We start from the raw sequence: 113,398 nt of genomic DNA, 5'->3' as shown, positions 1-113,398 counted from the left end.
ACGTACTTAGGAAATATTACCACTCGGACCTCTATTTCGATGAAGATAACCGGTTGCAAAGCAAGTATCAATCCTTGAAACAGGGTTGTGCTGTGGCTAGCTGGCTGGCGGATGTACTGCTCTACGACCTAGACAGGGAACTGTCACAAATGAACGGCTACTACGTCCGGTATTCCGACGATATGCTTTTTATCGGCAAGGATTATGAAAAAGCGATGGACACACTCCAAAAACGCCTGGAAGATAAATCCATGAAGCTAAATCCCAAGAAAGTGGAATACCTGGCAGCCGATGTCTGGTTCAAGTTCTTAGGATTCAGTATCAAGGGCGGCATGGTCTCGCTCTCGTCATCACGCATCAAGACCTTCCAGCACGAGATCGAGCGGCGGACAATCCGCTGCCGGGACACGACACTGGCAAAAGCCGTGGACGCCGTGAACCGTTACCTGTACAAGGGCGAGTTCAGCTGGGCGATACAGGTATTGCCGGTCTGTAATGTGAAGAGTGACCTCAACGAGCTGAACAAGTTCGTGATGGACTGCTTTAGAGCCATTCAGACGGGCAGGTGCAAGATCGGCGGTCTGGGATATGTCCGAACCAAACCGGATGGCTGCATCGTCCGGGGACGGGGACGCAACGTGAAGGCCAACCGCGATAAAACAGACCGGGACATACCGGGTTACCTGACTGTCGGCTGCATGCGTAACGCCCTTCTGACCAGCCGGGCGGTGTACAACACGCTGGTGGCATCGCTATAAGTTACGCCGGGCACACAGCAGAACGGGTGGACGGGCAGGCTATTCAACGTTACAGGCTTATAACCAGAATCCATATCGAGATTAACCGGTCTAACACCCGGTTAATCCCATCTCGATTCTGGCTGCGCCTGTAATGTATCGGGAAATTAAAGTCATGTGCCGTCTGTCCCGCACCCGTTACCGGAGCACACCGGGAAAGTTCAAGGAATAGGTTTGGGCATCCCGCGTACCAACGTCTTCTTTCCGAGTCTGAAGGCGGCTGACCGTCGCCTTCGGACTCCGCAGAAGACCCATACGCGGGATACATCGGAAGCATAAAGCCATGTGCCGGTATTATGAGAACTTTCAGTCTTTTCCAGCACGGGAACGTGCGGTTCGGGGGAATGGATTCAGCCTGCTGTCCCCGATAAGCCCGTCTCGCGCCGTCGTATCCCTAACGTTATACGACGGCGCCATTCCGGCTTCCGCCACAGCAGACATCGGACCTGTAAAGGAACGTGCCGGCATTCCGGGAACCGCAAAAAGAACAGCACAGGGCAAAGGGGGCAAGGCCGGGATTTCAACAGAGCCGCAATTCACACGGCTGGAGCCTGTGTCATCTCCTGCTAACACGACAGATGACACAGGTTCCAGCTGTACTCGCGGCCCGTATCAGGTTTTTAAAGGGATGTGCCGTCCGGATGAGTCCCCTGAACAGAAGGTAGCGCGACCGCATATGCACGAGGGACCCAAATTCAAGATACAGTATTCAAGCTTGGTCCTGAGCCAGGCAACTACCTGGTTCAGGACCGAAGTCCTACTGTATTTATCAGGACTATAAAGATACGCGCTAGGGGTTTGAGTGCCATTAATTGTAAACAGGTGAGAAAATGGAAGATATTTACCGAGAAACCGTCACCGCCATAGAGAACGGCGCAAATTTCCGGATTGATTTCCAGTCCAGAAGTTTAAAAGTAAACGGGAGACACATGATACGGAACGGCAGGTATGATGGCGCTCCGTGGTTGCCGGAGTACGGCTGCGGGGATTTTTTCACGGATGTGGAGGAGCTGTACCGCCGCTATAAACATTCGATACCATCGGAGCGCAGCCAGAGCAAGTCCCGCCGGTATTTCATGGCATTGCCCGAAAGTGACCTCGAGGACGGGGACATGCTGTACGGGCAACACCGGGATACCGCGCAATTCGAGCTGGAATTCTATATCCTCTGCCGGATTATAGGCGGGTTCACATGGAATCCCGAAACGATGGGCAAATGGTTCTGGCAAAGCGAAAAAGACAAGGACCTGGTGATACTCAGAAAATGGGTGGAACCCGGAAGTAATCAACTATTAACAAATTCACAATGAGCAGAAAGAAACAAGAAACAAAAGTCCTGTGCCCCGGATGCGGCACGGAATTCGCCATCGCGGACAAGGAATTTGCCGCCACGGGCACCGTTATCGGCAAGAATTCGGATTTGGGCACCGTCTATCTGGTGGTGGCCGGCCATAATTCTCCCGCCGGACTTCCCAAAGGGGCGCGGGAGCGTATCGAGGCACTCCGCGGTGCCGGTGTGGACGTGAGCTGCCTGTTCGCCATGCAGGGAGCCGAGGGCGGCGAGTATATCGCCTCCAACAAAGACGGGAAACTTACCATCCTGGATGACAACGACCCGATATTCGGCAGCATCATGGCACAGGGTACCGTTCCCAACAACCGACTCTTCCGCCGGTGGGTCATGGCACAAATGTTCCATATGATGTCATACACGCATTACCGTGAAAAAGAGCCGGCAGGGGTGACCGAGATGATTCACCGGAAAGGCTATGATTACCAGTGGAAAATGCTCTTGAACGAGCTGCACGCCCAGATGAAGATGGAACACAAGGACATCACGGGTTTTGCCGAGAGAAACCGCTGGTTCAACCGTGATGTGGTTTTGGCCATCGCGAGCGACTATGTCAACGCGCTGAAAAAACACGTGGGCAACCTGGAAACAAGAAAATGCAAGGGAGTTCCCTACAAGCGTATACACGGCCGTAATATTTTCGTGGAGGACCTGCAATCCAAACTGTACTACCCGCTTTCCATCGCGATAACCCACATCAGGCACGCGTTGGACGCCACACAGCTTTACAACGCGGTCAGACAGTTCAATGACCGTCGTATCCGGCTGCCATGGGGCACTCCTCAAAGCAAGGCATGGATGGATGCCTATAAGGGAGCCGGGGCGTTCTTTACCATGCAGAACCTGATTCGTTTCCACGGTTGCACGGCTGTCAATGACCGGGGTCGGCGTCTGGACAAGTACCAGTCACTGGCGTTCCTGTCAGCCAAGGCGGAAGAGTATAAAAACGGAGAAGGCTGGCGGTTGCTGGCAGTCCTGAAAAAAATGCTGGCGGACAACAATATCAACATCAAAAAGAAGATGGCGGCATGGCGTAAGAAATAGGCCGTCATCTCCATCCGCCCGGTAGGCGGCACGGTGTGGCGGGTCAGAATAAATTAGTACTCCCTCCATTGAAATGATGCTCATCCCTGTTAACACAAGATGAGCATCTTTCAATGGAGGCATTACATCGAAAACGTAAAGAGATGCCCCTGTTTGACGACCACACCGCTATTCTAATCAAAACGACATAATCCTTTATACGATGAGCAAGAAACAACTACGACGCAGGGCCTACCTGCTGTACCGGTTACGAAAACAGGGTATCCGATGCCTGACACGTTGCCGGACCATCTTCTACCCTTACGGGGAGGATCCTAAATCAGTACCGCAGATCTGCAGCCTGATAAGCGAATTCCATTTCCATGTCCAGTTTGAAATACCCGCCTGACATGAAACCGGGAGACATTGCAACGCTGAAAGTGCCCTACAAGGGCTATCGCCGTATAGAGCTGTTGGAACGGCTCCAATACACCTGGCTGGTACGCATCTGCGAGAGCGGGAAGGAGATCGAGGTCTATGAAGACGAGTTCGAAACGGATTAAAGGCACGGAACAATGAAAGGAGAACAACAGGAAGAACGCATACCGAACTTTATCGGCAATGCCGTCATTATCCTCACAGCCGCCCATCTGGGCTGCGAGGTGGAGATGCTCGCCACCGCACAGGAGGTGTGGCGGACGAAACGCCTGCCCGAGGCGGTACTGCTGGGCATGTACGAAAAGGCCGCATGCGATGCCGTGTCGGCTGTCCGGAAGAGAGGTCTGGCGGAACAGGCTGACCGTCTCGGAGAGATATTTTACAGGACGGGGGAATTTCCCCCGCCGGAAGAAGACAATACATAAAAAGGAGTAACAAATGAAAACAAGGACTTTTCAGGAAATATATGATTTCTGCCGTACGGACGATACCTACCGGAGCTATTTCGAGGCATCGGACGAGTCCCGCATTACCGGAGCAAGGGCAAGAAAGTACTATTACGGCGACATCCGCCGAGGCCAGTGCCGCGTGGGGACATTCATCTACTGCCAGTCGATGCGGCAGCTTGAAAGGTTCCTCGAGGGCGCAAGGCAGGACCACTACATCCATGTTGACCCGCCGGCCTGCCGGGAAGTGAGCCTCAAGGACGATATGTTCCCCGGCCAGACCGCCTATATCGTGGTACATGTCAGGAGGCAGGGTGTGCAGATTGAAATCGAACACCCGTTGCATGGTGGATGGGTGCATTTCACGGCACGCTCCCACCGTCCCTTCACCAGGGAGGGAATCATAGCCGAGGCGAAGTCCTACATTGACAGCCACATCCTGCTGGCACCGGGAAGATACCGGGACTTGCAGCTGGAACATATGGTTTCCAAGGAACAGTTCCCCGCATGGTACAGGCAGTATAAAATGAGGCTGCACGACCGGGCGGAAGCCGAACATCGGGATATGGTGGACAGATACAGGCACAGGAACGACCTTACCTACGGAGAAGCCCGTGACATGCTCGCGGCTTCGGGTATATTCTTCGACCTGAACTGCGACGAGTTCGAGCGGGACGAGATTACGGAACAATTTGTAAGACTTTGTAACAAAACATAATACCCAGGCAAATGAATCTATATAATCAAATCAAATATAACGGGTATCGCATCAACATCTATTATGATGATGACGCCCGAAGCCCGCGTGAAGCGTATGACAATCTCGGTACGCTTTATACGGCACATCGTCGCTACCGCCCGGAGAAGGAGTTTGATGACCACTTCGATATCGACAAGGTTTTTGAAGGGCATATCGGAAATTTCCGGGAATCGTTCCTGAAGGAATATATCGCCCTGCCGGTCTACCTCTACGACCATGGCGGCATTACAATATCCACCTCGCCGTTCAGCTGCCCGTGGGATTCCGGATTTTTCGGAATCATCGCGGTACCGTTGGACAAGGTGCGCCGGGAATACGGGTGGAAGAACATCACCGCGAAACGCAGGAAGCGGATCGAGGGATACCTGCAAGACGAAATCAGTACCCTTGACAACTACTATACCGGGGAAGTTTTCGGGTATCGCATCATGCCGGAAAGTGACGATGACAATGAACTGGACAGTTGTTGGGGATTCTATGGTACGGAATGTATGAAAGAACTGGAAGCCGAATGCAGGCATATTATCGACGGGCAGAACAAAGCGGCAGCATAAAATAGAAAAATACGCATAATAACTGGAAATACAATGAAGACATCATACGGACTTGAATTTGACACGGTAACAGAAATCAATCCTGAATGGAGCGACTATGACAAGACGATAGCAGGATGTCACCTGGCCAATGCCAGGGTGGTCATCGTGGATACGGAATACGGGCAACCGATAGACAATGAGCATGACCTTGAAGAAATCTACCGGATTCTCGAAAAGAAAAAGACAGGCCATACTAAAAATGAACGACATGGAAGAAAAACGAGATAACAAGGAAATCAGGGTACGCCTGCACCATATCGACCGTGGAAACTGCACGGAAGTATGGGAGGTGCAGACAGAGAAGGGGAAGCCCAGACGCTATCTGGGACGTGACGACGGTTATGGACCGAAGGAGTGGTACACGCTCTGCGATGCTCCCTACGGCTATTGCGAACGCGACTGCCATGTGAGGGAGGACCTCACCCTCATTGTCTGCGACAAAGATTGGAACGAGGTGTTGCGAGACGGAACGGACAGGGAACGCTTTCCTGAAAGTTTCCCTTCACTGGATGAAGCCTGCAACGAGGCATGGAGCAAGGTCGTGAAAGTGCTTCCGCATGTCACGCACAAAGGTTTCGGGCAGTGGATCACCAAACAGTCATTCCTCCCGCTCAGCCAGACCGAAGAATTGAATTGGCGGGATAGCTACTATGAGGAAGAAGCGAGTGAGATACTCTCACGTTTTACATGGATCGGTGAAGAGTATGCCATATTCAAGGTTACCCAGAGGCACACCAAGTGCGACGCCCAATGGTACGAGTATTACGCGGGGAAGACAAACCGGCAGGAACACGAGTGGTATACCCGTTTCTTCGGTTACGAGTACCATGACCGGCATATCAGCGACGTACTCCGGACACTCGGAAGGCGGTGCGACGACATCATCCGTACTGCGGTGGAAACCCGCACGGACCACTATTACGGGCGTACGGTTTCCTGTTTCATGGACGAGTTCATCGGTTACGACCTGTCCCATGAACAGGTCCGTGACGCCAAGGAATGCAGATTGCGCAAGGCACGGGAAGACTACGACGAAGCGAACGCCTACTATTACAAACTGAAAGAGAATGAGGAAAGCATCCGTGGTATCGAATTGATGCTGCACTGCATAAGACAACAAATCCGAAAAATGAAAAGATAATGGCCAGAAAACTACATGTAGCCAGAGTTTGGCAAATCGAATACAAATATCCGGGTATGTATGGCGGGGACGGTCAGGATATCTTTTATGATATCCTGACAATGTTCGAAGTTGATAACTCCGCAGAAGACGCCTATACCGATGACTTCGAAATAGCCCGTTCGGGTCTGCAGCAGCTAAGAAAACATATCTCAGAACAGGATGAAACCTTCCGGCAGAATGCCGAAGAATTTTATTCCTGCCTGGCAAAGGTCGGGATGGACCGGGAAAAGTTTATCGAAGTACTCGATTGTCTAATCAACGGCAGTGACCAAAGCGATGCCTATGTGCATGTCTCATGGTTTTAATGATATGCCATGAAGGCGTTTCGAGCAAACCTGCCGTAACATCAAACCTGTATGAAACCTAAAGATAACGGGCTGGCCAACCTTCATGACCGGAAACGTGAGGAACGCGGTTTCTGCTGCATGCAACTGATCATATTCCTTACAGACAATGGAGTGAAGAGCTGGGATGAATGGCACCGGGCGCATACCGACGCGGCCCGGGGCGAATGCAGATACCGCAAGCGGTGCCCGGTTTATGGACGTAGCAAACATTTAATGAACAATAAATAATATGGTACTTAATATTGTAAAAAACGACCTGCCTGCCTCATGCATTGCAGAATATGTAAGATGCGTATTTGACAATGCCAAAGTAAACATCAAAGATGAAAATGCAGTATCCGTCGACATCGAAGTGACCGGAAAGAACGAGCTGCACTCTTTGGAAGGATTAAAAGAGTTGGAATACTATTTTAAAGATTATGACATAAGAATATGGTGACCGCCATGCAACGGGCGGCAAACCGGAAATTGTTCAACTACAGATAAAAAACAAGCAACATGGAACAGGAAAAACCTACAAAGCCGGAAACAGACAGAACCTTTCCGGAAGACGATGACACACTTTACCGTGAAATGACAGTGCACATGCCCCGCTGCTATTTTCCGACTTCGCTAGGCGAGAACAGTATCCTCAAATTTGCCGGAGAGGAATTCCGCCGCGTCAAGAATATTGTCTGCCGGCGCTACAACTTTAACGAGGACAAATATATCCGGGAGAACGCCGGCGTATCCCCTTTCGACTCTGTTCGAGGCAACTTCGAGCAGGAAGTGTACAGACGTCTCCGTAAGGATTATGCGCACCTCAGTATCATCTCCATCAGAAGATCACTTATGGAGAAAATCCGCGACGCCGTGAAGAAGGAGAACAACATCATCGGCACGTTCTACCGCAACTGCGGCGTACATTACCGGGAGGCGGAATCAGCGGAGTATGAAACCTCCCCGATAGTGGTGGTCCACAATTCCGCTTTTTACGGATACGGCGGTTATGAAAGTGCGACCGTTTATGAACTTTTCATCGACGGGAACGGCAAACTGCTCTGCACGCTCAACGGCGAAGCCGGCGAGGATTTCGATGAGCCCATCGGACAGGTACAGACCGAGGGATTGCTTGAGATTGCCCACTGGCTGGAAGAACACGGGTTCATCTCCGCTGATGTCAATGACGACGAGATTGTCGTATGCGAGGGGTGCGGTTCAGACAATATACAGACCCAGGCATGGGTGGATCCGAATGCCCGTACATTCATCGGTACCACGGGTATAGACCGCTATGATAACTGGTGCGACGAATGCGAGGACCATCAGCCATTCTGTACTTTAAAAGAGTTCAAAGAACGCATGGAGGAATGGTGGAACTCGTTGGACGCAAATCAAATGGAACAGATCACGGGTTGCCGTCAGGACAAGTGTCCGGCCGGAGACAACCATCAGGGGTTTGCCGAAACCTGCAATGAATGGTGGGAAAACAAGGGCTATGACGAGAAACGTAAAATCTGGAAAGAACATAATGACTGCTGATTATGATTTACAATCTTCTTAAACGCATACAGAACCTGTTGGCTTCCAAGCCGTCCGGGACAAAGGAGGAACAGGAAATCCTGAGTCTGGTCAGCCAGGCGCTTCCTGCAATGCTCAATGGGCATGATACGGAAACACTTGCCGCCAATGAGCTGCTGGTACGGATATGCCCCGACACCAAACGGCCGGTCCTCGTATGCCATAACGGCAACGGGCAGTGCCTGTGCCTGCACAATGGGACGACGGAAGAGGATGCCGTCGACGTGGACTTATGGCTGCGTTCCAACGGTAGAGAGTGTAACGGCTACAACAAGTTGCAGGAGGCTGTCGTGGACCTTGCCTACAATGCCGGGGCGGACAACCTGTGGGAGGACAGGGACTCCCGTGCCGTCAATGCCGAGATCGTCCAGTGGGCGGAAGAATTCGAGACTGAGCATGCGGGCACTGATTGGGATGCGGAGGACTACTTCCTTGCCATCGACAGGTTTTACAAGGAAAAGACAAAACAAATGAATCCGGTTACAATACCGGCGAACTGAAAAAATGGCAACCGAATGGACAAGGAAATTGCAGAAGAAATCATCCGGGAAAACCGTTATCCGTCCGGATATGACATACAAGACTATCTGTTTGACAATGAGGATACTGTGCTTTCTCTGGAGGACGGAACGGAGCTGCTTGATGACTTCGACCTCTGGAAAGAACGTTCCGACCTCGAACTTGAAAAAATCATGGACCGGAACTACTGGTCCTCGACTGGTGGATATTAGATTAAAAACAGGAATATAATTATGGTAAGAGAACTTTATCAACGGCTCAGGGAATATTTCAACAACTTACCCGAACCGACAGAAGAGGAAAGACAATTTATCCGGGAGCTGAACGCCGGGTATTTCCCTATCACGTCCGTCCACCGCGATGACCTGGAAGGACAAGGTTTCGATGTGGAAAAGATCAGCGATGACGACATGCAGAATCTGGCGGAAAAGATGGCCGACGATTACTGCGAACAGTTGTTCTGGCCCAGCATGGAAATCATTGCCGGAGAAATCCTGAGTTTCCCGAAAGTAAAAACAAAAGACATTATCTGTCCGAAATGCAATTCGGAAAATATCCGTTATGATATTCACGAAAGTCGGTTCCACTGCGGCGAGTGTTCCCTGGCATGGGATGACAAGTTATATGCACTCGTGGAATTTCCCGAGGAAAGTGCTCCTTTCGAGGAAGAAGGAACCGGTTATCCGGCATGGGGAAGCGGGGAGAACGGGGCGCTTTACGTGCCCGAGGAAGACTATATACGCCATACCGGCAAATCTCCCGAACGGGACAAGTGTTACCGTGCCGTGTGTTGGCCGGACTCCCAGAAATACATGGGAACGAAAGGTTGTGAACCCATACAGGATGAAAACGGGATACGGGATTTCGGCACATCGGCATACTGGGTGCCGCTGCTTCTGACGGAAGAAGCGGCAGAGCGACGAATGGACAAGAAAAAGGTACCGGTATGCCCCGAATGTGGGGGCACAGATATTGACATTCTGAGTGACGAGGGCGTGGCCGTATGCAATGACTGCTGCCTTGAATGGCCTTACGCGGAGGATTGAGAATGGAAACGGTAGATGTTTATACGGAACGAGGCGACCTGGTCACCTGTTCCGATTGCGGCAAGGTGATGCTCCTGCCGTATGGAGCGGATAAATGTCCCGCCTGCAAGAAAGAAGGTTGCCTGGTATGGACGGACGAAAGCTTGCGGGAAGCCGATATCGACTCCCTGCTCGAGAGGCACTGTAACCTGCACCAGAAGAGCGAACTGCAACCGGAGGAGTATCTTTCACTTTCCATACTGGTGACCGAGTATATTCCATATCTGGCCGATAAACCGCAGACAGCGCGTGAACCCCTGTTCCTACTCCTTGAAACCGGCTCTCTTTTCGAGAAATACTGGCGGGATACAAGATGCTTCCAATCCGAAAATATCTACACGCCCGCCATCAAGACACTGCTTGACAAACTGGACGTGAAACTGCGAGAGGGCGACACGATTCCGGTAGAATACCAGGATTGCCGCTCCCTGGAGGACTTCTTCAGGGTCGTTGCCGGCGAGCGTCCGGCAAAGGAAGAGGTATCGTTTTCTTCAGATAAGGAGGGAAACTATTATTTCAACGGACGCAAGGTCAAGGTGGAAAATTCTGACGAGTACGCCTACCGCCTGCTGAAAACCAAAATACAGACGAGCTACCGGCGTCCGGTAGATTTTTACTTCCGCTTCCTTGCCCGTTTCGGACCATACGGAACTTATGGCAACGTGTATTACCCGAGTATCACGGACCTGATATGCAGGCGTTACCTGCCTGAAACCGCAAAATGAATTCCGGAAAGGCGATGGACAACGGTTCACCGCCTTTCTTATTGTATAACTTTTTTAATATCAATCATTATGGCAACAGCATTAGCAACAACGGCCGCCCCCGTGCAGTTCGATTTCCAGAACAACAACGTCGAGGTGATGACGCTCGACACGCTCCGGCGCACACACAAGGAAAATGACATCTATGGCAACCCGCTCAAGGGAATCTACCATTACGAGGTGATAGAGCGCATGGCGGACATCTGCCAGAAACACAACCTGAATTACGAGGTGGAGGAAATCTTCGCCGCCCAGAACAAGAACAAGGCACAGCCCGGCGTGGTCGTCCTGCCCCAGGTGGAACAAAAGTACGGGGCGATGGCCGTCGAGGCGCATATCCTGCGCCGCGTTTATACGACCATCCGCATTAAGGAATGGGAAACGGACGAGCTGACCACGACGCTTGTCATCGCCTTCCATCAGGACGGCATCCAGGCGGCCATCGGCCCGTGCGTCAGGGTGTGCCACAACCAGTGCATCCTCTCCCCCGAACGCAGTGTGTCGAACTACGGGAAAGACAAAGTCACCACCGAAGAGCTTTTCGGTCGTGTAGACGAGTGGCTCTCGAACTTCGAGGTACAGATGAACGAGGACAGGGAACGCATCCGCCGCCTGAAAGCGAAAGTAATTACCCCGGTGGAGATGTACGCCTACATCGGATTGCTGACAGCATTGCGCGTATCGCATGACAGTTCCGACAAGCGTCTTTCGTCCAAGGTGGAGACCTATCCCCTGAACCAGTCCCAGATTTCCATCTTCACCGAGGACCTGCTCAAACTCACCGAAGAGAAGAAGACGCTCACGGCGTGGGATATCTATAACGTGGCAACCGAAATCTACAAGCCCGGACGTACGGACATTCCGGCCATGATTCCCCAGAACGGGGCGCTGGCCGAGCTGATGCTCTCGGAAGGGTTGCCGGAATCTTAAAAGGCTGCCACGTGACAAGAATCAAGGGACAACTGACGACAGCCGACTACCTGCCCATAGCGGAATATAACAGGCTGGTCCGCGGGCTTGAGAAGGACGGCGAGTACCTGTGGGAGACCTACTGCTGGCTGTCGTTCTGCACGGCATGCAGGGCCTCCGACGTGAGGACCCTGCGCTGGAAAGACATCTTAGGAAAAAGCACCATGACCCGCATCGAGCAGAAAACAAAGAAAAACCGCCTGATCAAGTTCAACAGGGACGTGCAGGAGAAGAACCGTTTCCTGTACGAGATGCTCGGACAACCCGCCCCCGAACAGTACATCTTTCTCAGCCCGCGTACCGGGAAACCTTACTCGCTGGAATACATCAACAGGCTGCTCAAGGTATTCAAGGTAAGGTACAGGCTGCCGATCAGGGCATTCTCCACACATACCTTCCGCAAGACTTTCGGGCGCTATGTCTACGAGCTGATGGGACGCTCGGCCGAGGGCCTGATCCTGCTCAACCAGATATTCCGCCATTCCAACCTGGAAACCACCCGGCGCTACATCGGGCTGGCGCAGGAGGACATCGACAAAGTGTTCGATTCCATACGTCTATGAGAATATTTTCAACGATGCCCGGAACCCGAGCGGGAGGTTCCGGGCTATGCTTTATATAACATATCAAAATCAGAACTGTAAATGGACACACCGATATATATCGACACATACTTCCGCGTCGAGTCCGGCTATGACGGCGGTCGCATGCCGGAAGAGAAAGCCGGACGCTTCTTCGACGAGGTAAAGCGCCTTTTCACGGAAACAGGGTTCAGCATCAAGGAAAACAAATACAAAGACGGTTGTCCCGAGGTGTATCTCGGAAAGACATGCCTGTACTGTCATCCCCAATCGTTATCGGGCCCTGTTCTTAAAGAGCACATGGAGCTTATCGAGAAGATTCTGGCACAAGGAACGACCTTCCGGTACCTACGTACTGACACTTACGGCGAGATTCTCGACCTGACGGAGGAGGAAGAACTCGCGTATTACCACAAGACTCATGACATGACTATCGGGGGTGTCTTTCTCGACGCCTTCCGCACCAAGCGCCGGAACCTGTACAAGAGCCGGGAGCAGGTGCTGGAAATACTCGTCGAAAAGCTGCGTGTCAAGACACTCCGTGGGAAGTCCGTTTATTCGAACACCTCCCCGGCATACCGTTATATCAGGGAAATGTACGGGAAAATGGTGTCTGAAGGACGGCTCGTCGAGGGATGCAAGCAAACCGCTTCCGGGAAACTGCCGCTCTGCCGCACGGCAACCGGCAGGGAACTGAAAATGAAAAGACGGGAAGACGACAGGACGGAATGACACGCGGTTCCGTACCGGACATGGCCGGATACCAGTCCGAAGACTTCTGTAAATCATAATTTTCAAGCCGGACTGTCAATCGAAAGAAGGACGACCCGGCTATACTTCAACAACAAGAGATAGCACTATTATGAGCATACAAATCGGAAAACTGTTGCCGGACGGCAGTGTCCGGCACATCAAGGCGCTCCATGAGACGCTTTCAAAAGACCTTGTGAGGAAACTCCGGGTGTTCTATCCCAATGACAGACGGGTAGATGCCCTGCTGTCGCTGGGCGACATACAAAAACTGGGACCGTCACCCTATGGAAAATGGACAGGAACCGGCGATACCGTCCACTGTTTTTCAAAGATCCGTGACGGACGGGAAACACCGCGGCAATCCGCATCACGCATCGCGGACAACGCAGACATTTTCGGCCGCATGGAGGACACGTGCCTCCTGTTCGATAACGGCAGATGGCATGTCATGGACAAGGGAGAATACTGTGAACAGCCGCTCTTCGTCGAAGATACGCCCTCCCATGACAGCATGAAACCGATCACGGTATATGTGAACAACCATGTCCGACTCGAAAAGATAAATACACCGCAGCACTGGCAGGGACTTGAGGAACTCGCCGAACGGGAATCCAGGATACTCTATGTCTACCGGGGGTGCCGCCTTGTGAGAATCGTCCGTTCGTCCAACCTTAAAAAGAAACTGTATGCGGCACAATAACATCGTATCGGCCATAGAATGGCTGCCGGAACACCTGTTCACGGAAGAGATCGTGGAAGCAGCCGTCGAAAGCAAGGAAATAGAGGTGCTGAGCCATATTCCGGGACGTTTCCTCACACCCGGACGTATAGAACGAATCATCGCGGGCAGCACGGAGAGCTGGCACAGCTTCGAGCTGCGCAATATTCCGGAGGCGTACCGTTCGGGAGCAGTCTGTGACTACGCCATGCGCAAAAAACCGAAGAATATCACGGCCGTTCCCGAAGCAATGGTTACCCGAGAAATGGCAGAAGCGGTCATCCGAAACGGACGCGGGGATTTCGACATTCTCGCCTTCATACCTGAACGCCTTTGGGATGCGCAACTGGCATACCTGGCCTTGCGCAGCTATATTTACGACCCGTATTACACGGACAGCAGGACAGACGCCGTCATGAAAACGGGGCTTATCCTCGGATATGTCCCCGTTGAGGTAAAGACTCAAGAGTTCTATTACGGGATGCTCGACGGGATGAAAATATTGAGCACGGTTACCGATGCCGTCGTGCCGTCCCGTTTCAAGACTGCGGCATACTACCGCAAGATGGCGGAACATGACCTCTCGCTTGTTCCCGCCCGGTTCTATTCCTATGAGATTCTCCATGCGGCTGTCTGTTCGACCGAAGGAAAAAACTTCATCACAGACCCCCAGTTTTTCAAGCCGTTGTCGGTATATCTGGACGACATGCTGGCGGACCGGCTGATGGAGAAACACCCTTACATGTTCGGGGAGTTGCCGAAGCGGTTCAAGACACCGGAAAGACTGGTCATTGCCATCGATAACAGCAAACGGGAGACGAACTGCTATATCGACGAGGAAACTGAACAATCCCTGCTCTCGGTGGAAGTGTGCAAGGCATTCATCCGAAGAAACGGCAACTGTCCCGAATTTCCTGAAAATGTATGGACGCGGGAATTTGTCGACTACTGCATGGAGCACGGGACGAGTTTCCGCTGGTTCCGCCAGATGCCCAAAAAGTTCCAGAGCTCCGCGAACACGCAGGCGGCGTATGATTACGGTCATTACCATATCTGTGACTTTGCCAAACGGTTCATCACTCCGCAAATGGCGAAGGAGTGCTACCAGGAGCGCAGTTATGCACATGCCATCCCCGGACATTTCCTCACGGAGTTCTGCCGACAGACCGGACTGCCCGAGAAGTTCTACGGCGGGGAAACCACGATGCTGTCGCTGAAAAACAGCCGTGACGACTATACTTACTGCAAAGTCGGCAATACCTGTCTGGCCTTTTACCTGAAAGAACAATACGAGCCGTCCTCGGCACATCTGATGATGACGCGGTCGGATTCAAAATACTGCACGCCGGAGAAGGTGTTCGACGTGCCTGTCGGAACCTTCCACCGCACGTGGCTGGAAAAGATCGTGGCGGAAAACGACCCCCGCTTTGTCAAACCCCGTGTGGACAAAGCGTTGAAAGCCGTACAGGCGGTCTGCTATTACGGTGTCGAGAAGTTGAAGGACCTGAACCGTACGGAAATCTTCCGCAACACCTTCATGGGTGAGACCATCGGTTACTGCGCCCGCCGCAGGGACCTGACCTACCACAGCGACAACTGCGGGACCCTTATCGAGGGCTTGAAGTTCAAGATCCGGGGAATGGCTGTCCCCGTAACCTTGGCGGAAGACATGACTCCTTATACGGCCGACATGCTGCACCGGAAGTTCGGCTTCTGCTATATCGGAATGACGGCATTCGCCACGGACTACGGCCTGGACATGGAGAAGGCATACACCTTTGCACAGATGCGCCAGATCGTAAGGGAGAAAGGGCACAAGCCGTCATTGAGAAACTACAAACGTGAACTGAAACAAATAAACATCATACAATGAAAAAATACCGGATAGCTATCGAAGAGACGCTCCGTAAGGTCGTGGAGATCGAGGCAGAAACGCCCGGTCTGGCCGTCTGCAGGGCGGAAGACGAATACAATGAAGAGAAACACGTGCTGTCAGCCGACAATTTCGCAGGAGCTGACATCGCGCTCTCGACTGATGACAGCACGGTCATGGAGACTCTGGAAGACGTGGATTTCATCGGATACGTGCAACGCCGTTTCGAGGAATGCCGGGAGTCCATATCCGTCGAAGACAAAGTCCGGCTGGCATTCGGAAGTTTCGACAACGCCCTGTATGAGTTCGGCGAATACCGTAAGGAGGCGGCCCGGAACCGCCCGCAGGTCTACCTGCTGTACCGGAGCGATGCCTGGCACAACCGTTCTTCCATGGAGCTCATAGCCCCGTTCTCCTCCCTCGAAAACATGATGGAGTACCTGCGGCGTAAGAAGAAGGAATTCCGCCTGACGGAAAGTGATCTGGAAGAGTTCAAGAACAACCGGCAGACGAAGGGGCGCGACGAAAACTACCTGTACGAGTCGGATTATTTGGATGTGCTGCCGGAACAGGAACCCGAACTGCCGCCGAAAGATGACGCTTTCTATGACAAGGTTTTCACCTGCGGGCAATCCGAGCTGTCACGCAGGGAGTTGGAATCTCTGCCGGAGCCGTTCGATACCTACCATGTTACGGACGAAGAAATGGAACAGATTGTGTACGAAACGGAAATGGAGACACGGGACCGGCTGCGGCTCGGTAAAAGAAAGCCCATAGATTTTGACAATGACCGCCATAGTGAAATCTGGTGGGAAGAAATGGAAAAAGCAGTGGTAAGGCACGGCGTACCGTACTACGAGGCCGAATAACGAAAATAGAACCTGTTCATCACATGCCATAATGATGACGGGCCGTCGCGGCTACGGCTGCGGCGGTCTTTTTTTTCAAAACGAGGTGAGTATTCCACCCCTTATACAAAACGATTACCTACTCTTAAAAAAACGGATTTATGAAACAGACAAGACAGGATTTCTTCACGGCGAACGGGGAAGGAATCAAAATCATGACATTTACGGAGTTCGCCCGGCATATCCTGCGTATGGAATGCGGGGAAAGTCTGGAACTGTATGCCGTTGTGAACCGGCAGACACGGGAATGCTCCCGGCCGCTCTCTGTCAGAAAGGAACAATGGAACGGTACGCCCTTTTACCTGCTCGGCGGGCACGGGCAGGAAGTCCGTACCATCAATTTTGCGGGTCGTCCGAAAGAGGAGTTTGAAACGACCTGCCATGATGTCTTGGACAGCTACGATGCCGTGGAAAGTATCGGGGCGGTCGTGTCAAGACTGCGTGAATTATCTCCTGAAGAACTGCATAAGCGGATTGCGGAAGAGATGAAGACCGGCTGTAAATACCTGTTGGTCTACCGCAGCGAGGAGGAGATGACGGCCGCACTCGACGGCAAGATATACGCCATCAGCGATACGGACGGCAAATTCCTTTGCGACCTGTATCAGCCGGATTATCTCCATCTGGAAAACGGGGGCGATATTGTGGACACCGCATCCATTCCGGACATGCATTTCCATTCCGATTGGGCAATCGCCAACCCCACGGTACGCGACAAGGTGCTCTCCTCCCGGATGGTGATTATATATACCCACGAAACGGTAACGCTATGATAGAGATTGGCAACAGGATAGAAACGCCGGAAGGTGTGTTCTATGAACTGGAATACGGAGGGGAAGGAAACATCTACAAGAACGAGGATGCCTTTCTCAACCGCCCCGATGAAGTGTGCTATGTACCTGAATACGCGGCAGAAGACCGTGAGGACTGGCGTGTGTCGGAGAGCAGTGACGGCTGTTTCACGCATAACTCACTGCTCGCCCTGTGCAAGGGTAATGAAGAGGTGTGCCAGGATCTGTTTTACAGCCTTGAATGGACGTACCCGACCACCTTGCTGGAAGAATGGGACTCGAACGGCTATTTCGATGAGATCGAGGGCTGGTATGACAGTAACGATTAAATGGAACGGCATATCATGGACAGGAAATACAAAATCACATACTCGGGAAAAATCACGGGCAAGACCCCGAACTACATATTGAGCCTGCGGGCGCATCTGAAAGGCATCTTCCCTGAAATGGAACGGTATGGTAAGGAAGAATTCGACCACGTGCTTCATTGCATCAGCTCGTTCATTGATGATTTTACCTTCAAGGTACGCAATTCCCGATACCGGGGAGACATCCTGAAAAGGACTATCAGTAACGACTGCCTGAAAGTGTTCAACCTAGGTGACGAGAAAGTGATACTGACCGTCTCCTTCACCCCGCTGGAAACATGAAACCAACAATATGACAGATATGGATAAAATACAGAAAGACAATGCGGAGCCGGGCAAAGCCCCGGACAAAATGAGCGCCGACAAGCTGCATCTGTTCGCCACCCAGTACGCCTTTATCGACGGACGGCTGCACGAGGCCGAGCAAGCCATGCTGAAATTCATGCTGGAGTTCCTGGCACAATATGGCCGCGTATCACTCGGCCTTACAGAAGAGGAGGAACTCGATGACAACAACTTCCCCGTCACGACAACCTTGTACGGGAAGCACGACACGCCCCGTATCAAGCTTACCGATGTCTACCTGACGGATGACGGGGAATATCTCCTTGCTGACGGAATAGATGCGGAGACCGGGGAAAAACGGGACGGATTCTATATCTACAGCGAACAATACGCCGATATCTTCCAGTTCGTCGGCCACGCTTCGGAGATGAACTGACGAATGAGGAACAACCATAAAACGAAATATCAATGGACTGTATCAAAGATTTACAAGACGCCATCCGCAACATTCTCGTGAACAACGGCCTTACGGAACTCTGTCTGGGAGAGCCTGACGAACTGGACGATCCCACCTATATCATCTGGTATGACAGGCACTGTGAGCCTCACGAAGACCCGGTATTGAAGGTTTACCTTGAAAATGAGGGCATTGCCGTTGAGGTCGAAGCCCGCAGTTTCGGGAACACGATAACCGTCTACGATTATGACATAGACCGTATTGAATGGTGGAAAGGCATTCATGCCAATATTCTGGAAGTGCTGGAGCGTGACGGCAAGCGCCGGTGTCCGGCCTGTGGCAGGACGGTCAAGGGGAAGCAGCGGTATTGCGGTGCCGGATGCCGTGATTTCATGACTCCCGGACCGACAGTGGAGCAGGTCGCGGAAAAAGCCAACCGGAATATCCGCAAACTGGCAAGCCTTGCCGCCGGAAAAGACAAGGCGTACCGGAAGCGGCTGATAGAGAAATATACCGTCGGTCCGTCATAAGCCGGCTTTGTTACACTAAAAAATGTATGATATTATGGCAACAAGAACCATTTACCTGACCGTACGGCTCGATATCGACAACCCGAAGGCTGATGAAATAACGGACGAAGAGGTTGACGAAATTATCAGCGAAGTGGACTATGAATTCAAAAATTACGGGGACTATGAAATCGACACGGAAATCTGCGGGAAAAATGACGAAGGTGGTCTTTAGACGCTATCCCGACGGACAGGTCATCGCCCTGTTCCCGGACATACCGTGGAGCGGACGGCGGGGTGAAATAACCTCCTACATGCATGTCGGCCAGCATGGCGCAGCCGACTATGCGGGCGTGATCGCCATGACACGGCCAGCCCATGAAAAGGAGTACCGCAACCCGCTTTCCGAACTGAGAGCCATCGGTTACGATGACCTACACATCATGCGGCGTGCAAGACCGAAATTCATAAACAGCTAAAAACAAATCTTATGTCTCATAAACCGAATGCCGTTCCTGTCTTGCAGGAGGGAACGGTCTATACAATTATACTTGACAACGGACGAAAGGTCCACGACGTAATCTATCATGCCTGTGTCGCCTCCGGCAAGTCGTATTTCGCCAAAGGCGATAAGACCTATCCCGCCGAAAAGGTGCGGAACCATTCAATCACCGGACATGCCGCATCGGACGGCTCTAGAAGGAACGGCACACCCAATCCCGACCGCTTCGCCATCACGGATGAAGTGTGCGAGGTCGTTGATGTAGTTACCACGCCGGAAACCAATCCGGAAATGTTCCGGTGTCGTGTCAAATGCCTGATGTATTCAGGCCTGTCACAAGCCGAGGCTGAGAAAGTCATCGCTTCAACGCCACTAAAGCTGGAACTCTTCTACGACGTAGGCCGTGGCAGTTTCGCTATTGACGCCGAGGCAGTTGGCAACACACCGCTGTATAATCCTTACACGGGAAAGGAAATCCCGGATGAAACCTAAGCCGAACTACATCGAATATGAGAGAACTATATATCAAGAATCTCTGCATCGAGATTACCCGACGTTGCAACATGCGCTGTACCCATTGCATGCGGGGAGATGCCGAATCCGTGGATATCCCTTTGAAACATATAAGCAACCTGCTGCGGCATGTCAGGCATATTCACCATTTCAACATCACGGGCGGCGAGCCGTCGCTTAACGTCCGGGCCATCCGCCATATCCTCGAACGGGTACGCGCCTACGGTATTACTGTCAATGACTTTTATATCGTAACCAACGGCTCTTCCACATCCCGTTCGGAGGAATTCATAGAAGCCTGCGCCGCACTGTACGAGTACCAGGAGGAAAAGGAACAGGACTCCGGCCACATGCTCGAAATGAGCGACGACCGCTTCCATGATCCGGCAGAGCATGCCGCTACGCTCGCGGCACTTTCCCCGTATCCCTTTTTCGGAGTCCGGGGACAGGCCGAGCGTATCTTCCTTTTCCGGGAAGGCCGCAGCACGGAGGGGTTTCCGAACCCTGTTCATGGGATTTATCTTACGGAGGAGAACTACGTTTACGGCGACCTCTGTCTCAATGCTGAAGGCATGGTTCTCTCCAACGGGGACCTGAGTTATGCCCGCCAACGGGAACATGCCCTGTGTCCCTGCGGGAAACTGATGCAATATCTCCGGATGACCTTGAAAAAGCGTCAAAAAGAAAGATTGTACGAATAAATACACAAATCAAAAAACTTATGTCAATCGTATGCAGTATCTGCGGCGGCACTGGAGTGAAATGTACCGCCGTCATCGACCCGAACACCAGACAGTTCCTCGAATTTACCCGCAACGCCTTGTCGGACGGCCGGTGCAGCCAGTGCGGCAACGTTGCCCTGACCGACCCTGACGAAGTAAAAGCCGGGCTGGACAAGCTTTGGACGGAATATACGGCGCGGCATCGTGCCGCCCCCAACTACACCTGCTGCGACATTGTCCGGCATGGTGATTACGACGGGTGTGAAAAGGCGTATATCCGCATCGGAGGCCCGTCAGACGTGGTCGAGAAGTATCCGGTCGTGGCCGTGTGCCGCGACCTCGAAGAGCTCAAATCACTTGCGCTCCCTGACCCGACGCGAGAATTTACCCTCATGGGAATTCAAGGGTTCGAGTTCCACGACGTGTTGGAAAACAAGACCTACGAGATCGGGGTGGACGACCTGAAAATTCCCGTCACGACGAAAGAGGTGCTGGACTTTTACCCGGCGGAACATCGGCTGAAAGAAACGGACATCGAACAATATGCCGCGGCTTACACGGCCCGTATCAAGGCGTACAGGGAGTATACCCGTCAGCTCGACGCCACACTCGTGCGGCGGCTTCTCGACAAAGAGCGGCTGATGAAAGTCGGCGAGAGCGACGGTTTCCGCTTGAAACTCCATTTCGACTGGTTTGTCATTTTAAAGCGGGAGAACGAAAGGATGTACGCGCCTTTCAAATACGCTGTAAATGCTTATTGTCTGGATAATATCCAAACTTTCGACCGTCGTTATGTCACGCTCGAAGATGCCTTGCTCCACTGCCTGAACGGTTTCAACGAGAACGCGAACATTCCTAACCGTTACAAGTCCATCGGGCATTACCTGTCGGGGAAATCCTGACGACGGGCAGTGTATCGACGGGTTACCGGAGGCCACGGGTGCTTTCCCCTTGACCGGAATACCGTCGGAACAAGTAACAATGTAACCAAAGAATAAAAAATATGATGAATGATTATAAAATCAAGAACATTCTCGAATCCCTGAAAGAGGAGGTCGAGAACGGGAAGGTATCCCTGCGGGAAGCTGCTGTCGAACTTCATAAAGCCGGCTGGACGAATTTCATCGACATCGACGCCACGAGGAACCTACTGAAGACCCGGAATGTAACGGGGAACGGAAATGTCCCGGGAGTTTCCGACATGATGGGAAAATACCGCGAGATGAAAGCGGCGCACCCGGATGCCCTGTACATTTTCCGAAACGGGGAATCTTGTGAATTGTATGAGGATGATGCCATCGCCGCTTCCGGCATTTTGGGCATTGCCACCGCCGAACGCGTCGACGGGCAAGGGAAAGGCGTCAAGGAACTGCGGTTTTCTTTTCGTGACCTGGACGTGTATCTCCCCAAACTGATACGCGCCGGAAACCGGGTGGCTGTCTGCGAACCGAATCAAACCGGTTCGGGCAAACGAGTTTGATAACCATTAAATAACAAATATTCAAAACCCAAAGACACATGATAAAGATAACAACGATTTTCGGCGAGGACGCCGTACGGGAATATGAAGAGAACAATGAACTGCCTTCTGAAGAATGGCTGGCGGATAACGGGGGCGTCGTGGACGAGAAAGAGTTCGAGACTGAGGCGGAGTACAATGCCTACATCGCCGGGGTAAACGATGCCGACGGATGGAGTGATTATCATATCATACGCCACCGGTCGGAAGAGGCGGACACCTCGAGAGAGGAAAATCTCTGGCTACGTCTCGGAATTAGCGTCCGGGGCAGCCGGGAGGACATCGAAAGGATTCTAAACGGGGACACCGAAACCCTTCGGAAACTGCTCGATGCCGGACGTTATGGGATTGGCGGAGAGACCTATGTCCCTGGTTCGACCGTCGAGGGGTACAACGAGGACCACGACACGGAGTTCGAGGAGGAAGACGTGGAGTTCCATTTATAATAAAACCACACCATCTGCAATAATGATAACAGTAAAAGTTCTACTCGGTAAGGATACTGTAAGCATATACAGGAAAACCGGGGATATCTCGTCGGTGGAGAGCACGGCCGAATCCGGGGGATATGTGATAACCAGACATTTCGAGACCGAAGCTGAATACAAAGCCTACGCAATGGCTGTGGAAGACCTGGACGGACATGAAGACTGGCAGATGCTGGCTCCTGCCGTTACGCCGGAAGCTCCGTTCCGCAAAGGGGAATTTGTCCGGCTGACAGACGATGCAATTAAGCGGATACGTGAAAGTTTCGGGGACGGACCGGCTGACTACAGAAAGGAAATGATTTTGGAGGTGATTGCCTGGTGCCGCTATGAAGGCACATGGATCATTGAAGTCCGAGATATCCGTGAAGACGATACTCAGGAGTTCGATGCCGTTTTTCTGCGCCCCTTGACGGCACGGGATCTCGTGGCTATTTCCGCACCCCGACACCCGCTATCCACTGCGATATATCCTATTCACATCCGATAACTTAAATGATGCATGATGGAAAATATATTCATACTGCCCGGAAACGAACAGGAACTGTTTAACCGGTATTTAGATAACAACGAATACGGCCCTCTGAAAGAACGGCTGGAACTGGTCAGGAAAGCCTTGAGCAACAAGCTTTCCCCGGATGAACGCAATAAGCACGGGCTGAACGTGGGTGTGCATGAACTGTCCATGGAACGTAAGGAACTGGAAAGAAAGATATTCCAAATGGCACTCAAATCCTTTGCAGAACGGGTTTGTGACGAGCAACGCGCTCTTTGCGAACAGGGGTTCTGGCAGGCACCGTGCGGCAAAGAGGCGGAATATATCTCCTCCGCTCCGGTTCCGGACCTTGTAACGGACGTGAAGCAGTACAAGACCATTTGCCGCTGGTGGGAGAAGCTGTCCGATACCAGGAGGCTGAAGGTAGCGGCGATGTTTGCAAACGAACTGGGACCGATATACGGGCACGACACCGAAACGCTGGAACGGATTTATAGCCGCTGGTTTCTACTCTCCTTAGATGGCAAACAACGCATCTACCATTCATGGACCACAAACGAAAAACAGACTTCACTATGCCATACAAAAGCTCGGGAATAATCATCAGCGGGACACAATATGACCGCAGGCAGAAGCTCACTCCTTTTCAGAAGGCTGAAATTTTCCACCGTTACATGACAGAAGCTGTCAGCCAGCGCCAGCTTGCCCGGGAATACGGTGTCAGCCGCAGGCTGATAACCTTCATTGTGAACCCAGAAAGCGAAGAGCGGAACAAGGAACTGCTGAGAGAGAACAAGGCAAAAGGCTTGTATAAATATGACCGGAAGAAACATACCGAAAATATACGCAACCACCGTCGTTACAAACAGAGATTATTTCAAGAAGGTAAAATCATACTAAAAGATGGATAGACAATGAGAATACAGGAGAAACAAAAAGCGTTGGAACAGGAAGTTATAGCCAACCTGTGTGCGATACCGAAAATGCCGGAAAATATGTTGCCCCATACGGTATATGTCGAGGAGGAAGGGGAAGACGGGTATGGGCACGGGATACCGGTATACACCATGTACCGGTTGGAGGAGATACGCACGGACGGAAGCTGCACGCTTTACAACGCGGAAAGCCGGGAGCGTTTCACCTGCCGCCACCTGCATGAGATTAACATGGACTGGCTGGTGACAGTCTGGGAACGTTATCTGGAACTCTGTGTCGAGCAGGATATCTGGAAAGGGAATGCCGTTGCATTCCTGAAAGACCGTACCGGCAAACCGGAAGAGGAAATCATTTCATTCGTGGAAACCTCGTGGGACAAATGCCAGGCTTATACAGACAACCTCAAGGCGTTTCTTGGGGAAGATAAAGACCGGGAAATATGGATATTCTCTTTCCCGCTGGACGAATTTGAACGTGACGTTCCGGCCGGGAAAATCATCGTTGATTACGAAAATAACCCCGCAACGCGGGTTGAGAAGATGATACCGCTGGAATTTACGGCCAACATCAATGATGAATGTTTTGATGACCGGAACAATTGGGTAAGAGCCATTGAACTTCCCAAGCAGGAATAATAAACTATTTGAATCAATAAATATGATTACAAAAGAAAACATTGGCAACGAGACCTTTGAGTCTATGACCATCAATGACACGCCTGCATTGTTTACGGATATGCGGATTGACCGGAATGCCGTTCCGGAGGGACTGTACGCATACGATATCCGGGAGTCGGATGACGGGGACCGTCTGGCGACCATCGAACCGACGGTGATGGTAAATCATGGCGGAACCATCCTGACCAGGAAAGAGTTTATCACGGAAAAGGACGGCTATGTACAGATTGACGAATACGGTTTCGAGGACTCCATGACACTGGAAGAGTGGCTTGAGGAAAACAATTAAATGTATAAAGGATATGGATATTAAGGAACTGACAGAAAGGTATCGGGATCGTTTCGATGCCCATTACCTGCAAGACGATAACGGAACCGGCAGAAAAGGTCGGAAACGGAAAAAGGAAGTTGAGACCCCGAATTTTCTCAAGGATGTCATCCGGCCGATCCTGGACACTTTGCCGGACTTGTTGCCGGAGTACGGGTTCACCAAAACTACGGATGATTACGCCATGTACGGCGAGTATTACCGTATCAAGGCGGGTATCGTCCTCGTGGGAGGTTTTTCCATCGATGAGGATTTTAACCTGTACTTCACGCCATTGTTCCATGGCAAAGCCTGCGGTAAGAGTCAAAAAATCGACAGCATCGGACAACTCGTTGAAATCATCCGCGAACAATTTGAAAGAAGGGAGGTGAAGATGAAAGGATAGTTTCATGCAATAGACATGGGTCGTTCCGTAATTTATTGTATATTTGTCAGATGAAGAAAGTCTGTATATGTATTTCGGACGAAAGCCCGGCAGTTGAACGGATTACAGGCACTTTCATGTTTGGCTGACATCAAACCTAATATATCTATTTGATATGAAAAAGGAAGAGATTATTCGCCGCTGTTACGGCGGCATGAAGGAAAGGCATGGCGTGGAAACCATCATCCTTTTCCATGTCGGAGATTCATTCGAGGCGTATTTTGATGATGCCGAAACGATTACCCGGATCACGGAAGTGCCCCGGTTCAAGATGACGGCGGCGGGTATACCTGCCATCAGGATTTCCGACGCCGCCTTGGAAGAATGTAGAAACCGGTTGCTGGATGCAGGATGCAAGGTATGCGTGTCCGAGGTCCGGGGGGTATCCGGCCGCCACATTCTCAAAATCAATGAAACAAATACGGAAACGGGCCGATGAATTGGTATTGATAGCGGCAGCAATAGGTCCTTGGACACTGTTGGTGGTAGCGGTATTAATCATCGGAACGCTGAAATGCTGTCTGACCACGGACTCGGACAGCATTGACGAAAGTATCAACAAATCACCGGGGATAGTCGCGCATGTCATGGTACTGGACAGTACGGATAATGGTTTTCGGGTGGTTTATGCGACGGCTGAGCCGGTAACGGATGAAAGGTTTGCCGAGATATGCGACAGGCCGGGTATTCTGGAGGGGTTCGAGAACCTGAAACGGAAAGCTCCCGAACACTTTGGCGGCAACCTGCTGGAAACCGACATCTGTGACTTCGCGTTGTACGCCTACCGGTTTCCTATCGATAAGGACGTACGGATACACAATATCTTTGTCGCCGGTAAAGAGAAAATGGACTTCTATGTCCGGAACAACCCGGACCTGCCCGGGTGCGCTACATGGATGCACCACGGTACGGAACAAGGGAACCAATATCTGAATGCTGACGATATAAATCACTGTATACCCAACGGAAGGCGGATTTACCGTTATTGGAAATGCCGTTATCTACTGCAAACTTCTGATACTGACGAGCGTTTCAGTCATTTTACAGAGGAGGAAAGGCTGTACTGAATGCAGCCTTTTCTCTATATATATTACACATAACCATCTGAAAATTAATAACTAAAACGTTTTGTTGGCGTGAAAAATTGGCATATATTTGTATGGAAAAGTGACCCATTGAAAACAGATTGTCAATTGAAAGCAATAGATTGAATATGAAAGAACAGTAATATGACATCGGAAAAATCGCAACTGAAGTTTGCGAGATCGGAAGAGACGGGCGAACTGATAGGGTTCGTTTCGCGCCATTCCAAGACACGTAAATTGATGGGAGTCCGTGAAGACTCAAGATTCGGCAAGCAGATTTGTGTCCTTTCGGAAGACCTGAAAGGAACTCTCGAGCCAAACATACTATACTCGGTAGAGTTGAAACCCATGCACAAAGCCAACGGGTATGTAGTCGTTGCCGCTACCCCCGTGTTATTTCAGGCGCATGTGGAAACAGTGATCGTCCCGAAGACATTGTATCAAGTAACTGTGACGTTCGGCAACAAAAAGATTTTCTTCGACCCGAAAGACGGCAAGAGCGTAATGAGCCGCACAATAGACGGTGTGCTGGAAATCCTCAAGGGACGCAAGGATATCAAGTACAAGGAAGGTGTCATCACCGACTATCTGAATCAGGCGCGTGCTCTGGTACGACGTATGGAATCCGACGGGTTCATCTATACGGGAGACAGACATCAGGGAGGAATTCAATGAAAGAAAAACCGGTCGTGGGTATTGCGACCGACGGTGCCCATTCTGCAAAAGAGAGGTTGACACGCTTCCGGGCTGTCGACCTCTCTTCAGGAAAAGAACTCTTTTCCAAAGCTATCGGTAACTGGACGAACAATATCGGGGAGTTTCTCGGCATTGTCGAGGCGGTCAGATATGTCATGGAACATCCGGAAAGTCCGCGAACAATCTACTCGGACAGCATTACAGCCATCACGTGGTATTGTAACAAACAGACAGCCTCTTCACGCAGATGCCCGGCATTGCAGAAAGCGGAGATATTCCTCAAAGTGATGGAGGCAAGAATCAAGGACATCGAAGTGCTGCACTGGGACAACCGCCTGTGGGGTGAGATTCCTGCCGACTTCGGAAACAAATAACAACATCAATATGGCAAAATTAAAATCACAGTCACAGAAATATGTTGAGCTGAAGGAGGAAGACTACCTGCTGCTCATCGAGAATACCATCAAGATGGAAGCCCTGAAGATTGCCGGTATCGAAAAGATGCCCATATACAAGGCTATGGAACATATCCTTGAACACGAGCACATCGACCTGCTCGTCAAACCCGTTTCAAGGAGATATTCTTGATTTTTTTAGGTGGACAATAATACACCCCACAAGCAAAATCAATGCTTATCAGTACCAAATGATAGTATATAATAACAATTAATGTAAATCAATGCAAATCAGATGATTAAGAAAGTGGCGCATGTACGGAATTATCTATACCATACATGCGCCACTTTGCTCTATACACTTTTTGATTTCCTTGATTGATAAAAGAAGGTTCTTTTCCAGTGTTTTACAATCCGACTTTTTTATATACTTTTGTCTTCAGTATCAGTTGGTTATTGAAACCCTCTATGTATGCTTATAAGTAGAGATTAGCTTTTTTAAGCGAAACTAACTACTGGTTATCAATCAATTATCAAACAAAAAAAGTTTGCCATCAAAGTAGCTCTCTTTTTTTATGCCTAAATCGCACTGGTTTACATGGTTCAGTTAAAGAAGCCAGAAGTTCTTATTGAATATGAGAAGTGAATTTGAAGCTGAAACGGGTAGCGATTTATATATCCCCGTAAATGATGTGCTTGATAGAATTTCTTACCTGTTGGAGTGCCACGGGATAACTTACTCCCGATATGGAGACGGCAAGAAAGGCACAATGTGCAAGTTGTCCGAACCCATCATCAAAGACTATTTTGATACGAAGCGTAGCAATAAGGACGGCGCTAAAGTCAAATTGGATAGGTTCAAAAATGAACTATTAGACCAAGAGTAAACGAAGCGACGGATGGCGCAGCCATCCGGCACTTCGTGCCGTCTGACTGCCCCCCTCTTTTAGTCCCCCTTATGCCTACTGAGAAAAAGAATGCTTTAATAATTGTACTATCACCTCACATCGTCAATTAAAAAGACATATTCTGTTGGCAGCGTATATGTTCATAACTCTATTCCCGTAGCCGACCAATTACCCACCAATGCTCCGAAGTTCCTTTGATTGAATATTTAGGGAAAGACATAGAACGAGCCTTAGATGCAAGCGAAGAAATTCACTTGTGTTTAGGGTTTGTTCTTGTTAAATCCACTCAATCAATAACCTCCTTTCTTTAGCAGGACGGGGGTTAATAAATCGTTTTATTTCGCAGCTTCCGCACGCAGGCCGCTAAAAGGCCAGCACGGCACGGACGTAGTACTTATTCCGTTTGTCTGCCAAAGAATTAGAATGATAGCCAAATGTCATACAATGGCTCTCGTGTTTATAATCAGTACCGCTCCAATAGAAGTCATCTGTATTAAATTTACTGCCTCCGGCTTTCTCGAATTGGGCATCGAGGAGGGTGTCCATGTGGTAGTCTTCATCGAGATCGAGCGTTCCGCGGGTCATGATGTACATCTCATAATCACTGGGGAAGTACCAACCGCTGCAACCGACCGGTGTAGGATTGGTTCTTGCAAAAACTTCTATGGCATCATAGGCTTCGGTGCGTTGTCCTCCGTAATCCCGATACCATTGGATACAGCGGCTAGTATTGTAACCAAAAGTGTGGGTAGACTCAAGCATCAATTTCTTTTCCGCTTCCTGTCCGGTAGCCGCATAACTCACGAGCCATGTGTACGTATTGCCCATACTTGTAGAAGACCATTCTGTCTTACCAGCATTCGTGAGCGCCACCACAATGCCGTGCACGCAGCCGGGATGGTCGTGCATCAGCAGGTGGTCGCCCCGCTTATTGGCGGTATGCGTCCAATGATAGGAGTAGAGTAGACGATTAGGCTTCTCACCCACCCAGAAGACTACGCCGAGACAACTCTCCTGTTCATCACGGGACAGACTGCCATCTTCATTCCCGGGCAGGATGCTGCCGTCCTGCATATAGTAGTCACCCGCCGCTAACGGCCGCTCTTCTATCGCCTCATCGCCGTCAATCTCGTGGACGGTATATTTTCCGGGCTGAAGATTTAATTGGGAATAGTCAAAATAGAAAGTCTTCCGATTTCCCTTGTAGTAATACTCATACGGTCCCGGATCCGAGGCCGTAGGGGTGTTAGTATTCACCAGCAGGCGGGCCGTGCAGGGATTCTCCTGCCAATATACATTTTTATTGATCACCGCCGTGTAGCGGTAATAGCTCTTAGAAATCTCTTGGCCGTCTATCTTTTCGGTATAGGTATATTTCGTAGCTGGCACCTGAAGGATGAACAGAGACATGCGGTGCTCCATCGCGAAGCTGAGCGTGTGGTTGCTATACACACCACGGGCCGTCATCAGGTCGGAGGCGGTGTATTGGGCGTAGGTACTCTGGTTGATTTTAACAGGCCAATCATAGACTACAGACTTAAAGAAGTCTTCATCGCCGGGCGATACCCTGCCGCTCATATAGCTATTGTCCTGGTAGGGATAATAGGCATGATAACTCCTGTCGGGTGAGTATAAGAGCTGGGAAGTGCCGGCAGGCAGCGTCCACTTGCCTCCCTGTAGGGTAAGGCAGAGGTTCTCCACCTCCAGGGTTTTGTCCTTCACCACGTAGAGGCCGATGCGGTCGCCTTCGGTGAAGACGGTGCTGTAACCGCGTTCCTGGGCGCGGGTTTGTCCGGTGGCGTACATGCCGCCGTCGCTCACGGTGATGGTGAGGGGGCGGGCATCGGGGTCGGTGCCGGCAGGGGGCAGTTCGTCCAGTGCGTCGGACGTGCATGCCGCCAGCATCAGGATGAGGGCGCAGGCCAGGGATGCTGCCGGGGGAAATATGGAATGATGTTGTTTCATACGGTTTCTTTTTTTATTGATGAATTTAGTTGTTACTGTTCTACTCGACCGGATGCCACGTACCTCCTCCTTCTCCTTCCACGTCGATATTTTCGATACCTTCCGAGGTCACGGTGAGGCGGTACTCGTACATCTTGCCACTGAAGAAGTCCGCTTCGCCTGCGGCGGGGGTGTAGTAAAAGGTCTTTCCTCCGATGACTATTTTCACGAACTTCTGTCCCGACTTGTTCTGGGGAGGAAGCAGGGCGCGCACGGTGCGTACGTATCCGTCGGCGGCAGGGGTCACTTCGTTGGGGGTGATGCGGTCGATGTCGGGGGTCACTTGCCCTGCGGTTCCATTGCTGAAATCGATACTCCCTCCCGTGCACGTGAGGTTTTCAAAGGTTACAGTGGCGCGCTGCAGTTCATCGTCGGTCACGCCGTTGCCCGCTTTGAGGTGTACCACCACTTTGGCTATGACGTGGCGGAAAACGAGGGTCTTATCGGGGGACGTTACGGCGATGCGGAGGTAGGGAGCAGCCATGCAGTCGCTATCCTGATATCCTTCATCTCTCTGGTCGGCCTGTACAGAGAATGAAACAATATTCCTCGACAACGGATATAACCCTTGAATCCCCTTTTCCTCATCCGGGCTTACCCAGTTGGATAGGGCTCCATTCATAATCAGCTTTCCATCGGAATCGACGGAGGAGTATACATCCTGAGCCGGCCCGGAGAAGCTAGAGCTAATCCACAGCCTCACCCTTTCTCCCCCTTCCCACCTGTTTTCAGTGGTAGCCCGTGTCTGGGCGTTGGCGGAGGAATATCCCTCTACGGCTGCGTAGAGTTCCAGCGGCACGCCGCCTTCGGGCCATGCCGCATCGTCATCGCCTGTGCAGGCAGCCAAAACCAAGGCTGCCCACAGGTACATTATATATATTGGTATGTTCGTCTTCTTCATTTTTTTCTTTATATTTATTGTTTACGGATTACTCCTGAAATGCAGAGCCTTCTACGGGTGCGCCTATGGTTTCCCAGTTCTTGATGTCGGTTTCCAGCGTCAGGCCGTAATAGTCCACGGTTATCTTATAGATGTACCGCTTGCCGCTTTGCAGCTCCAAGGCATCTCCGGCGGGGATTTTGTAGACGAAGTTCGTATTGTCCGCCAGCTTCACGCGGATAAAGACGGTGCCTGCGGTTAGTTCCTGGGGCACCACGATGGCTTCAGCGTACTGGAGATTGGTGGCGTTAAAGTCTGTCGTCACCACCGTGGGGATGGTAATCGGAGTGGCGGGGTTGGGGTTGGCAGCGAGGGCTATCATCGCCTGGCGTTCGGTCTTGTTACTCATGTCAGCGGCTTTCTTGGGGGTGAAGGTGGCCTTCAGGGCGGTGTTCTCCAGGGTCACGATGGCACCGGAGAGGTCGGGGGCGCCGTTGCCGCGCTTCAGCACTACTTCTACTTTAGATAGCAAATGGTAGAAAGTGAGGGTCACGTTAGAGGCGGTGGGGGCCACGTTCCGCTTGGTGGAATAGAGCAGGTCGGAGGCGGCGTAGGCGGTTTTCGTGGTCTGGTCGGCCTTCACTTCGTGGGACACCGATGCGGGGAAGGCTTTTCCCACCGGGGCAGGGTTGGCATGGATGGCATAGATGTTCACGGGGTCGGGCGAGATGTAGTACATGTCGCTGGCGTAAGTGAAGCCGCCGGTGCCGTCGGCGGTGAGCAGGTTGTTCTGGTAGAGGGGGAGGTTGTTGTTGTCGTCCACCCAGGCAGATACTTGCAGGCCTGCGCCAAGCTGTGTGTCGAGGCCGTAGGAACGGGTCTGGGAGGTGATGCCGCTGGTGAGGCGGATTTCGCCGTTCCAGTTGTCGGTGGTTGCTTCGTTGTCGTTGTTGCAGGCGGCAAGCGCAAGGGCTGCTGCGGCAATGATTGATAAATTTCTAAGTTTCATAATCTTACATTCTTAGTATTATTGATTCAATTGTTCGTTTCCATTCCGGCCGAGCCGTTTTCACCGTCTTCGCCATTGCCCGGCGTCCAGTCGGTAATGGTGGCAGAGAAGTCCGCTTCCGTAGGTGTTTCCACTATTTTCCCGCCCAAGGCGAGTGGCTTATGCTTGTCGGCGTTGAAGGTGGCAAGCTCCGTGGTGAGATCACTGTCGAGAGTGACCGGCTTTGGACTGTCTCCTGCAAAGTAGAGTTTGGCATCCAGCTTCTGCTGCACACCCGCCACGCCGAGCAGGCGCACCGTGGCCGCCCATTTTCCGGCATTGGCTCCTTCCGTTACTTTCGAAAACGCCAGTGCCACGTTCAGCGGCGTACCATGCGTGCCGTTATCCATATCCAGCGTCGAGGCAACCCCCGAAAGGTAGCCCTCGATTCGCTCTATCCTTTCCGTGGTACTGCCCGTCGGCTCGATGAAGAGCGTCAGTTGGCGTACTTGCTGCTGCATCGCAACGGTAAGGGTGTGGTCGGTGTCCGCTTCTATCGTAGTTTCCGTCACGCCCGTAAACAACCAGCCCGGCATTTCTTGTATGAATAGCCCCGCTCCGTCCACGTTACCCGAAGCCCCGGCGACGGTTGCCACACTGCCGCTCACGGTGATGTGCTCCGGCGTGTTGTAAACACGCAAGTGGCAAACACCCGGCTCAAAAAGGCGGTCGAGCGTGTTGGTGGCATCGCTCACGGTAGCCATGTATTCACCGGATGCCACCGTGTAGTTTGCCGGTATATCCACGCCCGTTGTGCGCCGCGTCCAGTCTGTTGTCAAGGTGATTTGCCCTTTGTCGGGATGCGGAGTGTTGTAAATCGGATCTTTCACATCGCAACCTGCAAGGAGGAGGACTGTCGCCCAGACACAAAGTAATGTAATCGAATTTTTCATATATCGTATTTTTATAGTTCTACTTATTTGCTGCCAAGCGTCCACACGAGGCTGATGCCAGCCTGTGTCGGCCCCCATAGGTTCTTTGCTCTGTTCCGTTCCTTATATACACGTATGCCATCGGTCATGCCGAAACTGTCATATTCGGAACGGGTGTAGCCCAGACCGAGGTTGAAGTCGATGGAGAAGCCGCGAGACAGATAAAGCCGGTAGCCCACGGTCAATCCGGCGTTCCACAGCTTGCCCTGATAGCCGGTGTCTTTCAAGAGGATGCTGCCAAGCGGGTACTTATATATATTGTACTCGCCGTAGGTTCCCGATGCTCCTACATAGAAGCGTTTCTCGCGCAGCAGATACCACCGCACTTCGGGGTTGACGAGCCACATCTTCTGCACCTTGCCGTGATTGCCACCCCACCATGCGAGGCTGCCGTCCAGCTTGATGCCGACATTCTCATTCATACGCCACTCTACACCCAATGTGGGCAGCAGGAAGGCATCATACAGCACATTCGTGCGGACGGCAAACCGATAATCCGGTGTCTTTTGTTTATCCGATGCCTCTTGCGCGTAAGCTCCTGTTCCGGTCAATAAAGCCATCAGAAGCAAAGCCAGTAGTTTTTCTTGTAATTGTTTCATAAAGTTCATTTATTATATGTATATTAAATGAAATAGGTTATCTCTATCCGCGATATCTGTCTCTTACAGTCAGTCGTGCAGCCATCGTTTTTTTCTCCTGTCATGGAAGATTTAACAGCTTCCGACAGTTCTGCTTTAATCACCTTTTCCATCATTTCTTTTTCTATGCGTGTTCGTTCCAATTGCTTAGCTAAACAATCCTGCTCACGGATGCCTTTCGCCATATAATAATTGCACTTCTCAACTATCTTCCGGCAATGCAAAAAGACCAAAGCCACAATTGCAAGCGAGCAGAAAACAAGTCCCAGTGCGATAAGGAAAATGTAATTGTCCATAGATATTTCTTTTTCTTGGTACAAAGGATGTGAAATACGGGCTGAAAACTATTGCATTTTGTCCCAAGTTTGTGGCGTTTTGTCCTTTTCTGCCGTTTTTCAGGCTTTCGGACATAAAAAAAGCACGGATTCACCGTGCTTTTGAATTTTGGAGCAGTATTTTTTATTTTTCTTGGGACGTTGCCATTTTCCGGTATTCTGTCGGGCTAATGCCATATTGTTTGCGGAACAGACGATAAAAAGTGCTCGGTATATTAAAGCCACAACTGAAAGCTATCGCCTCAATCGTAAGTTCGGGATGGCTGTCGAGCTTCCGGCGTGCCTCTTCCACTTTCAGAGTACGCATATACTCCATGGGAGATTTTCCAGTAACGGCTTTGACGGCATCTGTCAATGTGTTCTTATTGGTGCCAAGTGCGGAGATTATATCATCGCGGTTAATGTCAGTATTGGACAGGTTATCATCGGAGAGCAGATACTCCTGCAATCGAATAACCAGATTCTGCTGTTCGCCGGAAGGTGCAAATAGTTCCGTAGCTCCGGCTGTTTTGCCGGAATCCTCCGGGGAGGATTCCGATTGGCGAATGTTCTCCAATCGGGATAGTTCATCCGCTAACCGATCTTGTTCTTTAATTCGTTCATACAACTTACGATTCTTGAGGGCAATAGTCCGGTTGTAATAGAAAGCACCTGCCAAGAGCAAAGCGAGAACCAGACAAATGGCAAGAGCAAAAAGGAGGTAATGGAAATTACGCTCTTTCCCGGCAATATGTTTTTCCACTTCATATTGGGTACGTAATTCATCGAACCGGGCATTGACCTCCACGTTTTTTATAGTATCATTGGTAGCTATGAACTGATCCAATAGTGCTAACGCTTCGTCAACACGTCCCATCCGAGCAAGTATCTCCATCTTTATTTTTCTGGTATCATTGAGGCTGAAGTCCGATTCATCAATCCCGGCCGTTGCACTGTCTATTACGGCAAGTGCTTTGCGGTAGTCTCCCTGTGACTGAAAAATCAGAGCCTTTGCGCGCGCCAACTCATATTTGGAAATATTGTTATTGACAATACTTTCCAATTTGGAGAGATATTCCCCGGCTTTGTCGTAGTCTTTCGTATCTATGTATGTATTCATCAATGCTACATAGAGATTTCCCCGCGCTTCAGGCTGTGTTCTTCCGGATGATTTCTCGAATCGTGCAATCGCTTTTTCATAGTCAGGCACAAGTTGCAATAGTTTGTCATACTGTGCCTGTGCCCGGAGAGCAGTGCATAAGAACGCATAGGATTGCGTCAGGATATTGTCGTATCCCGAAACTTCCCATAATAAGCCGGCGCACTCTCTGAAACATTCTTCTTCCTCTTTCCATCTATTCTGGACATTATAAGTGATTCCGGTAGCATAGAGCGCCAATGCCATCCCTGCTTTATCCTCCCGCTTCCTGGCGCGGTCGAACATGAGTTCCGCCGCTTCGGCTGCCTGTTTATAATCCCCTTTCAGATTATAGGCAGTGATTAGCTGCATATTGATCTGATAATAGAACTTCCACAATTCGTGCCGGATATAAAAGTCAAGATAGCCGGGCGCTTTTTGAATGATTTCGTCATACTCCTTCCGGTTTATGTGAGATATGATGGTATTTCCATACACCATTCCCTGCATTTCTACATTTCCCTGCTTTATGGCTTCGGCTTCAACCTGAGTGAACAGCATCAGCAATGTATCCATTTTTTGGTCGTCGGCAACTTCCGACATATATAAATAGTACAATCTATTGTATGACTTCAGTTTATCAATACCTTCGGAGTGTTCAATCACTTGCCGCAAAGAGTCTTTTTGATGTTGCAGGCTATTTTGTGCTACAACAGGTAAAGTGAAACATAAAAGGCTTCCCCATAAAATAGTTATCAGACTGGTTTTATATTTCATATCGGTTGTGTGTTTACGTAAGTTCTTGGTTTATAATTCTTCAAAAATACAAAAAAAAACATTATTAGTAAAGTTATATAGGATTAACAATGAACTTGCACCTTCATATACCCTCTTAATGCTTTAAACTCTAAAAGAAAAGCCGCTACACTGTGATTGGCAGTTGTAGCGGCTGTTTTTCTTATTTGAATTTATTTACTCTCTTCATTCTCTTGAATAATCTTATAAATCTGATACCAGTAATGGAAAGCCTCCGGATTGGACTTTTTCAGTTTATTCAATCTGTTCAATTCATTTAAAGGATGTTCCGGATTGAACTGCTTTATTTCTAAATCCTTTAAGTTTACTTTAGGGGCAAATCGGATTATTTCTTCTTATATCCGGCAAAATCGGATAAATCCTCTTTTATATCCTTGATACGGACAACCTTGTACCTCATATCCTTCAAAGCTCTGTAAACAGAATCACAATGAAAATGATTGGTTTCACTGAAAAACTGTAAGACATGAACATTATCCACTACCATATCACACTCTTTTGAAGGTACATACACAGCCAATGAAAGACTGTTTATCAGGCTTTCATTACTCAAACATAGGATTTTAATCTACTGATTAAATGACAGTTAGATATGCGCACTATTGTGGTACGTCTTCTCCACAAGTATGGAGAAGCCGTACCACAATAGTGAAGAAACTGCATCACAACCGTGCACAATAGTCATTAATAAGCTTTTAGTAGGAGAAAGAGCTGTTCTTTGCGGAAAGAAGACCAGCCATTTGCACAAGAAAAAACAGCATGCAAGCAAAGTTTGCCTACATACTTGCATGGCATCTGCTTACATACTGTAAAATGCGGTATAACAAACAATTAGAAAGCACCATGCAAGCATGTAAGCAAAATGTGTGGTAAACCTATTGTATCTCTTTTCATTTTGCGATGACTCCATAGTAAACCATGTTATCAATACGCTTCTGATAAATCTGGTTATTCTGCAGCAGATACCCCAAGGCCAAACACAAATCCACATCCCTGAACTTCGTCAGTTTCTGCAATTCAAAGATTGTACACTTCTTAAGATTGCACAAAATGGAATATACCATTTTCATATTATTGGTCGCCTTCTCAATACTCTTCATATTATTATCTTATTATTAGTTCCTTTCTTAAAATGATATCCTATATTATCTACTCAAATATAAGATAAAGACAGAGCAATGACAAACATTGCCCATTCTTTTCATTTCAGATAACATTCTTTGAACTACATATACCTAAAATCTGCAAAAAATATAGAACTTTATAAATATCAACACTTTATAGAAAGGTATATTCACATTATACTATATCCGGAAACGATTATGTTGGTATAATCAAGGTACTATTATATGCTTGCCTTCGGGAGTGACTACTACCGAGCCCATTTTGATGTAATGTTTCCCTTCCGGCGAAACTATTACCTTTGTTTCGCTACTCTTGTCGGAAGATTCTTTTTTCTCATTCATGAAACTCTTGTCCCGCGAAGTGGTAACCGGATAAGTATCCTCCAGATAGCTCTTCATTTCGTCCACTTTTCCGTCTTTGAACCACACCTTGACAGCCGACCACCCCGCAGGAGTATAAGCGCGGAATGTCCAAGCCTCTCCCTCCTTATTCAAATCTCTAAATGCAGGCTCTCCTAAAATGGTACACACCTCTTTAAAGCTCATACCACGTTCAATGCTGCTCAACTGCTTATAATCAAACCCGTAGCTTTCATAAATGCCACAGCCCATCACCAAGACAGCGAGTAACAAGCCTAAAACAACTGACATCTTTTTCATAATAGAAAGTTTTAGTATTTATCCATACAGCAAATGTAGTATGATAAAAACCTCCTTTTCCGTGATTCTCTCTATTTATACATAGGGATTTCCCTATCTTCGAAGTTTATTCCTATCTTTACAACCTATGTACAAAGAATATCATCCCAGCCCCCTGCTCTCCCCCTATATTGACAAATATTGGGAGTTCAAAGGACAACCCGAATACGGCATGCACATCAATATCCTGCCGGACGGATGCACCGACTTTATCTTCACGTTGGGTGAAGCCCCTAAGGCTGTACACGACAACCTCGTCATGCAGCCCTACCATGCCTACTTCATTGGAGCCATGACCAAATATTCCGAATTGGTGACCCGTACGGTAACAGTCCATATGCTGGGAATCCGTTTTCTGCCTTGCGGAATACTCCGCTTCATGAATCTCCCTTTGCAGGAGCTCACCAACTTGCGGTTAAACGCCGATGAGCTTACAAGCCTATTTACCCACTCTTTTGCAGAAAGGCTGGGGGAACTGGGAACCATTCAAGAGCACCTGGCCTTCATTGAAGGCTTCCTGCTTCAAGCCTTATACCGATGCACCCCAAAAGCAGAACGGAGCATGCTGTTCGCCATACAGCAAATCAACCGATGCAAGGGTGACTTGTCACTCCTCCGGCTAGCGGAGGAGACTTGCCTATGCCAACGCCATTTCGAACGGAAATTCAAGCAGCACACCGGACTTACGCCCAAAGAGTACAGTCGGATTATGAAGTTCAAACATGCTGTAGACTTGCTGCGAAGTACCTCTTTCGACAATCTGCTGTCCGTTGCCATCAAAGCAGGATATTATGATGTTTCCCATCTCTCAAAAGAAATCAAAAAGATGTCCGGCAACGCGCCATGCCAGTTTCTCACTTCCGCTCCATTGGAAGAAGGGACTTTGAGTTATGTGAAAACATGAAAGTCGATTTTTTACAATAGCTCCTCCGATTACCATACCTATATTTGCAGCAATCAAATCAATAAAAATATCCAATATGGCAACATTAATCGAGAAAGCAGCAGAAATCTTGGCAAGATGCGAAACCGTAGTCATCACTTCCATCAACCAAGAGGGATATCCCCGGCCCGTTCCAATGAGCAACATCAAGTCGGAAGGGGCCACAACCGTATGGTTGGCGACCGGCAAAGACAGTCTTAAAACAAAAGAGTTTGCAGCCAATCCGAAAGCCGGTTTGTGCTTCCAGGAAAAAGGAAACAGCGTAGTGCTCACCGGTGAGGTAGAGATTATAGAAGACGAAGCCACCAAGCTGGAGATGTGGCAAGAGTGGTTCATCGCACACTTCAGCAAAGGCCCGGCAGATCCCAATTATGTACTACTGAAATTCAAAGGGCACCATGCCACCATTTGGATTGACGGACATTTTGTACGCAGAAATCTTTAAGAAGAGCATTCAGTTCCTCATCTGATGTCTTGCATGGGGGGGATGAAAACTATAGCCCCTTCGTTATCACCGGCAATCCGAAACCTCCTTTCTGCAAAGTCAGGACTTTCGGTTTGCCTTTTCGTGCTTTGTTGTATGTGGCTGTGGAAACATGCAAGGTCTCTATCGCTCCATCCTCGAAAGCCACCTTTAAGTAATACTCCTTACGTACTCCGTCCGACACATAACGGTGCTTGCCCACTTTACGTCTCTTTTCATGTTCTTTTATCAGCTTCTCAAGTACGGTGACCGTCACCTCTTTTGTCGAAGCAGGAGCCGCCATCTGATAATTCCCCACAAGAAAAAGCGAACAACTGATGACACCCACGCACAGCACATGGCACAATGTATTCACTGCCTTTTGCTCCATCGTTGTCAGCCATATCCATTTTTTATATAGAGGAAGTGTAACGACTGCCACCACAAGTCCTACCCCTACGGGTATCCACACAGCAGCCAACGTATCTTCATAGATGTTATATCCGATGCAGCCCAAAGCTACGACCAGTACAAACATCAGAAAACGGAGTATTTTTATAAACAGTTCTTTCATTGCCGCGTTCATATTTTTTGCAAATATAAAAAGAAATATCGTTCGGCCGACCATCAAGTCTGTTCAATCTACATGAACTAACTTGCTTGATAGAATGTTATAACTACAATAACTAAAACAGAAAATATCATGGAAAAGAGCTTAATTCATAGTAATGAACTGCATTTTATCAGTAAGAAACGCATTCATCAAGCAGTAGAGAAAATGGTTGAGTCATTGGATTTGGCTGCGGGTTCCACAACCGGCTTCAACATCTATGCAGTAGTGGAGAGCTATTTCACGGATTTGGAAAAACGAAAAGAAATCAATCAGCTGCTCAACCTGGAACAAGATGTCTGCGAAGAAGTAGAGGCAGAGCTCGGAGTATACGGAGAATAAATAATTGGACAGTAGCCTCTTCACAGAGACTACTGCCCCACAGTATGAATTTAATTAACAATATCTGAATATTTCATCAAATAAGTATCGTAAACCGATAGAAATGGATTTTCCGTTCCTTTTATATCTTTACTTGGTTTAAAAAGATAAGATATACTTTGAGGCCATTTTCCTGCAGAAAGAGGATAAATAACCAAACTTCCTTCTAAGTTTCCTATATCATCTGTATATATAGGATAGGCTGTTTCACGCAACTTTCCACAAAGTCCAGATACCACAGAATTTATAGATAATACTATACCTTTATCCGTTTGTTCAAAGTTCATGTTACAGTTTGGAGCTATCACCGCAAAACCATTCCCAATACTATCCGAACAAAGTAAAACGTCAATGCCCATTCTATTTCCTTCAAAGTATAAGTCCCCGGCTGTTATATCATGGACACCATAATCATTGGCAGATTGTTTACCCGGATAAGATGCATAAGGGCCAAAACCCAACCACTGAAGATGTTTTATTTTGGTATCCAAAAGAAATGCCAACCCTCCTTCCAACAATAACTTTCCTTTAGTTTGCGGAGCCAATGAATAATTAAACTTAATGCCACCACTTGGCAAACTGCCACAACTAACCCGACCTATAGCAGAAATTGCCGGATTCATGTAATCCACTTCCTGAATATATCTTTTATCCACAACACTTTTTTTACATTCAATAGGTTCCATCAAATATTTCTCTATTGCCTTACCTTTCGCACGTAACTCTTCAGACATGCTGAACTTACGTCCCACTCTCATTAATGGGTATGTTTGAAAACAACCTGATAATTGCTGTAATATCTCTACAGTATCCATCTCTATCAATTCACCATCCGCTATTTTGAACAATTGAGTCATGAAAAGCCCTTCTTCTGAAACAATTGGAATAGAATAGTTACCCACTGAATATCCTTCAACCGTATATATAGCTATTTCCAAAACATAAAATCTATCTGCAGGAGATTCATCCAATACCAGTTCAATCGGTATATAGCCCATACAACCAGCCAGACATTGGATACTCTTTTTCCCTTCAGAAACCACATGCTTTCCATCCAGCAAACGCCATTCAAAAGAGACCTTTTCTGATAAATCCACGAAATCAAATCTATTGGCTACTTGGACTTTCAAATGGTTCACCCCTTTCTTGCCAACTAACCGTTCAGTACATACCGGAACTTGAGCATAGTTTTTACGCAACTCATAATAATTACTCAAAGGTATACGATTAGCATAAAGCATACCATCTGCCCCGGAATTGCCTTCTAAAGTAATACAAGTAGAATCCTTCAACCACATTTTGTTTGTCCAAGCATACTTACCCGGAAAAGTAGCTTTTCTATCTACCATACCTTGATCGACCCACTCCCAAACACAGCCACCGGCCAAATTGTCATTCTTCTCTATCAATTCCCACAAATCTTTATGCTGTTCGAAAGACTGGCCTAGCGAATGACAATATTCTGTCAGAATAACCGGGCGTTTGGCAGCCTCCGCATAATATCTCAATGTAGCAACCGGAGGATAATGAGGAGCAAATATATCGACAAAGTCAGGTATATTGAAGTCCAAACTCAGAAAATAATTGTGAATCATCGGATAACAAATGGGGCGTGTAGGATCCATTCGTTTTACATACCTTCCCGTTTCTTCAGCAATGGTGGTCAGGGGATTTTCATTCCCTATACTCCAGAATAATACAGAAGGATGATTCTTGTCTCTACGAACGGTGGCATCTGCTCTAGTCAACAAAATATCCTGGTAGGATTTATCATATAAATGAGAATCGCCATACCCAAAAGGAACCTCATCCATTACATACATACCGATTGAGTCACAAAGTTCATAGAACCGGGGATCACGTGGGTAATGGGAACAACGGATAAAATTCACATTCGCATCTTTCATCATCCTCAAATCTTTTAGATTTAATTCTTCACTTACCACTTTTCCATTAAAAGGATCTGTCTCATGTAAATCCACTCCACGTAACTTTATCTTCTTACCATTTAGTTTTATCACATTTTTCTCCACCAATACTTCACGCACACCGAAATTGACAGTAAAATGTTGCACACGTTTCGGAGCATAAAGAGAATATTCCAACCGATAAAGATGAGGTGTTTCTGCATTCCACAAGAAAGGGTTATCCAGAATTATTTCTTTGGAAATCTGTTGTTCTGCCTTCTGAAGCTCTTCTCTGAATCGAGCAACAATCTTTCCACCCGGTTCCTTTATCAAACCCTCAATATAGGTATTAGCCGATACTGAACTTGTAAAGGAAGCAATATCAAACATCATATTTATGCGTGCACTTTCATTTGACACGCTATCCGTGCGTAAAGTGAAATCTTTTAGATGCGTATCGGGTATGGCAAACATAGAAACATTTCTGTTAATACCAACTTGTCCCCAATCATCATTTCCATCAAAATCAAACCCTTTATAATGAGTATATACCCTTACAGCCAATAGGTTTTCACCTTTCTTTAAAAAATCCGTAACATCAAAATGGCAAGTATTATAGGAAGATTCCCACTTTCCCACATAATTTCCATTTACCCATATTTCATATCCCCGCAAAACTCCATCAAAACTTAAAAAAACATGTTTATCCTTCCACCCCTTAGGGACTGTAAAGTTCTTGCGGTATAACCCGTTTATTTCTTCCGGATTAGCATATTTAGGTTCTACATAACCAAGCGCATCCCAACAACCCGGCACAAGGATTCTATCCCATGAGCTTATATCATAGTCAGGTTGATAAAAACAAGCCTGCTCTTTCCAGTCAGCCCCATTAATAAAATAAAAGTCCCACTGACCATTTAATGTTCTGATGAGTGAAGGGTCTGTTGGTCTGATTATATCCTTCAAACTATTTAAAATTTGTGCAGTGTTGTTTGCCGGCATCAAACATAAAGCCAACAGCATAAACAAGTATTTCTTCATATACAAAGTATTTTATAAAAATAAGAGAAGGAATACCAGAAAGTAGAAAAATTCAATCCGGTATTCTCTCGATTTATCAATAACCCGGATTATTTTCAATAATGGCTTTATTCTGGTCCATCTCATATTGAGGAATAGGGAACAGAATATGGTCTGTTGGATATTTCGTCAATCCTGGTACTGTTTTAAATTTATCACTGCTTGTCTCTGGCAAATAGTCTGAATAAAAATGAAGCTTAATTTGTTTTCCATCACCAAATACATCTTTCACAGCATCCCAACGGAGTAAATCAAAAATACGTTCACCTTCCATTGCAAGTTCCACCCTTCTTTCATGACGTACAATATCAACTAAATCTCCATCGGCAGTTGATTTTGGAGGCATATTGACAGAAGGTCTCGAGCGTACCTTATTAACCCATACAAGTGCTTCATCCTTGCCTTGTTCTGCCAAAGCTTCAGCTAAAAAAAGATATAAATCAGCCATACGCATAGCAGGCCAATCCAATCCTGCATAACGAACATTGGTCAATCCCGTTAAATCCTCCGTCAGTTTCTTCACATTCAATCCGGTAGGAGACCATTTATAATCATAAATCACTTTATCACCGGTATTATAAGTGATGGGGATTGCCGTTTGGTTCCCATCGCTGTCATAACTATGATAATCAAGAGTTAAGGGAGTGGATGGAGTATATGTGCCGAATACAGAACCTTGATAATACAAAGTATATTCACGACGAGGATCATTCGTTTCATACGCATCATAAAGGCTGCGAGTAGGCAGACAATATCCCCAACCATCACCCCCTTGAATATATTTCAACTCAGTCGGCAAATCCCTTACATTCCTTTCAACACAAAAATCCTGTTCCCAAAGTCCACTATTACGTTCAAAAGCGAAATAAAACAACAGTTCCGGATTTTGTTCGTTGTCAATACTGAAAATGGATTCATAATCATCAATCAGATAGTATCCGTCAGACTCAGCAATTTGTATTGCCTCACGAGCTGCTTGTTCTGCATTCACAAAGTCCTTATTATATAAATAAGCTTTTGCCAGATAGGCAGCACCAGTAGCACGGGTAGGCATGCCAGTATATCCATTACCATCTCTCGTCAAATTTTCTTTAGCAAAAGAAAAATCTTCTATAATTTTCTGATAAATCTCTGATACCGGGGTACGGGGTTGAGAGAATTCATCAAAAGATGAAAGCGGAGCCGTGATTAATGGTACATCTCCATAAAATGTCGTCAAGAACATATAATTAAAAGCACGCATGAAACGTGCAACTGCAATATAAGGATTTATTTCAGAATCAGTAAATCCTTTATTCTTTAGTTTCGGAATCTCCTGAATAGCATAATTGGCAGCGTTGACACTTTGATAAGAATACTTCCACCAGTCTGTTGGATAATTAAGACTTGGTGTAATATTCCAATCCAATACCTGAATTAAATCATTACCATTCAGTCGAAGCCCGCCATCATCTGTCAGTGCGTCACATATCGTGGCAAATCGCTTTCCATACATCTGTGTTTGAGCCACCCAAGGATTAAATGATGCAACAACAAGTTCTTGTGCGGAAGATAAATTATTCAGAAAATTATCTGAACCAGGTTTATCCTGAGGCTGAATATCCAAAAAGCTATCCGAACAAGCGGACATAACTAATGATAGACAAATAGCCGTCAATGTGCTTCTATTAAATATATTTTTTCTCATAATCAATGATACTTTAAAATGATAATATTATTAGAATGCAAATTGTAATCCGAACGTACAAGTACGTGGCATAGGTACGGTCACAGTACTGCTAATTTCAGAATACTCATTGCCAAACGTATATAAATTCTGGACTCCAATATAAGCATTCAAGTTTTCCATACCCAATTTATTGCATATATTTTTGGGAAAACTATAACTAAGATTCAGATTGCGAATACTCAGATAAGAGGCATCAATCAACCAAAAGTCAGAGAACTGCTGATTCTGTCCCGGATCTCCCACTGCCACACGAGGATACTTCCCGTTAGGATTTCTTTCAGCATCATATCTATCAAGAATATAGCTTGCCTCCATATTCGGTTCTCCACCAAACATATCTGTTGCATAGCCACCGCTCAACATATTCTTTTGAATACCTTGAACACCTTGAAGCTGAATCTGAAGCGTAAGATTTTTGTAACTGACTGAGCCTGCCAAACCATAGTTCAAATCGGGAAATACTTTTCCAAACAAAGCTCTATCAGCTGTGTCTACCTTTCCATCCGGCTTACCCGTAAGGTTTCCGTTTTCATCGTAGCCATTAATATCTTTAAACCAAATATCTCCTATCTGTTTTCCGGCATAATGCGGATGATTATTCAAATCATCCTGTGTACGGATAATGCCATTGGACACATAACCATAAAAACTTCCGATTGGATAGCCCTCCTTGATACCTGAAGTAGTCAAATCCCGTCCTTCCAAATCTATCACTTCGTTGTGTACATGAGAAGCATTAAAGTTAACATCAAATTTCCAGTCACCAATCGTACGTCTATATCCTATTTCAAAGTCAATACCAGTATTGCGTATATGTCCGGCATTGATATAAGGACTGCCTGAAAGTCCAACAGAAGTAGCTATAGGTTGGTTGAACAACAAATCTTTAGTATCCTCAATATAAAAGTCCATAACCACATAAAAAGAATTTCCAAACATGGAAAGATCCAAACCTATATTCTTTTTTTCAGTACTTTCCCATTTCAAATCTGTATTGACAGCATTGGCAAATGTATATCCGGCAACAACCTTTTCATTGAATACCGCGTTCTGTTGTGAAAGATATACCGATGTACCATAAGGATTAATACTCAACACATTACCAACCTTGCCCCAACTCAAGCGGAACTTCAGTTCATCCAACCAGTTAAAAGCATCCATAAATTTCTCTTCTCCTATACGCCATGCTGCCGATACAGATGGAAAGATACCATATTTATCCTTTACCAAACGTGACGAACCGTCACGGCGTAACGTACCACTGAAATAATATTTATCTTTGAAAGAATAAGCTAAACGTCCAAATTGAGAAAGGAAACTCCATTCACTCCACGAATTGCTATTAAGTGCAGTACTGGGATCACCTGCATTCAGAAATTTAATATCATTGCTCGGTGTATTTCCACGACTCCCCATTAAATCCTCAAAAGTCTGTTTTTCTACAGAATAACCCAACAATGCAGAAACCGAGTGAATTTGGTTAAAGGTTTTCTGGTAATCCAAGGTATAGTCGGTTATCCAATGGAATGTTTCTGCATTCGTTTTAGTTACCTTATTCACATTACTGCCCTCCATACCGTATTTTGTATCCATGGCACCAATGAAATCATTTGAATAACCATTTTTCCACTCCCCACTCACACGGGCCGTAAACTTCAATCCTTCAAGAATATCAACGGCTAAATAAAGATTACCATCAATTCCTTTATTGCGTACAGTTCTATCTGAATTTTTAAGCATCCACAATGGGCTAGGAGTTTTACTTTGTAGATAAGTATTGGATATTGTAGCAAAATCACCATCCTTATCATACATGGCATTCAAAGGAGAATAACGGAAAGAGGCAGCATATGTATCCCTCCAATCAAAATCACGTTGAGATGTCTGTTCTGAAGCATAGAGATTAACAGAATGTCCGAATTTAATCCTATCACCAATCTTATGGTCACTGTTCAAACGAAGATTCAAACGATTATAACTCTGTTCTTTGATGATACCTTCATTATACAAATAATTCAGTGACACAAAATAATTGGAATTCTTACTTCCCCCCGTTATTGAAAGATTATTATTGGTCAGATATCCCGTTCTTTTCATCAAATCCGGCCAACAATTGTCATTGCCTTTTATCTTTTCCAAATCACTGTCACCCCAAGGCACATCCTTACCTCCATTTTTATATGCCTCCGTAGCTATTTCAAGCCATTGGGCTGCATTCAAATAATCAATTTTCAGATTGCCTTCTTGTTGGAAGCTCTGTTCCGTCTTGAACGAAATTGTCGGTTTCTCATCCACTTTACCACGTTTTGTATTAATTACCACCACTCCATTAGCGGCACGTGAACCGTAGATAGCCACAGCAGAAGCATCTTTCAATACAGTAAAGGTTTCAATATCCTGCGGATTCAGATTATTGATATTCTCAGAAATTGTCCCGTCAATCACATAAATGGGAGCATTCGTTCCATTAATGGATTGTGTACCATGAATAAGAACATCAGTACTTGCACCCGGTTGTCCGGAACTCGGAGTAACATGAAATCCGGAAATCCTTCCTTGCACAGATTGCAGGATATTCGTCACCGGCCCTTTCTGTATTTGATCTGCATTAATTTGCGATACAGCTCCCGTCAAATCGCGTTTACGAACACTCCCGTAACCAATTACCACCAATTCCTCCAGAAGAGTTGAATTTTCCGTCAGTATAACCGTTAATGGGGCCTCATCTTTGAGCTTGATTTCCCGATTGTCATATCCGATATAGGAAATTTCCAGAATGGAACCGGCCGGCACCTCATTCAGCAGAAATTTACCGTCAATATCAGATATCACTCCAATGGTAGAACCTTTCACAAGAATATTAGCACCAATAATCGGTTCTCCATTCACATCCTTTACCACCCCTGTTATCTTCCAGGATTTGGCAGATTCAACATCAACCAGTTCTTTAAGAATAAAATATATCTTCTTATTCTTTATCTCGAAGGTTACATTACCATCACTTAATAACTCCTTCAACACATTGACCAAATCTTCTCCTTCTACTTTTATCGATACTCTTCGGTGTACATCCAATATCTGATCACTAAACACCAATACATAACCGGTTTGCTTTTTAATGGATAGCAATACATCCTGCAACTCTACATTGGTATAGTTCAAGGAAACTTTTTGTGCCCATGTTGCAACAGACAAACCAAACAACAAGATTCCCAAAAGAAGTAATTTCTTTGTTTTGAATCGTGATTTCATAAAGCATTAAATTTTTTAATTCATAATTCAATAATCTCTTTAAAGGCCTTTCATATAAAGCTAACACATCAACTTCCGGAAGGTATGAGTCGAAAACATTTTTTTTTCAACAATACAAAAAAATAGGTGCAGGATTCTGTTTAAATCCATACACCTATATCATAATTCCCTTAACTGGGTATCAGTCTTTTCTCCTTATTTCGAAGACATTCTCATCCTTTTCAATAAATTCTATGCAAGAAACCTTTTCCAGATCATGAAGCACATCAATGACATTCACTTTACTAGTAGACAGTGTATACCTACTATCCAACAAAATAGAATCATTTATAATAAACTGCGTATCATACTGCCGTTCCATCACTTTGATTATATCCTTCAAAGGTGCCATATAAAAATTCAGACTATTAGTACGCCATGCTTTCATTCCATCCAAATCTATAGGACGAGTAATGTCACACTTGCCAGAACGGCAATCATAGGCTGCACTTTCCCCCGGTTTTAACGGGTATACCTTATCCCCCATTCCCTTTAGCAACACACTTCCTTCATCCAAAGTAACAAAAATATGAAAATCAGCTGGATAGGCTTTCATATTAAATTGAGTACCAGTCACTCTCACTTCCAAATCTTTTGTCTGTACTGTAAACGGGCGTCCCCTTTCTTTTGCCACCTTAAAATATCCTTCACCATAAAGTTCTACTTTCCTACTGAATAGTCCAAACTTCTTAGGATAGCGCAAAGTTGTTGCTGAATTAAGCTCAACATTCGTTCCATCTTGTAAAACGACTTGCATACGTTCACCACACGGCACTACAATCTCTGCATATTGTATATCAGAAAAGACACCTGCCTTATCTGCCAGAAAAACAATGGTACTGCCAAACAACAGAAAAGGTATAAAGACAGCTGCGACTTGCCACCACCTCCACAATCTACTATGCTGCTTTATTTGTCCCAAGAAACGCTTCCTCATTCGCTCTGTGGGAATATTTCCACCAGTCCATTCTTCTATTTCTCTTTCCCCCATAAGCACAGATTCTGCCGTTATTCTTTGTGAAAGATATTCTTGTCCTTCCTCAGTTGCAAACCAATCCATAGTAGCCTTACTCTCTACTGAAGAAGCCGAATTATCAAGTACCCGGTCTATCATTTCTTTATCCATCTTCATTACCTTGATATTATATTATATAAAACACTTCAGCAAACCAAAAGTATGAGTATCAATTTATCGATCATACCACGAAGTTGTTTAATTGCTTGTGTATAATGTGATTTTACTGTTGGTATAGTAATATGCAATTTATCTGCTATCTCTTGGTTGGACAAGCCTTGTTCAATCTTCATCAAACATATTTTCTGTTTTTGAGGTGGTAACTTACCAATAACAGAACGCAAGTGTCTACGAAAATCAGCATCCTCCAATGCTTTCATCACATCTTCCTCTTCACTATTCTGTTGAAGCAATTCTTCGTGTTTCTCAAGCACAATACGCTGATGACGTAACTCATTCAAGATATAATTCTTCAAAATAGTAAATAAAAGACTGCGCAACCCTTCAGAAAAATCAAAAGTTTCCCGTTGTTCCCACAATCTCATAAAGGTATGTTGAACTGCATCTTCTGCTTCAGGACCGGATTTTAAATACCGGTAAGCCAAAGCATACAACAAACGGTGATAACGATCAAAGACAGAAGCAAAAGCTTCTGCTTTACCAATGCTCAAACCATTATATAGCTGACCATCAAAATCAACCGCATAGCCCATTTTGCTTTCTTTTTTTAGTATTAGATACATTGAATATCGGCAAAAGTAAACAAAAGTAGGAAAAGAACAAACTGCAACCACTTCTATCACATACAAAAAGCAGATTAATCAGATTTAAATTGAATAAATCTACATAATCTGCTTTATCAGTATTAGTAAGACACCGTCGAAACAGTGACTATTTTTTGCCCATAAATGATAACTCAGTCTTTCGCCTGATGCACCGTCAACTGCGGGAACGGGAAACCGATGCCCTCTTCGTTGAATACGGAGTAAATCTTCTTGTTCATATCAAAATAAACGCCCCAGTAATCTCCACTCTTTACCCAAACACGGATAACTACATTCACGCTGCTGGCATCCAAGGCATGGAGAGCTACAAACGGTTCGGGAGTATTCAGAATACGGCTGTCTTCGGAGATGATACGACGCACGGTGCTTTCTACCTTGTCATAATTCTCACCATATTCCACACCAATCACCCAATCCACGCGACGGGTGTCCTCGCGGCTGTAATTGGTCACAGTGCCACTGCTCAACGCACCGTTAGGGATATAGATTACCTTATTGTCGGCTGTGGTCAGAATCGTATGGAAGATTTGGATTTCGCGTACTGTGCCGGACACTCCCTGGCTTTCAATCCAGTCACCTACCTTGAAAGGACGGAACAGCAAGACAATCAGTCCACCCGCAAAATTCTGCAAGTTTCCGGAAAGTGCCATACCGATAGCCACACCGGCAGATGCCAACAAAGCTGCAAAAGAAGTGGTTTCCACTCCCAATTTGCCGATAACGGCAATAATCAGCAGAATGGTCAGCAAGATATTGACTAAACTTTTCACGAAGCTCTGGATACTGGCATCCACATGTCTTTTTGCCAATAACCTCGCCAGCATTTTCCGAAGAAGGGAAATCAGGAACCGTCCTACCACAAAGATGATAATGGCTCCGATAATACGTCCACCGGCATTTACGCCCCAATCTATCAATTGCTGAAGGAATATCTGCAGTTTGCTGAAACCGTCGTCAGCAACTTGGGCAGCAAAGGCTGCCATGAATAAAGATGATAACATAACTATACTCTTTTTTTAAAATTAATGCTGCAAAATTAACAAATAACTCTGACTTTCGTTCACTTAACTTGCCACTTTCGACGAAAACTCCTACCTTTGCTCCCGATTTCAACTAAGGGGTGCCCTAATACGACGGGCTGAGATCATACCCATTAACCTGATCCGGGTAATGCCGGCGGAGGGAAAAGAAGAAAAGTTCCCCTTTTCTGTATTCATCTAAACGAAACAATTGCAAATGAAGAGACATGCAATGGCAGCCTGCCTCCTGACGGCAGCACTGAGTGTCTATGCGCAGACACGAGAACAAGACAGTCTGCGGGTGATAAACCTGCAGGAAGTGGAAGTCATCTCCACACGTGCCACAAGCAGCACACCGGTGGCATTCACCAATATAGGCAAAGAACAACTGAAAAAACAGAACTTCGGACAAGACCTGCCGTATCTGTTGAGTATGACACCCTCCGCCATTACTACCAGCGATGCCGGTGCCGGGGTGGGTTACACCACGCTGAGAGTCCGCGGAACAGACGGCACACGCATCAACGTCACCGCCAACGGTATTCCCATCAACGACGCGGAGAGCCACACGGTATTCTGGGTCAACCTGCCGGACTTCGCCTCCTCCGTCAAGGATATGCAGGTACAGCGCGGAGCTGGTACCTCAACGAACGGTGCAGGAGCTTTCGGTGCCAGCATCAACATGCAGACGGGTGATTTCTCCATGAAACCCTATGCAGAATTCAACGGTTCCTACGGTTCCTTCCATACACACAAGGAGACGGTGAAAGCGGGAACGGGACTCATCAACAATCATTGGTCGTTCGACGCGCGGCTCTCCAACATCAGTACGGACGGGTATATAGACCGGGCGTCTGTGGGACTGAACTCCTATTATCTGCAAGGAGGATACTACAATGACAATACCTCCGTCAAACTGATAACCTTTGCCGGCAAAGAGCGCACTTACCACGCATGGAACTACGCCAGCAAAGAGGAGATGGAACGTTACGGACGGCGTTACAATTCCTGCGGATTCATGTACGCCACCGACCGGGACGGCCATGTATACAGCAAAGAATATTATAAAGACGACAACGGCGAGAAGCATTACCTCACGGACGAAGGAGGTGCACTGCATTTCTATGACGACCAGACCGACAACTATACGCAAAAGAATTACCAGCTGCTATTCAACCACAATTTCACTTCACAATGGAATCTGAATATCGGCCTGCACTACACCAAAGGCGACGGGTACTACCAGGAATATAAAGGCGAACGCCCGTTGGCAGAGTACGGCATGTCGCCTTTCGAATACAACGGCGGCAAGGTAGAAGTAAGCGACCTTGTCCGCAAGAAGGCAATGGACAACTGGTTTGGCGGCGGAATCTTCTCCGTAAGCTACAAAGCCGACCGTCTGCATGCCTCGCTGGGCGGTGCACTGAATCGCTATGACGGCGACCACTTCGGAAAAGTGCTTTGGATAAAGAACTATATCGGCGAACTGAACCCCGACCACGACTACTACCGCAACAACGCCACAAAGAACGACGGAAATATTTATCTGAAAGCCAATTATGAACTGGTAAGCGGCCTCAGCGCCTACCTCGACCTGCAATACCGCCACATCAACTACAAGATAAACGGACTGAACGACAAGTACAACTGGACTGCCGCCACTCCGGGAATGCAGAAACTGGACATCGACGAAGACTTCGACTTCTTCAACCCGAAAGCCGGACTGTCCTGGCAAATCGACCGCAACCACCGCCTATACGGTTCGTTCAGCGTGGCGCATAAAGAGCCTACGCGCAACAACTACACCGACGGCTACTTCACCGAACATCCCAAGGCTGAGCGCTTGTTCGACTACGAACTGGGATATACCTTCGCCAACTCATGGCTCCATGCGGGTGCCAACTTCTACTATATGGACTATAAAGACCAGCTGGTACTGACGGGGGAGCTGAACGAGATAGGCGAAGCCATGGCCAGCAACGTGCCCGACAGCTACCGTACGGGCATCGAACTGATGGCAGGCATCCGGCTGGACTGCGGCTTCCAATGGGACATCAATGCCACACTCAGCAAGAACCGTGTGCAGAACTTTACCGAGACACTTTTCGAGAACGAAGAGGTAGGGTCGGAAGCATGGGGCATCAAACACGGGGATACCCCCATCGCATTCTCTCCCGACTTCATACTGAACAACCGCCTGGGCTATACGTTCAAGGGATTCGAGGCCTCGCTGCAGTCACAATATATCAGCAAGCAATACATGAGCAACGCCAAGCAAAAGGAGTGCACGCTGGATGCTTATTTCGTAAGCAACCTGAATCTGTCCTATACCTTCAGGTTGCCTAAAGTAAAGTCGGTAACCGTAGGGTGCACCATCTACAATCTGTTCAATGAAGAATACGAGAACAACGGATACGCAGGCAGCGGATACTATCTCGACGACAACGGAGGAAAAGTCCGTTACAACTATGCCGGCTACGCTGCCCAAGCGGGGACGAATGTACTGGGACATATAGCTATTAATTTTTAAAACCCCTCGTTCCCCTGAAGGGGAGGGAGGATAGTCTTTCTGTTTTTTATGGAACACGCTCTTGAAATTATCGGTACACTTGTCGGATTGCTCTACCTCTGGTTGGAGTACCGGGCAAGCATCTATCTTTGGATAGCGGGCATCATTATGCCTGCCGTCTATATTTTTGTCTACTATGATGCGGGGTTGTATGCAGACTTCGGCATCAACATCTATTATCTGGGTGCTGCCATCTACGGCTGGATGATGTGGAAGTACGGGGCGTTTCTGCGACGGACTATCTTGCAGCGGAAAGGTACAGGACAGAAAGGAGAGGACAAAAGAACAGAAGAACAAAAACTGGAACTTCCTATCACCCATATGCCGGCGCGCTATCTGCTGCCGCTTGCCGCCGTATTCATCGCCGCCCTCCTCGGCATTGCCTGGATACTGATGAACTTCACGGACAGCAATGTGCCCTGGCTGGACTCCTTCACCACCGCACTGAGTATCGTCGGCATGTGGATGCTGGCACGGAAATATGTAGAACAATGGTGGGCATGGATTGCGGTAGATGCCGTCAGCGCCGGACTGTACATCTACAAAGGACTTGATTTTACAGCCGGACTATATGCCTTTTACACAATTATAGCTATCTTTGGCTACTTCAAATGGAGAAAAATGATGAGCAAGGATGAAGGGTTAAGGATGAAGGATTAGGGATGAAGGATTAAGAAAGATATGAAAGACGAACTATCAACTATCAACTATCAACTATCAACTATCGAAGCCGTAGTTTTGGCGAATGGGGAATATCCTGCAAGTCCCCTGCCTTTAAGGATATTGGCGGAAGCGCCTTACGTAGTCTGTTGCGACGGCGGAGCGGACGAATACATCCGTCGGGGAAACGTGCCCGATGTGATTATCGGCGACGGTGACTCCCTCAGTGATGAAAACCGCCGGAAGTTCGGACATATCCTGCACCGCATCAGCGACCAGGAAACCAACGACCAGACCAAAGCCGTCAATTTCCTGCTGGCGCAAGGTAAACGCCGCATCGCCATCATCGGTGCCACGGGCAAGCGTGAAGACCATACCCTGGGAAATATCAGCCTGCTCATCGACTATCTCCGCGCCGGAGCCGATGTACGTACCTATACCGATTACGGCATCTTCATCCCCTGCCGGGGTACCCGCACCTTCCCAAGCCATCCCGGACAGCAAGTATCCATCATCAACTTCACTGCACACGGTCTGCATGGCAAAGAACTGGTCTATCCCCTCAGCGACTTCACCAACTGGTGGCAAGGCACACTCAACGAATGCACCGGTACGGAATTCACCATCGAGGCGGAAGGGGAATACCTGGTATTCGTCACTACTTCTTCGCTTCCGCCACTTCAACAAAGTACACGCTGATACAAATCATGGCAATGGCAGCGGCTTGCGTCCAACTGAAACGGTCTTGCCCCAAGGTGAGGGAAACAACGGTAGTCACCACCAGTATCAGATAGCTGTACATGGCTACAACCGTCGTCTTGAGATACTTCAAGCCCACCGGAACCAGAAAGTAACTGAGGTAAGTAGGGAAAACCAGCACAAACGCCAACACCGCCCACGGCACCCAGTGCCACTCCCCATGCAAGGCATCCGTAAGCAAGGGTGCATCCCAGCCTATAATGGACGACACAATCAATCCCATTACTGCCGCACCGCCAAAGATGTACTTCATCATCGTCACTACCCCGACCTCTTCCAGCAATTTCTTGCTCACAATCAGGTAAACGGCAAAGACCAGCGAACTTACCATGCAGAGCATGTTGCCCGTAAACGCATCGTGCGCCAGGTCATCACTGCCTTGCGTAAGGATGCACAGCAACGCACCGCCAAAACCCAGCGCTATACCGATAATCTTCATCAGCGTAGCCTTTTCGTGCAGGAAAAAGACGGATATCAGAAAGACCCAAATGGGTTGCATAGAGTTGAAGATGGCACTGGAAACCGGAGTCGTCTTGCTGATGCCCAGCAGATAACAGAACATGAATCCGTAGAGTCCGAAGGCTCCCAGACAGAACAGCCCTATCCGTTGCCGCTTTGTGGCCGGTGCCTCCTTTACAAACCAGCTTGTTATCCAAAATGCCACGGCAGCAAAGACACAACGCACCGTGACACCCGTCAATGCACCCAGCCACAAAGGGAGCAGAAATTTCAATCCATTCATATTCAACCCCGCCATGACGCGCGACGCAACCATACTGAGATTGGCTTCCAGTTTCTTATCTTTCATCAGCTTCGTATTTTTCCCCTCAAACAATTCATTACTTTGAAATGTTTTAGGAGAAAAAGGAGATAACACTATGGCAAAAGTTAAAGAAGAACAATCGTCTCAGCAAACAAAGCAAGTCCTCGCATTCTCCACCCGGCTACGCCATGACCTTAAGAAAGCCTGCCGGCAACTGAATGAGGGAGAAGGACAAGAGGACGTCACAATCAGTAAGGAGGTGAAGGCATGGCTAAACAAATAATCTGGTCGCCCCTCGCCAAAGAGGCGCTGAAGGGCCTGCTGATTTCCTCGCAAGAAAGAGATGGCAACAAACGGTGTGGCGGGGTTCTGTACTCCTTATTCCAAAATGCATTGTACCGCGTCACGCTGAATCCGTTTATCGGACAGCCCACCGAAGCAGAGAACATACGGTACATCATCCCGCATCCCGACTATACGCTTCTTTACCGGCACAGTCTCCGGAAGATTGAAGTGCTTGTGCTATGGAACAACCATCATAAGTTGGGCAGCATGATAGACCTCATCCGGGAAGAACCCGATACAGAATAAAGCAGCCAATCTTGTCAAGAGCAGATTTATGGAAGATTAACGGAACAGACGCATTATCGTCCGTTCATATAGCCGGAACAAACCATGTATCCGTCCCGAACATATCATCTGTTTATCCTCGACATACCATCTGTCGGAGCTGAACATATCATCCGAAAGCTCGGAGCTTTTCATCCGAAACATCCGGACTTTTCGTCAAAACCACTGGGATTTTCCAAACAAATGCCTGCCATTCCGCTTGCTGAAGTGGAGGATTAAATCTGTAAAGCACTGGTTTAGGAGAGCAAACCCTAAGGTTTGGCTAATGAAGTGGCGGAAGAAGACAACAAAAAAAGGAGAAGCGATACCTCTCCTTTTATGCTAATTTAAAATTGAATCTGAACTAAGATTGCAGTTACAAAGATACAACATCCAAAAGGCGATGTCAAGCAATCCGGTGTTTTTCTTTACGGACGTCCCATTCTTTATACATGCATCAGATATTGCTTGAAGTCTGCAAAATCCTTTGACATCGGCAGGCTCTTCTTCTCACCGCGCATAAAAGCTTGAAGCTTGGCAGGTATCTCTACCGCTTCACCGATAATCTTCTCCACTGTATCCTTGAACTTCGCCGGATGGGCCGTCTCCAGGAATACGCCCGTTTCGCCGGGTTTCAGTCCTTCGGCCAGGGCCCGGAAGCCACAGGCCCCGTGCGGGTCGAGTAGGTAATGGTCTTTCTTCCACACTTCCCGCATAGTTTCGGCAATCTGCTCGTCGGTATAAGTGGCACCGCTGATTTCAGCAGAGATGGCGGCATGGCTGCCTCCGTAAAGGTCGAGTACACGGGCAAAGTTACTCGGGTCGCCCACATCCATCGCGTTGGCAATGGTAGCAATACTGGGACGCGGCGTATAAACACCCGTCTGCAAATATTGGAAGAAGATATCATTGCGGTTGTTGGAAGCGATAAAGCGTTCCACGGGCAGTCCCATACGCTTGCCGAAGAGGCCGGCAGTGATGTTACCGAAGTTACCGCTGGGTACACACACGACGGCATTGTCTCCCTTGCCGGCACGTTTCAGTTGAGCATAGGCATAAAAGTAATAGAACGCCTGCGGCAAGAAACGCGCCACGTTGATGGAATTGGCGCTGGTCAGTTGCAGGTGCTCGTTGAGTTCCCGGTCCATAAAAGCGGATTTAACCAAAGCCTGGCAATCGTCGAACGTACCATCGACCTCAATGGCCGTGATATTCTGCCCTAAAGTAGTGAACTGTTTCTCCTGGATTTCACTGACTTTTCCCTTCGGGTAGAGCACATAGACGTGTATACCTTCCACACCGAGGAAGCCATTGGCAACGGCACTCCCCGTATCACCGGAGGTAGCAACGAGAACATTGACTTGCTTCTTGCCCTCTTTCTTGATAAAGTATCCCAACAAACGCGCCATGAAGCGGCCGCCTACATCCTTAAAGGCAAGCGTCGGACCATGGAACAGCTCAAGCGAATAAATATTCTCCGTCACGCGGACCAGTGGGACATCGAAACTAAGTGTATCATAAACAATCTGTTTCAGTGTATCGGCAGGAACATCCTCGCCAAAAAAGGCATCTGCCACACGATAGGCTATCTCCTGAAAACTGAGCGTATCAATGCTATCGTAAAACTCTTGTGGCAAAGGTTTGATGGAGAAGGGCATGAAGAGCCCCTTGTCTGCAGCAAGTCCCTTTACCACGGCTTCTTCAAGAGTGGCTTCGGGGGCTTGTTTGTTGGTACTATAATATTTCATATTAAATTAAAAATTAAAGAATTAAAAATTAAAGGCTGCGTTATGCTGCTGGATGGTAATCAGCACATTGGCATATTGGCACATTAGCGCCACATTACTCCTTCATAAATTCATTGATAAACTCGTCCTCTTTCATTAAGCCGTAGCTGCCGTCGCAGGCTGCCACTTCATCAAATGTCTGCACTCCGTCAGGCTCTATACCCGGATACCAGATGAGAAACGGAATGGGTTCGGCCGTATGCGTACGGAGTTCGCAGGGAGTAGGATGGTCGGGCAATACGGAGATGGCAACGGGTTCCTCCCAGTCCTTCACAGCCTCGTATATAGGGCCAACGGCACGGCTGTCCAGATTCTCAATCGTCATAATCTTCAAGGGGACGTTTCCTTCATGACCGGCCTCATCACTGGCTTCGACATGCAGGTAGACAAAATCATCCGTCCGCAATGCATCGAGGGCGGCAGCCACCTTATTCTCATAGTTGGTATCATAAAGCCCCGTCGCACCTTCTACGGTGATACGCCGCAGCCCCGCATAGTAGCCGATGCCGTTAATCAAATCCACGGCAGAAATCACGGCGCCGCGCCTCACCTGCGGAAACTTGTCTGAAAGGCGCTCCATCTGCGGGCGATAACCGGGGCTCCACGGCCAGATACTATTAGCAGGGTCCTTACCCTCTGCCTTCCGCTTCACGTTGACCGGATGGTTTTCCAGCAACACTTGCGAACGGAGAATCAAATCGTTAATCAAGTCGGCAGTCTGCTTCGGAGTAAGCTCTGCACCGCCTTCGGGGACCGAAATATTCTCCGTACCCTCCATCGGCTTCACCATCAACGGACGGAAAGGCTTCAAGGGGACATCGTGGGGCGGCGTACAGTCTATGCGCTTGTCCCCTCCCTTTATTACCAGCAGATGGCGGTATTGCACGCCCGTATGGAAACGTACGCGGTCATCGCCCAGATGCTCTTGAAGGTATTTCACCAACACATCCGCTTCCTCGGTAGTGATGTGTCCGGCAGAATGATTCTTGATGTTATCTCCCTCGATACAAATAATGTTGCAACGCATCGCCATCTCACCCGGCTGCAAGTCCACACCGATGCTCGCCGCTTCCAACGGACCGCGACCTTCATACACCTTCGGCAAATTATAGCCCAGAACGGACATATTCGCCACCTCACTGCCGGGATGAAAGCCGTCCGCTACCGTCATCAACCGTCCCACACGTCCCATGCGTGCCAGCTTGTCCATATAGGGAGTTGCAGCCGCCTGCAGCAAGGTTTTGCCTCCCAGAGCCTTCACGGGCCAGTCGGCCATACCATCACCCAATATAATGATGTGTTTCATCTTTCTATATTACGATTTGGATTAAACATTTGCAATGCTCATAATATCCGCAAATACCCCCGCAGCCGTTACACCTGCACCGGCTCCGTAGCCTTGTATCATCATCGGATATTCCTTATAACGTGCCGTGGTCAGCAGGATGATGTTATTGCTGCCTTCCAGACCGTAGAACGGATGGTTGGCGCCGACTTCCTGCAAACCTACGGATGCCTTGCCGTTTTCCAGCTTGGCTACGAAACGCCAATGCTTGTTCTCGGCTTCCAACACCTTGCGGCGGGCTTCAAAATCGGCATCGAGGCTCGGCACCTTCTTCCAGAAGTCATCCAGAGAGCCTTCAAAGAAGTCATCGGGCACAAAGAGGTTCTTCTCCACATCGCTCTGCTCCAAACGGTAACCGGCCTCGCGCGCCAGAATTACCAACTTGCGGATAACATCCTTTCCGCTGAGGTCGATACGCGGATCGGGTTCGGAGTAACGTTCCTCCTGCGCCATCTTGATGGTCTTGCTGAAAGGAATGTCGGCATTGATTTTATTGAAGATATAGTTCAACGTACCGCTCAGCACAGCTTCAATCTTCAGTATCTTGTCACCGCTATGGATAAGGTCGTTAATGGTATTGATGATGGGGAGTCCGGCACCTACGTTCGTTTCAAACAAGTACTTCACACCGCGTTGGCGGGCTATCTGTTTCAGTTCACGGTAGTTCTCGTATTCGGAAGAAGCGGCAATCTTGTTGGCAGCCACTACCGAAACATTGTGCAGCAGCAAGTCCTTGTAAAGGGAAGCCACGCCTGCACTTGCAGTACAGTCCACAAAGACAGAGTTAAAGATGTTCATACCGATAATCTCATTGCGTAGTGTTTCCAAGGAACTGTCCTTCCCTTTTTCCTGCAACTCCTCACGGAAACGTCCCAAATCGAAGCCTTCGCGGCTGAACATGGCCTTGTTCGCATCGGCGATGCCCACTACATTCAATTGCAGACCGTTCTCCTGCATCAGCTTCTGGCGCTGACTGTGGATTTGTTCTATCAGACTGCCACCTACAGTTCCTATACCACAGATAAAGAGATTCAGTACCTGATATTCCGACAAGAAAAAGGAATCATGGATGACATTCAGCGATTTACGCAATGATTTGCTGTCCACTACAAACGAGATGTTGGTTTCCGAAGCACCCTGCGCACAAGCAATCACATTGATACCATTACGTCCCAACGTACCGAACAGCTTTCCGGCAATACCCGGCGTATGCTTCATGTTCTCGCCTACGATGGCCACGGTAGCCAAGTTCTTTTCTGCCTGAATAGGAGAAATCTCTCCCATCTCTATTTCTTTGGCAAACTCCTCGTTCAGCACCTCGCAAGCCAGGTCGGCATCCGCATTGCGCACACCGATAGACGTTGAATTCTCCGAAGAAGCCTGGGACACAAGGAACACACTGATGCCATTCTTTGCCAGCGCCTTGAAGATACGGTAGTTCACACCGATGACACCTACCATACCAAGGCCTTGCACTGTAATCAAGCTCGTATCGTTAATGGAAGAAATACCCTTAATGGCCTTGCTTTGCGGGTCTGAAACCTCTTGCTTGATGACAGTTCCCGCCCCCTCCGGGTTGAAGGTATTCTTTACCAAAATGGGAATGTTCTTGTGGCAAACCGGATAGATTGTCGGCGGATAGACCACTTTCGCACCGAAGTTACAAAGCTCCGTAGCTTCCACATAGCTCAATTCATTGATAGTGTATGCCCTGGAAATCACACGCGGGTCTGCTGTCATGAACCCGTCTACATCCGTCCATATTTCCAGACTGTCGGCATCTAGTGCGGCAGCAATGATTGCCGCCGTATAGTCAGAACCACCTCTACCCAGGTTCGTTACCTCTCCCGTCATTTTGTCTGTGGAGATAAAACCCGGAACCAATACGCGTTTGGGCAGGCTGCTGAATGTTTCGCGCACCAACGAATTTGTCAACTCCGTATCCAGCACATGCTTGGAATGCTTCTTCTCCGTCTTGATAAACTTGCGCGAGTCAAACCACTCCGCTCCCGTCAACTGGGCAACGATGATAGATGAAAGACGTTCGCCATAGCTCACAATCGTATCGGACGTCTTCTGCGAAAGGTCCTTTATCAGATAAATGCCCTGAAAGATGTCCTTCAGCTCGTTGAGCAACTCACCAATCTGGCGTTGCAAGGCAACCTGCGCCTCGCCTGCCGGAATCACTTCCTTAATCATTTCCACATGACGATAGACAATCTCCCGGAACTCATTCTCGTAAGAAGCATCACCGGCTGCCGCCATTCTAGAGGTGTTTATCAACTTGTCCGTGATGCCACCCAATGCGGACACCACCACGATAACCGGTTCATCGACTGCTTCTACAATTCTCTTGACGCTCAAAATACTGTTCACGGAACCTACGGACGTTCCGCCGAATTTCATTACTTTCATTTCTCTTTATATTGTTGAGATGGTTGATACAATGTGTCGGAAACAAGCTGCTACGGCTTGCATTGACTTTAATTAAATGGAAAAACTGCTTGAAAATGGTGTAACACGTAGAAACACAAAATACTATCCCTAACCCCTAAGGGTCATGGTCCACATGGATGTGACTGTATGTTGATAGTACTTGTTCATAGTCTCTTGTTTCTATCATTTATGATAAGTGTTGCAAAAGTAACAATAAAAACATTCAATCTATCACTTTTTGCGACTTTTTTGCGATAAAAATACAGAAAGCCTCTAAAAAGGCAAGAAATATGCACAACTTACGGCTTACACTTTCACACTTTCCATACCTTTTTTCTGTATATCCGTTTATTCTTTTCTAACATTTTGCTATCACTCTCAATATATATCATTATATTTGCATGGAAAACATGAAAGAAAAGTGCGCATGAACCCAGAAAACACTTCCGTTTTGCTAATATACACCGGTGGAACTATCGGAATGATAGAGAATGCAGAAACCGGCGCCCTGGAAAGCTTCAACTTCGAGCAGTTGCAGAAACATGTTCCCGAACTTCAGAGATTTGCGTTCCGTATCGACACTTATCAATTCGACCCACCCATGGATTCCTCGGACATGGACCCCGATGCTTGGCGCAAACTGGTACGCATCATCAGCAACAACTACAACCAATATACAGGCTTCGTCATCCTGCATGGCACAGACACCATGGCCTACACAGCTTCTGCACTCAGCTTCATGCTTGAAGGGCTGAACAAGCCCGTCATCCTAACCGGCTCGCAACTGCCTATTGGCGTGCTCCGCACAGACGGCAAGGAAAACCTGCTGACCAGCATCGAAATAGCCACCGACCGCCACTCCAACGGACAGCCCATCGTACCCGAAGTCTGCATCTTCTTCGAAAACCACCTGATGCGCGGCAACCGTACCACCAAAATGAACGCGGAGAACTTCAATGCTTTCCGTTCCTTCAATTATCCGGTACTCGCTTCCGCCGGTATACATATTAAATATAATAATGTGCAAATTCATACGCACGGCACTCCCCACGAACTGGAGCCTCATTATCTGCTTGATACCAACATCGCCATACTGAAGCTTTTTCCAGGTATTCAGGAAAATGTCGTGGCAGCCATACTTGCCACTAAAGGACTGAAGGCCGTAGTCCTCGAAACCTACGGTTCCGGCAACGCTCCCCGAAAGGAATGGTTTCTACGCCGCCTGCATGATGCCTGCGAACAAGGCATCATCATTGTCAACGTCACCCAATGCAGTGCCGGCACTGTTGAAATGGAGCGCTATGAAACCGGTTACCAACTGATGCAGGCAGGAGTTGTCTGCGGATATGACAGCACAACGGAATCTGCCGTAACCAAGCTGATGTTCCTTCTGGGGCACGATTATCCACCTGCCGAAATACGCGAACTGATGGGACGACCGCTGGCAGGGGAAATTACCGTGTGAAGCACAACTATCACTGCACCGGGGTCAATTCTCCCGTCACAGAATCTATTATGAAACCGCTGACATTGATATCATTCGGTATCAGCGGATGATTGATAATAGCTTCCACCGTACCTTTTACCGATTTCTCCGTATCTTCGAATCCATACAGCCAAGACTCGAAATCCACTCCGCAGAAACGAATCATATCAATCGTCTCCTGCTTGATGCCCCGGGCCTTCATATGCTCTATCATCTGGGCGCTGCTCATGTGGCACGCACCGCAATCGGAGTGGGCAATAACCATCACTTCCGTCACGCCCAACTCGTAAATGGCCACCATCAGGCTACGAATGACACTACCGAACGGATGTGAAATGATTCCACCCGCATTCTTTATCATCTTCACATCGCCGTTCTTGATGCCCAAGGCTGCCGGCAGTAAAGCGGTCAAACGGGTATCCATACAAGAGAGGATGGCAATCTTCTTATCCGGGTATTTATTCGTGATGTATTTCTCATACCCCTTCTCGGCTACAAAACGCTTGTTGTATGCAAGAATATCTTCTATCATGGCTTTTATAACATGTTATTGTTTTCTACTCACAAAAATAAAAAAACTCTATGGGAGTCTGCAAGCCCTGCATCGAAAAATTGTACCTTTGGGCAATCATTTTAGAAGAGAATGCACAACTATGGCTAAAGAGAAGACGGTTTATGTATGCAGCAACTGCGGACAAGACTCTCCCAAATGGGTAGGCAAGTGTCCGTCGTGCGGAATGTGGAACACGTATGTGGAAGAGGTGGTACGGAAAGAAGTGGTGAACAAGCGTCCCGTATCGGGCATAGAGACCGCCAAAGCCAAACCCATAACCCTCCATGAAATTGTAGCCGATGACGAACCGCGCATCGACCTCCATGATGCCGAACTGAACCGGGTACTAGGTGGTGGTCTTGTACAAGGATCTCTTGTTTTGATTGGCGGCGAACCGGGCATCGGGAAATCCACCCTGGTGCTACAAACCGTACTCCGCATACCGGAAAAACGCATCCTCTACGTCTCCGGCGAAGAAAGTACCCGCCAATTGAAACTGCGTGCCGACCGCTTGACAAGTGCTTCCAGTGATTGCCTCATCGTATGCGAAACTTCCCTGGAACAGATTTACGTCCATATCAAGAACATCCGCCCGGACATCGTCATCATCGACTCCATACAGACGATTTCTACCGAAACCCTTGAATCGTCGCCGGGAAGCATCGCCCAGGTACGGGAATGTTCCGCCTCCATCCTGCGCTTTGCCAAGGAAACGCATACGGCGGTTATCCTCATCGGGCATATCAATAAGGAAGGAAGCATAGCCGGCCCCAAGGTACTGGAACATATCGTGGATACCGTACTCCAGTTCGAGGGCGACCAGCACTACATGTACCGCATCCTGCGTAGCATCAAGAACCGCTTCGGAAGCACTGCCGAACTGGGTATTTACGAAATGCGGCAAGATGGATTACGGCAGGTGAGCAACCCATCCGAACTGCTGCTGAGCCAGGACCATGAAGGTATGAGCGGCATAGCCATCGCCTCCGCGATAGAAGGCATCAGACCGTTCCTCATCGAGACGCAGGCATTGGTCAGCAGTGCCGTATATGGTAACCCACAACGCTCTGCCACAGGGTTCGACATCCGCCGCATGAATATGCTGCTGGCCGTATTGGAAAAACGTGTAGGCTTCAAACTGGCACAGAAAGATGTATTTCTCAATATTGCCGGTGGATTGAAAGTGAACGACCCGGCAATAGACCTTGCCGTCATCAGCGCCATCCTCTCCAGCAACATGGACACGGCCATAGAGCCAGAGGTGTGCATGGCGGGAGAAATAGGTCTGTCGGGAGAGATACGCCCGGTAAACCGCATTGAGCAGCGCATCGGAGAAGCAGAGAAACTTGGCTTCAAGCGTTTTATACTTCCCAAGTATAATATGCAGGGACTCAATACCCAAAAGATAAAAATAGAATTAATACCGGTACGGAAGGTAGAAGAGGCATTCCGTGCCTTATTCGGATAATCGTTATGATACAAGAATACCAACTACGCGTATTGCCCGAAGTAGCGGCAAACGAGCAACGCCTGAAAGAGTACTTAATACACGAAAAAGGACTGAATGCACGGGAGATAACCGCAGCGCGTATCTTGAAGCGTAGCATCGATGCCCGCCAGCGGACCATCTACGTCAACCTCAACGTGCGTGCCTACTTGAACGAAATGCCAAAAGAGGATGAATACCAACATACCTTATATAATAATGTAGAAGGAAAGCCCCAAGTGATAGTGGTAGGTGCCGGCCCCGGAGGACTTTTTGCCGCCCTGCGACTGATAGAGCTGGGGCTGCGCCCCGTCATTGTGGAACGTGGAAAGGACGTACGGGAACGCAAGAAAGACCTGGCGCAAATCAGCCGCCAGCAACTCGTTAACCCGGAGTCCAATTACAGCTTTGGAGAGGGAGGTGCCGGAGCCTACTCGGATGGCAAGCTGTACACACGCAGCAAAAAGCGCGGCAATGTAGACAAGATTCTGAATGTCTTCTGCCAACATGGAGCCTCCACTTCCATACTGGTAGATGCACATCCGCACATAGGTACGGACAAACTGCCACGTGTTATTGAAAACATGCGGAACACTATCATCCAGTGCGGTGGCGAAGTCCACTTTGAAACACGCATGGACGCCCTGCTCATAGAGAAGGATGAAGTCAAAGGCATTGAAACAAATACCGGCAAGACTTTCCTTGGCCCGGTGATACTTGCCACCGGTCACTCTGCCCGGGACGTATACCGCTGGCTTGCCGCCAACAATGTAGAGATTGAAGCTAAAGGCATTGCCGTAGGCGTACGACTAGAACACCCTGCCACCTTGATAGACCAAATACAATATCACAACCGGAACGGACGGGGAAAATATCTGCCTGCCGCCGAATATAGTTTTGTAAACCAAGTGGACGGACGAGGAGTATATAGCTTTTGCATGTGTCCCGGCGGCTTCGTTGTGCCCGCCGCCAGCGGTCCCGAGCAGATTGTAGTCAACGGGATGAGTCCCAGCAACCGCGGTTCCCGTTGGAGCAATTCGGGAATGGTGGTAGAGCTACGCCCGGAAGACATAGAGCAATTTACTATTGACAATCTACAATTTACAATTTCTATGCAGCACAACAGCGCGGCTAATTGTCAATTGCCAACCGTCAATTCCCAATTAAGCATGATGTATTTTCAAGAGTATCTGGAGCGCCTCTGCTGGCAACAAGGCAATATGAAGCAGACAGCACCGGCACAGAGAATGGCAGACTTCACTAAGAAAAAACTGAGTTACGACCTGCCGGAAACTTCGTATGCACCGGGACTGGTTTCCTCACCTCTCCACTTCTGGATGCCCTCTTTCATTGCAGAACGCCTGAGCAAAGGTTTCCAGCTATTCGGGAAATACAGCCGTGGTTTCTTGACGAACGAGGCGACAATGATTGGAGTGGAAACCCGTACTTCGGCGCCGGTACGCATAACAAGAGACAAGGAGACACTGCAACATGTACGCGTAAAAGGATTGTTCCCTTGCGGAGAAGGCGCCGGATATGCCGGAGGCATTGTTTCTGCCGGAATTGACGGCGAACGATGTGCGGAAGCGGCAAAGGCATTCTTTGATTAAGCTATAATATTTACATCCAAATTTTGATTTTTCACTTTTTCTCGTTTAATTTGTAAACTATTATCACATATATGTTGTTATATTGTATTTATTATGAGGTTCATCATAAACATTGTATGCTTTCTATTCCTTTTGCCTCTCATAGCTACGGCGCAAACATATAAATACATAGGGGTGGAAAACGGATTGAGCAACCGCAGAATCTTCGACATTCAAAAGGATTCGGTAGGTTACATGTGGTTCCTCACCAACGAAGGCATAGACCGGTACAATGGAAAAGACATCAAGCATTATAAATTAATAGAAGAAAACAAAGAGTCAAGTTTCCCCATCCATCTCGGTTGGCTATATTTTGAAGAGAAAGGGAAATTATGGGTCATAGGTAAAGCCGGTCGCATTTTTCAATACAACCAAGAACACGATGTGTTCAACAGAGTATATAAACTGCCCAAGACACCGGTCAATATCAGCTACGGCTATATGGACTGCAATCACAGGATTTGGCTGTGCAGCAGATACAGCATCGCTCTCTACGACACACAAACCGGAGAGGTCCATCAAATGTCCAATGAACTGAAAAGCAGCATTACAAGTATCGAACAAGTGGACAATAACCACTTCTTCATGGGTACCGACAAGGGATTGCGATATGTCAAACTCGAAAATGAGACATTGCAGATTGTCCCTCTTGAACCTCTTGACAAAATCCAGGCCCAAATCAGTTCACTCTATTTCCACCAAGAATCACAAAGACTTTTCATCGGTACTTTTGAAAAAGGCGTCTTTGCCTACGACATACGGCAACAACGGATTATACACTCCAATACGGATTTGAGCGATGTAAACATTGCCCGAATCAAGCCTCTGAACCAGACAGAGCTATTGATAGCGACAGAAGGTATGGGTATACACAAAATCAACATGAACTCGTGTATCTCGGAACCGTACATCGTCTCCAGCTACAAAAGCCACAATGAGATGAACAGCAATAACATCAATGACATTTATATTGATGAAGAAAAGCGGATATGGATAGCCAACTACCCGGAAGGAATTACCATTATAGACAACCGGTACAAAAGCTACAACTGGATAAAGCATTCTATCGGAAACAGACAATCGCTGGTCAACGACCAGGTACACTCTGTCATTGAAGACAGTGACGGAGACCTATGGTTCGGAACAAGTAACGGAATCAGCCTTTATCAATCGAAAACCGGGCAGTGGCATTCATTCCTGAGCTCCTTCGACCATCAACTGAAAAACAAGAATCACATCTTCATTACGCTATGCGAGGTATCACCCGGCATTATTTGGGCAGGAGGATATACTTCGGGAGTATACAAAATAAATAAAAGGACACTCTCGGTAGAATATTTCTCCCCTTACCTGCTCAATCCGGACAACATTCGTCCTGACAAGTATATCCGCGACATCGTAAAAGACTCCAAAGGATATATCTGGTCCGGAGGGTTCTATAATCTGAAGTGCTTCGATTTGTCCCTGAATTCCGTCCGTCTGTATCCCGGAATAAATTCCGTCACCGCCATTACAGAAAAGGATGACGGACACATGTGGATTGGGACAAGTGCCGGACTGTATCTGCTGGACAAAGAGTCGGGTAGATTCCAATATGTCGCCTTGCAGGAAGAGATGACCTACATCAACACACTTTACCAAGCGGAAGACCTCTCTCTATATATAGGAACAAACGGCTCCGGAGTGGTTGTCTACAACGCAAAGGACAATACGTTCAAGCATTATCACAAGGACAATTGTGCCTTGATTTCAAACAACATCTACACCATACTCCCCGAGTCGGACGGGCATATCCTGATGAGTACCGAAAACGGAATCAGCTGTTTCCACCCTACGGAGAAGACATTCCACAACTGGACTAAAGAGCAAGGGCTGATGTCCTCCTGCTTCAGTGCCTCTTCCGGAACGCTACGCAAGAACAAGGGTTTTGTCTTTGGCAGCACAGACGGAGCCATCGAGTTTCCCGAAGGAACCCGTTTGCCCAAGTACATCTACTCTCCTATGATACTCAGCGATTTTCAGATACTCTATCAGACAGTCTTTCCCGGCAGTCCGAATTCCCCCTTGAAGGAAAACATCAACCAGACAGACCGGTTAAAGCTGAAATATAACCAGAACACTTTTTCCCTCAGTATTTCATCCATCAATTATGACGCGCCGGACAATGTCACTTTCTACTGGAAGCTGGAAGGCTTTTACGATGACTGGAACCGCCTGGGTGAAGAAGGGCATCTCCGCTTCACCAACCTTGCCTCGGGCGATTACAAACTTTACATACGGGCGGTATCCAAGGAAGAGCCTTATCTTTATTTTGAAGAGCGAAGCATCGACATCAGCATTGCGCGCCCCGTCTGGTTCAGTTTTTGGGCCATAGCCTGCTATGTCCTGCTGACAGTACTGATGTCCGTTGTCGGTTTCCGTGTCATGGCACTGAGAAAACAGAAAAAGATATCCGATGAGAAAACCCGTTTCTTTGTCAATACCGCGCATGATATCCGCACGCCATTGACACTGATAAAGGCACCTCTGGAAGAAATGCTTGAAAACAAGACACTGAACGAAGCCGAGACCAACAATATGCACATGGCACTGAGAAATGTCAACTCCCTCCTGCGCATGACTACCAATCTGATAAACTTTGAACGGGCAGAAGTATATTCCCCTCATCTGTACATAGCAGAATATGAATTGAATACTTACATCAAGGAGATATACAACAATTTCCAGACCTATGCCACCATAAAACATATCACTTTCAGATACGAAAGCAATTTCAGCTACATGAATGTATGGTTCGACAAAGAGAAGATGGACTCTATCCTGGAAAATGTCATATCCAATGCTCTGAAGTATACTCCCCAAAATGGCGATATACTCATTTCTGTTTATGACATGAAAAGTTCCTGGAGACTGGAAGTCAAAGATAATGGAATAGGAATTCCCGCCAAAGAACAAAGAAAACTGTTCAAGATGCACTTCCGTGGAACAAATGCCATCAACTCCAAAATAACGGGAAGCGGTATCGGTCTGATGCTGGTGCTATAATCCGCAAATCGAAATGTTCGCGCATTTCAAAACGAAAAGTTCATTTCACAAAACGAAACGTATAATTTAAAGCACTCTTTATTCCGTTTCAACAAGGCATTTATAGGCTAAAAATAACAGAAAATTCACTTGCAAATATCAGCAAAAATTGCTATCTTTACATAGTTAAATTGAGGTCGTTTACCCTCAAATCAGTTCAGTTCTGTATTCCCCTACCCTATCAATATTCTAAAAAATTTCGACCGGCGAAGCCGGTATTTGAATACCTTTTAACGGGATTCGGAAACCATCCGAATCCCGTTCTTTCGTTTTAGTCGCTTCGCTCCACGCTTTGGCGCTTTGCGCTTACGCCACCTCGCGTATCGCCTTATACGCTGCCACGCTTTGCGCCCGGACGATTTTGCCGCGGAAGGCCAGACGCGAGCCGACATTCGCATACGTGCTCGAAGCATCGCTACTCGCACTCGCATACGACACACCGCCACTCGCGCTCGCACCGTAGTACCCGCGACAGACCACACGGACTGTGGCGGTACTTATCCAGTACTTATCGGTATAGTAGGTAGAAGACGATCCGTTCAGATTACCCACCGGAACCAGGTCCATATACTTGCCATGTGCCACACCTGTTGTCCATTGGTCACTGGCCGTTTTGCCCTGCACCATACGGATACTGCCGTCAGGCATCCAAATGCGCCATTTGCCCTGGTTGCCGCTGTCATTCGGCAGATCCACGCCGTCCATCATGTCATACTTGTTGCCGTAGATGTCCTCGTAGCCCAGGCAGCAGATATTGTTCACCTGCACCACGGTCGCTTGTCCGTATTCGTCCCGGCTCTTATACCAGGCATACTGATGCACCAGGCCGTCAATCAGCGAATTCGTGATTTTGTTGTTGATGACATACGCCTCGTCATAGCCGATGGTATCTGTCATTCCATGGTCGGCCGTTCCACCCGTTGTCCGGTTGTTGTTATGCTGACCGGCACCGCATTGTTCCTGCATGTCCCTACGCCCGTACTTTGCATAGCTCAGGTTCGCGATGCGGCTGTGCATCAGCGCATCTATCTGCTGCATGCCACGCTGCTGGCTGTAATAGTGGAAGTCCGTCCAGGTCATGCTTGCCGTGGTCGAAGCTCCGGTTATGCAGGCACGCAACTTGCTGCCCACTACAGAACTGCCCACAACGGCACACAGATGTTCCTCATTGGCCACCCAATCCGGTTCCATGTCCTCTATCTTGTCGCTGTGGCTCAGTACCACGCAGTCAAACTCTGCCGTGTTCAGAATGGAGAAATGCAGGGCTGTAGCACGTTCCGGAACGTCTGCTATCAGATACATGCCGGCTTCAAATTTCAAGCCGATGGTCGGCACCACAATACTCTTCAGGATGTTTCCCTCCGCATCAGCAAACACACTGCCGATAAGCCCTGTTCCTGGAACGCTCGGGAAGCGGACACGTCTGTAACCCGACACGTCCACTTTGCACACGGAATAAGCCTTGTCCGTCGTATAGGATTCCATCAGCGTGGGCTTGCCGCTCATGATCTTGCGTTCACCCAGCCAGCCGCCCTGTGTCTCCTTGATGGCATCCAGTGTCAGTACCGTCGCGTCCGGAATCGGGGGCATTTCGTCCTCCGGATAACTGCTGTAGCAGGCGTACTTCTTGTTGTTCAAATAATCGTTGATGCCTTTGCTCCAGTAAAACGGCTCATACATCATCCAGTCTCCCTCGCTGCCGTCCAGCTTCGCCACCGTACAGTCGTTCATGTCCTCCGCATCGGCATAGAAGTTCGAACTTTCGTCATGCAGGGGGAAATAGGTCATCTCCCCGTCCGGGTTGTTCACTTCCACCTGCTGCCCGGCTATCTCCACCTTCCGGCTCGTAGGCATCCTGGTCACCTTGGCCAGTACGCGGTGGCGCTTGGACAGGATGGCATTCACATGCCCGCTCATTTTGTACGCATTCCCGAACTTGTATCCGGTCTTGTTGTCCAGGTTTGAAATATTGGCATCGTCGGCCACGCTGTCGTCAAACTCGATCATCGTATAGGGCGGCTGCTTGATGGTCAGTTCCGGATAACGGGCGGCATACTTCTCCAGTTCCTCATCGGCCAGATACTTCGTCAGGGTCAGCTTGCCCCTCAGTCCCGAATGCCGGTCATCCACGGCACCCGTCTGCGTATACGTTCCGTAGTCGTAATACTTCTTCAGCAGGGTTCCGTCGTCTTCCCGGTCTATCTCCAGCACGAAGCGCTCCAGCTTGCCGCTGCCGTTCAGTCTGGCCTGATGCAGGCGTTCCAGCATAGCGAACCCGTCGATGCCGGGGCAGTTGGTGTAGCGGTAGCCCCGCACATTATTGATGCCTTCCAGTATCAGACCACTATCGGACAGCTTGGTCAGATATTCCAGGAACAGTTCCTCAATCGTGTCCGGCAGGCATAACTGCACAACGGGCGCACCGGTGGCCAGTTTCACACGGGTCAGCCCCGTACCCCTCACGTCCAGTTTCTTCAGGCGGCCCTGCCAGCTCAAGTCCAAAGTAGCCACATTCCCGTTGTCCCCGTTCCGGGCCAGCCGGTTGTTCCGCATGTTCACTTCTTCCAAAAGCAGCATGCCGTTCGTCGAAGCCATGAACGAGCCGTTCCGGTAACCGCTGGCTTTCTCCACGCTCATGTCGAGTTTTACCAGTGAGGTCAGCAGACCGAAGTTGAAGCCGATTGCGAACGCATCCTCGTGCCATACCAGCTCCTTGATTTTGGCTGCACCGATAATCTTCAGCGGGTCGTTCTCACCGAAGGCACGGGTCAGCTGCAGGGAATGGAGCACGTCTGCATCCACCACGCCGCTGTCAGCCTGTATACCGTTTGAGGTGGATAATTGCACACGGTAAGGGATGGTCAGCCGGTACTGCATCGGTTTCAGTTTATAAGCCTTGTCCAGCGATGCCGTACTCTGGTAGAACTGGGCACCCAGCGTAGATACATAGCCGTACTCCACCTGCTTCAGGTCGTACCTGCGTTGGATGAAGTAGTTCCGGTGTGCTTTTAACGAACCCTTCAGACCGTAGATTTGCGGATACGTCTGTTTGGCACCGTCAGCACCTACCGGCATTTCGTTCAGGAACGGGTAGATGTATTTGAAGATGCCGGACTTGTTATAGAGGCGTGAGCACCACTTCTTCATCTGTTCGGTATCGAAATGGTCAATGGCTTTCTGGATACTGAAGGCACTCATGAAGCTTGCGCCCCCGTTCCATCCGCTCACCATAATCTCCACAATCATGTCCCAGCAATTGGCCACGATGAGGTTCCACAGCCACGAGTTATGACCCTGCATCACATAAGCCCCGTCGCGCTTGGTCTGACGGTTATCGTTATATTTTCCCGTAAGGAATGACTTGTTGTCTGAACCCAACTGGCAGTCTCCGTCATAATAAGTAATCAACCATTTCACCCCGTCCCAAGTACGGATAAGCATGTTCTTGGCAAGCTGGTCGACACCAAGGTTAAACTGCACGTACAGATAGTAAGCTATCAGATGGGGAAGGTCGAAATACTTCGATGCCTCTTTCCTAAACGTATCGCTCTTCCATTTAGCGGTAGGGAACTTGTCGCCATCATCTTCATAATCTACCCCCTCGAACGCATGCGATTCCATACTGTAAGTCATACTCTTTCCGGCAGGAGTTTCCTTCACACAGCGGTAAACGAAGCTCATCATGCGGTCGGTAGCCTTATACATCTTATCGTACACATCACCCTGCCCCAAGTGGTCTTTCATATTCGGTTCTTCCTCGGCATCACCGCCTCCGTCAGCCCAGAAGGTATCTTTCGGATGGTTGAACTCCAGTCCTCCGTCAAAGTTGTAGTCCATGAAATCCTTATGCTCCGGTTCGGTACTCGGCAACCAGTGGAACAGGCACAGCGGATTGGAGTTGTTCAGCGTCTCGAAGCAGATTGGCAGGTACTGCTTGTGTCCTTCCTCGTCGGCTTCCAGATAGTTCAGCGTGTCGCCCTCGCCCCATTTCTCGCCGCCGATGGTCTCATCCTGCCCGAAGATGGGGTAGCTGTCGCTCTTCTCGTTGTTCATGTTGTACTGGCCGTAATAGGTCAGGTCTTCGTCGGCACTCTTCGCTACGAACAGGTCGCACGGCAGGCCGTCGATGGCCGAACGGTAATCATCCTCCAGCCCGTGGTCTTTGGCGTAACGCTGGGCAGGCGTAAGCAGCCCCATCTCTTTCAGTCCGTCATTGATAAGCTTCGCACCACCGGTATTGGTGGTCATGGACGAGTCCGAGAAGTCGCATTTGGAACATGCCAGCTTCGCGCCTACGGAGTTCCTGCGCAACTTGAAGAGATTTTTTTTGCCGGTAGTTACCACCGGATTCTTCTGCCTGCCGTTTCCGTCAATCTCCCCGTAGCTCAATGTAACCGTCCAGCCGCTTGCCGTCTTCTGGAAGTAGAAACGGAAGTTCTTTCTGGCATAGTTCACGGAAGAAGTACCCTGAATACGGACATATACGTTGGTAAGGATAAAGTCAAGCGTCCTGTCCTCTCCGTTATAGAAACGGACCTCCCTTACCAGCTTGTTGGCCTTTTTGTCGTTCAGCTGGGCCAGTGCATCCACCACGTTCAGCGTGTCGCTCTCGCTCGGAACCTCACTACCCACGCTGCCCGTGCCTATCAGTACCAGGATCGAGTTCCGGCGCTTCTTCATCAGCCCCATCAGCTTCTCCATGCTCACCGTGTCTCCTTCGTTCAGCACGCGGTTGTCCTCATCCAGCGAGCGCACGCCCGGTTCCCCGTCGGCATCCTCCAGGTGGTTGCGGTCCACGATGTAGTTGTTCAGCACCTCATCCGAGGTCAGCGCCTTGTTATAGATACGCACGCTCTTCACGTTCAGGTCGGCACCTGCCGACTTAAATTCCAGCTGGCTCTGAATGTCAAAATTCACCTTGTCGAGCCACTTGGAAGCAGCCGACTCTTCACCGTTCACATAGAAACCGATCAGCGTGCGCTGTTCATTGGTCTGCACGTTCGGATAGAACACGTAGGTAATGCGGATGTTCGTGCCCGGCTGGAACTTCGTACCCACCGAGTCCTCATAGCGCAGCACCTGTCCGGCATCCATCGCCTCGGTCACCACTCCAGTCAGGAACTTGGCCTCTTCCGGGGTCACAATCAGCCCGTACCGGTTCCCGTTGTCCAGCTGCCCCAGGCAGGTGATCAGCTCCGCATCCGTGTCCGTCACGTTGGCCGTGCTGTATTCTATCTCAAGTGTCATGCCCACATCACGAATAGCAAAGCCTTCGGGTTTGTCCGCCTCGTTGAAGGGGCGGTACCCGCCGTCAGCGGTCAGGGTCATACCTGCACCACCGGCCAGCAGCAGGCGGTCCTTATGCCAGCCGCTACCGGCACCGTATTCGTTCACGCTCCACAGCACGTCCCGGAACTCCATGCGCTTGTCACCGCTCACCCAGCTTGCCGGGTTGTTTTCCGTGTTGCTTCGCCCGAAGGCGTCAAACGTACACACGGCATCCGGTGCCAGCGTGGCTTCAATGTCCGGGTGCGATGTGGTGTTCACCTGCACCTCAAGCACGGCATCGCCGCACGACACACGGTAGTCCAGCGGTTCCACGTTCACGTTCGTCCGTCCGTAGCTGCCGGTCTCACCGCGCTGCAGCAGGTCTTCCTTCACCACGCTGCCCTGGCCCGTCACTTTCACACGGGCCGTGTACGCATCGCGGTCATAGCCGGCATACGTGAAGTTCCATGCCGTGAACTGCTCTGCCTCCAGCACCGGATGTTTCCAGTCGCGTTGGAACCCCGCTGCCCGGTGGCTGAACATCAGGCCGGCATACGCTGTCACACCGCCTCCTGCCTTCAGCAGCGTAATGTAATGCACCCGGCTCACCACACCGGAGTTCTCATGCTGCGCGTAGGCTTCCACCACGTTCGTACCCTCCTGCATCTGAGCCAGTGGGATGGTCACGTTCTTCTGCTGCACACCGCTGCCGGCCGAAAGACCGAGGGTAAAGGCCTGCCCGCCGTTGATGCGGTAGTAGATGTTCTTCTCCCCGCTCGTGCCCTTGGCAGTAAAGGGGATGTTCACGTCATTTTTATATCCCCCGTCGGCCAGCCCGTTGCCCGCCGAGTAGCTGGTCTCCAGCTCCATGGCCACCATGGTCACCTTGGCCGTGGCCGTCTTCATCAGTGTGCCGCCCTGGTAGGTTGCCTGCGCTTCCACCTGCACGGTATAGGCGGTGGCATCCTTCAGGTAGGGCGAAGCGTCAAAGGTATAAGCCTGTCCGGCTGTCACGCCCACAAACTCTGCATCCTGGAACTCACTGATCACGGTCGAACCGCGTTTCACAATCACGCGGGCTTTCAGGTCGCTGTAGCCGTCCACCGTACCGCCACCGGCAGTACCCACGCCCACAGAGTATTTCACCACAAAACCGCTTCCCAGTGCCAGGTACTGCTGCGAGGGAAGTCCCGCGCCGCCGCTGTCCGTCAGGTCAATGTACAACACCACCTTGTCGTCGTCGGTGTACTTCGAGAAGCGCACCTCCTTCGAGCTCTCGCCGCCCTGGTTATCCTTCTGCTTCACGGTCATCACATATTGAGTGCCGTCCTCGCTGTCCTGCACATCCACGTCCGTCACCGTACCCACCATTGCATCAAACACCGTTCCGGATGTAGGGGGCTTCGTCTCGCCGCTCACCAGTTCCTCGGTAGGGGTACGGTTTGACAGTTCCTTCTTCAGAAACGCTTCTACATCGTCCCCGTCATAGGCATGATAGGTGCCGTCCGGCTGTTTCTGGTTCCATGGTGTTTCAAGATTCATCGGATGTTCAGTCGCATTGATGATTCCGCTTATTTTCCTTTTTGCCATAATACTGTCCTTTTATAATAATCATTCATTTATCAGTTTTACTGCTACCGTTCCATGCGTCCGACCCGTTCCACGGCTCGTCGCCTTTCCAGTATCCAAGTCCGAAACAGCTGCTGATTGCGGACCATACCAGCCTTGCCCCGGCATAGACAGCCGACAGGGCACGTTTTCCCACATACGCAGCCGTTATTTCCTTACCGCCTATGGTTATCATCGTCACTCCTCCTCATAAATCAGATACAGCGTATTCTCATCCTTGTCCGGCAGTGCTTCGTAAGCATCCCCGCTCATCACCTCATGCCGGTAGGAAAGTAGTCTCAGGCGGCCTTCTGTTCCGGTATATACGGCATCGCCCAGCAGGTAAAGCTTGTCCGGCAGGATGGCTGTCCGGTCCGCATTCATGAACATGCCGGCAGGGGGTACTCCCGCCACGTCCCAGTCCCCGTACAGGGTGGAGTCCATGTGGTAGGCAAATTTCCCGGCACCGGCCACATACACCACGCTGCCGCCCGGCTTGGTACTTTTGTCAGGTAAAACGTTGCCTGTTTCCATCCATGATGAAAAGCGTACAGTAGCCCCGCCGACGGCTGCTGCCGTAGTCTGTTCCACCTTGGCAGCGGCATTTTCTGCCTTGGCTGCCGCTTCGTTGGCCTTGGTAGCGGCTTCCGTGGCGGCCTGGGTCTTTTCCTCCAGTCCGGCTACGGCTCCTTCCGCTTTCTTGGCGGCAGCCTCGGCACGGGCGGCGGCATCGCTCGCAGGTTTCCCTATCAGTTCCAGGGGGACGATCACCATCTTGCCGTCCTTCTCGCCGGGCAGTGATTTCACACCGTTCAGCGAGGTAACAGTTTCCAAATCCTCCACACCGGTAGAGGACTGGAGCACACGGTCCAGCACTTCCTGAACCATTTCTTCTTGCGTCATTTCTGCCATAAATCTATTCATCTATCAATTTTACGATCTGTGAATAACATCCTGGGGTTAGCCCGATTACAGACTCTTTTATAAGTATAGCATCCTCAGCACTGATGGATAAATCCCCGTTTGCCTGTATGAGACGCATGCACAATTCATACGAATGGATTTTACGGCTGCTATCCTTATTAGAATCACCGGATGATCGAGCACCCTCCCCATTAAAAAGGCATTGGGCTATAATATCTGTCATCAGCTGGACTTTTCCACCGACTATGAGGTCATTCCCTCTATAATCCTTAAACGTCTTGTTAAAATTCACCTTCATAACTATTCATTTTTATGACACGTTAATGATAATTCCATTCTGTACTTCTACTGTTTTACCCTTGAATCGCCCAGACCAACCATTTTGAGGAAGCATTTTATCAGCTTGTACCACACCACCACTCACCAGAATATTCCCGGAATGCACCAACACATCGCCATCGAAATATCCTGCTGAAAATGTATATTTGTCAGGATAAGTAGGCTTCTCACGACAACTTCCATAAATACCTGCTCCACCAAATGGAGCAATACCCATGATTGCATTACTAAAATTGTTTGCCTTAGCATAGATGCAGGTATCTCCGGTCCAATAGCCGTCATATCCCAATCGAATTTCAGCATCTCCATTACTCCAAAGCATACAATTCCTTTCAACTGTAAATGTTCCTACCTTTCCTCCGTCCTCAACAAATATTTTTCCATATACAGATGCATTCCGGCATTCCATGCTCCCGTCTTCCAGTATCTTGAAATTGCCGTTGGCTGTCACCAGTCCCTCCAGCTGTATATGGTCAGCGGTCAGCTTGATTTTGCTCACGGGCTTGCCGTATTCGTCCGTATCTTCCACACTGACCCCGATAAGGGCCACCTTGCCGCTGGCATCCTGGGCATACAGCCCGGCACCTTCCGGCTTCACCACCAGTCCGGTTTCTTTCAATGCTTCACCGTCCTTGTCAAATACCGCCGCTGAAATCTTCACCAGCCGGTCGCTCTGCTCGAACAGTGTGCGGTACTTATAGGCCAGTGCGTCTGCCTTGTTGGTAGAGAATACCAGCAGCGATATGTAAATCACGCCCGTAAACGACAGCTTGAAGTCTCCCGTACCGTTCCAAAGTCCGTCCAGCGTGAACATCTTCTCACCGCCCACGGGCAGGTCTTCTTCATGGCCGAACAGGTTGAAGTTCTCAAACCCGGTCTTGTCAGCACCCACAAATTCGATTTTCAGCCTTCCGGCCTTGATGACTCGGTAGCTGAACGACAGATACACCACGCCGGGAACCCGTTCACCCTGGCTGTTCGTCTGCCGGTACTCCGGTACCAGGCGGAAGTCTTTCAGCCTTTGCATGATGTAATTGTTCCGGATATAAGCATAAGGCACTTTGCCGTCGGTCCGTATCTCGACATGCCCGTCCGGCTTCGTTCCGTAAGGACCGCCGTTCGCCCAGATCCAGCGTCCGCCCAGGGTGAACAGCGTAGCCTTGCTGCCCGTCTTCCATTTGTCCATGCCGTCGGCAAAACTGCTGTTGTCCAGATAACTCTGGTCTTCGCGTATTTCCTTGCGCAAGCCTTCCACAGCTGAATGGATTTTGCCTTCGGTTATCTCAAAGCGTGTCAATATGTCCTCGCCGGTCATCAGCACAAACGTACCCTTCAGCCACACGTTGTCAGCATACAGACCGTTTCCCTTCGGTTGGTTGTCTGCCGGGAAAGCGCTGCTCCTGATGCCGTCCAGCTTACCCAGCCGACAGCGCAGGCAGCCGTTGAAGTTTTTGGCCTTCACACCGTCCAGGATGTCGATACGGGGCTGCCCGTCCTCCGTGGCCGCAATGGATATAAGGTTCTGCCGGAGCGGGTTTTCCGTGTTGCCCATCAGCACGCACTCATCGCCTACCTCCGGCTTCACCCCGCCAAACTCGCTTACCGGAACCAGCACCCCGCCGGCTATCACCGAGGCCACCTCCACCCAGTAGGATTTCAGCTTTGCCCCGCCTGTAACGGCACAGCGCATCAGGTCATGGGCCACAAAGCCCGATTCCTGCTCAAACAGGATGCGGTAGTTGTCACCCTGCTTCACCACGTCCTTGATCTTGCCGTTGGCTGCCGACACCACCAGCTGGCCGCACACGCTGCGCACCTGCTCAATCAGCAGTTCCAGCGCCACCAGACTTTGCCGGGCAGTCACTTTGTCCACCGTCAGGTTCGTCAGTCCCGTCAGCTGGTCAATCCACAGCTGCCAGCCCTCACCGGTCAGCCCGTCCACAAACTCCGTACTGCGCAGCAGTTCGCGGATCACGGCAGTCAGATACTCGGCATTGCCCTCACCGTCCACGCTGCCGCAGGGCTTGCCGCCGGTAGCCTCGCCGAAGGTCACACCCTTCAAAAAGCGGATGGGCTCTTTGGCTGTGTCCGGCTTGCTCTTATTCAGAAACTCTTTCTGGCTGCGCCGGGCGGAAAACAGGTTGTTGTCCGTGGGCAGCGTCTTGTCCCAGCTTCGTATGATGTCCGGAAGGGCAGCGCCTTCCGTCTTTGATTTCGTATAGCTTTTCAACGCACCGATGCTGTCCGTCACCTTGTCGAACTTGCCCACCTGCAGCGCATCGCTTATCTCGATGTCCATCTGTCCGGGTTCGTTCACCTTGCGGCTGATTTTGGTGATACGGCTCTGCCGGTAGCCTTTTTCAGGGAAATACTTCCGGCTCTCCAGCTTCACCCGTCTGCCCACAAACAGGTCGATGCCGTGCTCCTCCATATACACCGGGTCTGTCGGGGCTTTGTAGGCGGCAATGTCCAGCCAGTGGTCCCGGTTGTACTCCTCAACCGCTGCCGCAAATTCCTCTTCGGCCAGCCGGTAATACTCATCCGGCATCCGGATGTTCCACAGGATATAGGTGTCGCCGACGCGGGGCACCAGCTTGCCGCCCGGCAGCTGCGTGCCGTCATCATAGGGCCAGATGGTAATCAGTTCAAATTCCCTCGCCGCACTGTCGTAGTTCACCTCAAAGTAGTGGTCATCGCTTTCTCCCAGTCCGGCCAGGTCGCCCGTCTGGAACGACACACGCTTGGTCTCGCCGGCCAGCTCGTACAGGTTGGGGTCAAAGTTCAGCCCCCCGTCCCGGAAGTAATAGATGGTGAATTTGTTCCCTTCATCGTCCGTTACCTCCTCGCTGCGTACCGAGTTCACCGTACCCACCCGGTGGGGGAAGATGCCGCTGAAGGCTTCCTGCTCGTAATGGTCATAGATGCCATATTCCTCCACGCCCTGCTCGATGTACTTCTTTCCGCCGGGGAGCATCAATCTCGGGCTGCCGTATTTCTCCGCATCGATGTTGCGGGTCGAACCTACCGGGAACAGGCGGGTGTAGAATTTGGCCGTGTTGCTGGTGTCTCTTTCCAGCGAGGTCAGTCCCTTGCCGTACCCCAGGGCGATTTCTTCCCCGTGTTCGCAGCGGCACACGTTCACCGTCTGCCCCTCAACCCACCATTCCACCTTGCCGCCGGCTTTTTCGGCAATGGCTTTCAGCGCTTCGTCACAGTACATCCCCTCGTAGTCTATCGTGATCAGTTCTGCACCTTCCACCGTACCCACCTTCCAGTCGGTCGTGTGACCCATGCCGTCATTGATAGCCTTCACCACCAGCGCCACATGCTCGCGGGGCGTGGCCGTCAGGGTAAACAGGGGGTTGGTGTCCCCGTCCGTCGTCTCCAGCACCAGGAACCGCTTGATCAGGCTCTCCACGCCGTACAGCTTCAGGTCATAGTCCCACTCGCCCTCGTTCACCTGCTTCGGTGTGTAGCGTTCCGTCAGCCAGTACCGTTCGCCCAGATAGTCCGTGTAGTCGTTCACGTCCAGGGGCAGGAAGTCATAGTAGCTGAACGACAGGGAAAGCACATTGTCTCCCTGCACCTCCTTGCTTTGCGTCGAGCTGTCGTTCACGGCCACGTCCGCACGCTTGGTCCCGGCTTTGTCATATATCGTTAGAAGCATATTCTAATAGTGTTTGAATGGTTATATAATCGGTTTCGGTTCCCGGAACTTTACCCGGAACTTGCCGGCATGCACGCCTTCCCTCCACAGATAGGTCAGCGGGGTAAACTTCGTGCAGTCGGCATACTTCACCCGCAGCTGCAGGTCCAGCTGGGGGAAACGGATTTCCAGCCAGCCGTCCTTCCCTTGCTTCAGGAAATTCACAAAGGCAAAGTACTGCTTCATCCAGCCTGCCTGGGTCTTGTTGTACAGCGCAAAGTGCAGCGTCACGTCCCGCGCCTCGTTCTTGGGGTTAAGAACTGCAGAGTATTTCTCACCGTCCTCTTCCCGTATGTCCACGGCGGTATCCTTCTTGGCCTTGCTCGGGGTCAGGATGGCCGTCAGGTTCTCCATGCCGCCGCGCCGGTCTTCCACCAGGAACACGCCGTATTCCGTCCAGATGTCCGTGCCGTTCACCAGCACCAGTCCGCTCAGTATATTGCCCATATCACTTCACTTTTAGTCCGTCACGTATCATTTTCTTTATCACTTCCTTCAGTTCGCCCAGGTGTCCGGCGCTCACACCGGTGTTCTCGACTATCCGGGCCAGGTGGCCTTCGGCCGTGTCCATCTTCTCCACCACACTTTCCAGCCGGTCGTCCATGCTGCTCCAGTGCTGCAGCCCGCTGGTGAACATGCCCTCCAGCTTCGTACCCTGGTCCTGCGTCATGGCCGTAAAACCGCCCGCTTTCGCACTCTGGCTGGTGCCGCCGGCTTCGGTCTTGTCGTAGCCCGTGGCTGCCGCCAGGCTGTCACGCAGGGCAAGGGCTTCGTCCACATACTGCATGTACTCTTCGGTCAGCGCGTTCCGTTCCGCCTCGGTCAGTTCGTTGTCCTCCATCGCCTTGCCGAACTTCTCCCACCAGCCTTTCAACTTCTCGGAGTACATTTCCCCAATCTTGTTGCTTAGCATCGCCCGCATGAAGTACTCGGATATATCCTCCGCCGCATCCTTGGCACCGTACTTCATGTTCATCAGGTTGTCGATGAAGCTGCTGTACATCCCGTCGAATGAAATACCGGTCAGACCTTCATACAGCTGGTCGGTCAGTTCCTCCAGCTTGCCGGCCTGCGCTATGTAGTCATCCAGCTTCTCGGTCAGTCGCCCGCCGTAACCGCCCTTGCCGGTGTTCTGTATCTGCGTCCACATGTCCACGTTGCTGCGCAGCGCCTTCATCTCCTCCGGGCTCAGGCTCCACAGGTTCCCGTCCCACTGGCGGCCAATCTGTCCGCTCAGTTTGTCTATCTGTGCTTGGTTGAAACCGCCCCAGTAGTAGTTCCAGCTGTGGTGGCTACCGCTGTAGCGTGCCTGTTCCTGCGCTATCTGCAGATAGTTTGCATTCGTCTCTTTCTGGTATTTGTAAGCATCCCGGTAAGCTTCCACCGATTTTGTCCCCTTGCTTGCCTTGATGGTATCGGTCAGGTCTTCGATGGAAGTCTGCAGTTTCTCGTTCCGATCTGTAAGACGGTCAATAGCAGCCTGCACTTCCTTGGCGTTTCCGCCGATGCCAAACAGTTTGTTGAAACCTCCGAAAGACACCGTGTTCAGCAGTCCTCCGATACCTTTCACAAGGGAACCGCCTATCTGTTTGAACAGGTCTCCGCTGAGGATATTGTCGAGTATTCCGGTTATCGCATTGAAAATGGTGTCTATCAATGATGAGATAATCGGGCCGATACCGTCTTTCAGCAAATCCAGTATGGAGAGAATGGCCGATATAATCTGCCCGATGACTCCGGCACTTGACAGGGTCTCGGACATCTGACTGATGGCATCACCGACCTTGCCTCCGATATTCAGTTTTGAAAGACCGGTAAGCATGCTCTGGATTCCTTCAAATGATCCCTGCAAGGTTCCGCTTGCAAAACCGTGCAACCCGTCGGATACCATGTTCAACCCGTCAACCGTGTCCTGGGAGGCACTTTTCACCTCCCCGGCAAGCGCCTTCATTTCAGAGGTAGCGTTCAGGTATTCTTCGTCAGCTGAAACGCTGGACGATTGGGCCATTTGAAGAGCGATTTTGGTACGTTCTATTTCTGCCTGGTTACCGCTTTCAAGAGCCTTGTTGTAATCGGTCTGCGCCGCTTTTAACCGGGCGAATGCCGCTTCCTGCTGCAGTTCCGCATTTTGCACGCGTGTTACGGCATCCCCCAAAGCGTGCATCTGCGTTTGCAGCCGGGCAAAATCCAATGTCCCGTTGCCACCGGGGAGCATGCTTTGAATACGTTCAATGGCATCGTAAACGACCTGCTGGTCTGCGGCTCCCGTTTTTTTGAACTCATCCGTCTTGACATACTGTTTAAGTTCGCCAAGCAGGTTCTTCATCTGGTCTGCAAGCAGACCGGTCAAATCCCCGAACGCTGCTCCCCAGTCTATCTTCTGGGTAAGGGCTTCCATGTCCACTTTGTGCACAGCCGCATCACGCTGCTTCTCCAAAGTCAGCCTTTCGCCCTGGGACTGTGCCTTGCGGATTTTCTCGGCATATTCTTCAGCGATGGCCAGTTTCTGCTGCTGGAAGGTACCGTATTCCTTCAGATAGTCACGCATGGCTTCCGCCTCTTCCCTGTACACGTCCGTCTCCGCTTTTTTCCGGGACGCGGTGTTTGAGGCACGGGCTTTTTCAAGTTCATCCTGTTGCTCCCGGGTAAGGCCGTTATCTCCGGTGGAAAGGCCGGCTTCCTTGTTCTCACGCTTCCAGTCGGCTTCCTGCCGGTTTATCTCTTCTTTCCGGGCGTTATAGTCATATTCGATTTGTGCCAGTTTCTTTTCGGTACCGGCTTGCATACGGTCTATCTCTTCCTTCCGATTCTCGGCCTGCAGGGCGGCAAGATCCTGCGCCAGCCTGCGCTCTGTGGCAAGCCGTTGCCTGGCTTCCGCTTCCGGATTCTTCCCGGGCTGTTTGGGGTCAATGTGTCCGCCGATATTTCCTTTTTTGGCTGCTTCTGCCGCTTTCTTTACCTCTTCCTCCGCTTTTTTCAGATAACCGTCGCGTTTGTTTTCGGCATTTTTCAACAGTATGTCATAAGCTTCCTGATCATGTTTCTTGATGGCAGCCTGTGCGTCATAGAACTGCCCGGATTCTGCCATGCTTGACTGCATGATATATTGTCCCCATTTCCCGAAAAAACCCATGGCGCTTTCCGCCTCTTCCGGTTTCTGCGCCTTGATTTTATTCACCTCTTCATCGGCTTCTGCAGCTTTTTTTACAAGGTTCTGGACATTGGCCTGGTGCAGCAGGACCTGTACATAGTCCTCGCTCTTTTGGATAAGGGTATCATACCATTCGGAAAGTGTTTTATAATATCCGAAAGATTCCCCGTACTTGCGGTTCAGTTCCTCCACCTTCGCCTTTTCCTGTTCCTTGCTGCCGGTGAAGTTCTTTATCTCGTCGATGACCGATTTCAGTTCGAAGCGGGTACGCACCATCTGGGCACGGCCGTCCTTCTCTATCTCGGTCATTTCCTTGAGTGATATGTTGAATTCATCCACGCCTTTTTTGGCGCTGAACAAATCCTTCGTCCAATCCCAGATTTCATCACCGTACATTACCAGCAGCATGATGCCGGTGGTCATAGCCGTCTGCCAGGAAAAGAGTGAGGACAGAACCTGCTTCCATACCGGTGTGCCTTTCTTGCCGGACTTCTGCAGCTCATCGTATTCTTTCCGGGCACGGGCCAACTCATCGGTAAAAATCGGCAGGTTGTTGGATATGGCCAGGAAGAACATCTGCGGCCCCATGGCCAAGGAAGGCATTTCACGCGCCATCTGCTGGATACTGTTGTGCAGACCATTGAACTGGCGCTGTGCATTAGGCATATCTGCAGGGGTGACCTGCACGGATTCCGATTCCTCCTGCAGCAGTTTCAACTGGCTCCGCAATTCCTCAAGCTGCTTCTCCAGTGCATGGATCTGCGCGATATTGGCACTCTGGTCCAGATTGGGGGCGGCCGTCTCCCCAGCAAGGCGCAGCCTTTCCAGTTCAGCCTCCAGCAGCCTGACGGTATTACGCAGTTCCAGCGCCTCACGCTCGGCCTTGTTCATGCCGGGCGTAAGTTTATCCTTCATCAAAAATTCAACTTCTACAGGTTTACTCATTCCAGTTTGCTTTGAAAAAATCCTACTATATCGTTCGCCTCATCCTCGGCACTGCGCTCCGGGTGGCTGTCACACTTACCGCTGCCTCCCTTCTGCCGAACATATCGCGGAGCGTCGCTCAGCATCAGTATCAAGGTCTGGTAGTTCACACCGTCCAGAATGTAGTCCACACTCCAGCCCGTTGCCGATGCTATCTGCCACACGAAACCGAAAGGGCTATGGGAACCCTCATACCGGGTTCTTAACTCCCCATCCTTGCCTGGCTCAGTCTCGGGGTCATCGGGTTCGCCCGCGCCGCCGAGCTGATAATACGCATAAAATCCTTCGTGCCCATCAGCCGTTCAAACGTTCGGAACAGCGCCATCAGATACTTCCACTCCACAAAGTTCCGAAGCACCCATGCCGTCACACCGATACCCACATGTCGCGACACATAGCCCCGGCACACCGTATAGGCCAGCAGTCGGCTCACAGCCTTGCCATGTTCCGCTACAAAGGCCAGTTCCTCGGTCTTGCCCTTCGGCTGCCAGCCAGGTTCAACACCCATCTTCAGGTATTCCCTCGCCAGCAGAATCTGCCCGCGCAGGCTCGGACGCTTCATCGTCACACGCACCTCCAGCGGGCGTTTCAGCCATGGGAGCTTCCACCTTTTAAGAGGAACGGACACGCCGCTGTCCAGCAGCGCATCCGCACACTCCATTTCTATCAGTTGTTCCAGCCGGTCAGCCATACACTATCCCTCCTTGCTTGTAGCCTCCTCACTTTGAACCGAGGCAGCAGCCGCTGCTCCCGCTGCAGGCAGCTTGTGCTCTCCCCACTCTTCGGGCAAGGTTTTCGAGTCAAACACGCCGTAGGGCTGCGAACCGTCCTCCGGCATAGCCACCTCCAACGTACATTCTATCTTGGCCGTTTCCGTAAGCGTCAGCTTACCGCCCAGGTTGCTCAGCAGCGTGCCGTTTGGTATCAGGATGCTCCGTCCGCTCACCAGTTCCAGTTCAAATGGACCTTGCATCAGCAGGGCGGCTTGTGGGGCGGTCCAGCCTATTGGGTTCTTCTTCTCGGTGTCTTCTTTCGCATAGTGCAGCGTACCGCCCAGCATGGCATGCAGGTTCTTGTAGTCCGTCTGGATTACGTTGAATGTGGGGGCGATGCTGCCATTGCTCTGCGGAATGATCAGCACGGGGGCACCCGGTGCCTGTTCCGCCTCAATCTTTGCGGCTTCGGCCTTCTGCCCGTTCAGGTCAAACGAGCCTTTTTCAATATAGCCTATCACGAAGTCATTGTATTTCACGGCACCGATACCGTACATAAAATTCTTGTTCATCGTTTATAAAGTTTGATGGTTAATAACACACCGGCCAATAAGCCGGCCAATACACCTTTCATAAACGTCCGCATCCGGTTCGGAGGGCGTTTTTCTTCTATTTGAACGTCATTCGAAGTTTCGTTCCTGGTCTCGCTCCGGATGCGTGTCAGCTCTTCTTCATACCACAGCACCAGCTGCTGCAGACTGTCGCACGAGGCTTCGGCCACAAGGTTTCCCTTGCCGTCACTGCCTACGGTCAGGTTGGCCTGTCCGCTCTTGCCACGGTACACGGCACCTTCAGGAAGCTTACGGAGGCTGTCCGCCGGTATAGTCAGCTTCACCGAACTCGCCGGTATCCCCGCCATCACCAGTCCCGCCCGTCGACTTCCGCTCACGCTGTCGGCGCTTGCCGTTTCCGTCTGGACTTCCCGGTTCATGCTCTTTCGGTGACTCGCGCAACCTGTCAAGCACAGGGCAATCGTCACGATGAGGACAGTTTCCGGCTGTATCAATAGCTTTTCTAAGACGGGCCATCTCGCGCGTATTGCGGGCCAGTTCTTTCTTTGTTTCACAAAATTCATCTTTTAGAGGTTTTACAATATTTTCCATCAAAATGCGGGTGGCATGTTCGGCGTTATCTATGCGCATGGCCTCTGCACCGGCCTCGGCCTTCATCGCTTCCGCTTTCGCTTTTCTCACAGTAGCCCGCAAGGAGCCAATGGTCGCCACCGTACCAACCAGGCCGCCGCCAAGGATAATGTTCATAAATTCGCTCAAGTCCATACCACCCGGTTTTATTATTGATTAATACCTATTTCTTTCAACCATTCCTGCACATCGAAGCTCGGACAGGCTTTCGCTGCCAGTTCGTTGTGTCCTACAATGCGTACATCAGGGAATTTCCGATGAAAATCCTTCACATACTTCTCCAGTGCCTTTTTCTGGCAGCCAGTGCGGGTGTCTTTCGGGGTCTTACCGTCTTTTCCCACGCCTCCGGCATACACGATGTGACGGCTTACACTGTTATATCCCTTGGCTCCGTTGGTCACTTCCCAAGGGTCCACCTGTGCATCCTCATTGTTTTCTACCAGACGTTCCACGCCTCCGTTCAAGTGGAACAGGTCGGTATAGCCAACCTGCTTCCATCCTCTTCCTCCCTGGGCAACCGGAGAAGTATGCCATTTGCGGATGTCCGCCGATGATACCTCACGCCCCTCCGGAGTTGCTGTACAGTGAATTACCAAATACTTCAACTTTCCCATAATTATCATGCTTGATAGCCGCTCATCATTACCACTCCGGCATCCTCTTTCTTGGGCATACAGATGAAGTAATGGCGGAAGTTAATCAGATTACGCTGATTCAACGGGTCGTTCTTTGACTCGGAATAATACATCTTGGTAGAACCGGTTGCCTTGAAAACCCGCTGTTTGTAGAAGGCAAACGAACACGGGAATTCACCGGCTTCTGCCGTTGTACCCAATGCCTTCTTCACCCCAGCTGTAGTATAAAGCGGGTTGTTGCCGTACTCATAGATTTCAAAGCCATAAAGGTTACCTACCTTGCCGCTGTTGCGGTCAATGTTGTACTGTTCACGGAATGCCTGGCTGGTCAGCAGCAGGTCATTCACATGGTCGGGACAAAGCACCAGTCTTCGACCGTCTGACGGTACGCGCAGGTTGTCAAGGGCACGCTTCATTTCTACAAGGTCATTCACGGTAAGGCGCAGACGGTTTGTAGCTGGATCTTTCTCGCCGGTAGTCTTAAGCACCGGAGTGGTTTCCGTATTTTTGTTCGCACAAAGCGCATGGGCTGCCTTGGTGAACTTCGCATCATTGATGCTGTTGGCATGTCCCTCTTTCACACGGGCGGTCTTGTCATAGCTGATTGCATAAAGCTCATCGTCTGTAATCGGCGTGGCCTTGGTCTGGAATTTGTCCAGCTTGATGGCAATATCCTTGTCCTCCAATGCCTGCACATCAATCGGATAGGTTTTGTTGTTAATCAAGACATCCGGATCTACACCAACTTCTACCAGATGAATCACATCGTTGTTCACGATACTGCTTTGGTCGGGGATTCCCGCCAGCCAGGTTCCTTCCAGTCCGGCACGAAGCACCTTGACAAGTTCCCCTGTCCAGATTTCCGTATAAACCCCTTCACGGAGTATTGAAGCACTCTGCGGGGTCATTCCCATAAAGGCTGCCACCGCATTCATTCCCACAGCTCCGGCCACCGGAGAGAATCCCAATACCGAAGCACACACGACACCTGTCAGCGTATTGAACAGAAGTGCCGTCAAAAGCATTACAATTTTTCCCATTTTCTTCATTTTAAAGGTTTTCAAATTTCACAGGTCATGCCGTATTCAGCCTTGTACAGGCGCTTGTACTCCTCTGGGTTATGCTCGCGCATTTCAAGCAGCGCATCACTCGGGACATCGCTCAGTTTGGCATAGGTGGACGGCTGTGCCTGCTGCTTGCCGCCCTGATAGCTCAATACAGTGGAAATCTTCACCTGGGGCTGCATGGCATCAAGCACATTCTTCAGTTCATCGACACCAACCTTCTTGCCAAGTTCGATAAACTGTATCTTCTTGTCTTCTCCCAGACGCTTTTCCACCACTGCCTTTTCTACAAGACCAGTGATACGGGCCAAAGTCAGCTTCCCGTTTTCTTGCTTCAGGGAATCATTCTCAGCCTTGGCTGCTTTCAGTTCATTTAAGGCTTGATTAACATCAGCCTCCGTTGCCGTTTCCGGCAGCCCCAATTGAAGGGCCAAAAGTTTCAGTTCCATTTCTTCTGTTGTTTTTTGGTTATTGATTAGTGGCAAAGGACAATCACCATCCTTTCCCAATGTGATTTGTTTTCCATCCTTCATCAGTACGATGGCATCATCATTGGAACCTACATCCACCAGTGATACCTCATACAGCTTGCTTTTGGTTATTGTCGGGCTGGTCTGCCCCTGCAGCAAATGTTCGGGCTGGTCACTCAGTTCCAGAATGTCTATTCCGGCACTCACCATTCTCAGGCTGCCGAATTCAAACTGTTTCTTGCATCTTTTACTGAGGTCGGTCGCTCCGTCAAACACCAGTTCCCCGGTTACTTCACCATCCTCTACCCGAAGGTCCTTCACATAACCAATCACGTTTCCGCGTTGGTGCATGTACAGCAGTACCGGGTTTCGGCAATACTGCTCCACACTCATGCCCGATGTCAGCACACGGCTTCCGTAGCTGTTCAGGCTGTCGTTTGAAATTCTTACACGTTTACTCATTTTCTCATGCCACGCCTTTATGCATTGGCGCTGCAATATTACAGAGCACTTACCGGGAAGCCAAAAAAGTGTGCAATGGTTGCACACTTCTATGAAACCGTTGCACATTATTTTGGCTGCAAGCTGATAAGCGGACAACTTTGCGAATAAATCGGGCAGGTGCAAGGGACTCCGAAGCCTGCCTTTAACCCTATATTCTTTATTATATGACAAAGGCAGAAATCGAAAAGAAAAAATCTCTTGCACGCTCACTGTTCCTTTCCGGCATGGAACAGACTGAAATTGCGGAGAAAGTGGACGTGTCACGCGTCACCATCTCAAAATGGTGCACGGCTGACGGATGGAAAGAGGCAAGGGCGGCAAAGAACGTCACCCGGCCGGAACTGGTGAACAAACTCCTGCTCACCATTGATACACTCATTACTCAAGTCAACGAATCGAACGACCCTGCACTTGTAGCCGGTCTCGGGGACAAACTGGCCAAACTTTCGGCAGTGATTGAAAAGTTAGACAAGAAGGCCAACGTAGTGGATGTCATTGAAGTGTTCATGGCATTCTCCAAATGGATTGAATACCGTTCAACCATCGACCCGGAAGTGACTCCGGAACTGGTCAGGGCAATCAATAAGTACCAGGATCTGTATATCACCGAACAGATGGGCATAAAATAAAACGGCTATGGCAACAGCAGCGGAAAAGAAACAGGCATACGAACAGTGGAAGGAACACTGTAAAAGAGTGCAGTCCATCACGGATACGGCTTTGCTCGCGGGCGAGACACCGGCACAAAAGGACAGGCGTATTCTGCGCCTACAAGGTAACTATGCTGCGTTCTGTGAATATTACTTTCCCCACTTCCTCACCTTGCGTGACAAAACCACCGGAGAAGTCATACGCACCATCCACAATGCACCGTTCCACAATGCGGCAGCGGCTAAAGTAAAAGGCACACCCAACCTGAAGGCGGTGTTCATGTGGCCGCGTGGCCATGCCAAGTCCACACACATGGACATTTTTGTTCCGCTGTGGCTGATGTTCCAGCCCAAACGGCTCATCAACTTCATGGTGGTGGTCGGCAAAAGTGAGGACTCAGCCACGCGCCTACTGGGAGATATTCAGGCAGAACTGGAGCATAACCAGCGCATCATTGCCGACTTCGGCAAGCAGCAGGGGAATACCTCCTGGCAGGATGGGGAGTTCAAGGCGGCCAACGGGGTGAAATTCCTGGCTTGCGGACGCGGACAGTCTCCGCGTGGTCTGCGCGACCGGGAAGCACGTCCGGACTACATCGTCATCGATGACTTGGATGACGACGAACTGTGCCGCAATGAGAAACGGGTGCATGACATTACAGACTGGGTAAAAGAAGCCCTTTTTGGTGCACTGGATGTGGGCCGGGGACGCTTTATCATGGTCGGGAACCTCATTTCTAAAAACTCGGTGCTGGCCAATCTCACCAAGACAAAAGGGGTGCATGTATCTGTCATCAAGGCAATAGACAAGAACGGAGAACCGGTATGGCGCGAAAAATGGACGAAAGAAGAGGCGCAGGAATACAGGGATTTTGTAGGCTACCGGGCATGGGAAAAGGAGATGATGCACAACCCCATCGTGGACGGCACTATCTTCCGGGCAGACTGGATTCGTTACAAGAAACTGCCCAGACTGCCCAAGTATGAAATGCTGGTCTGCTATACCGACCCCTCTTTCAAATCGACCACTTCCAACGACTACAAGGCTTGCCGCCTTTGGGGCAAGATTGGGAAGGAACTGCACCTTATAGACTGTTACGTCCGGCAGGATACCGTTTCCGGAATGGTACGGTGGCTTTACGACCTCTACGAGCGTACACGTGATACGGCAGCCGTCCAGTTCTTTATGGAAGCGAACTTCATGCAGGATGTCATTCTGGATGAGTTTGAGGCAGAAGGGAATCTGCGTGGATACCAACTGCCCATCATGCCGGACAAACGAAAGAAACCGGACAAGCTCCAGCGCATCGAAGCGGTGTCACCATTATGGGAACGCGGTTTCGTATTCTACAATGAGAAGTTGAAAGAATCGCCGGATATGCAGACCGGAATCGAACAGACCTTGGCACTGGAGCGTGGCAGCCGTATTCACGATGATGCACCGGATGCCGACGAGGGAGCCATCTGGATGCTGCAGCGCAATTCAAGGCAGGAGAGTTTTCAACCGGTGTTCGGTAAAAGGCCGACCGCCAAAAATATATGGTAACATGATACAGCTGATTAAAAGAATGATTTTTGCATGGCGCTATAAACGTGCCGTTGCCCGTGCTTGCAAGTATGCCAAGCTTTACGGAAGAAAGTACTATGTCCTGTATATGGGCGGCAAACTGAAAGTTGTCCCCAAAAGGAATATCTGCGAACTGATTCACCACCACCGTTTCCGCAAGGGAACCACTATCCGGGATATAGAAAAAATGGCATTGTTCATCACTAAATAAAAGTAAAGTCATGTTCATTACAGAAGAAGATTACAAAGTTGTCATCGGCGACAACGCATTGAAGGTCATCTCTCAGGTAAGCCCCAAAAACCGTGCCGATGCGGAAACGGTGGCTTTGGAGGAAATATCCGGCTATCTGCGTTCGAAATACGACTGTACGGCCATTTTCTCTGCACAGGATGAACAGCGTAACAAGCTCATCGTAACGTACGCCTGCGACATCGCACTCTATCACATGAGCGCGTCAGTTCCGCAGAAAATGGGAAGCGAGGTGCGCAAGGAACGCTACGAGCGTGCAATAAAAATGCTCGAGGGGATACAGGCCGGAAAAATTGTCCCTGATCTGCCTTTGGCTGTCGGAGAAGATGGGCTTCCGTCCGGAAATTCATTTGTTTACAGCTGTCAGAAGCAGCTTCATCATAACTGGTAGGACTATGGATATTAAAGACTTTTTCAACGGTATGTTTTCCAATAAACCGAAAAACGTACTGCAAACGCCATACGGCAATTTTAATCTGGCCAAGGGGAAAGACATCAAGCGGGTGCAGAAAATGGTCATCGACCTGCAACGCACCACTGATGCACTCACCCGGAAGGACATCAAGAACTGGCGCGATGCCTGGCAGTATGCCATCAATGTGGACAGCCCCAGCCGCCAGCGCCTGTACGACATCTACCGGGACGCGGAAATAGACCTTCACCTCTCCGGGTGTGTGGAGCAGCGCAGAGGTTTTGTCATGGCGCGTTCTTTCAAAATCGTGGATATGAAAGGGGATGAGAACGAAGAAGCGGTTCACTTCTTTGACCAGTCCTGGTTCAAGCAGCTCATGCGCTATGCACTTGATTCAATCTACTGGGGACATTCGCTCATCGAATTGGGCGATCTTTGCACTGACGGCGACGGCTGCATCTGTTATTCGGATGTTAAGCTTATTCCGCGCAAACATGTCATTCCTGAGTACGGACGTGTCATAACCGACCTCGGGCAGGACTGGACTACCGGTATAGATTACCGCCAGCCTCCTTTTTCCGACTGGCTCATTGAGGCAGGCAGACCCGACGACCTCGGGCTGTATCTCAAGGCAGCTTCACAGACTATCCCCAAAAAGAACATGCTGGCCTTTTGGGACACCTTCGGGGAAATATTCGGAATGCCCATGCGTATAGCACGCACCACTTCGCGCGATCAGAAAGAGATTGACCGTCTCGACCAAATGCTGCGTGAAGCCGGAACCGCCCTCTCCATGGTGGCAGGAATGGAAACCGAAATCGAATTTGTGGAAAGCGGCAAGGGAGATGCATTCAATGTCTATGACAAGCGCATCGATCGGGCCAACTCCGAACTGTCTAAGCTTATCATCGGGCAGACGATGACCATCGAGGACGGAAGCAGCCTCTCACAGTCTGAAACGCACCTTGAAGTGTTCCAGAACCTCGTGGAAAGCGACTGTGATATGCTTCGGGATATAGTGAACAACCAGCTCATTCCGCGAATGGTGCGCCACGGGTTCCCTGTCAAAGGGCTGCGCTTTGATTGGGACTACTCCATTGACTACACACCCGAACAGCAGAAAGCCTACGAAGAAATGGTACTGCAGCACTACAAGGTGAAGCCTCAGTACTTTGAGGAAAAATACGGCATTCCGTGCGAGGAGAAGGAGCAGAAGGAAGAGCCGGACCCGACAGATCCGAAAAAAAAGAAAGACGGCAAACCGGCTGAAACGCTGTCCCGTTTTTTCGACTGAGCCCCGATGATTATTCGGGGCTGCACCAGCGATATTCCCGATTGTTGGAAAACAGGAAGCCCATCCTGCAGGCGGGAAAAACGGAGGACATCGAAAAAATGGCCAAGGAATGGGCTTCAATAATCAAGAACAAAGAAGCCAGAAAAGATGCGGAAGATGCAGCCCGTATTATCCTGGAACATGGCATCAAGCTTCCCAGACTGCTTAAAAAGAAAGGAGGAAAAACTTCCGGAGCAGAATACCGGGCACCCATGTTCGAGGGTGATGACGGTATTCTGTATTTCAACGAACTCCGTGAACGAGACTACAAATCGTACAAGGAAAAGAAAATGCAGTACCGCTCAGGTGCACAGGATAACACATTCCTTCATGAACTCGGTCACCACATCGATGCGCTGCTGGAGCCCAAAGCTTACAGCATGGTAGAGCACCAGTGGAACATGGAGAAGGTGAACAGGGAACTTATCGAAAAGGAACTGTCCAGATATGCCCTGGAGAACCGGGCCGAGTTTGAAGCCGAGCTGATCAGCGCAACACTCAGGGGGAAAACATTCTCCAAAGAACTGCTGTCATATTCCAATCTGCATAATCCGGAGCAGAATGAAGGAATAGCAAAAACCTTGCTGCAGTATGCATCCGGAAAAGATATATGCACACCGGTTGACCTGGTACGTGAAAAGTTCGAACGCATGATGAAGGTACTGTTCCGGCAGGAAGGGGCAAGTCTTGAAATAGGTATTCTGGCATCCGAAGAAGCGCAGGATTTTATAGAGACTCATTCTTCTGTCCTGAACGGATCATTCCGGCAGGTGGAAATGTCCGAGGCCATGCGCAAGCGGCTGGAGCGCTCCAACTATGTATTCTCCGGCTTGAAGACCTTCCATGAACTGAATGAAGCCTTTCCCTCCTTGTTGGATGAGAACGGCAATAGAAAGACGTTCGAACGCTTTTTGAATGATGTCCGGAAGATCGACGAAACATACAATTCAAACTATCTACGGGCTGAATTTAACTTCGTACAGGCTTCAGCTGAAATGGCGGCCAAATGGGAACGGTTCATGCAGGACGGCGACCGCTATTATCTGCAGTACCGCACGGCCGGGGATGCAAAGGTACGTCCCACCCATGCGGAGATGGCCGGCATTACACTCCCGGCTTCAGACCCGTTCTGGGAAGAATTCTATCCGCCTAACGGATGGGGCTGCCGCTGTTCCGTAGTCCAGGTACGCAAATCCAAGTATCCGACTACGGATCATGAAGAGGCTATGGCAAGAGGAGAGTCAGCTTTGGAACTTGACAAGAAAGGTATGTTCCGGTTCAATGCAGGCATGGAACAAAAGACGATGCCCGACTATAACCCATACACCATCAAACGGTGTAAGGATTGCGATATGAGCAACGGAAAGATGGAACTGGTCTTCGTTCCGGAAAATGAATTGTGCGCTGCATGTAAACTGGTTCGGGAATTAGCAAAAACCGATGCAAAACAAACACGTGCAGCAGCCAAGCCATTACAAGGAACTATTATCCGTAATACACATTTTCATCATGATGTGAATATTACAGGTACCTCTATTAGAGAATGGACTAATCAACCGCACAAACATTTCAAAGCCAAAAATCAAATGCTGCTGGACATAAACAATGTGTTTTCAAATGCAGCATACCTTGGCACAACAGATAACCATAAAGGTATCAAACGTGTCGTACAGTCACACATTTTTGAAGTGGAAGTGAGTGGAGAAAAAAATTTGCTGATTGTCCGTGAATATGATTGGGGAGAATATGTGCTGCATAGTATATCGGATAGTCCGGAACTTTACAACAAGATAAAAAAAGAATAGCAAAAGAAGCAATCTTCCGGAACTACAATCCGGCACTGGACTTCTAATGCTATTCCTCACTGCAAATATACAAAACAATTTTCAAAAACAACTCATTATGAACAAAATTATCGAATTTCTCAAACAAAGCAACCGCTATAAGCACCTTATTGGCGGCCTTCTTGTAGGATTTGCCGCCCTCAATCCGTGGACGGCTCTGTATGCATCCATTATCGCTGCCTCCTGTCTGGAACTCAAAGACAAACTGAAAGGAGGACTTTGGGACTGGATAGACTGGTCTCTTACCGTCATCGGCGGCATATTGTCGGCCCTATTTTGGTGGATAGTGTAATGCTTTAGTTCATTTTGCCTGTTAAATCAGTAACTTTGTACCCGGCGGAGCTTCCCGATAGTCCGTGTGGTCTATCGCGGGTACAACAATGCGAACGCGAATGGCGGTGTGTCGAATGCGAATGCGAATAACGATGCTTCGAACACGAATGCGAATGTCGGCTCGCGTCTGGAAATCTAATTAATCGGCGTACAGCACCGGGGACGTGTCCCCAATGCAGTGCCGAGGGAAGCAAGCCACAGCAACAGCACCCATTAGGGTGGAAAGCTGAAAAATCACGCGTCGGGTGGAGTTTGGTAGGCTGTTATCAGTTCGAAGAAGTCAGGCCCGGGGAAAGGAAGGCCCTTATCTTCCGTATTTACAAACCAACAGCAGAACCGTATGCGCAGGGAAGGATACATCATAGAGGAAATCATCGAATACTCCAATATGTCGGAGGCATTCGATGCCGTACTGCGTGGAACCGATCGTAAAGAGTCCACTCAAGGGGAAAAACTGCTTGCCCGTAGGGAGAAGGTTATATCCGAACTTACTGCTGCCATTGAAAATGGTTCGTTTCAACTTGGTGGATACCATGAGACGGAAATCAAAGAGTATGGCAAAAGTCGCATCCTGCAGATTTTATCCATGTATGACCGCATTGCAGTATATGCCGTAATGAACGTGGTGGACCGTCACCTACAGAAACGCTATATCCGGACTACCGGGGCCAGCATTAAACGACGTGGCACTCATGATCTGATGCACTGCATACGTACCGATTTGCAAAAAGACCCGGAGCGCACGCTGTATGCCTACAAGTTTGACATCCGCAGGTTCTACGACAATGTGCGGCAGGATTTTGTGATGTGGTGTTTCCGCAGGGTATTCAAGGATGAAAGGCTGTTGGTGCTGCTGGAGCGGTTCGTGACACTGCTGCCGGAAGGTATCAGCTTTGGACTGCGCAGTTCACAAGGAGCAGGCAACCTGCTTCTGTCTGTATTTTTAGACCACTATCTGAAGGATAGGTACGGGGTTCGTTATTACTACCGCTATTGCGATGACGGACTGGTACTAGGTAAAACGAAAGCGGAATTGTGGAAGATTCGTGATGTTATTCACGGGCAAATGGAGAAAATAGACTTGGAAATTAAGCCGAATGAACGGGTATTCCCTGTAGAAGAAGGCATTGATTTCCTTGGCTATGTTATTCGTCCTGACTATGTGAGATTGCGGAAACGTATCAAGCAGAAGTTTGCCCGGAAGATGCACGAGGTAAAATCGAGAAAAAGACGGCGAGAACTGATTGCCAGTTTCTACGGCATGACGAAACACGCCGACTGTAATAAGTTGTTTAAAAAATTAACAGGCAAAGAAATGAGAAGTTTTAAAGACTTGAATGTCGCTTACAAGCCGGAGGACGGCAAGAAGCGATTTCCCGGCGTGGTGGTAAGCATCCGGGAACTGGTAAACTTACCGATTGTAGTGAAGGATTTTGAGACCGGTATCAAGACCGAGCAGGGAGAAGACCGCTGTATTGTGGCCATCGAAGTGAACGGCGAGGCAAAGAAATTCTTCACCAACAGCGAGGAAATGAAGAATATTCTCGCACAAGTGAAAGAAATGCCGGATGGCTTTCCGTTTGAAACGACCATCAAGACAGAGACCTTCGGCAAAGGTAGAACCAAATACGTGTTTACATGAGAAGAGTTGAAGGAAGTGCCGGTGTGTCGCTGATGGAATGCACGAACCCGGTTAAAGACAAATGGCGCATCCGCTGGGATGTGCAGGAGAAAGAGAACGGCTCTGCCTCCTACATGGAAGAGGAGTTCAGCCATAAGCCCACTGATGAAGAAATCCGCACATTGGTTATGTCCTGGTATAACAGCCAGACTGATGCAGCTATCCTGTCCGGATTCGTGTATAAGGATGCCCCTGTATGGCTTTCTACAGAAAACCAGTACAACTATAAGGCAGCATACGACTTGGCTGTTCAGACGGGCGGAGAGACCCTTCCAGTTACATTCAAATTCGGTTCGGATGAGCAACCCGAATACCATACCTTTGATAATTTGGATGAATTGAAGGACTTCTATACGAAAGCGGTAAGGTATATCCAAAAGGCTCTGGCTGAAGGCTGGAAGAAGAAGGATAAGTTCAATTTGGAATTATACCGGATTGAATGATTGACAATCCCACGGGGGAGGGATAAAAAAAGCCCCCGGCCTGTTAATTAGTCGTCTCACTTACTTATTAACACCAAAAACGCAGAACCGCGCGACCGGGGGCAAATACCCTCGCTCGCGGTTCTGCGTTTTTTTAAGATGTACGCATAAAGCGCATAAATAAGTGAGACAGTGCAAATGTACAAAATTTAACTGGATATGAAAGTAATTGAGATACTAAAATTGAACAGGGAGCTTTTAAAAACATGCCATTACATGGGCATACGACCCGATGATGTGCAATATATAGAACTATATAATGAATATAACAAGTTGCATACCAATGGTGAAAAAGTGTCTTATATCGTAGCAACGCTTTCCCTACGATATGGCATCAGTGAACGAAAGGTATATGACCTGATCAGGCGTTTTAAAACCGACTGCAATTTGTGTGCAGTGTAATCAGGACTTCCTCCCACTAAAGGCAAACTCCCCTACCCTACCTTTGTATCGCAATAAACAACATTCATATCATGAACAAATATTATCAAATCTTAGGCAAGGTGCTTTCATCCGGAAAGATGCAAAGCAATAAGAAAGGGAATATCCGCTACCTGCTGAATGAACAGCTGACGCTGCTCCCTGCCGACCTTCTGGATATATTCGAAGGGCATACCATAGCGCGGAAGAAGTTAAAAAACGAGCTACAACTGTTTATGAGAGGCGAGCGCAACGTGGAAAGATACAGAGAGGTCGGCATCAACTGGTGGGACTACTGCGGCTCAATCCTTGTGAACAGCTACCCAACCTATTTTGAAAAACTGCCGCCACTCATCGAACGCATAAACAGGGAAAAAAGGAACAGCAAAAACTATATATTGTTTCTCGGATCTACAGGAACAGAAAGTAACCAGGCTCCATGCCTTAGTCTTGTTCAGTTCCAGATAGAGCAAGGAGAACTGGTCATGACTGCCTATCAGCGAAGCAGTGATGCAAATTTAGGACTGCCGGCAGATATTTATCATTTGTACTTAATATCAAGGCAGATTGAGTTGCCGCTAAAATCCATCACCCTGAATCTGGGGAACGTGCATATTTACGAAAACAACATCGACAAAACAGAACAGCTGCTTGCCGGCAATGAAAATGTAAAATTTGAATTGAACGTATGAGAAAGATGTATCTGTCAGCCCCTCTCCCATTTGTCGGGCAAAAGCGCATGTTCGCCAAGGAGTTCATGAAAGTGCTGGAGCAATATCCGGATGGAACATTGTTTGTTGACCTGTTCGGTGGCTCTGGACTATTATCTCACATTGCCAAATCCCTCAAACCCCACTCTACTGTTATCTATAATGACTTCGATAACTACCGCTTCCGCATGAAGCATATTCCGCAGACAAATCAGTTGCTTGCTGACATTCGCGAAATGGTAGGGAATTCCGTACCACGTCATAAAATCATTAAAGGGGAACTGCGTGAACGAATATTAAGCCGCATCGAGCAGGAAGAGAATACCACCGGATATGTGGATTTCATTACCCTCTCCTCCTCTATCTTGTTTTCCATGAAATACAAACTGTCTGTTCAGGATATGCGGAAGGAAGCTCTGTACAACAATATACGTAAGACCGGCTACCCGGAATGTGCGGACTATCTTGAAGGGTTGGAAATCGTATCTTGCGATTACAAAGAAGTGTTCAACCGGTATAAAGATATTCCTGGGGTAGTATTTCTTGTTGATCCGCCCTATCTGTCCACTGACGTAGGAACCTATAACATGTACTGGAATATGGCCGACTACCTGGATGTGCTGAATGTACTGAAGGGGCATTCATACGTATATTTCACTTCCAACAAATCTTCAATTCTGGAGTTGTGTGAATGGATAGGTAGAAACAGGGATTTGGGTAATCCTTTTGAAAACTGCACAAAGGTGGAATTCAATGCTCACATGAATTACAGCTCTTCTTACACGGATATGATGCTTTACAAGAAAAAAGCCGCCTGATGTCGTTTACTTTGCCTGTATTGAACAAAAAAGCCGCAGACGGTAATTTATACGTCCACGGCTTTCCCTTTCTAATAAAGACGGCTATTGCATCCGCTTGATAGCCACACACTGGTACACCTCAATACTTTCCACAATATCCTCATGGTTGTGATTGGTATCACTCTCCACCAGGTCCAGCTCCAGAAAGGTTTCCCCACTCAAGCCGGCAAGCCGTGCATGAATCAGCCCGGGCAGGTCAAACACCTTCAGCGCATCTTCCTGCAGCTCGCTTCCATCAGCACTCGAACCTTCCCAGTCTGTCACGATGTGCAGCTTGATTAAAGGTTCTGCCCGGTATTCCACACCGGGAACAATCGCATTCCACTGTATAGGGCAGAATTCCACAAAGACAGCCGGACGCTCCCAGTTCTCTTCCTGCTCGATGAACTCCACATTGTGGTTCCACAAGTCTATGTGCTTGATAAGGTCAATGGCCTTCAGTTCGCTGCAAAGCAGCCGATAAAGTTCTTTTCTCATTTTCTTATGATATTATATTCAATGGTGAAATACTCTGTTAGATTCTCTTCTACAATCTCACGGACGGCTTTTTCCACTTCAGGCGATGTGCCGAGGAAACGGCGGCGGGGTATCTTGATGGTGCTTCCTTCTTTCTTTAAAGCCATGAACATCCAAAAATCGGCTTCTGTATCAAGCCGGGCATTTCGTTTGTCTTTCCGCAGCTTTCCGTCCTTTCTTCTCCCGAACGACCCAGTGGCCTCATAATACTTATGCCAGAAGAAACGCTTCATCCGCCCTGTCACCACTATTTCACCACCATCATTATGAATGGCCGCATAGGGCAGAGAAGTAAAGAAGGTAATGCTGTTTTCCGTCGTCCGGCTCCCAATACTTTTCCGAAGCGCCCCGGTATCTGTCAGTATGGCTCTGCCTTCATCCCGGATGGGGCTTTTCCGCCGCTGCCATTTTTCACTGAAAAAAGCCTGCCGCTCAAAGTTCTTGTCAAACTCATCGCTCATTTCCACCTGAATGTCTTTCAGTATCCGGGCCACTACTTTTTTAACGTCTTCGTTCATTCCCAGTCAAAGTTAAATTTCAATTGTACCGTATCGTCCGGCAAATCGTTTTTAGGGTCTGCGGACGCTTTAAGCATATTGTAGAATGTACGCTCACTAATAGCATACACAGGATATATGTACCGCCGCCATATTTCACGGTTCGGTACCCCGTGACTAGCATAATGGTCATATATCCTGTTTACTTCTGCTACACGCTTCTGATAACTAACTCCGTGCCGCTTTCCCATATAGGTTTAATCGTTCATAGATGGTTTTACTTTAGGTTTATAGGGACGGATGTCAAGCGTCATTTTTGCGCTTACCATTACCCGGCCACTTCCTTCGCACTGTCTGCAGACTTCCTCAACGGTTTCGCTTCGCTTCTTTCCAAAGATCCGAGAGGGATATTCTACAACTTTCTTCACTTTACCTGTACCGTGGCAAGCACGGCACAGGGCTACTTTCGGAGATTTCTCCACTTCTTGTATCATAGTTCTATAATTTATGATTCTGTCATTCCCAGTGGAATAGGTTTCCACATTCCGTTTTCGTTCTTGATTTCAGCACGGATGAACTGTTTGCTTACTTCCGGCTGGTAGGCTTCCTCAATGATGCGTACACCTTCAATGAAACGTTCATCTCCGGTTTCCATGGCCACTTTGCGAAGCTGCACAATGCGTGAAGCCTTCAGCGTACCCTTTGCATCACGGGCCAACAGACGAAGCACCATGCTCACCAGTGCCTTGGTCTTTTCATCTTTGGCCAAACCTTCGATATATTCCTTCACAATGGCTATACCGTCTTCCACCGTGTCACGGTAACCGTCGGTCACATACACACCCAGCGTGATTCGCTTGTCGCCTTCACTGTTAGTAAAGGTATGGCTGCGCTGGTCATCCTTCACCTTGGTCTTGAAAAGGTCTGCCTTCATTTCCAGAATGGTTTTGAAGTTGTCCATCACAGTCTGCTTGCTTGCCTTGATCTGCTCACTGATGCCCAGCAGTACCGGAATGGAGTTGGCTATCTCCTCATCCACCATCTGTTTGTACATTTCGCGGTCATTCTTGGCTTTTTCCTCTGCCGCTTTCTTTGCTTTTTCTCTCTGGAAGGCTTCAAATTCCGCCTTTTCCTCTGCCGTCATTACCACGGTCGTTTGTTTCATTTCTTCCATGATTCTTGTTTTTTGGGGTTATTGGTTTTCATAATCCTGCATTTCAGGTTCGTCTTCCATCAGCATAGCCTCTCCGTTGGCGTATGCCCAGTCAGCCAGTTCGCTATAAAACTCGGCTGCATCCTGCTTCTCCATATCAGAGGCAAGCAGGTTGATTTCCTTTTTCAGATTCTCTAAAATCTTTGTGTTTCTATTTTCCATATCCTATCAGTTTGCCGGAGCATCAGGGTCAATCTGAATGAGTGATACCATGCTCACGGGGTTAATCGTTTGCTTTTCTTTCCTGGGCTTCAAACCGCCTTTCCGTTGTATGGACCGAAGCTTTACCGCCAGTTCATCCAGTTCGTCCACCGTAATCTGTCTGAACGCCTTGCCGACTATTCGGGGATTACTGCAGAAGTCATTGATTCGTGCCCAGTCGGATGTATCTATGCCCAGCTTCTGCATCAGGTTCAGACAGAGACTCCGTTTCCGCCGCAGCTCCTCACGCAGCTTCTGTCGCCATTCGTCTTGTCCGCTCAGCTTCTCCAGAGCCGTACAGCAGGCTTCATACTCCTTGGCTGTCATTTCCTTCAGACTGTCCGTCCGGTTCCACGTGTACTGCAGCACAATGCTTTTCTTGAATTCTTCCCGGTCTCCTGTACAGGGCAGCTTGTTGAACAATGCATAGAACCGGGCGAAATTGGTTACTTCCTGTGCCATATCATTTGCCATTAAGAATCATTTCACATTCAGTTGATTTGGTACTGACACGATAAATTATCTTATCCGTCTTCACTGATTTAGCTTTGTATTCAGCCTCAATTTGCCCAGCAAATATCTTTTTGAATTCAGCACCCATTTTAGAAAGTATTTCCTTGTTGTACTCCCCGCAAAATCCTATGCGTGAAGATTGGATTTCACGAATATTTCCTCTATATACCGTAGCAGTCAACGTCATCACCACAACACCGGTTTCCATTTTTATTTTTCCCATATCGACCATTTTTACTCAAACAATACTTTAATGCCACACGAACTGGCCACATCAAGCTCCAGTTTAGCACCTTTGCTCAGTTCCCAATCCTTCAGCATATAGATATACTCACAATCCAGCAACAGGCGTATATCCGCCCGCATGTGCTCTCTCCAGTGTGCTTCATCCGGAAGTCCGTTTTTAAATGGATTCACCGGATTGAACCCCATAGCACGCAATCTGTTTTCAGCATCGAGGAACGCACCTTTGCGCTCATCGATATTGTAGTGGGCTATTGCCCCACTGATGTAAACTTTGTCTTTTTCCATATCACTTCTTTTTGATGTTGACTTTACAACTTGGATTCCATATCAGCACATTACGTGCAAACAAGACATCACCCGTTTCTATTACGACATGACCGGGCGTTTTCGCTCTTCTCACTTTCAGGTCACTTTGGATGTTTCGCTCCAGCCAGTCATCCAACACTGCCCTGCTGGAACTTCCGTCCAGCAGAATCTGGAACACTTCCGTTCCGGTGTAGCTTTCAAAAGCCTTTTCGTTATTATCCATAATCACTTTGGTAAATTATTACTTGTTTGAATGATTCCGTCCTCCCATACCACATAATAGCTTCCCGGGTCTCCAATGGCGCGGCCTTGACAATAAGCTTTATAACCGACCACTCGAATCTTCATATCACAGATATATTTCAATCTTACAGCACCGCCACCCATTGGCTGGCTCTTCTTTTCCTGGCTGATCCAGATGAAACATTTCTTCGGAAAGGTTTCCATCAGTTCCACAGCCTGCGGATAGTCCCACCCGGCCACCTGAAAGGAATCAATGATGATGAACTTCGGGCTTTTCGGCTTTTTCAGCCGGGCAATCACTTCCTCCAGACTGCCTTCTGTCACCACGCGAAACTTACCCTGCACCTCATTCATCTTCAAATACTCCATACGCCGTTGGAAACTTTGGTTGATTTTCTCTTCGTAACTCATGTACAGCACCGTCCCATAGTTACACAGTTCCTTTCCAAGCTGCATTACAAAACTGCTCTTCCCGCTGGCACTGGCACCGCTGATGAACCACGAAGCGTTCTCTGCCGGGAACCCGAAAGGTTTGCTCCATTTCTCATTCCACGGCAGAGTAACCCATTTCTTGGCGGCTATTTCCTTCGGACTGTACGCACGCTTCATTATTCCGCTGTCATTTTAAGTTTTTCAATCTCAGTATAAACTCTTCTCAAACCACCGCGTGTCTTCCGTACAATCTGGGCTATATCAGCACCTGCCGGGGCATTTACCTTGGCTACAATACGTGCCTGGTTGTTCAAGAACTGTTCGCGCTCCTTGCCATCATCCGGAGTCACCTTGCTGTACCGGTCACCATAACGGCTCAACATTTCGGTATAACCCACCTTCTTGCATTCTATGGAGCGGTTGATTTTCTCTTTCAATCCGTCTGCCCCCATCATGTACCAGGCGCAGCAGCGTTCAGTGGCATTCCACAAGGCCTTCAGTTCAAGGAAAGCTTCATACTGCAGGTCGCCTGCTTCATCGAGGATGATAAGCGGGGTTTCCATAGAACGGAGGTAATATACCAGGTCTTCATACACATCAGAATACTTTCCCTTACTGTCCACCCCAAACTCTGCAGCAATCTTGCGTACCAGCTTCAATTTGGTCTTGACCTGCGAGCAGTCGATATAAACGGCATTCTTGTGGCTCTGCACATAATAACGTGCCGTGAAAGTCTTGCCGATATTGGGCATGTCGCACAAGATACCCGACAGGCTGGACTGCTGTGAAAACTCCAGCTGGGCTGTGATATATTCAAATGTCGGGGTTTTAGCTGCTTTCCATTCCATTTCACCACGGAGGTTCACCCCTAATTTCCGGGCAATGCTTATCCAGTTGGCATCGCTCAGGGCTTTGTCTGTCTGTCCGTTTTTGATTGCACTGTACACAGACGTACTGATGCCCAAGGAGGCAGCATGCTTGGCATCACTGGGATAGTTCACACGGTTGCCGGCTATCGCTGCTATAATCTTCTGTTTTTGCGCTTCTGTAATCATAATTCTAACGCTGTTTTAATGTTGTTCTAATTCTGTTCTTACATATCACTGATGGCTCTCATTGCCTCGCTTATTCCGGAGTGCCATTCATAATCAGATTCCGGATCTGCCGACAAATCGGCTGGCAAATCATCGGATAGTTCCACCGGGGGAAGTTCCAGTTCCTCTTCCGGATCATCCGTTGGCTGATTGAGTGTACCGGTTCCCACCTTTCCGATGGCGTGGTCATTGAGGTATTTGCTGAAATGACTCAGAACTTTGTTTTGCTCTGTATAGGCTACCCGGTCTTCTTCGGTCTGTTCTGCCATCACCCGGTTGTAAGTCACTACCGGACGAACCTTGTCAAGGTAGCGGTCGTTCTGGTACAGGAAGACATCCGTAGGCTTACCCTCTTCATCCGGCAGATAGTAAGCCGTCACCTTGCGGTTGTTTGGTTCCAGCTGCTCCAGCACTTCCGGACCGCTCAGCCACCAGTCCGCATTTGCCACACGTACTGTGGAATTTCTACGAATACTGGTATCTACCTTTTCTCCGATATATCTGCTCAAGGTCAGTTTATCAAGCGGTCGAAGGGTCGGATTGATTTTGGCTACGAGCACATCCCAACGGGTCATTCCGGGGTATTTCTTTTGATTGGGGTGAAGCGTATTGTTCCATTCTTCACAATCGCGCCGGTCGTCCGCCACAAGCTCTTCAAACGTATAATACTTTCTGTCTTCCCAGGTGTGGTTGCTGCTGTCACTCACTTTCTTCTGGTCCACCCGCCGTGCACCTTTGTTATGCCAGCGGCCAATGGCTTCATGGTTCTTATGTGCTATGGTTGTCTTGAACGCACCGTTCAGAGCTTCAGCATATTTCTCCTGTGAGTTCTGTGGGGCACAGAAATGCACAAACTTAAATACCTCACCTGCCTTCAGAAATCCTCCTTTATACTTGCTCATCAAGTGCTGCTCCACCTCAATACCGGCTGGAATACCCCATCCGTTGCGTTCGATGAGCCGGAACATATCACGAAAACAGTCCACTACCAAGGCATCATCCTTATCCCGCCCGTAGGCCAGCCCGATACGGCACTGGCTCACCACATCATAGGCATAATAGGCATGCACATACTCGCCGCCTTTCATTCTGCGCGGCAAATCCACGTCATCCATCGTAATTTGTGACAGTGAGAACTCACCGCCATGACGGTGCATGTGCGGCATTTGCTCATGATAGAACTCCATACGTCCACGCAGGGCTTTTTCTATCAGCAGCTGGCTTGCCGGGTTGTTCAGAATGTTCCGGATAGTGCTTTCGCTCAGTTCTTTCGGCTCCCCGTTCTTGTTCGTAAAATTTTCCGGATTGAATATCTCTCCTGTTTCCAGATCCCATACTTCCAGTTCTCCGCATACAAACGACAGATACATTTCATGCACATCACTGCCGTATGGTTGGTTGGGAAGTACTTTCAAACTCATCACCAGGCGTTCGTCCATGTGAGTTACCTTCCGCTTGTTCTGGTTGCCGAATTTTCCGGTTATCAGACATTCGTAACCGTACTGCTTGTATTCGTTCACTTTCTTGCGGAAACGCAGGGTACTGGCAGGAAGATCATGACCAAAGTCTTCGCGTAAGGTCTCGATGGTAGTGGCCATCATGTCCCAGTTATATTTTTCACCCATCAGTTTGCGGTAATCGTTGCTTCTGTTATAAAGCTTGATACAAGTATTCAGAACTGAAGCATTCACCGCATATTTCCGGGCAAGTTCGTCTGTAGCTCTGTTGCTGGAAGAATGAGAGGCCCAATCCAAAAAAAAGGCTACTGCAGCCTGATCCAGCACATAGTTTGATAGTATCCAGTGGCGAAGTGCCTGCTCTGTTCCACCGGGGTTGTCTTCCTTCACCCGTTCCAGGCACTCGGTAGGCAGACTATTGAGGGCGACCAACGCGCAATTTCCAGCAGCACCTCCACCACGGCGCACCACCTTGATACGACCACGGTTCACCCAGTTCCTATAACAGGATTCGGTGATATAGCCGCCATCTATGAGCTCACGTGCAGAAATACACTGTATGTTACCGTAATACACCAACATAGCCGCCTCCTATCTCAATGCCGATGCAAACGCTTTAATGTGGTCAATCTCCGAAACCATTACATGCTCAAAGGTTTTCACAGTCTCACCTTTGAATATTACCTGGCCGCTACCATCCTTACGGTCAAGCTCTATCAGAGCACCATTGGGACAGTACAGACGAGACACTTTGTCATAGTCGTGGAATACCTCTACCTCCGGAATAACAACCATTACAATACCACCACGGTCCATGGCCAACTTACGGATCTTTGCAGAAAGTTCGGAGTTGCCACGACGGTCATCAAACCGGATAGCGTTATAAACAGTCTTCTCTGTCACGTTGAGCGCCTTTGCAATAAAGTCGCGGTCAGCTTTCGTAATGTGAATGTACCTCTTGTTCATATCTCACTTATTTAATGATTAATATTGGGGGAAGGTTGCGGACTCGAACCGCAGACCATAGCCTCTCCGTAGGAGTTTGGCGTGTTCTACCAACTGAACTAACCTTCCGTGTGTCTCTCCACACCGTCACCCGTCTCTTAACGCCTTCCGGGTCGTCACGCTGGGTTATCCTGAGTATCTTTACTTGATTGATTCTTTAATTCCACGTTCCGAATGGTCTGCAGCAGCTCTGCTTGAAAACATACACACATTGTATAGACCTCATCTTTAAATCTTGAATTCTGCACTGGTTCTACATCTTTCATCTGAATAATAGCACTGGTTAATTCGTTCATCAGGTTATCCAGCGTCTTGGGATTTACTTTCATCAATAATGTCTCTTTCATAATCTTATACTTAAAAATCGCTAATCACACGCCTTTTTTGTATCTTTGGCGCGGTGTTCTTTTTTGAACACGCTGCAAATATACAGAAAATCCTGTAATAACAAAAGATATGAAAGAAAAAAATACAGAAATATCTGCAAGAATAGAAGAGGTTATATTTATCTTGCACACTAATCCAAATAAGTTCGCCAATGCATTAGGGTACAGTAGAGCCCAAACTATCTATGATATAGTAAGCGGAAAGTCTGCTCCAAGCTATGACTTTTTTAAAAGGTTTATAATGTCAGGATATTCTGTATTCATCAACCTTCGATGGTTATTTACTGGGGAAGGGAATCCTATAATTGAAGAAACTTACTATGAATCAGATTTGCCAATTATTAAGGGGGAAATGACAGAAGAGCAAGCACAAGCTAAGTTGAAAGCAGTTAAAGCCGCAAAGAATCAAAACAATATACTTCATGAGGAAACAAATAATAGTACCACTGAATCTTTCTTGTCTATAATAAGAGAGCAGGCAGAAGAAATAGGAAGGCTTAAAGAACAGATTCGCCAAATGACAATCGAAAAGGGAAAACATGTGTCGGATGCACACATTTCCGGTACTGCAAATGTCGGGTAGGCGGATTTACTGTTACCATACACCGGTGATGGGAAACGAAGCGTACCCCCTATCATCCCCCATGATGTCCCCCTCCCAAGCAATCCCCCTCCCCTACCTTCATATATGGGTATAAAAACACTGATATTAGGGCATTTAAAAACTAAAGCGTGAAAAATGATAGGTTTTTAGGGGGGGGCTATCAAATAAAAAACGAGGGGTATTTTTAAAATTATAGTATTTTAGTATGTCTGTATCGCACACCGCCAAAACCCTATTTTGAATATCCAGTTATATAAAAGTGAATATCCACTTTGAATATCCAGCTGAATATCCAGCGTCAAAAAAGACAGATTTCAAGCACAAAAAAAGGGAGGTATAACCACCTCCCCATACCGGATTATTCTAAAGCCGCTTTTGTCTCGTTTTTAGCCGCTTATTATTCATCTGATACATTTCCACTACGCCCGCAAGAAATGAGCGTAGATTGCTTTATTATAGCCTTTTTGGTGCATATAGTACCGTTTCCGGACAATCCTGCATGCAGCAAATAATTCTTCGTTGCACCCACCTGCTCAGCTGTAAAAACGGTATAAACCGCCGAAATGCTGCTGAAATACCAATCTTTCCGCTTTGTTCCTTCTATTCCGTGCGTCAAATGCACATGTATTACCTTTGCCATACTAATAATATTTTGGCACAAATATACCAAATAACTATTATATGGAATAAATTAAGCAATATTATATCAAATAATTAGGTACAAAAAAAGCAGCCGCAGCTGCCATGCACTCCCCCACCCAAATCAACCATGTAAGCCCTATGTAAACCCAATTAAACCTATCTGCAAATCTGTATGCCTAAAAAGTACCTAAATGTAGCTGCAAATTAAACCCACGTAAACGTTTCGTTTTGCAGAGCCATCCACTCATACCTTGCACAACCTTTTGTATATCAACAGGTTTGATGTCTTTTTCTCCCAACCCTCAATATACGTTTCGTTCTGTGCCCCATAGTGCGGAAGCTGGTAAGCCTGCACAATGGAAAAATATACATTGAGAGCACCGAATGCCAAGGCAGTACTGTCAGAATCATCCTTCCCAAAGAGAAAGAACAGTTCAAGAACTTCACTCTGTCCGTTAAGGATAAGAAGACCTTCTATGAACCGGATGTCCCCACCGTTCCTTTGAAACTTGCCGGAGAACTCCGGACTGAAGACAATGACAAACTGCATCGCATCTTGATTGTAGAAGACAATGACGAGCTGCGCAACTATCTCTTCCAGTCGTTCTCCCCGATTTACAATGTACAAGTATGCAACAACGGCAAGGAAGCGCTGACCATTGTAAAACAATTCTGGCCGGAACTGATTCTTTCCGACATCATGATGCCGGAAATGCGAGGCGACGAATTATGCATCGCCATCAAGAACGATATTGAAACATCCCACATCCCGGTAGTACTGCTGACGGCACTGGGAGATGAAAAGAACATTCTCGAAGGACTCCATATCGGTGCGGACGAATATATTGTAAAACCTTTCAGCATAAACATACTGAAAGCCAGCATTGCCAATCTGCTTGCCAACCGCGCATTGCTGCGCAAGAGATATGCGGATTTGGAAATCAATACAGAAGAAGAGCCCTCCACAACTACCACTTGCTCCAACAGTCTCGACTGGAAATTCATGTCGAATGTAAAGAGACATATCGAGGAGAACATGGATAATCCCGATTTCACAGTAGACGTATTGTGCTCGCTCCTGAATATGAGCCGTACCAGTTTCTACAGTAAACTGAAAGCGCTGACCGGCCAGGCACCGGCAGATTTCGTACGGAATATCCGTTTGAAACATGCTGCCGAGCTATTGAAAGAAGGGAAATATTCCGTGACTGAAGTAGCAGAAAGAACCGGTTTCTGCGATGGGAAATACTTCCGGGAAGTCTTTAAGAAATATTTCAATGTCAGCCCCAGCCAATATGCGAAAGGAGACACTCCCCGTTCCCCAAAAGGAGAGGGAGAATAGTTCTGCATAGGAGAATTTTTCATTTTGCAGCCCCGCACAGACAAACCCTAAAAAATAATCCGTATTTTTGCAGAAACAAAAAAACGAGAATGACTCCTGAAATAGCAATCGTCGACTCCAACACCCTCTCCTGTCTGGGACTGCAGAACTTGCTGGAGGAAATCATCCCGACAGCCATCATCCGCTCTTTCCGTTCCTTTGGCGAACTGATGGATGATACGCCTGACATGTATGTGCATTATTTCATCTCTTCACAGATTTACTTCGAGCATACCGCTTTCTTTCTGGAGCGCAAGCCCAAAACCATTGTGCTGGTCAATGGTGAAACCGTCCCCCAACTGTCGGGCATGCCGACGCTAAACATCTATCAGGACGAACAAAATCTGGCAAAAAACATTCTGCAGCTGCGCCAATACGGAAACCAATACAGACAAAACCACGGAAAGCCGGCACCCGCCAGGCACTCGGATATGGCAATAAATACAGCCGCCGGGCACGACCTTTCCGCCCGCGAAATAGAAGTGCTGGTGCTGATTACCAAAGGTCTCATCAACAAGGAGATTGCCGACAAACTGAACATCAGCCTGACCACCGTCATCTCACACCGCAAGAATATCACCGAGAAGCTGGGTATCAAGTCCGTGTCCGGGCTGACTATCTATGCCGTGATGCACGGATATGTGGAAGCGGACAGAATATAATCCTACAACCGGATACATCAGAAGCGAAGTCTTTTCAGAAAGACTTCGCCCCAATTAGTGTGCTAATGTGCTAACATCTAATCGTTCCTCCGTGGGGTAAAAATCGTTCCACCATGGTGGA

General features: G+C 48.8%; 126 protein-coding genes, 1 tRNA gene, 2 pseudogenes and 1 riboswitch (1 of these 130 cut by a window edge). Of the genes and pseudogenes, 74 read left to right on the top strand and 55 right to left on the bottom strand.

Going from position 1 to position 113,398, the window contains the following annotated elements:
- Positions 1-758, top strand: the 3' portion of a protein-coding gene (locus DW947_RS11415; RefSeq protein ID WP_008143026.1) for an RNA-directed DNA polymerase. It extends 505 nt beyond the left edge of the window; only the last 758 of its 1,263 coding nucleotides appear in the window; its start codon lies off the left edge, out of view; its stop codon occupies positions 756-758.
- A 345-nt stretch (positions 759-1,103) separates the two neighbouring features.
- Here the strand turns inward: DW947_RS11415 and DW947_RS21725 are convergent, their stop codons facing one another.
- On the bottom strand, positions 1,104-1,370 hold the full coding sequence (locus tag DW947_RS21725) for a hypothetical protein (RefSeq protein WP_181980648.1): 267 nt from the start codon (positions 1,368-1,370) through the stop codon (positions 1,104-1,106).
- Positions 1,371-1,627: 257 nt separating this feature from the next.
- Between DW947_RS21725 and DW947_RS11405 the strand changes: the two genes are divergently transcribed.
- From DW947_RS11405 to DW947_RS11175, 46 genes are all read left to right on the top strand, one after another.
- Complete coding sequence (locus DW947_RS11405; protein ID WP_004293642.1) at positions 1,628-2,107, top strand: hypothetical protein; 480 nt, start codon at positions 1,628-1,630, stop codon at positions 2,105-2,107.
- Complete coding sequence (locus tag DW947_RS11400; RefSeq protein WP_009316557.1) at positions 2,104-3,192, top strand: hypothetical protein; 1,089 nt, start codon at positions 2,104-2,106, stop codon at positions 3,190-3,192. Before DW947_RS11405 ends, DW947_RS11400 begins: the two co-directional genes overlap by 4 nt.
- Before the next feature lie 362 nt (positions 3,193-3,554).
- A complete protein-coding gene (locus DW947_RS11390; protein ID WP_004322731.1) occupies positions 3,555-3,734 on the top strand; it encodes a hypothetical protein in 180 nt (59 codons plus the stop codon).
- Positions 3,735-3,746: 12 nt separating this feature from the next.
- Positions 3,747-4,034 (top strand): hypothetical protein, encoded by a 288-nt coding sequence (locus DW947_RS11385; RefSeq protein ID WP_004322729.1) that lies wholly within the window; start codon positions 3,747-3,749, stop codon positions 4,032-4,034.
- Between the two features lie 13 nt (positions 4,035-4,047).
- The gene (locus DW947_RS11380; protein WP_008860791.1) at positions 4,048-4,773 is read left to right on the top strand and encodes a hypothetical protein; all 726 of its coding nucleotides are present in this window, start codon (positions 4,048-4,050) and stop codon (positions 4,771-4,773) included.
- Positions 4,774-4,784: 11 nt separating this feature from the next.
- Positions 4,785-5,369: a hypothetical protein gene (locus DW947_RS11375; RefSeq protein WP_008143037.1), complete on the top strand. Its 585-nt coding sequence runs from the start codon at positions 4,785-4,787 to the stop codon at positions 5,367-5,369.
- 33 nt (positions 5,370-5,402) lie between these two features.
- Positions 5,403-5,639, top strand: a complete 237-nt coding sequence (locus tag DW947_RS11370; RefSeq protein WP_004322721.1) for a hypothetical protein — start codon at positions 5,403-5,405, stop codon at positions 5,637-5,639.
- Positions 5,620-6,552 (top strand): hypothetical protein, encoded by a 933-nt coding sequence (locus DW947_RS11365; RefSeq protein WP_008143040.1) that lies wholly within the window; start codon positions 5,620-5,622, stop codon positions 6,550-6,552. Before DW947_RS11370 ends, DW947_RS11365 begins: the two co-directional genes overlap by 20 nt.
- Entirely contained in the window at positions 6,552-6,899 is a 348-nt protein-coding gene (locus tag DW947_RS11360) for a hypothetical protein (protein WP_008143041.1), read from the top strand. Before DW947_RS11365 ends, DW947_RS11360 begins: the two co-directional genes overlap by 1 nt.
- A gap of 51 nt (positions 6,900-6,950) precedes the next feature.
- Positions 6,951-7,169 (top strand): hypothetical protein, encoded by a 219-nt coding sequence (locus tag DW947_RS11355; protein ID WP_004293651.1) that lies wholly within the window; start codon positions 6,951-6,953, stop codon positions 7,167-7,169.
- A gap of 1 nt (position 7,170) precedes the next feature.
- Complete coding sequence (locus DW947_RS11350; RefSeq protein WP_004293652.1) at positions 7,171-7,380, top strand: hypothetical protein; 210 nt, start codon at positions 7,171-7,173, stop codon at positions 7,378-7,380.
- A gap of 59 nt (positions 7,381-7,439) precedes the next feature.
- Positions 7,440-8,462 (top strand): hypothetical protein, encoded by a 1,023-nt coding sequence (locus tag DW947_RS11345; RefSeq protein ID WP_004293653.1) that lies wholly within the window; start codon positions 7,440-7,442, stop codon positions 8,460-8,462.
- A gap of 2 nt (positions 8,463-8,464) precedes the next feature.
- The gene (locus tag DW947_RS11340; protein ID WP_004293654.1) at positions 8,465-9,001 is read left to right on the top strand and encodes a hypothetical protein; all 537 of its coding nucleotides are present in this window, start codon (positions 8,465-8,467) and stop codon (positions 8,999-9,001) included.
- A 15-nt stretch (positions 9,002-9,016) separates the two neighbouring features.
- On the top strand, positions 9,017-9,232 hold the full coding sequence (locus tag DW947_RS11335) for a hypothetical protein (protein ID WP_004303944.1): 216 nt from the start codon (positions 9,017-9,019) through the stop codon (positions 9,230-9,232).
- A gap of 21 nt (positions 9,233-9,253) precedes the next feature.
- Positions 9,254-10,066 carry a hypothetical protein gene (locus DW947_RS11330; RefSeq protein WP_004293656.1) on the top strand — a complete coding sequence of 271 codons (813 nt, stop codon included), beginning with the start codon at positions 9,254-9,256 and terminating at the stop codon, positions 10,064-10,066.
- Entirely contained in the window at positions 10,045-10,830 is a 786-nt protein-coding gene (locus DW947_RS11325; protein WP_119958518.1) for a hypothetical protein, read from the top strand. The genes DW947_RS11330 and DW947_RS11325 overlap by 22 nt, the downstream gene beginning before the upstream one ends.
- Positions 10,831-10,899: 69 nt before the next feature.
- The gene (locus DW947_RS11320) at positions 10,900-11,799 is read left to right on the top strand and encodes a DUF932 domain-containing protein (protein WP_004293658.1); all 900 of its coding nucleotides are present in this window, start codon (positions 10,900-10,902) and stop codon (positions 11,797-11,799) included.
- Between the two features lie 11 nt (positions 11,800-11,810).
- Complete coding sequence (locus tag DW947_RS11315; RefSeq protein WP_004293659.1) at positions 11,811-12,401, top strand: tyrosine-type recombinase/integrase; 591 nt, start codon at positions 11,811-11,813, stop codon at positions 12,399-12,401.
- Positions 12,402-12,482: 81 nt separating this feature from the next.
- Complete coding sequence (locus DW947_RS11310; RefSeq protein ID WP_004293660.1) at positions 12,483-13,151, top strand: hypothetical protein; 669 nt, start codon at positions 12,483-12,485, stop codon at positions 13,149-13,151.
- A gap of 130 nt (positions 13,152-13,281) precedes the next feature.
- Complete coding sequence (locus tag DW947_RS11305; protein WP_004293661.1) at positions 13,282-13,872, top strand: hypothetical protein; 591 nt, start codon at positions 13,282-13,284, stop codon at positions 13,870-13,872.
- Positions 13,859-15,763: a hypothetical protein gene (locus DW947_RS11300; protein WP_008143046.1), complete on the top strand. Its 1,905-nt coding sequence runs from the start codon at positions 13,859-13,861 to the stop codon at positions 15,761-15,763. The genes DW947_RS11305 and DW947_RS11300 overlap by 14 nt, the downstream gene beginning before the upstream one ends.
- A complete protein-coding gene (locus tag DW947_RS11295; RefSeq protein WP_004293663.1) occupies positions 15,760-16,632 on the top strand; it encodes a DpnD/PcfM family protein in 873 nt (290 codons plus the stop codon). The genes DW947_RS11300 and DW947_RS11295 overlap by 4 nt, the downstream gene beginning before the upstream one ends.
- A gap of 140 nt (positions 16,633-16,772) precedes the next feature.
- The gene (locus DW947_RS11290) at positions 16,773-17,444 is read left to right on the top strand and encodes a hypothetical protein (protein ID WP_004293664.1); all 672 of its coding nucleotides are present in this window, start codon (positions 16,773-16,775) and stop codon (positions 17,442-17,444) included.
- A complete protein-coding gene (locus DW947_RS11285; RefSeq protein WP_004293665.1) occupies positions 17,441-17,791 on the top strand; it encodes a hypothetical protein in 351 nt (116 codons plus the stop codon). Before DW947_RS11290 ends, DW947_RS11285 begins: the two co-directional genes overlap by 4 nt.
- Positions 17,792-18,112, top strand: a complete 321-nt coding sequence (locus DW947_RS11280; protein WP_004293666.1) for a hypothetical protein — start codon at positions 17,792-17,794, stop codon at positions 18,110-18,112. It abuts the gene before it with no gap.
- Between the two features lie 19 nt (positions 18,113-18,131).
- Positions 18,132-18,551 carry a hypothetical protein gene (locus tag DW947_RS11275; RefSeq protein WP_004303935.1) on the top strand — a complete coding sequence of 140 codons (420 nt, stop codon included), beginning with the start codon at positions 18,132-18,134 and terminating at the stop codon, positions 18,549-18,551.
- A 32-nt stretch (positions 18,552-18,583) separates the two neighbouring features.
- Positions 18,584-19,102, top strand: coding sequence for a hypothetical protein (locus tag DW947_RS11270; protein WP_004293668.1), 519 nt, complete (start codon positions 18,584-18,586; stop codon positions 19,100-19,102).
- A 34-nt stretch (positions 19,103-19,136) separates the two neighbouring features.
- Positions 19,137-19,316 carry a hypothetical protein gene (locus DW947_RS11265; RefSeq protein ID WP_004293669.1) on the top strand — a complete coding sequence of 60 codons (180 nt, stop codon included), beginning with the start codon at positions 19,137-19,139 and terminating at the stop codon, positions 19,314-19,316.
- Positions 19,267-19,560 (top strand): hypothetical protein, encoded by a 294-nt coding sequence (locus tag DW947_RS11260; RefSeq protein WP_004303931.1) that lies wholly within the window; start codon positions 19,267-19,269, stop codon positions 19,558-19,560. Before DW947_RS11265 ends, DW947_RS11260 begins: the two co-directional genes overlap by 50 nt.
- Before the next feature lie 11 nt (positions 19,561-19,571).
- Entirely contained in the window at positions 19,572-20,075 is a 504-nt protein-coding gene (locus DW947_RS11255; RefSeq protein ID WP_004293671.1) for a hypothetical protein, read from the top strand.
- Positions 20,076-20,092: 17 nt separating this feature from the next.
- Positions 20,093-20,797: a radical SAM protein gene (locus DW947_RS11250; RefSeq protein ID WP_119958517.1), complete on the top strand. Its 705-nt coding sequence runs from the start codon at positions 20,093-20,095 to the stop codon at positions 20,795-20,797.
- 20 nt (positions 20,798-20,817) lie between these two features.
- Positions 20,818-21,720 carry a hypothetical protein gene (locus tag DW947_RS11245; protein ID WP_004293673.1) on the top strand — a complete coding sequence of 301 codons (903 nt, stop codon included), beginning with the start codon at positions 20,818-20,820 and terminating at the stop codon, positions 21,718-21,720.
- 101 nt (positions 21,721-21,821) lie between these two features.
- Entirely contained in the window at positions 21,822-22,298 is a 477-nt protein-coding gene (locus DW947_RS11240) for a hypothetical protein (protein WP_008143055.1), read from the top strand.
- Between the two features lie 38 nt (positions 22,299-22,336).
- Complete coding sequence (locus DW947_RS11235) at positions 22,337-22,783, top strand: hypothetical protein (protein ID WP_004293675.1); 447 nt, start codon at positions 22,337-22,339, stop codon at positions 22,781-22,783.
- A gap of 22 nt (positions 22,784-22,805) precedes the next feature.
- Positions 22,806-23,312: a hypothetical protein gene (locus DW947_RS11230; RefSeq protein WP_008143058.1), complete on the top strand. Its 507-nt coding sequence runs from the start codon at positions 22,806-22,808 to the stop codon at positions 23,310-23,312.
- Between the two features lie 12 nt (positions 23,313-23,324).
- Positions 23,325-23,918 (top strand): hypothetical protein, encoded by a 594-nt coding sequence (locus DW947_RS11225; RefSeq protein WP_008143060.1) that lies wholly within the window; start codon positions 23,325-23,327, stop codon positions 23,916-23,918.
- Complete coding sequence (locus DW947_RS11220; protein ID WP_004293678.1) at positions 23,894-24,229, top strand: hypothetical protein; 336 nt, start codon at positions 23,894-23,896, stop codon at positions 24,227-24,229. The genes DW947_RS11225 and DW947_RS11220 overlap by 25 nt, the downstream gene beginning before the upstream one ends.
- A gap of 3 nt (positions 24,230-24,232) precedes the next feature.
- On the top strand, positions 24,233-24,889 hold the full coding sequence (locus DW947_RS11215; protein WP_008143063.1) for a hypothetical protein: 657 nt from the start codon (positions 24,233-24,235) through the stop codon (positions 24,887-24,889).
- A 22-nt stretch (positions 24,890-24,911) separates the two neighbouring features.
- On the top strand, positions 24,912-25,220 hold the full coding sequence (locus tag DW947_RS11210) for an LPD28 domain-containing protein (protein ID WP_008143065.1): 309 nt from the start codon (positions 24,912-24,914) through the stop codon (positions 25,218-25,220).
- A gap of 13 nt (positions 25,221-25,233) precedes the next feature.
- Positions 25,234-25,644, top strand: coding sequence for a hypothetical protein (locus DW947_RS11205; RefSeq protein WP_008143066.1), 411 nt, complete (start codon positions 25,234-25,236; stop codon positions 25,642-25,644).
- Between the two features lie 154 nt (positions 25,645-25,798).
- The gene (locus tag DW947_RS11200; protein ID WP_004293682.1) at positions 25,799-26,122 is read left to right on the top strand and encodes a hypothetical protein; all 324 of its coding nucleotides are present in this window, start codon (positions 25,799-25,801) and stop codon (positions 26,120-26,122) included.
- Positions 26,094-26,750: a hypothetical protein gene (locus tag DW947_RS11195; protein WP_008143069.1), complete on the top strand. Its 657-nt coding sequence runs from the start codon at positions 26,094-26,096 to the stop codon at positions 26,748-26,750. The genes DW947_RS11200 and DW947_RS11195 overlap by 29 nt, the downstream gene beginning before the upstream one ends.
- Before the next feature lie 162 nt (positions 26,751-26,912).
- Positions 26,913-27,443, top strand: coding sequence for a hypothetical protein (locus DW947_RS11190; protein ID WP_004293684.1), 531 nt, complete (start codon positions 26,913-26,915; stop codon positions 27,441-27,443).
- Positions 27,440-27,838 (top strand): hypothetical protein, encoded by a 399-nt coding sequence (locus tag DW947_RS11185; RefSeq protein ID WP_008143073.1) that lies wholly within the window; start codon positions 27,440-27,442, stop codon positions 27,836-27,838. Before DW947_RS11190 ends, DW947_RS11185 begins: the two co-directional genes overlap by 4 nt.
- Positions 27,839-27,848: 10 nt before the next feature.
- Positions 27,849-28,052, top strand: coding sequence for a hypothetical protein (locus tag DW947_RS11180; protein ID WP_004303920.1), 204 nt, complete (start codon positions 27,849-27,851; stop codon positions 28,050-28,052).
- Between the two features lie 442 nt (positions 28,053-28,494).
- The gene (locus DW947_RS11175; RefSeq protein WP_009037230.1) at positions 28,495-28,746 is read left to right on the top strand and encodes a hypothetical protein; all 252 of its coding nucleotides are present in this window, start codon (positions 28,495-28,497) and stop codon (positions 28,744-28,746) included.
- A 384-nt stretch (positions 28,747-29,130) separates the two neighbouring features.
- On the opposite strand, the gene DW947_RS11170 is transcribed toward DW947_RS11175, so the two are convergent.
- From DW947_RS11170 to DW947_RS11125, 10 genes are all read right to left on the bottom strand, one after another.
- Complete coding sequence (locus DW947_RS11170; RefSeq protein ID WP_009037231.1) at positions 29,131-30,732, bottom strand: fimbrillin family protein; 1,602 nt, start codon at positions 30,730-30,732, stop codon at positions 29,131-29,133.
- A 40-nt stretch (positions 30,733-30,772) separates the two neighbouring features.
- On the bottom strand, positions 30,773-31,672 hold the full coding sequence (locus tag DW947_RS11165) for a fimbrillin family protein (RefSeq protein WP_009037232.1): 900 nt from the start codon (positions 31,670-31,672) through the stop codon (positions 30,773-30,775).
- A 28-nt stretch (positions 31,673-31,700) separates the two neighbouring features.
- Entirely contained in the window at positions 31,701-32,660 is a 960-nt protein-coding gene (locus DW947_RS11160) for a fimbrillin family protein (protein ID WP_009037233.1), read from the bottom strand.
- Between the two features lie 26 nt (positions 32,661-32,686).
- On the bottom strand, positions 32,687-33,592 hold the full coding sequence (locus DW947_RS11155; RefSeq protein WP_009037234.1) for a FimB/Mfa2 family fimbrial subunit: 906 nt from the start codon (positions 33,590-33,592) through the stop codon (positions 32,687-32,689).
- 23 nt (positions 33,593-33,615) lie between these two features.
- Positions 33,616-34,191 carry a DUF3575 domain-containing protein gene (locus DW947_RS11150; RefSeq protein ID WP_370448325.1) on the bottom strand — a complete coding sequence of 192 codons (576 nt, stop codon included), beginning with the start codon at positions 34,189-34,191 and terminating at the stop codon, positions 33,616-33,618.
- A gap of 62 nt (positions 34,192-34,253) precedes the next feature.
- Positions 34,254-34,565 carry a hypothetical protein gene (locus tag DW947_RS11145; RefSeq protein WP_009037236.1) on the bottom strand — a complete coding sequence of 104 codons (312 nt, stop codon included), beginning with the start codon at positions 34,563-34,565 and terminating at the stop codon, positions 34,254-34,256.
- A gap of 163 nt (positions 34,566-34,728) precedes the next feature.
- Positions 34,729-36,498, bottom strand: a complete 1,770-nt coding sequence (locus DW947_RS11140) for a helix-turn-helix domain-containing protein (protein ID WP_009037237.1) — start codon at positions 36,496-36,498, stop codon at positions 34,729-34,731.
- 364 nt (positions 36,499-36,862) lie between these two features.
- On the bottom strand, positions 36,863-37,090 hold the full coding sequence (locus DW947_RS21440) for a hypothetical protein (RefSeq protein WP_009037238.1): 228 nt from the start codon (positions 37,088-37,090) through the stop codon (positions 36,863-36,865).
- Positions 37,091-37,427: 337 nt separating this feature from the next.
- Positions 37,428-37,637, bottom strand: a complete 210-nt coding sequence (locus DW947_RS11130) for a winged helix-turn-helix domain-containing protein (RefSeq protein ID WP_005828467.1) — start codon at positions 37,635-37,637, stop codon at positions 37,428-37,430.
- 234 nt (positions 37,638-37,871) lie between these two features.
- A complete protein-coding gene (locus DW947_RS11125; protein WP_005828472.1) occupies positions 37,872-38,321 on the bottom strand; it encodes a hypothetical protein in 450 nt (149 codons plus the stop codon).
- 127 nt (positions 38,322-38,448) lie between these two features.
- Here DW947_RS11125 and DW947_RS11120 point away from each other — a divergent pair, with 127 nt between their 5' ends.
- Together DW947_RS11120 and DW947_RS11115 are read left to right on the top strand one after the other, a co-directional pair.
- Positions 38,449-39,264 carry a helix-turn-helix transcriptional regulator gene (locus DW947_RS11120; protein WP_117963711.1) on the top strand — a complete coding sequence of 272 codons (816 nt, stop codon included), beginning with the start codon at positions 38,449-38,451 and terminating at the stop codon, positions 39,262-39,264.
- Positions 39,265-39,340: 76 nt separating this feature from the next.
- A complete protein-coding gene (locus tag DW947_RS11115; protein ID WP_117963712.1) occupies positions 39,341-39,748 on the top strand; it encodes a pyridoxamine 5'-phosphate oxidase family protein in 408 nt (135 codons plus the stop codon).
- Positions 39,749-39,797: 49 nt separating this feature from the next.
- On the opposite strand, the gene DW947_RS11110 is transcribed toward DW947_RS11115, so the two are convergent.
- Complete coding sequence (locus DW947_RS11110; RefSeq protein ID WP_117963714.1) at positions 39,798-40,340, bottom strand: hypothetical protein; 543 nt, start codon at positions 40,338-40,340, stop codon at positions 39,798-39,800.
- Positions 40,341-40,469: 129 nt separating this feature from the next.
- On the opposite strand from DW947_RS11110, the gene DW947_RS11105 reads away from it, so the two are divergent.
- The gene (locus DW947_RS11105) at positions 40,470-40,718 is read left to right on the top strand and encodes a hypothetical protein (protein ID WP_057282186.1); all 249 of its coding nucleotides are present in this window, start codon (positions 40,470-40,472) and stop codon (positions 40,716-40,718) included.
- Positions 40,719-40,768: 50 nt separating this feature from the next.
- Here the strand turns inward: DW947_RS11105 and DW947_RS11100 are convergent, their stop codons facing one another.
- From DW947_RS11100 to DW947_RS11075, 6 genes are all read right to left on the bottom strand, one after another.
- Positions 40,769-43,705 carry a glycoside hydrolase family 2 gene (locus DW947_RS11100; RefSeq protein WP_005838273.1) on the bottom strand — a complete coding sequence of 979 codons (2,937 nt, stop codon included), beginning with the start codon at positions 43,703-43,705 and terminating at the stop codon, positions 40,769-40,771.
- A 76-nt stretch (positions 43,706-43,781) separates the two neighbouring features.
- Positions 43,782-45,431, bottom strand: coding sequence for a RagB/SusD family nutrient uptake outer membrane protein (locus tag DW947_RS11095; protein WP_057282185.1), 1,650 nt, complete (start codon positions 45,429-45,431; stop codon positions 43,782-43,784).
- A gap of 30 nt (positions 45,432-45,461) precedes the next feature.
- Positions 45,462-48,725, bottom strand: coding sequence for a SusC/RagA family TonB-linked outer membrane protein (locus DW947_RS11090; RefSeq protein ID WP_005834995.1), 3,264 nt, complete (start codon positions 48,723-48,725; stop codon positions 45,462-45,464).
- Positions 48,726-48,906: 181 nt separating this feature from the next.
- Positions 48,907-49,896, bottom strand: a complete 990-nt coding sequence (locus tag DW947_RS11085; RefSeq protein WP_005834994.1) for a FecR family protein — start codon at positions 49,894-49,896, stop codon at positions 48,907-48,909.
- Between the two features lie 29 nt (positions 49,897-49,925).
- Entirely contained in the window at positions 49,926-50,492 is a 567-nt protein-coding gene (locus DW947_RS11080; protein ID WP_005834993.1) for an RNA polymerase sigma-70 factor, read from the bottom strand.
- 203 nt (positions 50,493-50,695) lie between these two features.
- Positions 50,696-51,565 carry a mechanosensitive ion channel family protein gene (locus DW947_RS11075; RefSeq protein WP_057087063.1) on the bottom strand — a complete coding sequence of 290 codons (870 nt, stop codon included), beginning with the start codon at positions 51,563-51,565 and terminating at the stop codon, positions 50,696-50,698.
- Positions 51,566-51,670: 105 nt separating this feature from the next.
- Positions 51,671-51,767: riboswitch (TPP riboswitch) on the top strand.
- Between the two features lie 33 nt (positions 51,768-51,800).
- Here DW947_RS11075 and DW947_RS11070 point away from each other — a divergent pair.
- The 3 genes from DW947_RS11070 to DW947_RS11060 are packed head-to-tail and all read left to right on the top strand — an operon-like array spanning position 51,801 to position 55,511.
- On the top strand, positions 51,801-54,113 hold the full coding sequence (locus DW947_RS11070) for a TonB-dependent receptor (RefSeq protein ID WP_117963719.1): 2,313 nt from the start codon (positions 51,801-51,803) through the stop codon (positions 54,111-54,113).
- Positions 54,114-54,161: 48 nt separating this feature from the next.
- On the top strand, positions 54,162-54,812 hold the full coding sequence (gene pnuC, locus DW947_RS11065; RefSeq protein ID WP_117963720.1) for a nicotinamide riboside transporter PnuC: 651 nt from the start codon (positions 54,162-54,164) through the stop codon (positions 54,810-54,812).
- A 21-nt stretch (positions 54,813-54,833) separates the two neighbouring features.
- Positions 54,834-55,511, top strand: coding sequence for a thiamine diphosphokinase (locus DW947_RS11060; protein WP_117963721.1), 678 nt, complete (start codon positions 54,834-54,836; stop codon positions 55,509-55,511).
- Here DW947_RS11060 and DW947_RS11055 read toward each other — a convergent pair.
- Positions 55,471-56,379 (bottom strand): DMT family transporter, encoded by a 909-nt coding sequence (locus DW947_RS11055; RefSeq protein WP_119958516.1) that lies wholly within the window; start codon positions 56,377-56,379, stop codon positions 55,471-55,473. The two genes, DW947_RS11060 and DW947_RS11055, sit on opposite strands and share 41 nt — an antisense overlap.
- A gap of 70 nt (positions 56,380-56,449) precedes the next feature.
- On the opposite strand from DW947_RS11055, the gene DW947_RS21610 reads away from it, so the two are divergent.
- Positions 56,450-56,617 (top strand): hypothetical protein, encoded by a 168-nt coding sequence (locus DW947_RS21610; RefSeq protein WP_165859469.1) that lies wholly within the window; start codon positions 56,450-56,452, stop codon positions 56,615-56,617.
- Entirely contained in the window at positions 56,602-56,925 is a 324-nt protein-coding gene (locus DW947_RS11050) for a hypothetical protein (protein ID WP_016274203.1), read from the top strand. The genes DW947_RS21610 and DW947_RS11050 overlap by 16 nt, the downstream gene beginning before the upstream one ends.
- 36 nt (positions 56,926-56,961) lie before the next feature.
- On the opposite strand, the gene DW947_RS21605 is transcribed toward DW947_RS11050, so the two are convergent.
- The 4 genes from DW947_RS21605 to thrA form a co-directional block, all read right to left on the bottom strand.
- A complete protein-coding gene (locus tag DW947_RS21605; protein WP_165859468.1) occupies positions 56,962-57,108 on the bottom strand; it encodes a hypothetical protein in 147 nt (48 codons plus the stop codon).
- Positions 57,109-57,389: 281 nt separating this feature from the next.
- Positions 57,390-58,691, bottom strand: a complete 1,302-nt coding sequence (gene thrC / locus DW947_RS11045; protein ID WP_119958515.1) for a threonine synthase — start codon at positions 58,689-58,691, stop codon at positions 57,390-57,392.
- 94 nt (positions 58,692-58,785) lie between these two features.
- Positions 58,786-60,036 (bottom strand): cofactor-independent phosphoglycerate mutase, encoded by a 1,251-nt coding sequence (locus DW947_RS11040; protein ID WP_119958514.1) that lies wholly within the window; start codon positions 60,034-60,036, stop codon positions 58,786-58,788.
- 21 nt (positions 60,037-60,057) lie between these two features.
- The gene (gene thrA, locus DW947_RS11035) at positions 60,058-62,490 is read right to left on the bottom strand and encodes a bifunctional aspartate kinase/homoserine dehydrogenase I (protein ID WP_119958513.1); all 2,433 of its coding nucleotides are present in this window, start codon (positions 62,488-62,490) and stop codon (positions 60,058-60,060) included.
- 448 nt (positions 62,491-62,938) lie between these two features.
- On the opposite strand from thrA, the gene DW947_RS11025 reads away from it, so the two are divergent.
- The gene (locus DW947_RS11025) at positions 62,939-63,976 is read left to right on the top strand and encodes an asparaginase (RefSeq protein WP_005834979.1); all 1,038 of its coding nucleotides are present in this window, start codon (positions 62,939-62,941) and stop codon (positions 63,974-63,976) included.
- A 10-nt stretch (positions 63,977-63,986) separates the two neighbouring features.
- Here DW947_RS11025 and DW947_RS11020 read toward each other — a convergent pair whose 3' ends face one another.
- Entirely contained in the window at positions 63,987-64,529 is a 543-nt protein-coding gene (locus DW947_RS11020; RefSeq protein WP_005834976.1) for a beta-class carbonic anhydrase, read from the bottom strand.
- A 121-nt stretch (positions 64,530-64,650) separates the two neighbouring features.
- On the opposite strand from DW947_RS11020, the gene radA reads away from it, so the two are divergent.
- The 3 genes and pseudogenes from radA to DW947_RS11005 form a co-directional block, all read left to right on the top strand.
- Entirely contained in the window at positions 64,651-66,018 is a 1,368-nt protein-coding gene (gene radA / locus DW947_RS11015; RefSeq protein WP_044467715.1) for a DNA repair protein RadA, read from the top strand.
- Positions 66,019-66,023: 5 nt separating this feature from the next.
- Positions 66,024-67,646 (top strand): NAD(P)/FAD-dependent oxidoreductase, encoded by a 1,623-nt coding sequence (locus tag DW947_RS11010; RefSeq protein ID WP_057087054.1) that lies wholly within the window; start codon positions 66,024-66,026, stop codon positions 67,644-67,646.
- A gap of 93 nt (positions 67,647-67,739) precedes the next feature.
- Positions 67,740-70,724 (top strand): annotated as a pseudogene (locus tag DW947_RS11005) (two-component regulator propeller domain-containing protein); the annotation flags it as partial.
- A 351-nt stretch (positions 70,725-71,075) separates the two neighbouring features.
- Here the strand turns inward: DW947_RS11005 and DW947_RS11000 are convergent.
- Genes DW947_RS11000 through DW947_RS10930 form a run of 15 tightly spaced genes read right to left on the bottom strand, consistent with a single transcriptional unit; the run spans position 71,076 to position 91,295 of the window.
- A complete protein-coding gene (locus DW947_RS11000) occupies positions 71,076-77,627 on the bottom strand; it encodes a hypothetical protein (RefSeq protein ID WP_119958512.1) in 6,552 nt (2,183 codons plus the stop codon).
- A 25-nt stretch (positions 77,628-77,652) separates the two neighbouring features.
- On the bottom strand, positions 77,653-77,841 hold the full coding sequence (locus DW947_RS10995; RefSeq protein WP_007562482.1) for a hypothetical protein: 189 nt from the start codon (positions 77,839-77,841) through the stop codon (positions 77,653-77,655).
- A 2-nt stretch (positions 77,842-77,843) separates the two neighbouring features.
- Positions 77,844-78,557, bottom strand: a complete 714-nt coding sequence (locus tag DW947_RS10990) for a hypothetical protein (RefSeq protein WP_117911417.1) — start codon at positions 78,555-78,557, stop codon at positions 77,844-77,846.
- A gap of 4 nt (positions 78,558-78,561) precedes the next feature.
- Entirely contained in the window at positions 78,562-78,867 is a 306-nt protein-coding gene (locus DW947_RS10985; protein ID WP_057280917.1) for a hypothetical protein, read from the bottom strand.
- Between the two features lie 12 nt (positions 78,868-78,879).
- Positions 78,880-82,575, bottom strand: coding sequence for a hypothetical protein (locus DW947_RS10980; protein WP_230324584.1), 3,696 nt, complete (start codon positions 82,573-82,575; stop codon positions 78,880-78,882).
- 21 nt (positions 82,576-82,596) lie between these two features.
- On the bottom strand, positions 82,597-83,061 hold the full coding sequence (locus tag DW947_RS10975) for a hypothetical protein (protein WP_117921424.1): 465 nt from the start codon (positions 83,059-83,061) through the stop codon (positions 82,597-82,599).
- A 1-nt stretch (position 83,062) separates the two neighbouring features.
- The gene (locus DW947_RS10970) at positions 83,063-86,710 is read right to left on the bottom strand and encodes a viral A-type inclusion protein (RefSeq protein ID WP_119958511.1); all 3,648 of its coding nucleotides are present in this window, start codon (positions 86,708-86,710) and stop codon (positions 83,063-83,065) included.
- Positions 86,707-86,913, bottom strand: coding sequence for a hypothetical protein (locus DW947_RS10965; RefSeq protein WP_117911372.1), 207 nt, complete (start codon positions 86,911-86,913; stop codon positions 86,707-86,709). Before DW947_RS10965 ends, DW947_RS10970 begins: the two co-directional genes overlap by 4 nt.
- A 38-nt stretch (positions 86,914-86,951) precedes the next feature.
- Positions 86,952-87,440, bottom strand: coding sequence for a hypothetical protein (locus DW947_RS10960; protein WP_119958510.1), 489 nt, complete (start codon positions 87,438-87,440; stop codon positions 86,952-86,954).
- 3 nt (positions 87,441-87,443) lie between these two features.
- Positions 87,444-88,034 carry a hypothetical protein gene (locus DW947_RS10955; RefSeq protein ID WP_119958509.1) on the bottom strand — a complete coding sequence of 197 codons (591 nt, stop codon included), beginning with the start codon at positions 88,032-88,034 and terminating at the stop codon, positions 87,444-87,446.
- Positions 88,031-88,381: a hypothetical protein gene (locus DW947_RS10950; RefSeq protein WP_243635082.1), complete on the bottom strand. Its 351-nt coding sequence runs from the start codon at positions 88,379-88,381 to the stop codon at positions 88,031-88,033. The genes DW947_RS10955 and DW947_RS10950 overlap by 4 nt, the downstream gene beginning before the upstream one ends.
- Entirely contained in the window at positions 88,323-88,799 is a 477-nt protein-coding gene (locus DW947_RS10945; protein WP_117911366.1) for a hypothetical protein, read from the bottom strand. Before DW947_RS10945 ends, DW947_RS10950 begins: the two co-directional genes overlap by 59 nt.
- A 14-nt stretch (positions 88,800-88,813) precedes the next feature.
- Positions 88,814-89,278: an N-acetylmuramoyl-L-alanine amidase gene (locus tag DW947_RS10940; RefSeq protein ID WP_119958538.1), complete on the bottom strand. Its 465-nt coding sequence runs from the start codon at positions 89,276-89,278 to the stop codon at positions 88,814-88,816.
- A gap of 5 nt (positions 89,279-89,283) precedes the next feature.
- Positions 89,284-90,324 carry a hypothetical protein gene (locus DW947_RS10935; RefSeq protein ID WP_196212488.1) on the bottom strand — a complete coding sequence of 347 codons (1,041 nt, stop codon included), beginning with the start codon at positions 90,322-90,324 and terminating at the stop codon, positions 89,284-89,286.
- 35 nt (positions 90,325-90,359) lie between these two features.
- Positions 90,360-91,295, bottom strand: coding sequence for an HK97 family phage prohead protease (locus DW947_RS10930; protein WP_207805247.1), 936 nt, complete (start codon positions 91,293-91,295; stop codon positions 90,360-90,362).
- Between the two features lie 206 nt (positions 91,296-91,501).
- Here DW947_RS10930 and DW947_RS10925 point away from each other — a divergent pair, with 206 nt between their 5' ends.
- From DW947_RS10925 to DW947_RS10870, 12 genes are all read left to right on the top strand, one after another.
- Entirely contained in the window at positions 91,502-91,966 is a 465-nt protein-coding gene (locus DW947_RS10925) for a terminase gpP N-terminus-related DNA-binding protein (protein WP_005798268.1), read from the top strand.
- Positions 91,967-91,973: 7 nt separating this feature from the next.
- Positions 91,974-93,533 (top strand): hypothetical protein, encoded by a 1,560-nt coding sequence (locus DW947_RS10920; RefSeq protein WP_119958506.1) that lies wholly within the window; start codon positions 91,974-91,976, stop codon positions 93,531-93,533.
- A 1-nt stretch (position 93,534) separates the two neighbouring features.
- Positions 93,535-93,765 carry a hypothetical protein gene (locus DW947_RS10915; RefSeq protein ID WP_119958505.1) on the top strand — a complete coding sequence of 77 codons (231 nt, stop codon included), beginning with the start codon at positions 93,535-93,537 and terminating at the stop codon, positions 93,763-93,765.
- A 10-nt stretch (positions 93,766-93,775) separates the two neighbouring features.
- Positions 93,776-94,195 (top strand): phage protein Gp36 family protein, encoded by a 420-nt coding sequence (locus DW947_RS10910; protein WP_119958504.1) that lies wholly within the window; start codon positions 93,776-93,778, stop codon positions 94,193-94,195.
- A gap of 4 nt (positions 94,196-94,199) precedes the next feature.
- Positions 94,200-95,510, top strand: coding sequence for a DUF935 family protein (locus DW947_RS10905; RefSeq protein ID WP_119958503.1), 1,311 nt, complete (start codon positions 94,200-94,202; stop codon positions 95,508-95,510).
- Between the two features lie 689 nt (positions 95,511-96,199).
- The gene (locus tag DW947_RS10900) at positions 96,200-97,354 is read left to right on the top strand and encodes a phage minor head protein (RefSeq protein WP_119958537.1); all 1,155 of its coding nucleotides are present in this window, start codon (positions 96,200-96,202) and stop codon (positions 97,352-97,354) included.
- Positions 97,355-97,451: 97 nt separating this feature from the next.
- The gene (locus tag DW947_RS10895; RefSeq protein ID WP_008782246.1) at positions 97,452-97,685 is read left to right on the top strand and encodes a hypothetical protein; all 234 of its coding nucleotides are present in this window, start codon (positions 97,452-97,454) and stop codon (positions 97,683-97,685) included.
- Between the two features lie 381 nt (positions 97,686-98,066).
- Positions 98,067-99,368, top strand: a complete 1,302-nt coding sequence (locus DW947_RS10890) for a reverse transcriptase domain-containing protein (protein ID WP_119958502.1) — start codon at positions 98,067-98,069, stop codon at positions 99,366-99,368.
- Positions 99,365-99,850 (top strand): hypothetical protein, encoded by a 486-nt coding sequence (locus DW947_RS10885; RefSeq protein WP_119958501.1) that lies wholly within the window; start codon positions 99,365-99,367, stop codon positions 99,848-99,850. The genes DW947_RS10890 and DW947_RS10885 overlap by 4 nt, the downstream gene beginning before the upstream one ends.
- A 198-nt stretch (positions 99,851-100,048) precedes the next feature.
- Positions 100,049-100,291: a hypothetical protein gene (locus DW947_RS21835; RefSeq protein WP_032951854.1), complete on the top strand. Its 243-nt coding sequence runs from the start codon at positions 100,049-100,051 to the stop codon at positions 100,289-100,291.
- 71 nt (positions 100,292-100,362) lie between these two features.
- Complete coding sequence (locus DW947_RS10875; protein ID WP_119958500.1) at positions 100,363-101,001, top strand: thymidylate synthase; 639 nt, start codon at positions 100,363-100,365, stop codon at positions 100,999-101,001.
- The gene (locus tag DW947_RS10870; protein ID WP_119958499.1) at positions 100,998-101,837 is read left to right on the top strand and encodes a DNA adenine methylase; all 840 of its coding nucleotides are present in this window, start codon (positions 100,998-101,000) and stop codon (positions 101,835-101,837) included. The genes DW947_RS10875 and DW947_RS10870 overlap by 4 nt, the downstream gene beginning before the upstream one ends.
- An 84-nt stretch (positions 101,838-101,921) precedes the next feature.
- On the opposite strand, the gene DW947_RS10865 is transcribed toward DW947_RS10870, so the two are convergent.
- From DW947_RS10865 to DW947_RS10790, 15 genes are all read right to left on the bottom strand, one after another.
- The gene (locus DW947_RS10865) at positions 101,922-102,356 is read right to left on the bottom strand and encodes a hypothetical protein (protein WP_117911352.1); all 435 of its coding nucleotides are present in this window, start codon (positions 102,354-102,356) and stop codon (positions 101,922-101,924) included.
- Positions 102,353-102,913, bottom strand: coding sequence for a phage virion morphogenesis protein (locus DW947_RS10860; protein WP_008782239.1), 561 nt, complete (start codon positions 102,911-102,913; stop codon positions 102,353-102,355). The genes DW947_RS10865 and DW947_RS10860 overlap by 4 nt, the downstream gene beginning before the upstream one ends.
- A gap of 236 nt (positions 102,914-103,149) precedes the next feature.
- Complete coding sequence (locus DW947_RS10850) at positions 103,150-103,386, bottom strand: molecular chaperone DnaJ (protein WP_117911348.1); 237 nt, start codon at positions 103,384-103,386, stop codon at positions 103,150-103,152.
- 11 nt (positions 103,387-103,397) lie between these two features.
- The gene (locus DW947_RS10845; RefSeq protein ID WP_117817375.1) at positions 103,398-104,066 is read right to left on the bottom strand and encodes a DUF3164 family protein; all 669 of its coding nucleotides are present in this window, start codon (positions 104,064-104,066) and stop codon (positions 103,398-103,400) included.
- 18 nt (positions 104,067-104,084) lie between these two features.
- Positions 104,085-104,267 carry a hypothetical protein gene (locus DW947_RS10840; protein WP_005798303.1) on the bottom strand — a complete coding sequence of 61 codons (183 nt, stop codon included), beginning with the start codon at positions 104,265-104,267 and terminating at the stop codon, positions 104,085-104,087.
- 6 nt (positions 104,268-104,273) lie between these two features.
- Positions 104,274-104,768 carry a hypothetical protein gene (locus tag DW947_RS10835; RefSeq protein WP_119958498.1) on the bottom strand — a complete coding sequence of 165 codons (495 nt, stop codon included), beginning with the start codon at positions 104,766-104,768 and terminating at the stop codon, positions 104,274-104,276.
- 1 nt (position 104,769) lies between these two features.
- A complete protein-coding gene (locus DW947_RS10830) occupies positions 104,770-105,042 on the bottom strand; it encodes a hypothetical protein (protein ID WP_005798305.1) in 273 nt (90 codons plus the stop codon).
- Between the two features lie 11 nt (positions 105,043-105,053).
- A complete protein-coding gene (locus DW947_RS10825) occupies positions 105,054-105,350 on the bottom strand; it encodes a DUF4406 domain-containing protein (RefSeq protein ID WP_005798306.1) in 297 nt (98 codons plus the stop codon).
- Between the two features lies 1 nt (position 105,351).
- Positions 105,352-105,594, bottom strand: a complete 243-nt coding sequence (locus tag DW947_RS10820; RefSeq protein ID WP_005798307.1) for a hypothetical protein — start codon at positions 105,592-105,594, stop codon at positions 105,352-105,354.
- A 2-nt stretch (positions 105,595-105,596) separates the two neighbouring features.
- Positions 105,597-106,223, bottom strand: a complete 627-nt coding sequence (locus DW947_RS10815; protein ID WP_117911340.1) for an AAA family ATPase — start codon at positions 106,221-106,223, stop codon at positions 105,597-105,599.
- Positions 106,223-107,101, bottom strand: a complete 879-nt coding sequence (locus tag DW947_RS10810) for an AAA family ATPase (protein ID WP_117911338.1) — start codon at positions 107,099-107,101, stop codon at positions 106,223-106,225. The genes DW947_RS10815 and DW947_RS10810 overlap by 1 nt, the downstream gene beginning before the upstream one ends.
- Before the next feature lie 38 nt (positions 107,102-107,139).
- Complete coding sequence (locus DW947_RS10805) at positions 107,140-109,179, bottom strand: hypothetical protein (protein WP_119958497.1); 2,040 nt, start codon at positions 109,177-109,179, stop codon at positions 107,140-107,142.
- 9 nt (positions 109,180-109,188) lie between these two features.
- Entirely contained in the window at positions 109,189-109,563 is a 375-nt protein-coding gene (locus DW947_RS10800) for a hypothetical protein (protein WP_117817365.1), read from the bottom strand.
- A gap of 25 nt (positions 109,564-109,588) precedes the next feature.
- A tRNA-Arg gene (locus tag DW947_RS10795) sits at positions 109,589-109,671 on the bottom strand.
- A 47-nt stretch (positions 109,672-109,718) separates the two neighbouring features.
- Positions 109,719-109,949, bottom strand: a complete 231-nt coding sequence (locus DW947_RS10790; protein WP_118027140.1) for a hypothetical protein — start codon at positions 109,947-109,949, stop codon at positions 109,719-109,721.
- Between the two features lie 109 nt (positions 109,950-110,058).
- On the opposite strand from DW947_RS10790, the gene DW947_RS10785 reads away from it, so the two are divergent.
- The gene (locus tag DW947_RS10785; protein WP_005798321.1) at positions 110,059-110,571 is read left to right on the top strand and encodes a hypothetical protein; all 513 of its coding nucleotides are present in this window, start codon (positions 110,059-110,061) and stop codon (positions 110,569-110,571) included.
- Positions 110,572-110,989: 418 nt separating this feature from the next.
- Here the strand turns inward: DW947_RS10785 and DW947_RS10775 are convergent, their stop codons facing one another.
- Positions 110,990-111,232: a hypothetical protein gene (locus DW947_RS10775; RefSeq protein ID WP_005798322.1), complete on the bottom strand. Its 243-nt coding sequence runs from the start codon at positions 111,230-111,232 to the stop codon at positions 110,990-110,992.
- Between the two features lie 546 nt (positions 111,233-111,778).
- Here DW947_RS10775 and DW947_RS10770 point away from each other — a divergent pair.
- A pseudogene (locus DW947_RS10770) lies at positions 111,779-112,576 on the top strand (response regulator); the annotation flags it as partial.
- Positions 112,577-112,665: 89 nt separating this feature from the next.
- On the top strand, positions 112,666-113,277 hold the full coding sequence (locus tag DW947_RS10765) for a helix-turn-helix transcriptional regulator (RefSeq protein ID WP_005828517.1): 612 nt from the start codon (positions 112,666-112,668) through the stop codon (positions 113,275-113,277).
- The last annotated feature ends 121 nt before the right edge of the window (positions 113,278-113,398 follow it).

The organism is Bacteroides sp. AM44-19 (assembly GCF_003603395.1).
GTDB classification, from domain to species: Bacteria; Bacteroidota; Bacteroidia; order Bacteroidales; family Bacteroidaceae; genus Bacteroides; species Bacteroides uniformis.
The sequence above is the reverse complement of the archived record's forward strand: the minus strand, read 5'-3'. Positions and strand labels throughout refer to the sequence as shown.

Bases quoted from the DNA above. Each gene is read 5' to 3' on its own strand.
- DW947_RS11405 (WP_004293642.1), top strand. From the start codon at position 1,628: ATGGAAGATATTTACCGAGAAACCGTCACCGCCATAGAGAACGGCGCA.
- DW947_RS11400 (WP_009316557.1), top strand. From the start codon at position 2,104: ATGAGCAGAAAGAAACAAGAAACAAAAGTCCTGTGCCCCGGATGCGGC.
- DW947_RS11390 (WP_004322731.1), top strand. From the start codon at position 3,555: ATGTCCAGTTTGAAATACCCGCCTGACATGAAACCGGGAGACATTGCA.
- DW947_RS11385 (WP_004322729.1), top strand. From the start codon at position 3,747: ATGAAAGGAGAACAACAGGAAGAACGCATACCGAACTTTATCGGCAAT.
- DW947_RS11380 (WP_008860791.1), top strand. From the start codon at position 4,048: ATGAAAACAAGGACTTTTCAGGAAATATATGATTTCTGCCGTACGGAC.
- DW947_RS11375 (WP_008143037.1), top strand. From the start codon at position 4,785: ATGAATCTATATAATCAAATCAAATATAACGGGTATCGCATCAACATC.
- DW947_RS11370 (WP_004322721.1), top strand. From the start codon at position 5,403: ATGAAGACATCATACGGACTTGAATTTGACACGGTAACAGAAATCAAT.
- DW947_RS11365 (WP_008143040.1), top strand. From the start codon at position 5,620: ATGGAAGAAAAACGAGATAACAAGGAAATCAGGGTACGCCTGCACCAT.
- DW947_RS11360 (WP_008143041.1), top strand. From the start codon at position 6,552: ATGGCCAGAAAACTACATGTAGCCAGAGTTTGGCAAATCGAATACAAA.
- DW947_RS11355 (WP_004293651.1), top strand. From the start codon at position 6,951: ATGAAACCTAAAGATAACGGGCTGGCCAACCTTCATGACCGGAAACGT.
- DW947_RS11350 (WP_004293652.1), top strand. From the start codon at position 7,171: ATGGTACTTAATATTGTAAAAAACGACCTGCCTGCCTCATGCATTGCA.
- DW947_RS11345 (WP_004293653.1), top strand. From the start codon at position 7,440: ATGGAACAGGAAAAACCTACAAAGCCGGAAACAGACAGAACCTTTCCG.
- DW947_RS11340 (WP_004293654.1), top strand. From the start codon at position 8,465: ATGATTTACAATCTTCTTAAACGCATACAGAACCTGTTGGCTTCCAAG.
- DW947_RS11335 (WP_004303944.1), top strand. From the start codon at position 9,017: ATGGACAAGGAAATTGCAGAAGAAATCATCCGGGAAAACCGTTATCCG.
- DW947_RS11330 (WP_004293656.1), top strand. From the start codon at position 9,254: ATGGTAAGAGAACTTTATCAACGGCTCAGGGAATATTTCAACAACTTA.
- DW947_RS11325 (WP_119958518.1), top strand. From the start codon at position 10,045: ATGGCCTTACGCGGAGGATTGAGAATGGAAACGGTAGATGTTTATACG.
- DW947_RS11320 (WP_004293658.1), top strand. From the start codon at position 10,900: ATGGCAACAGCATTAGCAACAACGGCCGCCCCCGTGCAGTTCGATTTC.
- DW947_RS11310 (WP_004293660.1), top strand. From the start codon at position 12,483: ATGGACACACCGATATATATCGACACATACTTCCGCGTCGAGTCCGGC.
- DW947_RS11305 (WP_004293661.1), top strand. From the start codon at position 13,282: ATGAGCATACAAATCGGAAAACTGTTGCCGGACGGCAGTGTCCGGCAC.
- DW947_RS11300 (WP_008143046.1), top strand. From the start codon at position 13,859: ATGCGGCACAATAACATCGTATCGGCCATAGAATGGCTGCCGGAACAC.
- DW947_RS11295 (WP_004293663.1), top strand. From the start codon at position 15,760: ATGAAAAAATACCGGATAGCTATCGAAGAGACGCTCCGTAAGGTCGTG.
- DW947_RS11290 (WP_004293664.1), top strand. From the start codon at position 16,773: ATGAAACAGACAAGACAGGATTTCTTCACGGCGAACGGGGAAGGAATC.
- DW947_RS11285 (WP_004293665.1), top strand. From the start codon at position 17,441: ATGATAGAGATTGGCAACAGGATAGAAACGCCGGAAGGTGTGTTCTAT.
- DW947_RS11280 (WP_004293666.1), top strand. From the start codon at position 17,792: ATGGAACGGCATATCATGGACAGGAAATACAAAATCACATACTCGGGA.
- DW947_RS11275 (WP_004303935.1), top strand. From the start codon at position 18,132: ATGGATAAAATACAGAAAGACAATGCGGAGCCGGGCAAAGCCCCGGAC.
- DW947_RS11270 (WP_004293668.1), top strand. From the start codon at position 18,584: ATGGACTGTATCAAAGATTTACAAGACGCCATCCGCAACATTCTCGTG.
- DW947_RS11265 (WP_004293669.1), top strand. From the start codon at position 19,137: ATGGCAACAAGAACCATTTACCTGACCGTACGGCTCGATATCGACAAC.
- DW947_RS11260 (WP_004303931.1), top strand. From the start codon at position 19,267: ATGAAATCGACACGGAAATCTGCGGGAAAAATGACGAAGGTGGTCTTT.
- DW947_RS11255 (WP_004293671.1), top strand. From the start codon at position 19,572: ATGTCTCATAAACCGAATGCCGTTCCTGTCTTGCAGGAGGGAACGGTC.
- DW947_RS11250 (WP_119958517.1), top strand. From the start codon at position 20,093: ATGAGAGAACTATATATCAAGAATCTCTGCATCGAGATTACCCGACGT.
- DW947_RS11245 (WP_004293673.1), top strand. From the start codon at position 20,818: ATGTCAATCGTATGCAGTATCTGCGGCGGCACTGGAGTGAAATGTACC.
- DW947_RS11240 (WP_008143055.1), top strand. From the start codon at position 21,822: ATGATGAATGATTATAAAATCAAGAACATTCTCGAATCCCTGAAAGAG.
- DW947_RS11235 (WP_004293675.1), top strand. From the start codon at position 22,337: ATGATAAAGATAACAACGATTTTCGGCGAGGACGCCGTACGGGAATAT.
- DW947_RS11230 (WP_008143058.1), top strand. From the start codon at position 22,806: ATGATAACAGTAAAAGTTCTACTCGGTAAGGATACTGTAAGCATATAC.
- DW947_RS11225 (WP_008143060.1), top strand. From the start codon at position 23,325: ATGATGGAAAATATATTCATACTGCCCGGAAACGAACAGGAACTGTTT.
- DW947_RS11220 (WP_004293678.1), top strand. From the start codon at position 23,894: ATGCCATACAAAAGCTCGGGAATAATCATCAGCGGGACACAATATGAC.
- DW947_RS11215 (WP_008143063.1), top strand. From the start codon at position 24,233: ATGAGAATACAGGAGAAACAAAAAGCGTTGGAACAGGAAGTTATAGCC.
- DW947_RS11210 (WP_008143065.1), top strand. From the start codon at position 24,912: ATGATTACAAAAGAAAACATTGGCAACGAGACCTTTGAGTCTATGACC.
- DW947_RS11205 (WP_008143066.1), top strand. From the start codon at position 25,234: ATGGATATTAAGGAACTGACAGAAAGGTATCGGGATCGTTTCGATGCC.
- DW947_RS11200 (WP_004293682.1), top strand. From the start codon at position 25,799: ATGAAAAAGGAAGAGATTATTCGCCGCTGTTACGGCGGCATGAAGGAA.
- DW947_RS11195 (WP_008143069.1), top strand. From the start codon at position 26,094: ATGAAACAAATACGGAAACGGGCCGATGAATTGGTATTGATAGCGGCA.
- DW947_RS11190 (WP_004293684.1), top strand. From the start codon at position 26,913: ATGACATCGGAAAAATCGCAACTGAAGTTTGCGAGATCGGAAGAGACG.
- DW947_RS11185 (WP_008143073.1), top strand. From the start codon at position 27,440: ATGAAAGAAAAACCGGTCGTGGGTATTGCGACCGACGGTGCCCATTCT.
- DW947_RS11180 (WP_004303920.1), top strand. From the start codon at position 27,849: ATGGCAAAATTAAAATCACAGTCACAGAAATATGTTGAGCTGAAGGAG.
- DW947_RS11175 (WP_009037230.1), top strand. From the start codon at position 28,495: ATGAGAAGTGAATTTGAAGCTGAAACGGGTAGCGATTTATATATCCCC.
- DW947_RS11170 (WP_009037231.1), bottom strand. From the start codon at position 30,732: ATGAAACAACATCATTCCATATTTCCCCCGGCAGCATCCCTGGCCTGC.
- DW947_RS11165 (WP_009037232.1), bottom strand. From the start codon at position 31,672: ATGAAGAAGACGAACATACCAATATATATAATGTACCTGTGGGCAGCC.
- DW947_RS11160 (WP_009037233.1), bottom strand. From the start codon at position 32,660: ATGAAACTTAGAAATTTATCAATCATTGCCGCAGCAGCCCTTGCGCTT.
- DW947_RS11155 (WP_009037234.1), bottom strand. From the start codon at position 33,592: ATGAAAAATTCGATTACATTACTTTGTGTCTGGGCGACAGTCCTCCTC.
- DW947_RS11150 (WP_370448325.1), bottom strand. From the start codon at position 34,191: ATGGCTTTATTGACCGGAACAGGAGCTTACGCGCAAGAGGCATCGGAT.
- DW947_RS11145 (WP_009037236.1), bottom strand. From the start codon at position 34,565: ATGGACAATTACATTTTCCTTATCGCACTGGGACTTGTTTTCTGCTCG.
- DW947_RS11140 (WP_009037237.1), bottom strand. From the start codon at position 36,498: ATGAAATATAAAACCAGTCTGATAACTATTTTATGGGGAAGCCTTTTA.
- DW947_RS11130 (WP_005828467.1), bottom strand. From the start codon at position 37,637: ATGAAGAGTATTGAGAAGGCGACCAATAATATGAAAATGGTATATTCC.
- DW947_RS11125 (WP_005828472.1), bottom strand. From the start codon at position 38,321: ATGAAAAAGATGTCAGTTGTTTTAGGCTTGTTACTCGCTGTCTTGGTG.
- DW947_RS11120 (WP_117963711.1), top strand. From the start codon at position 38,449: ATGTACAAAGAATATCATCCCAGCCCCCTGCTCTCCCCCTATATTGAC.
- DW947_RS11115 (WP_117963712.1), top strand. From the start codon at position 39,341: ATGGCAACATTAATCGAGAAAGCAGCAGAAATCTTGGCAAGATGCGAA.
- DW947_RS11110 (WP_117963714.1), bottom strand. From the start codon at position 40,340: ATGAAAGAACTGTTTATAAAAATACTCCGTTTTCTGATGTTTGTACTG.
- DW947_RS11105 (WP_057282186.1), top strand. From the start codon at position 40,470: ATGGAAAAGAGCTTAATTCATAGTAATGAACTGCATTTTATCAGTAAG.
- DW947_RS11100 (WP_005838273.1), bottom strand. From the start codon at position 43,705: ATGAAGAAATACTTGTTTATGCTGTTGGCTTTATGTTTGATGCCGGCA.
- DW947_RS11095 (WP_057282185.1), bottom strand. From the start codon at position 45,431: ATGAGAAAAAATATATTTAATAGAAGCACATTGACGGCTATTTGTCTA.
- DW947_RS11090 (WP_005834995.1), bottom strand. From the start codon at position 48,725: ATGAAATCACGATTCAAAACAAAGAAATTACTTCTTTTGGGAATCTTG.
- DW947_RS11085 (WP_005834994.1), bottom strand. From the start codon at position 49,896: ATGAAGATGGATAAAGAAATGATAGACCGGGTACTTGATAATTCGGCT.
- DW947_RS11080 (WP_005834993.1), bottom strand. From the start codon at position 50,492: ATGGGCTATGCGGTTGATTTTGATGGTCAGCTATATAATGGTTTGAGC.
- DW947_RS11075 (WP_057087063.1), bottom strand. From the start codon at position 51,565: ATGTTATCATCTTTATTCATGGCAGCCTTTGCTGCCCAAGTTGCTGAC.
- DW947_RS11070 (WP_117963719.1), top strand. From the start codon at position 51,801: ATGAAGAGACATGCAATGGCAGCCTGCCTCCTGACGGCAGCACTGAGT.
- pnuC (WP_117963720.1), top strand. From the start codon at position 54,162: ATGGAACACGCTCTTGAAATTATCGGTACACTTGTCGGATTGCTCTAC.
- DW947_RS11060 (WP_117963721.1), top strand. From the start codon at position 54,834: ATGAAAGACGAACTATCAACTATCAACTATCAACTATCAACTATCGAA.
- DW947_RS11055 (WP_119958516.1), bottom strand. From the start codon at position 56,379: ATGAAAGATAAGAAACTGGAAGCCAATCTCAGTATGGTTGCGTCGCGC.
- DW947_RS21610 (WP_165859469.1), top strand. From the start codon at position 56,450: ATGGCAAAAGTTAAAGAAGAACAATCGTCTCAGCAAACAAAGCAAGTC.
- DW947_RS11050 (WP_016274203.1), top strand. From the start codon at position 56,602: ATGGCTAAACAAATAATCTGGTCGCCCCTCGCCAAAGAGGCGCTGAAG.
- DW947_RS21605 (WP_165859468.1), bottom strand. From the start codon at position 57,108: ATGTTTCGGATGAAAAGCTCCGAGCTTTCGGATGATATGTTCAGCTCC.
- thrC (WP_119958515.1), bottom strand. From the start codon at position 58,691: ATGAAATATTATAGTACCAACAAACAAGCCCCCGAAGCCACTCTTGAA.
- DW947_RS11040 (WP_119958514.1), bottom strand. From the start codon at position 60,036: ATGAAACACATCATTATATTGGGTGATGGTATGGCCGACTGGCCCGTG.
- thrA (WP_119958513.1), bottom strand. From the start codon at position 62,490: ATGAAAGTAATGAAATTCGGCGGAACGTCCGTAGGTTCCGTGAACAGT.
- DW947_RS11025 (WP_005834979.1), top strand. From the start codon at position 62,939: ATGAACCCAGAAAACACTTCCGTTTTGCTAATATACACCGGTGGAACT.
- DW947_RS11020 (WP_005834976.1), bottom strand. From the start codon at position 64,529: ATGATAGAAGATATTCTTGCATACAACAAGCGTTTTGTAGCCGAGAAG.
- radA (WP_044467715.1), top strand. From the start codon at position 64,651: ATGGCTAAAGAGAAGACGGTTTATGTATGCAGCAACTGCGGACAAGAC.
- DW947_RS11010 (WP_057087054.1), top strand. From the start codon at position 66,024: ATGATACAAGAATACCAACTACGCGTATTGCCCGAAGTAGCGGCAAAC.
- DW947_RS11000 (WP_119958512.1), bottom strand. From the start codon at position 77,627: ATGGCAAAAAGGAAAATAAGCGGAATCATCAATGCGACTGAACATCCG.
- DW947_RS10995 (WP_007562482.1), bottom strand. From the start codon at position 77,841: ATGATAACCATAGGCGGTAAGGAAATAACGGCTGCGTATGTGGGAAAA.
- DW947_RS10990 (WP_117911417.1), bottom strand. From the start codon at position 78,557: ATGGCAGAAATGACGCAAGAAGAAATGGTTCAGGAAGTGCTGGACCGT.
- DW947_RS10985 (WP_057280917.1), bottom strand. From the start codon at position 78,867: ATGAAGGTGAATTTTAACAAGACGTTTAAGGATTATAGAGGGAATGAC.
- DW947_RS10980 (WP_230324584.1), bottom strand. From the start codon at position 82,575: ATGCTTCTAACGATATATGACAAAGCCGGGACCAAGCGTGCGGACGTG.
- DW947_RS10975 (WP_117921424.1), bottom strand. From the start codon at position 83,061: ATGGGCAATATACTGAGCGGACTGGTGCTGGTGAACGGCACGGACATC.
- DW947_RS10970 (WP_119958511.1), bottom strand. From the start codon at position 86,710: ATGAGTAAACCTGTAGAAGTTGAATTTTTGATGAAGGATAAACTTACG.
- DW947_RS10960 (WP_119958510.1), bottom strand. From the start codon at position 87,440: ATGGCTGACCGGCTGGAACAACTGATAGAAATGGAGTGTGCGGATGCG.
- DW947_RS10955 (WP_119958509.1), bottom strand. From the start codon at position 88,034: ATGAACAAGAATTTTATGTACGGTATCGGTGCCGTGAAATACAATGAC.
- DW947_RS10950 (WP_243635082.1), bottom strand. From the start codon at position 88,381: ATGGCGGGGATACCGGCGAGTTCGGTGAAGCTGACTATACCGGCGGAC.
- DW947_RS10945 (WP_117911366.1), bottom strand. From the start codon at position 88,799: ATGGACTTGAGCGAATTTATGAACATTATCCTTGGCGGCGGCCTGGTT.
- DW947_RS10940 (WP_119958538.1), bottom strand. From the start codon at position 89,278: ATGGGAAAGTTGAAGTATTTGGTAATTCACTGTACAGCAACTCCGGAG.
- DW947_RS10935 (WP_196212488.1), bottom strand. From the start codon at position 90,324: ATGCTTTTGACGGCACTTCTGTTCAATACGCTGACAGGTGTCGTGTGT.
- DW947_RS10930 (WP_207805247.1), bottom strand. From the start codon at position 91,295: ATGAGTAAACGTGTAAGAATTTCAAACGACAGCCTGAACAGCTACGGA.
- DW947_RS10925 (WP_005798268.1), top strand. From the start codon at position 91,502: ATGACAAAGGCAGAAATCGAAAAGAAAAAATCTCTTGCACGCTCACTG.
- DW947_RS10920 (WP_119958506.1), top strand. From the start codon at position 91,974: ATGGCAACAGCAGCGGAAAAGAAACAGGCATACGAACAGTGGAAGGAA.
- DW947_RS10915 (WP_119958505.1), top strand. From the start codon at position 93,535: ATGATACAGCTGATTAAAAGAATGATTTTTGCATGGCGCTATAAACGT.
- DW947_RS10910 (WP_119958504.1), top strand. From the start codon at position 93,776: ATGTTCATTACAGAAGAAGATTACAAAGTTGTCATCGGCGACAACGCA.
- DW947_RS10905 (WP_119958503.1), top strand. From the start codon at position 94,200: ATGGATATTAAAGACTTTTTCAACGGTATGTTTTCCAATAAACCGAAA.
- DW947_RS10900 (WP_119958537.1), top strand. From the start codon at position 96,200: ATGATGAAGGTACTGTTCCGGCAGGAAGGGGCAAGTCTTGAAATAGGT.
- DW947_RS10895 (WP_008782246.1), top strand. From the start codon at position 97,452: ATGAACAAAATTATCGAATTTCTCAAACAAAGCAACCGCTATAAGCAC.
- DW947_RS10890 (WP_119958502.1), top strand. From the start codon at position 98,067: ATGCGCAGGGAAGGATACATCATAGAGGAAATCATCGAATACTCCAAT.
- DW947_RS10885 (WP_119958501.1), top strand. From the start codon at position 99,365: ATGAGAAGAGTTGAAGGAAGTGCCGGTGTGTCGCTGATGGAATGCACG.
- DW947_RS21835 (WP_032951854.1), top strand. From the start codon at position 100,049: ATGAAAGTAATTGAGATACTAAAATTGAACAGGGAGCTTTTAAAAACA.
- DW947_RS10875 (WP_119958500.1), top strand. From the start codon at position 100,363: ATGAACAAATATTATCAAATCTTAGGCAAGGTGCTTTCATCCGGAAAG.
- DW947_RS10870 (WP_119958499.1), top strand. From the start codon at position 100,998: ATGAGAAAGATGTATCTGTCAGCCCCTCTCCCATTTGTCGGGCAAAAG.
- DW947_RS10865 (WP_117911352.1), bottom strand. From the start codon at position 102,356: ATGAGAAAAGAACTTTATCGGCTGCTTTGCAGCGAACTGAAGGCCATT.
- DW947_RS10860 (WP_008782239.1), bottom strand. From the start codon at position 102,913: ATGAACGAAGACGTTAAAAAAGTAGTGGCCCGGATACTGAAAGACATT.
- DW947_RS10850 (WP_117911348.1), bottom strand. From the start codon at position 103,386: ATGATACAAGAAGTGGAGAAATCTCCGAAAGTAGCCCTGTGCCGTGCT.
- DW947_RS10845 (WP_117817375.1), bottom strand. From the start codon at position 104,066: ATGGAAGAAATGAAACAAACGACCGTGGTAATGACGGCAGAGGAAAAG.
- DW947_RS10840 (WP_005798303.1), bottom strand. From the start codon at position 104,267: ATGGAAAATAGAAACACAAAGATTTTAGAGAATCTGAAAAAGGAAATC.
- DW947_RS10835 (WP_119958498.1), bottom strand. From the start codon at position 104,768: ATGGCACAGGAAGTAACCAATTTCGCCCGGTTCTATGCATTGTTCAAC.
- DW947_RS10830 (WP_005798305.1), bottom strand. From the start codon at position 105,042: ATGGGAAAAATAAAAATGGAAACCGGTGTTGTGGTGATGACGTTGACT.
- DW947_RS10825 (WP_005798306.1), bottom strand. From the start codon at position 105,350: ATGGAAAAAGACAAAGTTTACATCAGTGGGGCAATAGCCCACTACAAT.
- DW947_RS10820 (WP_005798307.1), bottom strand. From the start codon at position 105,594: ATGGATAATAACGAAAAGGCTTTTGAAAGCTACACCGGAACGGAAGTG.
- DW947_RS10815 (WP_117911340.1), bottom strand. From the start codon at position 106,223: ATGAAGCGTGCGTACAGTCCGAAGGAAATAGCCGCCAAGAAATGGGTT.
- DW947_RS10810 (WP_117911338.1), bottom strand. From the start codon at position 107,101: ATGATTACAGAAGCGCAAAAACAGAAGATTATAGCAGCGATAGCCGGC.
- DW947_RS10805 (WP_119958497.1), bottom strand. From the start codon at position 109,179: ATGTTGGTGTATTACGGTAACATACAGTGTATTTCTGCACGTGAGCTC.
- DW947_RS10800 (WP_117817365.1), bottom strand. From the start codon at position 109,563: ATGAACAAGAGGTACATTCACATTACGAAAGCTGACCGCGACTTTATT.
- DW947_RS10790 (WP_118027140.1), bottom strand. From the start codon at position 109,949: ATGAAAGAGACATTATTGATGAAAGTAAATCCCAAGACGCTGGATAAC.
- DW947_RS10785 (WP_005798321.1), top strand. From the start codon at position 110,059: ATGAAAGAAAAAAATACAGAAATATCTGCAAGAATAGAAGAGGTTATA.
- DW947_RS10775 (WP_005798322.1), bottom strand. From the start codon at position 111,232: ATGGCAAAGGTAATACATGTGCATTTGACGCACGGAATAGAAGGAACA.
- DW947_RS10765 (WP_005828517.1), top strand. From the start codon at position 112,666: ATGACTCCTGAAATAGCAATCGTCGACTCCAACACCCTCTCCTGTCTG.